96 protein-coding genes, 4 tRNA genes and 8 pseudogenes (2 of these 108 cut by a window edge) are annotated in these 115,343 nt (G+C 71.1%); 76 read left to right on the top strand and 32 right to left on the bottom strand.

The window, feature by feature from the left end; translation table 11 throughout:
- The 4 genes from AB0N14_RS06235 to AB0N14_RS06220 all read right to left on the bottom strand — a co-directional run.
- Window positions 1-618: the 5' portion of an ABC transporter ATP-binding protein gene (locus AB0N14_RS06235; protein ID WP_366024523.1), read on the bottom strand. It extends 156 nt beyond the left edge of the window; 618 of the gene's 774 nt are visible here — the first part of the coding sequence; the start codon lies at window positions 616-618; its stop codon lies beyond the left edge, outside the window.
- A complete protein-coding gene (locus AB0N14_RS06230) occupies window positions 594-1,445 on the bottom strand; it encodes an ABC transporter permease (RefSeq protein WP_366024522.1) in 852 nt (283 codons plus the stop codon). Before AB0N14_RS06230 ends, AB0N14_RS06235 begins: the two co-directional genes overlap by 25 nt.
- The gene (locus tag AB0N14_RS06225; RefSeq protein ID WP_366024521.1) at window positions 1,442-2,509 is read right to left on the bottom strand and encodes an ABC transporter substrate-binding protein; all 1,068 of its coding nucleotides are present in this window, start codon (window positions 2,507-2,509) and stop codon (window positions 1,442-1,444) included. Before AB0N14_RS06225 ends, AB0N14_RS06230 begins: the two co-directional genes overlap by 4 nt.
- Window positions 2,510-2,759: 250 nt before the next feature.
- Complete coding sequence (locus AB0N14_RS06220) at window positions 2,760-3,959, bottom strand: ROK family transcriptional regulator (RefSeq protein ID WP_366024520.1); 1,200 nt, start codon at window positions 3,957-3,959, stop codon at window positions 2,760-2,762.
- A 447-nt stretch (window positions 3,960-4,406) separates the two neighbouring features.
- Here AB0N14_RS06220 and AB0N14_RS06215 point away from each other — a divergent pair, with 447 nt between their 5' ends.
- On the top strand, window positions 4,407-4,988 hold the full coding sequence (locus AB0N14_RS06215; RefSeq protein WP_366024519.1) for a biotin transporter BioY: 582 nt from the start codon (window positions 4,407-4,409) through the stop codon (window positions 4,986-4,988).
- Here the strand turns inward: AB0N14_RS06215 and AB0N14_RS06210 are convergent.
- Together AB0N14_RS06210 and AB0N14_RS06205 are read right to left on the bottom strand one after the other, a co-directional pair.
- Window positions 4,975-6,303, bottom strand: a complete 1,329-nt coding sequence (locus AB0N14_RS06210) for an FAD-binding oxidoreductase (RefSeq protein ID WP_366024518.1) — start codon at window positions 6,301-6,303, stop codon at window positions 4,975-4,977. The genes AB0N14_RS06215 and AB0N14_RS06210 overlap by 14 nt on opposite strands.
- 71 nt (window positions 6,304-6,374) lie before the next feature.
- Window positions 6,375-7,844: an amino acid permease gene (locus tag AB0N14_RS06205; RefSeq protein ID WP_366024517.1), complete on the bottom strand. Its 1,470-nt coding sequence runs from the start codon at window positions 7,842-7,844 to the stop codon at window positions 6,375-6,377.
- Between the two features lie 267 nt (window positions 7,845-8,111).
- Between AB0N14_RS06205 and AB0N14_RS06200 the strand changes: the two genes are divergently transcribed.
- Window positions 8,112-8,597, top strand: coding sequence for a ribose-5-phosphate isomerase (locus tag AB0N14_RS06200; protein WP_366024516.1), 486 nt, complete (start codon window positions 8,112-8,114; stop codon window positions 8,595-8,597).
- 85 nt (window positions 8,598-8,682) lie between these two features.
- The gene (locus AB0N14_RS06195; RefSeq protein ID WP_366024515.1) at window positions 8,683-9,492 is read left to right on the top strand and encodes a DNA-formamidopyrimidine glycosylase family protein; all 810 of its coding nucleotides are present in this window, start codon (window positions 8,683-8,685) and stop codon (window positions 9,490-9,492) included.
- 39 nt (window positions 9,493-9,531) lie between these two features.
- Here AB0N14_RS06195 and AB0N14_RS06190 read toward each other — a convergent pair whose 3' ends face one another.
- Complete coding sequence (locus AB0N14_RS06190) at window positions 9,532-10,761, bottom strand: GNAT family N-acetyltransferase (protein WP_366024514.1); 1,230 nt, start codon at window positions 10,759-10,761, stop codon at window positions 9,532-9,534.
- 149 nt (window positions 10,762-10,910) lie between these two features.
- On the opposite strand from AB0N14_RS06190, the gene AB0N14_RS06185 reads away from it, so the two are divergent.
- From AB0N14_RS06185 to AB0N14_RS06160, 6 genes and pseudogenes are all read left to right on the top strand, one after another.
- On the top strand, window positions 10,911-12,089 hold the full coding sequence (locus AB0N14_RS06185; RefSeq protein WP_366024513.1) for a PP2C family protein-serine/threonine phosphatase: 1,179 nt from the start codon (window positions 10,911-10,913) through the stop codon (window positions 12,087-12,089).
- Window positions 12,090-12,188: 99 nt separating this feature from the next.
- Window positions 12,189-12,641: an HD domain-containing protein gene (locus AB0N14_RS06180; RefSeq protein WP_366024512.1), complete on the top strand. Its 453-nt coding sequence runs from the start codon at window positions 12,189-12,191 to the stop codon at window positions 12,639-12,641.
- 37 nt (window positions 12,642-12,678) lie between these two features.
- Window positions 12,679-12,993 carry a hypothetical protein gene (locus AB0N14_RS06175; protein WP_366024511.1) on the top strand — a complete coding sequence of 105 codons (315 nt, stop codon included), beginning with the start codon at window positions 12,679-12,681 and terminating at the stop codon, window positions 12,991-12,993.
- 13 nt (window positions 12,994-13,006) lie between these two features.
- Window positions 13,007-13,231 (top strand): annotated as a pseudogene (locus tag AB0N14_RS06170) (EsaB/YukD family protein); the annotation flags it as partial.
- Between the two features lie 470 nt (window positions 13,232-13,701).
- Window positions 13,702-13,896 (top strand): hypothetical protein, encoded by a 195-nt coding sequence (locus AB0N14_RS06165; protein WP_200417380.1) that lies wholly within the window; start codon window positions 13,702-13,704, stop codon window positions 13,894-13,896.
- A gap of 140 nt (window positions 13,897-14,036) precedes the next feature.
- Window positions 14,037-14,147: pseudogene (locus tag AB0N14_RS06160) on the top strand (AraC family transcriptional regulator); the annotation flags it as partial.
- A gap of 562 nt (window positions 14,148-14,709) precedes the next feature.
- Here the strand turns inward: AB0N14_RS06160 and AB0N14_RS06155 are convergent.
- A tRNA-Gly gene (locus AB0N14_RS06155) sits at window positions 14,710-14,780 on the bottom strand.
- A gap of 152 nt (window positions 14,781-14,932) precedes the next feature.
- Here AB0N14_RS06155 and AB0N14_RS06150 point away from each other — a divergent pair.
- From AB0N14_RS06150 to clpX, 5 genes are all read left to right on the top strand, one after another.
- Window positions 14,933-15,009: transfer RNA gene (locus tag AB0N14_RS06150), tRNA-Pro, on the top strand.
- Window positions 15,010-15,216: 207 nt separating this feature from the next.
- Window positions 15,217-16,611, top strand: coding sequence for a trigger factor (tig, locus tag AB0N14_RS06145; RefSeq protein WP_366024510.1), 1,395 nt, complete (start codon window positions 15,217-15,219; stop codon window positions 16,609-16,611).
- A 536-nt stretch (window positions 16,612-17,147) separates the two neighbouring features.
- Window positions 17,148-17,759, top strand: a complete 612-nt coding sequence (locus tag AB0N14_RS06140) for an ATP-dependent Clp protease proteolytic subunit (protein ID WP_366024608.1) — start codon at window positions 17,148-17,150, stop codon at window positions 17,757-17,759.
- 322 nt (window positions 17,760-18,081) lie between these two features.
- Window positions 18,082-18,762: an ATP-dependent Clp protease proteolytic subunit gene (locus AB0N14_RS06135; RefSeq protein WP_366024509.1), complete on the top strand. Its 681-nt coding sequence runs from the start codon at window positions 18,082-18,084 to the stop codon at window positions 18,760-18,762.
- Window positions 18,763-18,954: 192 nt separating this feature from the next.
- Entirely contained in the window at window positions 18,955-20,241 is a 1,287-nt protein-coding gene (gene clpX / locus AB0N14_RS06130; RefSeq protein ID WP_200417377.1) for an ATP-dependent Clp protease ATP-binding subunit ClpX, read from the top strand.
- Window positions 20,242-20,355: 114 nt separating this feature from the next.
- On the opposite strand, the gene AB0N14_RS06125 is transcribed toward clpX, so the two are convergent.
- Window positions 20,356-21,417, bottom strand: coding sequence for a hypothetical protein (locus AB0N14_RS06125; RefSeq protein ID WP_366024508.1), 1,062 nt, complete (start codon window positions 21,415-21,417; stop codon window positions 20,356-20,358).
- A gap of 138 nt (window positions 21,418-21,555) precedes the next feature.
- Between AB0N14_RS06125 and AB0N14_RS06120 the strand changes: the two genes are divergently transcribed.
- The 11 genes from AB0N14_RS06120 (at window position 21,556) to AB0N14_RS06070 (ending at window position 37,412) form a co-directional block, all read left to right on the top strand.
- Complete coding sequence (locus AB0N14_RS06120; RefSeq protein ID WP_366024507.1) at window positions 21,556-24,180, top strand: valine--tRNA ligase; 2,625 nt, start codon at window positions 21,556-21,558, stop codon at window positions 24,178-24,180.
- Between the two features lie 234 nt (window positions 24,181-24,414).
- Window positions 24,415-25,962 (top strand): folylpolyglutamate synthase/dihydrofolate synthase family protein, encoded by a 1,548-nt coding sequence (locus tag AB0N14_RS06115; protein WP_366024506.1) that lies wholly within the window; start codon window positions 24,415-24,417, stop codon window positions 25,960-25,962.
- Between the two features lie 6 nt (window positions 25,963-25,968).
- Window positions 25,969-26,307 carry a DUF4233 domain-containing protein gene (locus AB0N14_RS06110; RefSeq protein ID WP_366024505.1) on the top strand — a complete coding sequence of 113 codons (339 nt, stop codon included), beginning with the start codon at window positions 25,969-25,971 and terminating at the stop codon, window positions 26,305-26,307.
- Window positions 26,308-26,500: 193 nt separating this feature from the next.
- Entirely contained in the window at window positions 26,501-26,914 is a 414-nt protein-coding gene (gene ndk, locus AB0N14_RS06105; RefSeq protein WP_366024504.1) for a nucleoside-diphosphate kinase, read from the top strand.
- 341 nt (window positions 26,915-27,255) lie between these two features.
- Window positions 27,256-28,275, top strand: coding sequence for a rod shape-determining protein (locus AB0N14_RS06100; RefSeq protein ID WP_103845224.1), 1,020 nt, complete (start codon window positions 27,256-27,258; stop codon window positions 28,273-28,275).
- Window positions 28,276-28,442: 167 nt separating this feature from the next.
- The gene (mreC, locus tag AB0N14_RS06095) at window positions 28,443-29,381 is read left to right on the top strand and encodes a rod shape-determining protein MreC (RefSeq protein ID WP_366024503.1); all 939 of its coding nucleotides are present in this window, start codon (window positions 28,443-28,445) and stop codon (window positions 29,379-29,381) included.
- Window positions 29,382-29,393: 12 nt separating this feature from the next.
- Complete coding sequence (gene mreD / locus AB0N14_RS06090) at window positions 29,394-30,062, top strand: rod shape-determining protein MreD (protein WP_366024502.1); 669 nt, start codon at window positions 29,394-29,396, stop codon at window positions 30,060-30,062.
- 70 nt (window positions 30,063-30,132) lie between these two features.
- Window positions 30,133-32,385: a penicillin-binding protein 2 gene (gene mrdA, locus AB0N14_RS06085; RefSeq protein ID WP_366024501.1), complete on the top strand. Its 2,253-nt coding sequence runs from the start codon at window positions 30,133-30,135 to the stop codon at window positions 32,383-32,385.
- Entirely contained in the window at window positions 32,382-33,581 is a 1,200-nt protein-coding gene (rodA, locus tag AB0N14_RS06080; RefSeq protein WP_366024500.1) for a rod shape-determining protein RodA, read from the top strand. Before mrdA ends, rodA begins: the two co-directional genes overlap by 4 nt.
- A 195-nt stretch (window positions 33,582-33,776) precedes the next feature.
- On the top strand, window positions 33,777-35,276 hold the full coding sequence (locus tag AB0N14_RS06075; protein ID WP_366024499.1) for a CYTH and CHAD domain-containing protein: 1,500 nt from the start codon (window positions 33,777-33,779) through the stop codon (window positions 35,274-35,276).
- A 165-nt stretch (window positions 35,277-35,441) separates the two neighbouring features.
- A complete protein-coding gene (locus AB0N14_RS06070) occupies window positions 35,442-37,412 on the top strand; it encodes a TIGR03960 family B12-binding radical SAM protein (protein ID WP_366024498.1) in 1,971 nt (656 codons plus the stop codon).
- A 166-nt stretch (window positions 37,413-37,578) separates the two neighbouring features.
- On the opposite strand, the pseudogene AB0N14_RS06065 reads toward AB0N14_RS06070, so the two are convergent.
- A pseudogene (locus tag AB0N14_RS06065) lies at window positions 37,579-37,928 on the bottom strand (transposase); the annotation flags it as partial.
- A gap of 50 nt (window positions 37,929-37,978) precedes the next feature.
- Window positions 37,979-38,406 (bottom strand): annotated as a pseudogene (locus tag AB0N14_RS06060) (sporulation protein); the annotation flags it as partial.
- A gap of 17 nt (window positions 38,407-38,423) precedes the next feature.
- Here AB0N14_RS06060 and AB0N14_RS06055 point away from each other — a divergent pair.
- A pseudogene (locus AB0N14_RS06055) lies at window positions 38,424-39,428 on the top strand (restriction endonuclease); the annotation flags it as partial.
- Between the two features lie 416 nt (window positions 39,429-39,844).
- On the opposite strand, the gene AB0N14_RS06050 reads toward AB0N14_RS06055, so the two are convergent.
- From AB0N14_RS06050 to AB0N14_RS06035, 4 genes are all read right to left on the bottom strand, one after another.
- On the bottom strand, window positions 39,845-40,282 hold the full coding sequence (locus AB0N14_RS06050; RefSeq protein ID WP_366024497.1) for a serine hydrolase: 438 nt from the start codon (window positions 40,280-40,282) through the stop codon (window positions 39,845-39,847).
- 105 nt (window positions 40,283-40,387) lie between these two features.
- Window positions 40,388-40,570: a hypothetical protein gene (locus AB0N14_RS06045; protein WP_366024496.1), complete on the bottom strand. Its 183-nt coding sequence runs from the start codon at window positions 40,568-40,570 to the stop codon at window positions 40,388-40,390.
- A gap of 506 nt (window positions 40,571-41,076) precedes the next feature.
- Entirely contained in the window at window positions 41,077-41,772 is a 696-nt protein-coding gene (locus AB0N14_RS06040; RefSeq protein ID WP_366024495.1) for a DUF899 family protein, read from the bottom strand.
- A 163-nt stretch (window positions 41,773-41,935) separates the two neighbouring features.
- A complete protein-coding gene (locus AB0N14_RS06035; protein WP_366024494.1) occupies window positions 41,936-42,817 on the bottom strand; it encodes an alpha/beta hydrolase in 882 nt (293 codons plus the stop codon).
- Window positions 42,818-43,210: 393 nt separating this feature from the next.
- On the opposite strand from AB0N14_RS06035, the gene AB0N14_RS06030 reads away from it, so the two are divergent.
- The 11 genes and pseudogenes from AB0N14_RS06030 to AB0N14_RS05980 all read left to right on the top strand — a co-directional run bounded on the left by AB0N14_RS06030 (window position 43,211) and on the right by AB0N14_RS05980 (window position 56,689).
- Window positions 43,211-43,987 (top strand): TIGR03936 family radical SAM-associated protein, encoded by a 777-nt coding sequence (locus tag AB0N14_RS06030; RefSeq protein WP_366024493.1) that lies wholly within the window; start codon window positions 43,211-43,213, stop codon window positions 43,985-43,987.
- A gap of 264 nt (window positions 43,988-44,251) precedes the next feature.
- Window positions 44,252-48,295, top strand: coding sequence for an Rne/Rng family ribonuclease (locus AB0N14_RS06025; RefSeq protein WP_366024492.1), 4,044 nt, complete (start codon window positions 44,252-44,254; stop codon window positions 48,293-48,295).
- A gap of 278 nt (window positions 48,296-48,573) precedes the next feature.
- Entirely contained in the window at window positions 48,574-48,894 is a 321-nt protein-coding gene (gene rplU / locus AB0N14_RS06020; protein ID WP_322722710.1) for a 50S ribosomal protein L21, read from the top strand.
- A gap of 14 nt (window positions 48,895-48,908) precedes the next feature.
- The gene (gene rpmA, locus AB0N14_RS06015) at window positions 48,909-49,163 is read left to right on the top strand and encodes a 50S ribosomal protein L27 (protein WP_030605064.1); all 255 of its coding nucleotides are present in this window, start codon (window positions 48,909-48,911) and stop codon (window positions 49,161-49,163) included.
- Between the two features lie 138 nt (window positions 49,164-49,301).
- A complete protein-coding gene (gene obgE / locus AB0N14_RS06010) occupies window positions 49,302-50,738 on the top strand; it encodes a GTPase ObgE (protein WP_366024491.1) in 1,437 nt (478 codons plus the stop codon).
- A gap of 158 nt (window positions 50,739-50,896) precedes the next feature.
- Window positions 50,897-51,123, top strand: a pseudogene (locus AB0N14_RS06005) (PhoD-like phosphatase N-terminal domain-containing protein); the annotation flags it as partial.
- Between the two features lie 344 nt (window positions 51,124-51,467).
- Complete coding sequence (gene proB, locus AB0N14_RS06000) at window positions 51,468-52,649, top strand: glutamate 5-kinase (protein ID WP_366024490.1); 1,182 nt, start codon at window positions 51,468-51,470, stop codon at window positions 52,647-52,649.
- A 189-nt stretch (window positions 52,650-52,838) separates the two neighbouring features.
- On the top strand, window positions 52,839-53,342 hold the full coding sequence (locus tag AB0N14_RS05995; RefSeq protein ID WP_366024489.1) for a hypothetical protein: 504 nt from the start codon (window positions 52,839-52,841) through the stop codon (window positions 53,340-53,342).
- A 61-nt stretch (window positions 53,343-53,403) separates the two neighbouring features.
- Window positions 53,404-54,690 carry a glutamate-5-semialdehyde dehydrogenase gene (locus tag AB0N14_RS05990; RefSeq protein ID WP_366024488.1) on the top strand — a complete coding sequence of 429 codons (1,287 nt, stop codon included), beginning with the start codon at window positions 53,404-53,406 and terminating at the stop codon, window positions 54,688-54,690.
- Between the two features lie 93 nt (window positions 54,691-54,783).
- Window positions 54,784-55,416, top strand: coding sequence for a hypothetical protein (locus AB0N14_RS05985; protein WP_366024487.1), 633 nt, complete (start codon window positions 54,784-54,786; stop codon window positions 55,414-55,416).
- A gap of 205 nt (window positions 55,417-55,621) precedes the next feature.
- Entirely contained in the window at window positions 55,622-56,689 is a 1,068-nt protein-coding gene (locus AB0N14_RS05980) for a hypothetical protein (RefSeq protein WP_366024486.1), read from the top strand.
- A 56-nt stretch (window positions 56,690-56,745) separates the two neighbouring features.
- On the opposite strand, the gene AB0N14_RS05975 is transcribed toward AB0N14_RS05980, so the two are convergent.
- Window positions 56,746-57,879, bottom strand: coding sequence for a M48 family metallopeptidase (locus AB0N14_RS05975; protein WP_366024485.1), 1,134 nt, complete (start codon window positions 57,877-57,879; stop codon window positions 56,746-56,748).
- 118 nt (window positions 57,880-57,997) lie between these two features.
- Between AB0N14_RS05975 and AB0N14_RS05970 the strand changes: the two genes are divergently transcribed.
- From AB0N14_RS05970 to AB0N14_RS05940, 7 genes are all read left to right on the top strand, one after another.
- The gene (locus tag AB0N14_RS05970) at window positions 57,998-58,153 is read left to right on the top strand and encodes a hypothetical protein (protein WP_366024484.1); all 156 of its coding nucleotides are present in this window, start codon (window positions 57,998-58,000) and stop codon (window positions 58,151-58,153) included.
- A 167-nt stretch (window positions 58,154-58,320) separates the two neighbouring features.
- On the top strand, window positions 58,321-58,476 hold the full coding sequence (locus AB0N14_RS05965) for a hypothetical protein (RefSeq protein ID WP_181923042.1): 156 nt from the start codon (window positions 58,321-58,323) through the stop codon (window positions 58,474-58,476).
- Between the two features lie 82 nt (window positions 58,477-58,558).
- Window positions 58,559-59,221, top strand: a complete 663-nt coding sequence (nadD, locus tag AB0N14_RS05960; RefSeq protein WP_366024483.1) for a nicotinate-nucleotide adenylyltransferase — start codon at window positions 58,559-58,561, stop codon at window positions 59,219-59,221.
- Between the two features lie 16 nt (window positions 59,222-59,237).
- Window positions 59,238-60,995: an LCP family protein gene (locus AB0N14_RS05955; RefSeq protein WP_366024482.1), complete on the top strand. Its 1,758-nt coding sequence runs from the start codon at window positions 59,238-59,240 to the stop codon at window positions 60,993-60,995.
- Between the two features lie 109 nt (window positions 60,996-61,104).
- Window positions 61,105-61,563 carry a ribosome silencing factor gene (gene rsfS / locus AB0N14_RS05950; RefSeq protein WP_366024481.1) on the top strand — a complete coding sequence of 153 codons (459 nt, stop codon included), beginning with the start codon at window positions 61,105-61,107 and terminating at the stop codon, window positions 61,561-61,563.
- Complete coding sequence (locus AB0N14_RS05945) at window positions 61,560-62,228, top strand: histidine phosphatase family protein (protein WP_366024480.1); 669 nt, start codon at window positions 61,560-61,562, stop codon at window positions 62,226-62,228. The genes rsfS and AB0N14_RS05945 overlap by 4 nt, the downstream gene beginning before the upstream one ends.
- Before the next feature lie 119 nt (window positions 62,229-62,347).
- Window positions 62,348-62,420, top strand: a tRNA-Ala gene (locus tag AB0N14_RS05940).
- Window positions 62,421-62,473: 53 nt separating this feature from the next.
- Here the strand turns inward: AB0N14_RS05940 and AB0N14_RS05935 are convergent.
- Entirely contained in the window at window positions 62,474-63,382 is a 909-nt protein-coding gene (locus tag AB0N14_RS05935; RefSeq protein ID WP_366024479.1) for a helix-turn-helix transcriptional regulator, read from the bottom strand.
- A gap of 220 nt (window positions 63,383-63,602) precedes the next feature.
- Here AB0N14_RS05935 and AB0N14_RS05930 point away from each other — a divergent pair, with 220 nt between their 5' ends.
- The 3 genes from AB0N14_RS05930 to AB0N14_RS05920 all read left to right on the top strand — a co-directional run bounded on the left by AB0N14_RS05930 (window position 63,603) and on the right by AB0N14_RS05920 (window position 65,637).
- Window positions 63,603-64,967, top strand: coding sequence for an MFS transporter (locus AB0N14_RS05930; protein WP_366024478.1), 1,365 nt, complete (start codon window positions 63,603-63,605; stop codon window positions 64,965-64,967).
- A 246-nt stretch (window positions 64,968-65,213) separates the two neighbouring features.
- A complete protein-coding gene (locus AB0N14_RS05925) occupies window positions 65,214-65,447 on the top strand; it encodes a hypothetical protein (RefSeq protein ID WP_016643127.1) in 234 nt (77 codons plus the stop codon).
- A 117-nt stretch (window positions 65,448-65,564) separates the two neighbouring features.
- Window positions 65,565-65,637: transfer RNA gene (locus tag AB0N14_RS05920), tRNA-Ala, on the top strand.
- 204 nt (window positions 65,638-65,841) lie between these two features.
- Here AB0N14_RS05920 and AB0N14_RS05915 read toward each other — a convergent pair.
- Together AB0N14_RS05915 and AB0N14_RS05910 are read right to left on the bottom strand one after the other, a co-directional pair.
- The gene (locus tag AB0N14_RS05915; protein WP_366024477.1) at window positions 65,842-67,455 is read right to left on the bottom strand and encodes an NADH-ubiquinone oxidoreductase-F iron-sulfur binding region domain-containing protein; all 1,614 of its coding nucleotides are present in this window, start codon (window positions 67,453-67,455) and stop codon (window positions 65,842-65,844) included.
- A complete protein-coding gene (locus tag AB0N14_RS05910; protein ID WP_366024476.1) occupies window positions 67,452-68,756 on the bottom strand; it encodes a cytochrome b/b6 domain-containing protein in 1,305 nt (434 codons plus the stop codon). The genes AB0N14_RS05915 and AB0N14_RS05910 overlap by 4 nt, the downstream gene beginning before the upstream one ends.
- 565 nt (window positions 68,757-69,321) lie before the next feature.
- Between AB0N14_RS05910 and leuS the strand changes: the two genes are divergently transcribed.
- The 8 genes from leuS to holA all read left to right on the top strand — a co-directional run bounded on the left by leuS (window position 69,322) and on the right by holA (window position 80,066).
- Entirely contained in the window at window positions 69,322-72,201 is a 2,880-nt protein-coding gene (gene leuS / locus AB0N14_RS05905) for a leucine--tRNA ligase (RefSeq protein ID WP_366024475.1), read from the top strand.
- 149 nt (window positions 72,202-72,350) lie between these two features.
- Entirely contained in the window at window positions 72,351-73,085 is a 735-nt protein-coding gene (locus AB0N14_RS05900) for a hypothetical protein (RefSeq protein WP_366024474.1), read from the top strand.
- A 72-nt stretch (window positions 73,086-73,157) separates the two neighbouring features.
- Complete coding sequence (locus AB0N14_RS05895) at window positions 73,158-74,003, top strand: DegV family protein (RefSeq protein ID WP_366024473.1); 846 nt, start codon at window positions 73,158-73,160, stop codon at window positions 74,001-74,003.
- A gap of 128 nt (window positions 74,004-74,131) precedes the next feature.
- A complete protein-coding gene (locus AB0N14_RS05890) occupies window positions 74,132-75,226 on the top strand; it encodes a ComEA family DNA-binding protein (protein ID WP_366024472.1) in 1,095 nt (364 codons plus the stop codon).
- A complete protein-coding gene (locus AB0N14_RS05885; RefSeq protein ID WP_366024471.1) occupies window positions 75,223-77,748 on the top strand; it encodes a ComEC/Rec2 family competence protein in 2,526 nt (841 codons plus the stop codon). Before AB0N14_RS05890 ends, AB0N14_RS05885 begins: the two co-directional genes overlap by 4 nt.
- Window positions 77,749-77,752: 4 nt before the next feature.
- The gene (locus AB0N14_RS05880; protein WP_366024470.1) at window positions 77,753-78,592 is read left to right on the top strand and encodes an arylamine N-acetyltransferase; all 840 of its coding nucleotides are present in this window, start codon (window positions 77,753-77,755) and stop codon (window positions 78,590-78,592) included.
- 177 nt (window positions 78,593-78,769) lie between these two features.
- The gene (locus AB0N14_RS05875) at window positions 78,770-79,015 is read left to right on the top strand and encodes a hypothetical protein (protein ID WP_366024469.1); all 246 of its coding nucleotides are present in this window, start codon (window positions 78,770-78,772) and stop codon (window positions 79,013-79,015) included.
- Between the two features lie 61 nt (window positions 79,016-79,076).
- On the top strand, window positions 79,077-80,066 hold the full coding sequence (gene holA, locus AB0N14_RS05870; RefSeq protein ID WP_366024468.1) for a DNA polymerase III subunit delta: 990 nt from the start codon (window positions 79,077-79,079) through the stop codon (window positions 80,064-80,066).
- A gap of 398 nt (window positions 80,067-80,464) precedes the next feature.
- Here holA and rpsT read toward each other — a convergent pair whose 3' ends face one another.
- The gene (gene rpsT, locus AB0N14_RS05865; RefSeq protein ID WP_366024467.1) at window positions 80,465-80,731 is read right to left on the bottom strand and encodes a 30S ribosomal protein S20; all 267 of its coding nucleotides are present in this window, start codon (window positions 80,729-80,731) and stop codon (window positions 80,465-80,467) included.
- Between the two features lie 287 nt (window positions 80,732-81,018).
- Here rpsT and lepA point away from each other — a divergent pair, with 287 nt between their 5' ends.
- Together lepA and AB0N14_RS05855 are read left to right on the top strand one after the other, a co-directional pair.
- Entirely contained in the window at window positions 81,019-82,887 is a 1,869-nt protein-coding gene (lepA, locus tag AB0N14_RS05860) for a translation elongation factor 4 (RefSeq protein WP_366024466.1), read from the top strand.
- A 266-nt stretch (window positions 82,888-83,153) separates the two neighbouring features.
- Window positions 83,154-85,028, top strand: coding sequence for an AMP-dependent synthetase/ligase (locus tag AB0N14_RS05855; protein WP_366024465.1), 1,875 nt, complete (start codon window positions 83,154-83,156; stop codon window positions 85,026-85,028).
- Between the two features lie 6 nt (window positions 85,029-85,034).
- Here AB0N14_RS05855 and AB0N14_RS05850 read toward each other — a convergent pair whose 3' ends face one another.
- Window positions 85,035-85,598 carry a response regulator gene (locus AB0N14_RS05850; RefSeq protein WP_366024464.1) on the bottom strand — a complete coding sequence of 188 codons (564 nt, stop codon included), beginning with the start codon at window positions 85,596-85,598 and terminating at the stop codon, window positions 85,035-85,037.
- A gap of 157 nt (window positions 85,599-85,755) precedes the next feature.
- Between AB0N14_RS05850 and AB0N14_RS05845 the strand changes: the two genes are divergently transcribed.
- The 3 genes from AB0N14_RS05845 (at window position 85,756) to AB0N14_RS05835 (ending at window position 89,645) form a co-directional block, all read left to right on the top strand.
- A complete protein-coding gene (locus AB0N14_RS05845; protein ID WP_366024463.1) occupies window positions 85,756-87,687 on the top strand; it encodes an ATP-binding SpoIIE family protein phosphatase in 1,932 nt (643 codons plus the stop codon).
- A gap of 31 nt (window positions 87,688-87,718) precedes the next feature.
- The gene (hemW, locus tag AB0N14_RS05840) at window positions 87,719-88,951 is read left to right on the top strand and encodes a radical SAM family heme chaperone HemW (RefSeq protein WP_366024462.1); all 1,233 of its coding nucleotides are present in this window, start codon (window positions 87,719-87,721) and stop codon (window positions 88,949-88,951) included.
- 103 nt (window positions 88,952-89,054) lie between these two features.
- Entirely contained in the window at window positions 89,055-89,645 is a 591-nt protein-coding gene (locus tag AB0N14_RS05835; protein ID WP_366024461.1) for a Uma2 family endonuclease, read from the top strand.
- On the opposite strand, the gene AB0N14_RS05830 is transcribed toward AB0N14_RS05835, so the two are convergent.
- Together AB0N14_RS05830 and AB0N14_RS05825 are read right to left on the bottom strand one after the other, a co-directional pair.
- Window positions 89,623-90,432 carry a DUF3097 domain-containing protein gene (locus AB0N14_RS05830; protein ID WP_366024460.1) on the bottom strand — a complete coding sequence of 270 codons (810 nt, stop codon included), beginning with the start codon at window positions 90,430-90,432 and terminating at the stop codon, window positions 89,623-89,625. The two genes, AB0N14_RS05835 and AB0N14_RS05830, sit on opposite strands and share 23 nt — an antisense overlap.
- An 84-nt stretch (window positions 90,433-90,516) precedes the next feature.
- Window positions 90,517-91,251 (bottom strand): MBL fold metallo-hydrolase, encoded by a 735-nt coding sequence (locus AB0N14_RS05825; RefSeq protein ID WP_366024459.1) that lies wholly within the window; start codon window positions 91,249-91,251, stop codon window positions 90,517-90,519.
- A 196-nt stretch (window positions 91,252-91,447) separates the two neighbouring features.
- On the opposite strand from AB0N14_RS05825, the gene hrcA reads away from it, so the two are divergent.
- The 10 genes from hrcA to AB0N14_RS05775 all read left to right on the top strand — a co-directional run bounded on the left by hrcA (window position 91,448) and on the right by AB0N14_RS05775 (window position 102,411).
- Entirely contained in the window at window positions 91,448-92,467 is a 1,020-nt protein-coding gene (gene hrcA, locus AB0N14_RS05820) for a heat-inducible transcriptional repressor HrcA (protein ID WP_366024458.1), read from the top strand.
- Complete coding sequence (dnaJ, locus tag AB0N14_RS05815; protein WP_366024457.1) at window positions 92,468-93,604, top strand: molecular chaperone DnaJ; 1,137 nt, start codon at window positions 92,468-92,470, stop codon at window positions 93,602-93,604.
- Between the two features lie 214 nt (window positions 93,605-93,818).
- Window positions 93,819-94,892, top strand: a complete 1,074-nt coding sequence (locus AB0N14_RS05810) for a nitronate monooxygenase (RefSeq protein ID WP_366024456.1) — start codon at window positions 93,819-93,821, stop codon at window positions 94,890-94,892.
- Window positions 94,889-95,638 (top strand): 16S rRNA (uracil(1498)-N(3))-methyltransferase, encoded by a 750-nt coding sequence (locus AB0N14_RS05805; protein ID WP_366024455.1) that lies wholly within the window; start codon window positions 94,889-94,891, stop codon window positions 95,636-95,638. Before AB0N14_RS05810 ends, AB0N14_RS05805 begins: the two co-directional genes overlap by 4 nt.
- Before the next feature lie 45 nt (window positions 95,639-95,683).
- Window positions 95,684-96,076, top strand: coding sequence for a VOC family protein (locus tag AB0N14_RS05800; RefSeq protein WP_366024454.1), 393 nt, complete (start codon window positions 95,684-95,686; stop codon window positions 96,074-96,076).
- Between the two features lie 84 nt (window positions 96,077-96,160).
- A complete protein-coding gene (locus tag AB0N14_RS05795; protein ID WP_366024453.1) occupies window positions 96,161-96,736 on the top strand; it encodes a hypothetical protein in 576 nt (191 codons plus the stop codon).
- 71 nt (window positions 96,737-96,807) lie between these two features.
- Complete coding sequence (locus AB0N14_RS05790; RefSeq protein WP_366024452.1) at window positions 96,808-100,011, top strand: S41 family peptidase; 3,204 nt, start codon at window positions 96,808-96,810, stop codon at window positions 100,009-100,011.
- A 121-nt stretch (window positions 100,012-100,132) separates the two neighbouring features.
- The gene (locus AB0N14_RS05785; protein ID WP_263229837.1) at window positions 100,133-100,486 is read left to right on the top strand and encodes a histidine triad nucleotide-binding protein; all 354 of its coding nucleotides are present in this window, start codon (window positions 100,133-100,135) and stop codon (window positions 100,484-100,486) included.
- A 6-nt stretch (window positions 100,487-100,492) separates the two neighbouring features.
- On the top strand, window positions 100,493-101,398 hold the full coding sequence (locus tag AB0N14_RS05780) for a ribonuclease Z (RefSeq protein WP_366024451.1): 906 nt from the start codon (window positions 100,493-100,495) through the stop codon (window positions 101,396-101,398).
- 20 nt (window positions 101,399-101,418) lie between these two features.
- Window positions 101,419-102,411, top strand: a complete 993-nt coding sequence (locus AB0N14_RS05775; protein ID WP_366024450.1) for an adenosine deaminase — start codon at window positions 101,419-101,421, stop codon at window positions 102,409-102,411.
- Here AB0N14_RS05775 and AB0N14_RS05770 read toward each other — a convergent pair.
- The gene (locus tag AB0N14_RS05770; RefSeq protein WP_366024449.1) at window positions 102,375-103,625 is read right to left on the bottom strand and encodes an MFS transporter; all 1,251 of its coding nucleotides are present in this window, start codon (window positions 103,623-103,625) and stop codon (window positions 102,375-102,377) included. The two genes, AB0N14_RS05775 and AB0N14_RS05770, sit on opposite strands and share 37 nt — an antisense overlap.
- Window positions 103,626-103,822: 197 nt before the next feature.
- The gene (locus tag AB0N14_RS05765; protein ID WP_366024448.1) at window positions 103,823-104,605 is read right to left on the bottom strand and encodes an IclR family transcriptional regulator; all 783 of its coding nucleotides are present in this window, start codon (window positions 104,603-104,605) and stop codon (window positions 103,823-103,825) included.
- A gap of 175 nt (window positions 104,606-104,780) precedes the next feature.
- On the opposite strand from AB0N14_RS05765, the gene AB0N14_RS05760 reads away from it, so the two are divergent.
- The 3 genes from AB0N14_RS05760 (at window position 104,781) to AB0N14_RS05750 (ending at window position 108,312) form a co-directional block, all read left to right on the top strand.
- On the top strand, window positions 104,781-105,677 hold the full coding sequence (locus AB0N14_RS05760) for a 5-dehydro-4-deoxyglucarate dehydratase (RefSeq protein WP_366024607.1): 897 nt from the start codon (window positions 104,781-104,783) through the stop codon (window positions 105,675-105,677).
- Window positions 105,674-107,050: a glucarate dehydratase family protein gene (locus tag AB0N14_RS05755; protein ID WP_366024447.1), complete on the top strand. Its 1,377-nt coding sequence runs from the start codon at window positions 105,674-105,676 to the stop codon at window positions 107,048-107,050. The genes AB0N14_RS05760 and AB0N14_RS05755 overlap by 4 nt, the downstream gene beginning before the upstream one ends.
- Window positions 107,051-107,196: 146 nt before the next feature.
- Complete coding sequence (locus AB0N14_RS05750; RefSeq protein WP_366024446.1) at window positions 107,197-108,312, top strand: PfkB family carbohydrate kinase; 1,116 nt, start codon at window positions 107,197-107,199, stop codon at window positions 108,310-108,312.
- Between the two features lie 241 nt (window positions 108,313-108,553).
- On the opposite strand, the gene era is transcribed toward AB0N14_RS05750, so the two are convergent.
- A complete protein-coding gene (era, locus tag AB0N14_RS05745; protein WP_366024445.1) occupies window positions 108,554-109,504 on the bottom strand; it encodes a GTPase Era in 951 nt (316 codons plus the stop codon).
- A 184-nt stretch (window positions 109,505-109,688) separates the two neighbouring features.
- On the opposite strand from era, the gene AB0N14_RS05740 reads away from it, so the two are divergent.
- Both AB0N14_RS05740 and AB0N14_RS05735 read left to right on the top strand, forming a co-directional pair.
- Window positions 109,689-110,999, top strand: coding sequence for an ammonium transporter (locus AB0N14_RS05740; protein ID WP_366024444.1), 1,311 nt, complete (start codon window positions 109,689-109,691; stop codon window positions 110,997-110,999).
- Window positions 110,996-111,334 carry a P-II family nitrogen regulator gene (locus tag AB0N14_RS05735; RefSeq protein ID WP_200417310.1) on the top strand — a complete coding sequence of 113 codons (339 nt, stop codon included), beginning with the start codon at window positions 110,996-110,998 and terminating at the stop codon, window positions 111,332-111,334. Before AB0N14_RS05740 ends, AB0N14_RS05735 begins: the two co-directional genes overlap by 4 nt.
- A gap of 81 nt (window positions 111,335-111,415) precedes the next feature.
- Here the strand turns inward: AB0N14_RS05735 and AB0N14_RS05730 are convergent, their stop codons facing one another.
- A complete protein-coding gene (locus AB0N14_RS05730) occupies window positions 111,416-111,769 on the bottom strand; it encodes a cytidine deaminase (protein WP_366024443.1) in 354 nt (117 codons plus the stop codon).
- A gap of 109 nt (window positions 111,770-111,878) precedes the next feature.
- Window positions 111,879-112,025 (bottom strand): annotated as a pseudogene (locus tag AB0N14_RS05725) (XRE family transcriptional regulator); the annotation flags it as partial.
- Between the two features lies 1 nt (window position 112,026).
- Here AB0N14_RS05725 and AB0N14_RS05720 point away from each other — a divergent pair.
- Window positions 112,027-112,455: pseudogene (locus AB0N14_RS05720) on the top strand (MFS transporter); the annotation flags it as partial.
- On the opposite strand, the gene AB0N14_RS05715 reads toward AB0N14_RS05720, so the two are convergent.
- The 4 genes in view from AB0N14_RS05715 to AB0N14_RS05700 are tightly spaced (at most 14 nt apart) and all read right to left on the bottom strand, a layout consistent with a single transcriptional unit that may run on beyond the window.
- The gene (locus AB0N14_RS05715; protein ID WP_366024442.1) at window positions 112,417-112,776 is read right to left on the bottom strand and encodes an MmcQ/YjbR family DNA-binding protein; all 360 of its coding nucleotides are present in this window, start codon (window positions 112,774-112,776) and stop codon (window positions 112,417-112,419) included. The pseudogene AB0N14_RS05720 and the gene AB0N14_RS05715 sit on opposite strands and share 39 nt — an antisense overlap.
- Window positions 112,773-114,083 carry a hemolysin family protein gene (locus AB0N14_RS05710; protein ID WP_366024441.1) on the bottom strand — a complete coding sequence of 437 codons (1,311 nt, stop codon included), beginning with the start codon at window positions 114,081-114,083 and terminating at the stop codon, window positions 112,773-112,775. Before AB0N14_RS05710 ends, AB0N14_RS05715 begins: the two co-directional genes overlap by 4 nt.
- Window positions 114,080-114,577, bottom strand: a complete 498-nt coding sequence (gene ybeY, locus AB0N14_RS05705; protein ID WP_366024440.1) for an rRNA maturation RNase YbeY — start codon at window positions 114,575-114,577, stop codon at window positions 114,080-114,082. The genes AB0N14_RS05710 and ybeY overlap by 4 nt, the downstream gene beginning before the upstream one ends.
- 14 nt (window positions 114,578-114,591) lie before the next feature.
- Window positions 114,592-115,343: the 3' portion of a PhoH family protein gene (locus AB0N14_RS05700; RefSeq protein ID WP_366024439.1), read on the bottom strand. Its footprint extends 319 nt past the window's final position; 752 of the gene's 1,071 nt are visible here — the last part of the coding sequence; the start codon falls outside the window, past its right edge; it ends in the stop codon at window positions 114,592-114,594.

The following is a 115,343-nucleotide window of genomic DNA, read 5'->3' as shown; positions in this document are numbered from 1 at the left end:
GATCGCCTCGTCCACGTCATGGGTCACGAGCAGCACGGAGGGCCGGTGGCGCTTCCACAGCTCGCGCAGCAGGTTGTGCATCTTGATCCGGGTGAGTGCGTCCAGTGCGCCGAACGGTTCGTCGGCCAGCAGGAGTTCGGGCTCGCGGACCAGGGAGCGGGCCAGCGCGGCCCGCTGGGCCTCACCACCGGACAGCTCGCCCGGCCAGGCCCGCTCGCGGCCCTCGAGGCCCACCTCCGCGAGGGCGGCTCGGCCGCGCTCCTCGGCGTCCTTGCCGTCCAGGCCCAGCAGGACGTTGTCCAGAACGCGGCGCCAGGGCAGCAGCCGGGAGTCCTGGAAGACCACCGAGACCCGCTCGGGCGCGGTGAGCTGCCCTCCCCCAAGCTCTCGGCTTCGCTCGAGCAGGGGGGACCCCCATCCGGCCACCCCGTGGTCGAGTCCGGCGACGGCCCGCAGCAGGGTGGACTTGCCCGAGCCGCTGTGCCCCAGGAGGGCAGTGAACTGTCCGGCGGGCAGGTCGAGGTCGATGCCGTCGAGGACCGCACGGCCGTCGAACGACCGGGTCAGACCACGCAGTTGGACGGCGGGCCGGGTCAGCTGCTCAGTGTGCGGCGCCATGACAGCACCCTCCGTTCGATGAGACGGACCACGCTGTCGGAGACCAGGCCGAAGACGCCGTAGATCAGCAGGCCGACCAGGATGACGTCGGTCTGGCCGTAGTTCTGCGCCTGGAACATCATGTAGCCGAGGCCGCTGGTGGCGTTGATCTGCTCCAGGACCACCAGACCCAGCCAGGAGCCGGTCACGCCGAGCCGGAGTCCCACGAAGAATCCGGGGAGCGCGCCGGGGATCACCACCTGCCGGATGAAGGTGAACCTCGACAGGCCCTGCACTTCGGCGAGTTCGACGTACCGGCTGTCGATGCCGGACAGCGCGGAGTGCGTGTTCAGGTAGATGGGGACGTAGACGACGATCGCGATGATGGCGATCTTGAAGGTCTCGCCGATGCCCAGCCAGAGGATGAACAGCGGGATCAGGCCTAGGGTCGGGATCGCCCGGTTGAGCTGCACGGTCCCGTCGATCAGCGCTTCCCCGGTCCGGCTGAGCCCGGAGGCGAGCGCCAGCAGCACGCCCGCGGTCAGGCCGATCGCGAACCCGTACGCGGCCCGCCTCAGCGAGGTCAGCACATCCGTGGACAGCGTGCCGTCCGTCCACAGGTGGCCGGCCGTCTTCAGCACCGTCCAGGGCGCCGGGATGGCCCCCGGGTCGAGCGCTCCGGCGGCCGAGGCGGCTGCCCACAGGGCGAGGAGCACCAGCGGGCCGATGAGCCGGGCGGCGGGGAGCTGACGCCCGGGGGAGAGCCGGCGGCGCCGCCGAACCTGTGGTAGCTCCTCCGTGGCCGTCGCCGGCACGGCCGTCGTCGTCGTTGTGGTCACGGCGCTCACCTCCGGTACTCCGCCGGTACGGCCCTGGCGGCGATGGACTCGAAGCGGTGGTCGAAGAGCGAGGAGACGTCGAACTTCTTCACGAAGTCGCCCTCGGCGAGCAGATCGGCGGTCTCCTGCTCCCACTTGATCGCCTCGTCCCAACTTGGCGGGAACAGCGGCTTGTTGGCGAGCGCGGCGATGGACTTGGCCTGCTCCAGGGTCAGGTTCTGCGTCTTGACGTAGAACTCCTCGTTCCAGGCGTCCGGGTGCTCGTACTGCCACACCTGGCCCTGGGCCCACTCGGGGATGTACGCGGCGATCGCGGCGGCCTTCGCCGGGTCGTTGAGCACGGACTGCGGCGCCCACAGCAGGTTCAGCAGGTCGACGACGTCGGTGCTGATGGTGTGGGCGCCCCTGGACCCGTACTGCTTGAGATAGGCGGGTGCCTGGTTGTTGGCGAGCGGGGCCACGTCCACCTGCCCGGACTGCAGGGCGGTGAGGAACTGGTTGCTGGTCAGCGGGACCAGCTTCACGTCGTCGTACTTCAGGCCCGCCTTCTTCAGCGCCCGCAGCAGCACGACACCCTGCGCCTGACCCTGGGAGAAGGCGAGCCTCTCGCCCTTGAAGTCCTCGACCGTGCGGATGTCGCTGCCGGGTTTGGTGGCGAAGAGGTAGTTGGGCTTGCGGGTGATGTCGATCGCCACGATCTTCGCGGCGAAGCCCTGGTAGTGCGCCTGGATCGGCGGGATGCCCGCGTTGTTGGCGAGGTCCAGGGACTTGGCGCGGAACGCGTTGATCACGTCAGGGCCGGCCCCGATGTTCACCCAACTCGACACCGTGAACGGCAGCTTGGGCAGCCTCGCCAGCTTGAACTGCAGCTGCTGCTGGTTCTGGTACGAGGCGATCTTCAGGCTGGTGCCGGCCGGGACCTTGTCGGCGAGCGGCTTGGTGGCGGCGCCCTCGGTGTCGGCGGCGGCACTGCCGCCCGCGCAGCCGCTGAGCCCGGCCACGGCGGCGGACGCGCCGAGCAGGGAGGTGAGAAACAGGCGGCGGTCGAGACCGGAAACAGATGGAGAAGGCATGGGAGGACTCCCTGGATGCACGGAGCGGAACGGAGCAGAAAGGCAGGAGGAATTCCGGGCGGGCCGCATGCCGGAAGTGGGGAATCCCGGACGGGAAGGGTGCCGGAAGAAGTGAACTCACGCAGACGGAAACACGCGCTTCATGCGCGGCAATGTGTCAGCAACAGAGGGTGCGACAGCTCGTGAGCGGGTTCATGAGCAGGATGTTCCCGGCCATGGACGACCCCTGTCAACATTCCGAGTTTCTGAATTAAATAGCCTCAGGTGATGCGCCCAGTGGGTCCCGGAACAGCACGTCCAGAACCACGGAGCCGCCCGCGACCGCTAGCACGGAATCCGGGAAACTGGTCGGCACGACGGCCGCAGCCCGGCTTATTCCGGCCGCTTCCCGCAGTGCCTGCAAGCAGTCCTCGAAGTACATGACGCCCACCTCGGTCACCACGACCGTCTCCGGGTTCAGGACGTCCAGCAGCAGCGCGGCCGCCCGCCCGGTCGTCCGGGCCCGTTCCCTCAGCAGCCGCCGCGCCACCGCGTCCCCGGCCGCCGCCGCGGCCACCACGTGCATCGGATTCACCCCGTCGATCACCCCGGCCGCCCGGGCCCGCCGGCACAACGTCCGCTCGCTCAGCTCGACCTGGAGGCAGCCGGTACGGCCGCACGCGCACGGCTCGGTGCCGCCCGGCACCGGAAGGTGGGCGATCGCCCCCGCCTGGGAGCGGGGCCCGTGGTGCACCTCGTCATTGGTGGCGAAGGCCGCGTCGACCACGTTGCCCACGAACAGGTGCAGCACGCTGCGGCTGCCCCGGGCCCGCCCGAACAGCCGCTCCCCGTTGACCAACGCGCGCGCGTGCCCGTCCACGTGGACCGGCAGCCCGGTGCGGGCCTCGAGCAACTCCCGCACCGGCACCTCGCGCCAGCCCAGCAGCTCGTGCTCGACCACGGTGCCCGTCTCCCGGTCCACCCAGCCGCCGACCGCGACCCCGACCCCCAGCGGTCCGCGGCCCGGCGCCTCGGCGAGCAGTGCCGCGAGTCCCTCCGCGGCCCGGGCCAGCACCCAGCCGGGATCCGTCCGCTCGTGCCTCACCTCCCGCCGGGCCACGACGCGACCGCGCAGATCGAGCAGCGCGACCGTGGTGTACGGCACGGCCACATGCACCCCGCAGACCAGGAACCGCTCGGTGTCGAGATCGACGGGCACATGGGGCCGGCCCACCCCGTTCGAGCGGCGCGGGGCCACCTCCTCACGGATCAGCCCCAGCCGGGTCAGCCGGGCACAGTGCTCGGTCACGGACGCGGGCGACAGCCCGGTCAGCCGGGCGACGGTGCTGCGCGCGACCGGCCCGTGCTCCAGCACGGACCGCAGCACGACGCTGGCGCTGGTACGCCGCCGGTCGCTGTCGGCGGCACGGGGAACGGGGGAGACAAGAGTGGATGCCGCGGTACGGGGCATGGAGAACCGTCCTCGGGAACGGGGCCGACACGTCTCGGAAGGCTCGAGGCGCGCCGGAGCCCGCCCCTACACCGGGCGGCGACAGGTGGCCGTGCCCTGGCGTCGCAGGTCGACATAGCGACGCGACGTGAAGTTCCGGGCCTGGGCAACCATGCGTTCGAAGCTAGCAAAACGGCCCACCGCTGCCCAGACGGTGACCGACGGGCGAGACGAGCCCCTCGGGGCTTTGGCGGGACCCTACAGTTCCCGGTCGCTACCGGAGTGTGAGGGGAACGTCTTCATCTCAGTGACCGGTCTCACGCCTGCCCATGTGTAAGGAGCACCCTTTGTGCGAAGTTCACGAACGCGCCGTTCCACCCTTTGTCGACCGCCGATGGTGATCGGCTCGAGGGCACTGGGATAGCGTCACGCTGTCCCGACGTGTCCACACCACCCCGCGGAGTCCCCATGAGCACCGCCACCACTCTCGCCCGCCCCGGCACGGTCCTCGCCGACCTGCTGCCGACGTCCCGCGTCCGCGACGCGGCCCTCGTCATCGGCGGCGCCGTGCTCACCGGCCTCGCGGCCCAGCTGTCGGTCCCGGTGCCCGGCTCCCCTGTGCCGGTGACCGGCCAGACCTTCGCCGCGCTGCTCGTCGGCACCGCGCTCGGGGCCCGCTGCGGCTTCCTCTCCCTCGCCCTGTACGCGCTCGCCGGTGTGGCCGGCGTGCCGTGGTTCGCGGGCGGCGCCTCCGGCGCGGGGGCCGTCTCCTTCGGCTACGTCATCGGCATGCTGCTCGCCTCGGCGGCCGTGGGCGCCCTGGCCCGCCGCGGCGCCGACCGCTCCCCGCTGCGCATGGCGGGCACGATGGTCCTCGGCGAGGCGGTCATCTACGCGGTCGGCGTCCCCTACCTGGCCCTGGCGGCCCACCTCTCCTTCTCCCAGGCGGTCGCGGCCGGCCTCACCCCGTTCCTGATCGGTGACGCCCTCAAGGCCGCCCTGGCGATGGGCGCGCTGCCCACCGCCTGGAAGTTCGTCAGCAAGCGCTGACGCCGTAGTTCCTGCGGAAGAGGTTCGCCGGGTCGTAAGTCTCCTTCAGCCCGGCGAGCCTCTTTCGCGTTTCCGGGTCGTACAGCCCGGCACCCCGGTCCCCGGCCCCGAAGGCGAAGTTGAGCGAGCGGCCCAGGCGATCGTCCGCCAGCAGGGCGAACGCCGGGTCCAGTACGGCCCGCGCCTCCTCTCGGTCGCCTACGGTCAACAGCCGCAACAGGAACCGCCCTTCGCGATACGGCACCGCGTTCGGCGCGGGCCGGGCCAGCGCCCCGCCCAGGTGATTGACCTGCACGACACACATCAGGGCCGCCTCGGGCCCGGTCCGCTTCAGCAGTTCCCCGGCCCGTTCGACGTCCAGCTCCCGCAACACCGCGCTGTCGCCGTAGTAGGCGTGCGGGAAGTCCGGGTCGCTGTGGATGGTGTGGCTCTCGGCGTACGGCATCTCGCGCAGCGAGTCCGACAGCACCGGCCCGATCTCCCGCAGCGGGGCCGTGAGCCGTTCGCCGTCGGCGCCCGTGTGGGCGACCCTGATCGAGACGAGGTACCGGCCGCGCAGGTGCGGCGGCAGCGCGGGCAGGTCGGGGTACGGTACGGCGGCGAAGGAGGAGGTCAGCGAGTCCGGCACGGTCCGCGTCCACGCCTCGTACGCGCGCAGCACGGCCGCGGGGTCCACCTCGCGCCCGTCGAAGGCGAGCGAGCCGCCGTACAGCGTGCGCACCGGAACCAGGCCGATCTCCAGCTCGGTCACAATGCCGAAGTTCTGCCCCGCGCCCAGCAACGCCCAGTACAGGTCGGGGTCGGAATCCGGGGTGACACGGCGGAGTTCGCCGTCGGCGGTGACGACCTCCAGCCACCGCACATGGTCGGCCGCATACCCGAACTCCCGTGCAAGGATGCCGAGCCCGCCGCCCAGGGTGTACGACACCGCGCCCACGCCCGGCGCCGAGCCGTTGAGCGGCGCCAGCCCGTACGGCTCGGCCGCCGCGACCACCTGCCCCCAGCGCACCCCCGCCTGCACGCGGGCCGTGCGCGCCTCGGGATCGATGGTGAGCCCGTCCAGCCGCCGGGTCGTGATGAGCAGCCCGCCCTCGTAGCCCCCGGGCAGCCCGTGTCCGGTGGCCTGCACGCCCACCGGCAGGTCCTCGGCGGCCGCGTACCGTACGGCGGCCACCACGTCCGCGGTCGACCGGACGGGCGCGATCACGGTGGGCCGTTGGGCGAACCCGGTCTGGAATCCGGCGAGTTCGTCGTGGTAGCCGGCGTCGCCGGGGCGGAGCAGGGTCAGGTCTGCGCGGTTGTCCGTGTAGGTCATGCCACGCATGATGGCCGCATAACCTGACAGGTTCCGTCAGGTTATGCGGCCATGTTCCGAGGGGCGCTGGATCAGCCGATGGAGACCTTGTCGGCCGGTGCCTCGGTGGGGGCGGCCGTGCGGTTGCCCGCGATCCGCTCCTTCACCACGGCGATCACCAGCACCACCGCGGCGACGAGCAGCGACAGCAGCACCGTCTCACGTCCGTCGTGCTCGGTGTCGGTCAGCATGTAGCCGAGGACGAACACGATCAGCGCGGCCGTCGCCCAGGTCAGGTACGGGTACAGCCACATCTTGACGAGCAGCTTCTCCGGCGCCTCGCGCTGGATGATCTTCCGCATCCGCAGCTGCGAGAAGCAGATGACCAGCCACACGAACAGGGCCACCGCGCCACTGGAGTTGACCAGGAAGAGGAAGACCGAGTCCGGGAACTTGTAGTTGAAGAAGACGGCGACGAAGCCGAAGACGACGGACGCCACGATCGCGGCCATCGGCACACCCCGGGACGTGGTCCGCGCGAACGCCTTCGGCGCGTCACCCCGCTGGCCCAGCGAGAAGGCCATCCGCGAGGCTGTGTACAGCCCGGAGTTCAGACAGGACAGCACCGACGTCAGCACGATGACGTTCATGATCTGGCCGGCGTGCGCGATGCCGAGGGAGTCCAGCGCGGCGACGTAGGAGCCCTTGTCCTTGATCGACGGGTCGTTCCACGGCAGCAGCGAGACGACCACGAAGATCGAGCCCAGGTAGAAGACGGCGATACGCCAGATGATGCTGTTCGTCGACTTGGTGACCGCCCGCTGCGGGTCCTCCGACTCGCCGGCCGCCAGCGTGGCGATCTCGCTTCCCATGAAGGAGAACACGACCAGCAGCACACCGGTGAGGATGGCGCCGGGTCCGTGGGGCAGGAAGCCGCCGTGATCGGTCAGGTTGCCCAGGCTCGCCTTGTCGCTGTGGACGCCCGGCAGCACGCCGAAGATGGCGAGGGCGCCGACGACGATGAACGCGCCGATCGCCACGACCTTGATCCCGGCGAACCAGAACTCGAACTCACCGTAGGAGCCGACGGAGACCAGGTTGGTCGCGGTCAGCACGATCATGACGATGAGGGCCCAGCCCCACTGCGGTACGGCCGGGACCCACCCGGAGAGGATCTTGGCGCCCGCGGTGGCCTCCACGGCGAGCACGACCACCCAGAAGAACCAGTACAGCCAGCCGATCGAGAAACCGGCCCAGCGGCCGAGCGCCCGGTCCGCGTGCGCGGAGAAGGAGCCCGAGGTGGGGTTCGCGGCGGACATCTCGCCCAGCATCCGCATCACCAGCACCACGAGCGTGCCGACGAGGGCGTACGAGAGCAGGATGCCGGGGCCGGCGGTGGCGATGCCGGAGCTGGAACCGACGAACAGGCCGGCGCCGATGACACCACCGATGGCGATCATCGACAGATGACGGTTCTTGAGTCCTGCCTGAAGGCCGCCGCCGGGTTCTCCGGGGCGGCCGGATGCGTTTCCGGCCTGGGTGGGGGTCGGCTGCGAAGACATAAAGGGTGATTCCTTTGCGCCGGGTGTACGAGAAACAAGAGGGGACACACGTACGGACGGACACCTTCTGTCCCGTACGAGCGGTAGTACGGGGGCTCGTGCGAGCGGTGTACGAGCCGGTCCAGTGAATCTGAGGCGAATAAATTCGGGAACCTTTGAATCCGGATTGTTACTTGAGGTTCCCTTGAGCTTCTATGGTGTAGTTCACATCTTTCCTGGCTGTCACCCCGCGAGGCCGAGCCGCGACGGACGTGACACACTCGGATCATGCGCGTGTACCTCGGCTCCGACCATGCCGGTTTCGAACTGAAGAACCACCTCGTCGAGTGGCTCAAGGCCGCCGGGCACGAACCCGTCGACTGCGGGCCCCACATCTACGACGCCCAGGACGACTACCCGCCCTTCTGCCTCCGCGCCGCGGAGCGCACCGCCGCGGACCCCGACGCCCTCGGCATCGTCATCGGCGGCTCCGGCAACGGGGAGCAGATCGCCGCGAACAAGGTCAAGGGCGTGCGGGCGGCCCTCGCCTGGAGCGAGGAGACGGCCTCCCTGGGCCGGCAGCACAACAACGCGAACGTCGTCGCCGTGGGTGCCCGGATGCACACGGTGGAGGAGGCGACGAAGTTCGTCGAGACGTTCCTGAACACGCCGTTCTCGGGCGACGAGCGGCATGTGCGGCGCATCGACATGCTGTCCTCGTACGAGACCACGGGCGAGCTGCCGCCGATCCCCCCGCACCACCCGCAGGACTGAGAAACCGGCAGGTCAGGGGCAGGGCGGAGCCAGGGGCGGTGGTGCCCCGGCGGCGCCCCGTGTGTTTGAAAGGTTGAGGGAAGCCGTGCCAGAGGGGCACACCATCCACCGGCTGGCCCGGGACTACGCGGCACGGTTCGCCGGCGGCGCGGTCGCCGTCACCAGCCCCCAGGGCAAGTTCGCCGACGCCGCAGCCCTGCTCGACGGGGCCGAGCTGCACACCGCCGACGCCCACGGCAAGCACCTCTTCATCGGCTTCCGCGGCGCCGACTGGGTGCACATCCACCTCGGCCTCTTCGGCAAGGTCGCCTTCGGCGACGCCCCCGCGCCCCCGCCCACCGACACGGTCCGCCTGCGTCTGGCGAACCCCACGGCGTACGTCGACCTGCGCGGCCCCACCACCTGCGCGCTGGTCACCGGCGAGGAGAAGGCCGCGGTCCACGGCCGCCTCGGCCCCGACCCGCTGCGAGACGACGCCGACCCGGAGGCCGCCCACCGGCGGGTCCGCCGCAGCCGGACGAGCATCGCCGCCCTGCTCATGGACCAGAAGGTCATCGCGGGGGTCGGCAACGTCTACCGCGCCGAGGTCCTCTTCCGGCACGGCATCGACCCCTACCGGCCGGGCAAGGACATCACCCCCTCCGAGTGGGATGCGATCTGGGCCGACCTCGTCGCCCTGATGCGCGAGGGCGTCCGCACCAACCGCATCGACACCGTGCGGCCCGAACACACCCCCGAGGCCATGGGCCGCCCGCCGCGCGTCGACGACCACGGCGGCGAGGTGTACGTGTACCGCAGGGCCGGCCTGCCCTGCCACCTCTGTGGCGGCGAGATCCGCACCGCCGGTCTCGCCGCCCGCAACCTGTTCTGGTGCCCCGGCTGCCAGAGGTCATAGGGCTTCGTACAGCTCACAGAGCCTTGCGCGCCCGGGGGACTAGAACCCGTGCGGCAGCCACGGCGCCACCACCGAGCCGAACGCCAGGGACGCCTCCGCCAGGGCCCCCTGCCGCAGCTCCCGTACCCGCCCGGCCGCGGCCAGCGACGTGAGCGACACCCCGCCCAGATACGCCGCCCCCAACTCCCGCACCGACAGCGCGAGATCGGCCGCGTCCGTCGTACGCGCACACGAGGCGCCCTTCGCGTCGCCCGTCAGCCGCCAACGCCCCTCGTTCCAGGGGCAGAAGGCGTCCTCGACCTCGACCACCACCTCCACGGGCGCCTGGTACGTCCGTGCCTCCAGGGCCGCACCGACATCGACGAGACGCAGATGGAGGGCATCCCTCAGCCGTGGCCGGCACCGCCGGATGTCGGACACCAGGTGCTGCCAGGCGTCGTCGACCGGCCGCGCGCGCACGACCAGCGTCGTCGTCAGGTCCATGCCGAACAGGAAACGCCACAGCGCCGCGTCCGTCACGGGGTCGAGCGCGGCCAGGCTCACCAGGGTGACCGTCCCGTCGTGCCCGGCGACCCCCCAGCCGAGCTTGGTGCGGAAGCGGGCGTACCCCGTGATCTCGCCCTCGCGCTCGGCGACCACGCACTGCAGCGCGGACGCCCCGTCCCGCTCGCTCGCCGGGTCCAGCAGCCCCGCCCGCTCCCAGCCGGGCCGCCGCTCCAGCATGCCGGGGCGGCCGGGCACCAGCCGTGCGTACACCGCCTCACAGGCGTCGAGGACATCGGCGGGGCCCGCGTACCGCAGCCGTACGTCATCCGTGCCGGCCGGAACGGACAGCTCGACGCGGCTCGTGTCGATCTCGGCGCCCAGCTGGAACGTCGCCGCGCCGTATCCGAACCGGCCGTAGATCGCGGGCTCCGAGGCGGTCAGCACCGCCAGCGGCTCCCCCCAGGAGCGGACGTCGTCCAGCTGCCGGCGCATCATCGAGGTCAGCACCCCGCGCCGGCGGTGCGTGGCCGCCACGCTGACCATGGTGACGCCTGCCGCGGGGACCGAGGTGCCGCTGGGGACGGTGAGGCGGAAGCTGAAGGAGCCCGCAGTGCCGACACATGTGGTTCCGTCCCATACGCCTAGGGATCGATCGAATTCGGTGAGTTCGCGATCCAATGCGCGCTCTTCGGGCGCTTGGTCCGCGCCGCCGAAGGCCCGGACCAAGTGGTCGTACCACGTGTCCCACTCGTCCTTCCGCAGCACCCGCACGTCCGTCGTCATGTGCCATGCCTATCAGGGCAATGCGGGGCGAGCGAGGGAATTTCTCCCGCGTTACGGGGCGCCGCTACCTGTGAAGTTCAGCGCTCGGACGGGGGACAAGCGGGACCTCCCGTGCCAAGGGGCTGGTCCGATGGATAGGGTCCCGAACAATGGCAGCAGGACGAGAGCGGCGCGCGGAAGCCGAGACGTTCACGGCCCGGTTGAAGAAGCAGTGGCACCGGGCCCGAACCAGCGTGCGCCGATCCGCCGTGGACTACTTCCGCGGGGACGGCTCGGACTGGGTCGCGCTGGCCGGCCTGCTGCTGATGATCCCGCTGATCGCGGCGGTCACCCTGGCCGACCCCGTCTGGTGCTCACCGGCCGTCCTGGTCCTCCCCATCGTCGCCGGCGGCCTGCTGCTGCGCCCCTCCAGCCTGCTCGGCCTGTACGCCGCCGCCGCGACCGCGCTGATCGTCGAGTCCGTCAAACTCGGCCCCTACACCGAGGGGCCGTCCCGGGTCACTCCGGGCATCGTGCTCGTGGTCGCGGCCTGCGGCTTCTTCGGCCTGCTGATCGCGCAGTTCCGCAGCCGGGTCGGGGTGCCGTGGCGGCGCGGCGGGACCATGCTCTTCGACCTGCGGGAACGCATCCGGGTCCAGAGCAAGTTGCCGAAGCTGCCGCTGGGCTGGCACCGCGAGATGGCGCTCAGACCGGCCGGCGGGCAGTCCTTCTCCGGCGACTTCGTGGTGGCGGCCCGCACCAACGGCGGCCGCACGCTGGAGGCCGTCCTCACCGACGTCTCCGGCAAGGGCATGGACGCCGGTTCGCGCGCCCTGCTGCTGTCCGGGGCGTTCGGCGGACTGCTGGGATCGCTCCCACCGCACGCGTTCCTGCCCGCGGCGAACGGCTACCTCCTCCGCCAGGACTGGGACGAGGGCTTCGCGACCTCCATCCACCTGGTCCTGGACCTGGAGTCCGGCGACTACGAGCTCTACTCCGCCGGACACCCGCCGGGCCTGCAGCTCAGCGCGGGCACCGGCCGCTGGGAGGAGAAGGCGGCCGAGGGGCCGCTCCTCGGCGTCTACGACGGCGCCCAGTTCGACTCCGTGAAGGGGACGTTGCGCCCCGGCGACGTGCTGATGCTGTTCACGGACGGCCTGGTGGAGACGTCCGACCGCGACATCGTGGAAGGCATGGACCGCCTCATGGGCGAGGCCGACCGCTATGTCGCGGGCGGCTTCCGCGGCGCGGCCTGGCATCTCATCGAGGCGGTCGCGAAGGACGTGAACGACGACCGGGCGCTGCTGCTGATCTGCCGGGAGGCGGTGACGGCGCAGGCGGTGCGCTGAGAAGGCGCGTCCGGGGGCACGTCCACGGTGGCCGGCGGGGGTGTACTCGCTGCTCGGCCATGCCATATGTTGCGGAGGCAGGGTTGGGGGGAGCCTGTCATGTCGCTCATGACTCCGGCCGAGGTCGAGGCCGTCGCCCGCGCCGCGCACTCCGCGCAGAAGGACAAGGCCGGACGGCCCTACGCCGAGCATCTCGCGGCCGTCGCCTATGGTGTGCGCGCCCGCGGCGGGGGAGACGAACTCGTCGCCGCCGCCTGGCTGCACGACTCCGTGGAGGACGGCGTCCTCAGCGAGGAGTGGCTCGACACCGCCCCCTTGTCCCCCATGACGAAGGCCGTCGTACGGGCCGTCACCAAGCGGCCCGGCGAGGACCCGCAGGCGTACGCGCGGCGCATTCTCGCCACCCCCGGCGCCCGTCTGGTGAAGGCCGCCGACCTCGCCCACAACGCGGATCCGCAGCGGCTCGCCGCCCTCGACGCCCCCGCCGCGGAGCGGCTCACCCGCAAGTACGCCGCCATGCGGCAGTACCTCGGCCTCAGCGCCGGTGATTGACGGTACGTCAGCAACGACGAGTACACAGACGAACTCCATGGCACGGGACTACGACAGCCAGTTGCTGGAGTCGGTGGCGGTGCGCCGCCGGCGGATACGGGACGCGCTGCTGTTCGGCGCCCAGCGCGGCGGCCGGCGCACGATGGACGAGAGGCTCGGCAAGATGTTCGCCGGCATCGCCATCGCCGCCGTTCTGTGCGCCGGATGCGTCGGCTGGTCATTCCTCCAGGCCACGCTGGCCAAGCAGAAGGCCGAACAGAAGGGACAGGAGCAGCAGCAACAGCAGTCGTACGACTCCGCGTCCGCACGAAAGCCCCCCGTGGAAGCCCCGATTCGAACGTCGTCGCGATGATAGGTTCCCGTAAGTGGTGAGCACAGCAACGACTTCCCGGGGCCGGCTGAGCCGGGCCACCCTGGTCGGCGAGCGACGGCGAGCCGACATCGTCCTGCCGTCGGACACCGCGATCGGCCAACTGCTCCCCGACATCCTGCGGTTGCTCGACGACCGGGCCGTCTCCCGGCCCATGACCCGGCAACTGATCGCCTCCGACGGCTCGGTGCTGCCGCACGACGCCACCCTCGCCTCCGCGGAGGTCCTGTCGAGGTGGCAGGACTTCGAGCGGCTCATGCGGCACCTGAAGGGAGACCCGACCCGATAGGGTCCGGCGCGGCTCCCAGGAGAAGAAGCAGGCGCTGAGCACCAGCGTGCAGCCCAGCAGCGCCGGCACCATCACCGGCCCGCACCACCACGGCGCGCCCAACTCCCGTGCCCTCGCGTCGATGGTGAGATGTCGGTGTGGAATCACCTGCGAACGCGATGTGTGGGCTTGGAAACGATCATCGTCGATTCGCTGTACGGGTACCGCGCGATTCCCTTGCGCCGCCGCCGTGTTGACCATGGCGTACCGCTCCCCGCCGTGACGAGTTGCCGCCAAGGTGGTCGACGATGCCTCAGTGGCCGCATAGGGCGGGCCGGTTGGTGGCACGATGGTTCTGGCGGGGTGTGCAGGGGACGGCGCCCCGGGCCGGGAGAGCCGACCGACCGAGGGTGTGATCAGTTGTGGCGATTTCGCTGTCAGTGGTGCTGCTGTTGGCGATCATCCTGGTGGTGATGATCAGAGGGGGCTCGATCAAGGCCGGACCGGCGATCGTGGCGATGCTCTTCGGCTTCTTCCTGGCCTCCACCGGCATGGCTCCGTCCATCAACCGCTTCCTGAACTCGATAGCGGACACGATCAACTCGATCCGCTTCTGAGCGGACAGGACCACGCCCGGCATCGGTCGGCTCGGCTCTGCGCGGAGTCGGGCTGGTCCGGTCCGGGCGACTTCGGCGCCTGCCGCACCGGCAGATGAGTCACCGATCGCCGACCGACCCGCGACCTGGGCGCGGCGCGCCTGGACGCGCCGTTCCACGCCGAGGGGAACATCGCCACGGCGGGCGGCTGCCCGGCGTGGCAGTACCTCGCCACACGGGTGATCACCCGGACGCTCGGGGAGGAGGCCGCACTGGCCTTCCCCGCCGCCCCCGTCCGATCGGGCACGCAGGGGGCCCAGATGGCTGCCTCCTGCTCTTTGCAGGTTGTTGACGCCCTTCCCTGTTCGGCTACCGATGGCGGGTGGGTACGCTCCCCGGCAGTCTCCGGTGATCAGTGCCGGGGCGCCGGATCGCTCGGCGCGGGCTTGGACTGAGGAGGGGGGACGATGGTCTACCTGGTGCTGACTGCGTCAGCGGTCGGGTCCATCGTGGCGGCCGTAACGATCGTGCCGGTACGCCGTGAACGGGGCCGGACGGCCGCGGGTCCGGAAGCGCAGCTGATAGAAGCGGCGGCTACGAGAGGTGCGGGCAGCGTGCGCGGCCAGGCACGCGCCTACACACGCTTCGCTCGGCGATTCTAGGGGCGTTCCACCAGCACGCCGGCGCCTGGTCGAGAAGGGCCGGAAGCCGGGCAAGGAACGAGATCGCAAGCCGAGGGGGCACGCGGGGGACACGCAGGACTGAACAGACTCTCCGGAAACGATCAGGGCCAGGTCGAGGAGTGATCCTCCGACCTGGCCCCGAGCCGTTCAGAGCGGGCGACGGGAATCGAACCCGCGTAGCTAGTTTGGAAGACTAGGGCTCTACCATTGAGCTACGCCCGCAACACGACGCGCCGCAGGTCACCGACCGCGGCACAGAAGGCATCCTAGCGGGTCGCCCGCCTCGTAGGCCAACGCGTCGGGGCTTGCACACGCCCGCGAAGAAACCGGCCGACTCGGCCGCTCCGGGCATGTACCCTACGTGTCGCACCAGACGGGGTGTGGCGCAGCTTGGTAGCGCGTCCGCTTTGGGAGCGGAAGGCCGTGGGTTCAAATCCCGCCACCCCGACCACCGGCCCGGCACGGCCCGGGGCCGACTCGCGTGATCGCCTTTGGGGGCGCTCAGTGCCTGCGGTTACTATGCAAGCTGCGCGCCCGTGTGTCTGCACTGCCATGTCTCTCAGGCAGGGGCCCGCGAATCCGCCGAAGGCATGCCCGCCCCTCCGGGTGGCGCAGGCTCGGCAGAACCCCAAGAAGTCAGCCACAAGGAGACCGAACCGTGAAGAGCGCCGTGGAGACCCTGAACCCGACCCGGGTTCGGCTCACTGTTGAGGTGCCCTTCGAGGAGCTCAAGGACAGCCTCGACGCGGCGTACAAGAAGATCAACCAGCAGGTCACGGTGAAGGGCTTCCGCAAGGGCAAGATCCCCGCCCGGGTCATCGACCAGCGGTTCGGCCGTGGCGCCGTGCTGGAGGAGGCCGTCAACGACGCGCTCCCGAAGTTCTACACCGACGCGGTCAACGAGGCCGAGCTGAACCCGCTGGGCCAGCCCGAGGTCGACATCACGGAGCTGAAGGACAACGAGCTGCTGTCCTTCACCGCCGAGGTCGACGTCCGCCCGACCATCGAGATCCCGGACTACTCCGGCATCGAGGTCGAGGTCGACGCCGTCGAGGTCACCGACGAGGACGTCGAGGAGTCGGTCCAGCAGCTGCGCGACCGCTTCGCCTCCACCTCCCCGGTCGAGCGCGCCGCCGAGGACGGCGACGTCGTCACGATCGACCTGGAGGCCAAGGTCGACGGCGAGGTCCTCGAGGACGGCGTCGCCAAGGACGTCTCCTACACGATCGGCTCCGGTGAGCTGCTGGACGGTATCGACGACGCCGTGAAGGGCCTGTCGGCCGGCGAGGAGGCCACCTTCACCTCCGAGCTGAAGGGCGGCTCGGCGGCCGGCCGGGAGGCCGAGGTGACGGTCAAGGTCACCCAGGTCGCCGCCCGGGAACTGCCGGAGCTCGACGACGAGTTCGCGCAGCTCGCGTCCGAGTTCGACACGCTGGAGGAGCTGAAGGCGGACAGCCGCAAGCGCCTGGCGAACATGAAGCAGTACGACCAGGCCACGCAGGCCCAGGAGCGCGTCCTGGACAAGCTGCTCGAGCTGGTCGAGGTCCCGGTCCCCGAGAAGCTCCTCGAGGACGAGATCAACACCCGTAAGCACAACCTCGAGCACCACCAGCTCGCCCAGATGGGCCTGACCCTCGACCGGTACCTGGAGATCCAGGGCAAGACCGCCGAGGAGTTCGAGACCGAGACGCGCGAGGCCGCGATCAAGGGCATCAAGACCCAGTTCGTCCTGGACGAGCTGGTCAACAAGGAGAAGCTCAACGTCAACCAGGAGGAGCTCACCGAGCACCTCATGCGGCGCGCGGCCTCCTCCGGCATGTCCCCCGACCAGTTCGCCCAGGCGGTCGTCGAGGGCGGCCAGGTCCCGATGCTGGTCGGCGAGGTCGCCCGCGGCAAGGCCCTGGCGCTGGTCGTCGAGGCCGCGACGGTCAAGGACACCAACGGCGAGATCGTCGACCTGGACGACGAGGAGGAGGAGGACGGCTCCGCCGAGACCGCGGAGACCGCCTCCTCGGAGGCCGCCGAGGCCGGCGAGGAGAAGCCGGAGGCGTAACCGCCACCGGCACGACAGCTGTCGGACGGGCCCAGGGGCGCACGCCTCTGGGCCCGTCGCCGTCCGGGCGGGTGGAGACGGGCTCGTGCTCGTTGCGCCACGTCATGGCCGGGCGCGGGGCTGTGGCACTGTGCGGCTCCGCCGCGATGGGGGTCCCCCTGTTCGAGCGAAGCCGAGAACTTGGGGGAGCGACCAGCCACACACGGCCCGCACGGACGCGACGACAACACCCTCCACGGCGACAATGGACCCGGGGCCCAGGGCGGAGCCCCGCGACGGCACCCCCGGCGCGGGCCCCGCACAACCAGGGCCCAGCACCACCCTCGGCCCCCGCAGCGGAGCGCATGCGCTCACAGCGAACAGCCCCCTATGCGGGATTCCCCGAAGGGAGCCGCGCGTTAGGGTCCATGAATACGAGGGCAGGGGAGTCCCCGAAGCCGCCCGCAGGGGGTCGGACGGGGTCCCACGCCCCAGCAGGACACGTGAGACGGCCCCGTGCCGTCGTAAGACGAGCAGGTGGATACGTGACGAATCTGATGCCCTCCGCCGCCGGCGAGCCTTCCATCGGTGGCGGCCTCGGCGACCAGGTCTACAACCGGCTGCTCAACGAGCGGATCATCTTCCTCGGCCAGCCGGTGGACGACGACATCGCCAACAAGATCACCGCACAGCTGCTGCTCCTTGCCTCCGACCCGGACAAGGACATTTACCTGTACATCAACAGCCCGGGCGGCTCGATCACGGCCGGCATGGCGATCTACGACACCATGCAGTACATCAAGAACGACGTCGTGACGATCGCCATGGGCATGGCGGCCTCCATGGGGCAGTTCCTGCTCAGCGCGGGCACCCCGGGCAAGCGCTTCGCCCTGCCCAATGCCGAGATCCTGATCCACCAGCCCTCGGCCGGCCTCGCCGGCTCCGCGTCGGACATCAAGATCCACGCCGAGCGGCTTCTGCACACCAAGAAGCGCATGGCCGAGCTGACCTCCTTCCACACCGGCCAGTCGGTCGAGCAGATCACCCGGGACTCGGACCGCGACCGCTGGTTCGACGCCCAGGAGGCCAAGGAGTACGGCCTGATCGACGAGGTCATCACCACCGCTGCCGGCATGCCGGGCGGCGGAGGCACCGGGGCGGGCTCGTAAGGGCTCACCGGGTCCGCTCGAGGTCCGACGGCCGCCCAGGCGACCGTGAGGCTCCGGCGAGGCCCCCAAGGCCTGTGCAGCCGGGCAGCCGGCCCGGCCGGCCCCTCGGTCGGCCGGGCCCGACCCGGTGGCCTGCCTGGCCCCCGTGAGGGCTCAGGGTCCCGGCACGGCCCTCAGGGCCCAGCGGCCCGGCCGGCGCCCGACGGAGCCGCAGGCGGGTCCCAGGGCCCGACAGCGGCCGTACAGGACCCACAAGGACCCGAACAGCCCCCAGCGCCCCTCCAGCCCCCAGCCACCGCCCCAGCCCCCTTCAGGAGACACCGTGAACGACTTCCCCGGCAGCGGCCTCTACGACCGTACGCACGCCGAGTACACCGGCCCGACGGCCGAGTCCCGCTACGTCATCCCGCGCTTCGTGGAGCGCACCTCGCAGGGCATCCGCGAGTACGACCCGTACGCGAAGCTCTTCGAGGAGCGCGTGATCTTCCTCGGCGTCCAGATCGACGACGCCTCCGCCAACGACGTCATGGCGCAGCTCCTGTGCCTGGAGTCGATGGACCCCGACCGTGACATCTCGGTCTACATCAACAGCCCCGGCGGCTCCTTCACCGCGCTCACGGCCATCTACGACACGATGCAGTTCGTGAAGCCGGACATCCAGACGGTCTGCATGGGCCAGGCCGCCTCCGCCGCCGCGGTCCTGCTGGCCGCGGGCACCGCGGGCAAGCGCATGGCGCTGCCGAACGCCCGGGTGCTGATCCACCAGCCCTACAGCGAGACCGGCCGCGGCCAGGTCTCCGACCTGGAGATCGCCGCCAACGAGATCCTCCGGATGCGGACCCAGCTGGAGGAGATGCTGGCCAAGCACTCCACCCAGCCGATCGAGAAGATCCGCGAGGACATCGAGCGCGACAAGATCCTCACGGCCGAGGACGCGTTGCAGTACGGCCTGATCGACCAGATCATCTCGACCCGGAAGATGAACAACACCGAGATCCGCTGACTCGAATCCACGTGATTCGTCACCGGACCTGTATCGTCTGCCGCCCCTTGGCACGGTTTGCCCCGGCCCACGTCGAAGCGAACCATGCCAAGGGGGGCCCGAACGGGGGGCCCGGCAAGGTACCGTCGGACATAAGGCAGCACCAGGAGCCGCTGGACGTAAGGCGTCTCCCAGGCGAAGGGGAAGCACACCGTGGCACGCATCGGTGACGGCGGCGATCTGCTCAAGTGCTCGTTCTGCGGCAAGAGCCAGAAGCAGGTCAAGAAGCTCATCGCAGGCCCCGGTGTGTACATCTGCGACGAGTGCATCGATCTCTGCAACGAGATCATCGAGGAGGAGCTCGCCGAGACGAGCGAGGTGCGCTGGGAGGAGCTCCCCAAGCCCCGCGAGATCTACGAGTTCCTCGAGGGGTACGTGGTCGGCCAGGAGGCAGCCAAGAAGGCCCTGTCCGTCGCGGTGTACAACCACTACAAGCGGGTCCAGGCCGGTGAGAACGGCGGCGCGCAAGGCCGCGACGACGCCATCGAGTTGGCCAAGTCGAACATCCTGCTGCTGGGCCCCACGGGCTCCGGCAAGACGCTGCTCGCCCAGACCCTGGCCCGCATGCTGAACGTCCCGTTCGCGATCGCCGACGCGACCGCGCTGACGGAGGCGGGGTATGTCGGCGAGGACGTCGAGAACATCCTGCTGAAGCTCATCCAGGCGGCCGACTACGACGTCAAGAAGGCCGAGACGGGCATCATCTACATCGACGAGATCGACAAGGTGGCCCGCAAGAGCGAGAACCCGTCGATCACCCGGGACGTGAGCGGCGAGGGCGTCCAGCAGGCCCTGCTGAAGATCCTGGAGGGCACGACGGCCTCGGTCCCGCCGCAGGGCGGCCGCAAGCACCCGCACCAGGAGTTCATCCAGATCGACACGACCAACGTGCTGTTCATCGTGGGCGGCGCGTTCGCGGGCCTGGAGAAGATCATCGAGTCCCGGGCGGGGGCGAAGGGCATCGGCTTCGGCGCCACGATCCGCTCGAAGCGCGAACTGGAGGCCAAGGACCAGTTCGAGGACGTCATGCCGGAGGACCTGGTGAAGTTCGGGATGATCCCGGAGTTCATCGGCCGTCTCCCGGTCATCACCTCGGTCCACAACCTCGACCGCAAGGCGCTGCTGCAGATCCTGGTCGAGCCGCGCAACGCCCTGGTGAAGCAGTACCAACGGCTCTTCGAACTCGACGGTGTGGAACTGGACTTCGAACGCGAGGCCCTCGAAGCGATCGCCGACCAGGCGATCCTGCGCCAGACGGGCGCCCGGGGTCTGCGCGCCATCATGGAGGAGGTCCTCCAGGCGGTGATGTACGAGGTCCCGTCCCGCAAGGACGTGGCCCGCGTCGTCATCACGGCCGACGTGGTGCTCCGCAACGTCAACCCGACCCTGATCCCGCGGGACGCGCGCGGGCGGGGGCCGGGCGAGCAGAAGACGGCGTAGCCACCGCTCGGCACACGAGCCGCCCCCGCGGGCTCGGCACACGAGCCGCCCCCCGGACGGTGAAGGGACCCCGGTCAACCGACCGGGGTCCCTTCACCGTTGCGGCGCAGCGCGTCAGGCCTTGACGCGCACGTCGCTGCGGAGCTTGCGGGTGATGTCGGCCGCGGTGTCCCTCGACACGTCGGCCGCGTTGTTGCCCGGGGAGACCATGGCCATCGTGCTGTAGTCGGCCCAGGCGCAGAACCAGTCGGTCTGCTGCTGCTTGGTGAGCTGGTTGGTCCCCTTGGCCGCCTGGCACTTCATGACCGCGCCGTCGATGTCGACCGACTCGGGCTCGCCGACCAGTTCGCTCTTGCCCGCGGCACTGCTGGCGGACGAGTTCTTCTGGAAGTCCTTCTTGATCTGGGCGAAGTACGCGTCCAGGGACGCCTTCGGATCGGCGATCTTGCCGTAGGCGCCGATGAGCGTCACGCCCTTGGCCGTGAGCAGCTTGGACTTGTCGGGCAGGGTGGAAGGATCGTTCGGGTCGTACTTGCTGAGGTCGGCCGTCGAGTACGCGCCGTAGACGGCGGTGCCGTTCTTCATGCCGCTCTTCTCCAGGTCCTTGACGGTGCTGGAGCTGGTGTCGCTGGTGTCGCTCTCCTTGGTCGCCCGGTTGTACTCGCCGAGCACCTTCTGCGGCGTCGTCAGCTTGTGAGGACCGTCGTCGGCGAGACCGGACGACCCACCACCGCCGATGACGAAGTACGCCCCCACCGCGATCGCCGCCACCACCGCCACCGCGCCGATGATCAGCCCCGTCTTCTTCCTGCCGCCCCCTGGGACCGGCGGCTGAGGGACCCCGTAGGGCGGCTGGCCGTACGGAGGCTGCTGCTGGCCGTAGGGCGGCTGCGGCTGCTGCTGGGCGTACGGGTTCTGCTGGGGCGGGGCGGCCTGCGGGGTCTGCTGGGGGTAGCCGTAGCCGGGCGCCGGCGGGGTCTGCTGGGGGTAGCCGTAGCCGGGCGCCGGCGGGGTCTGCTGGGGGTAGCCGTAGCCGGGCTGGGGCTGGGGGGCCTGCGGCGGCTGGCCGTAGGGGCCCGGCTGACCGTACGGCCCCGGCTGCCCCTGCCCCGGCTGACCGTACGGTCCGGGCTGCTGGGGCTGCCCGCCGTACGGGCCCGGCTGGTTGTAGCTCATGTTCTGGGTTCCCCTCCAGACGCTTGTGTGGCCCTGACATCCTGGCGCAGGCCGGGAAGCGCCGGGTCGCCAGGGGGCTCGCCGTTACGAAAGAATCGTGTTTCGGGACGGGGCCGTGACACCTCTAAACTGACCCCCGTGACCGAGAACGCTCAGCAGCAGCCATCAGCGCCCCACACCGAACTGCCGACCCAGTACGCGCCGGCCGATGTAGAGGGGCCGCTGTACGAGCGCTGGGTGGAGCGCGGTTACTTCGAGGCCGACGAGAAGAGCGACAAGCCGCCGTACACCATCGTCATCCCGCCGCCGAACGTCACCGGCTCCCTCCACCTGGGGCACGCCTTCGAGCACACCCTCATCGACGCCCTGACCCGCCGCAAGCGCATGCGGGGCCACGAGACGCTGTGGCAGCCCGGCATGGACCACGCCGGTATCGCCACGCAGAACGTGGTCGAGCGCGAGCTCGCGAAGGAGGGCAAGTCCCGGCACGACCTGGGGCGCGAGGCCTTCGTCGAGCGCGTCTGGCAGTGGAAGGCCGAGTCCGGCGGGCAGATCTCCGGGCAGATGCGGCGCCTCGGCGACGGCGTCGCCTGGTCCCGCGAGCGGTTCACCATGGACGAGGGCCTCTCCCAGGCCGTCCAGACCATCTTCAAGCGCCTCTACGACGACGAGCTGATCTACCGCGCCGAGCGCATCATCAACTGGTGTCCGCGCTGCCTGACCGCCATCTCGGACATCGAGGTGGAGTACCAGGACGACGACGGCGAACTGGTCTCGATGAAGTACGGAGACGGGGACGAGACCATCGTCGTCGCCACCACCCGCGCCGAGACGATGCTCGGTGACACCGCCGTCGCCGTCCACCCCGACGACGAGCGCTACAAGCACCTGGTCGGCAAGCTGGTCAAGCTGCCGCTCACCGACCGCTCCATCCCGGTCGTCGCGGACGAGCACGTCGACCCCGAGTTCGGCACCGGCGCCGTCAAGGTCACCCCGGCCCACGACCCGAACGACTTCGAGATCGGCCAGCGCCACGGCCTGCCCGCCATCACCGTGATGGACGAGCACGCCGTCATCACCGCGCACGGCCCCTTCCAGGGCCTGGACCGCTTCGAGGCCCGCTCGGCGATCGTCGCCGCCCTGCGCGCCGAGGGCCGGATCGTCGCCGAGAAGCGCCCGTACGTCCACTCCGTCGGCCACTGCTCGCGCTGCAATACCACCATCGAGCCGCGCCTGTCCATGCAGTGGTGGGTCAAGGTCGGGCCGCTCGCGAAGGCCGCCGGTGACGCGGTCCGCGAGGGCAAGGTCAAGATCCACCCGCAGGAGATGGAGAAGCGGTACTTCGACTGGGTCGACAACCTCCACGACTGGTGCATCTCGCGCCAGTTGTGGTGGGGCCACCGCATCCCGGTCTGGTACGGGCCGGACGGCGAGGTCGTCTGCGTCGGCCCGGACGAGGTGCCGCCGAGCGGCGAGGGCTGGCGTCAGGACACCGACGTCCTCGACACCTGGTTCTCCTCCGGCCTGTGGCCCTTCTCCACGCTGGGCTGGCCCGAGCAGACCGAGAGCCTGAAGAAGTTCTATCCGAACTCCGTCCTGGTCACCGGCTACGACATCCTCTTCTTCTGGGTCGCCCGGATGATGATGTTCGGCCTGTACGCGATGGACGGCACCCCGCCGTTCCACACCATCGCCCTGCACGGCATGGTCCGCGACCAGTTCGGCAAGAAGATGTCGAAGTCCTTCGGCAACGCGGTCAACCCGCTGGACTGGATGGACAAGTACGGCTCGGACGCGCTCCGGTTCACCCTGGCCCGTGGCGCCAACCCGGGTGTCGACGTCCCGATCGGCGAGGACTGGGTCCAGGGGTCCCGCAACTTCGCCAACAAGATCTGGAACGCGACCCGCTTCGCGCTGATGAACGGCGCGACGGTCGAGGGCCCGCTGCCCTCGCCCGAGAAGATGTCGGCCACCGACCGCTGGATCCTGTCCCGGCTGAACTCGGTCGTCGCCGAAGTCGACGCCTTCTACGACGACTTCCAGTTCGCCAAGCTGTCCGACGCCCTCTTCCACTTCGCGTGGGACGAGGTCTTCGACTGGTACGTCGAGCTGTCGAAGACCACGTTCCAGGCGGGCGGCGAGGCGGCCGAGGTCAGCAAGCGGGTCCTCGGCGAGGTCCTGGACGTCACGCTGAGGCTGCTGCACCCGATCGTGCCGTTCGTCACCGAGACGCTGTGGACCACCCTCACGGGCGGTGAGTCGGTCGTCATCGCGGACTGGCCCGAGGACAGCGGGTTCCGTGACGCCGCGGCCGAGAAGGAGATCGAGACCCTCCAGTCGGTGATCACCGAGGTCCGCCGCTTCCGCGCCGACCAGGGCCTCCAGCCAGGTCAGCGGGTTCCGGCGCGGCTGAGCCTCGAGGGCACCGCGCTCGCCACGCACGAGGCGGCCATCCGGCAGCTGCTGCGACTGCAGCCGGAGGGCGAGGGCTTCACGGCCACGGCGACCCTGCCGGTCGCGGGGGCCACGGTCGCGCTGGACCTGTCGGGCACGATCGACGTGGCGGCGGAGCGGAAGCGACTCGCGAAGGACCTGGCCGCAGCGGAGAAGGAGAAGGCGCAGGCCGGCGGCAAGCTCGGCAACGAGGCGTTCCTCGCCAAGGCGCCGGAGCACGTCGTGGAGAAGATCCGTACGCGGCTGGCCAAGGCGGAGGAGGACATCGCCCGGATCCAGGCCCAGCTGGAGCGGTTGCCGCAGGCCTAGCCGGTCGGCAGAGCTGCGGGCAGTCGTGCCTCGCCCAGAGCCTTGACGGCCTGGGGGACGCCCAGGGGCGGCACGGGTGGGCACTGGGGGTACCCCCTGATCGAAGAGCTTGGGGGAGGCACCCCGCCGGCGCGGGCAGGCGAAACCCACCCCCGGGCACCCCAGGCCCCCGGAACCTCAAGGCTCCGGGGGCCTTGACGTATGGTTGTCACTGCTCCTCCGTAGACTGGCCTCGTGAGTGACCTGCCCCCGCGCGACCCCAACGAGAGCGATCCCTTCGAGCAGATCGTCGAGGCCGAGACCGACCTTCCCCAAGCTCTCGACTCCGCTCGAGCAGGGGAGACCCCAATCCCCGATCTAGCGGTGATCGAGGCCGGCAGCCGAACCCTGCGCACCCAGGGCGGCCCACCGCAGGGCGACGTGCCCACGCGGCCCCAGGACCCCGAGGTCGACAAGGCGCTGCGCGAGGTCGAGGCCGAGCTGGCGACCCGCTGGGGCGAGACCAAGCTGGAGCCGTCCGTCAGCCGTATCTCCGCGCTGATGGACGTACTGGGCGAGCCGCAGCGCTCGTACCCCTCCATCCACATCACGGGCACCAACGGCAAGACCTCCACCGCACGCATGATCGAGGCCCTCCTCGGCGCCTTCGAGCTGCGCACCGGCCGGTACACGAGCCCGCACGTCCAGTCGATCACCGAGCGCATCAGCCTGGACGGCGCCCCGATCGCCGCCGAGCGCTTCGTCGAGACGTACCAGGACATCAAGCCGTACATCGAGATGGTCGACGCCGCGCAGGAGTACCGGCTGTCCTTCTTCGAGGTGCTCACGGGCATGGCGTACGCGGCCTTCGCGGACGCGCCCGTGGACGTCGCGGTCGTCGAGGTCGGCATGGGCGGCAGCTGGGACGCCACCAACGTGATCGACGGGGACGTCGCCGTCGTCACCCCCATCGACCTGGACCACACCGACCGGCTCGGCTCCACGCCCGGCGAGATCGCGGGTGAGAAGGCCGGGATCATCAAGTCCGACTCCACCGTCATCCTCGCCCAGCAGCCGGTCGACGCGGCCCAGGTGCTGCTGAAGAAGGCCGTGGAGGTGGACGCGACCGTGGCCCGCGAGGGCCTGGAGTTCGGGGTCGTGTCGCGGCAGGTCGCGGTCGGCGGGCAGCTCCTCACGCTGCGCGGCCTGGGTGGCGAGTACGACGAGGTGTACCTGCCGCTGCACGGCGCCTACCAGGCCCACAACGCCGCCGTGGCGCTCGCCGCGGTGGAGGCGTTCTTCGGCGTCGGCTCCCAGCGCCCCGAGCCGCTGGACATCGACACGGTCCGCAAGGCCTTCGCGTCGGTGTCGTCCCCGGGCCGTCTGGAGGTCGTACGGCGCTCCCCGACGATCGTCCTGGACGCCGCCCACAACCCGGCGGGCGCCCGGGCCACCGCGGAGGCGGTGAGCGAGGCGTTCGACTTCAGCCGGCTGATCGGGGTCGTCGGGGCGAGCGGCGACAAGAACGTACGGGGGCTGCTCGAGGCCTTCGAGCCGATCTTCGCCGAGGTCGTGGTCACCCAGAACTCCAGCCACCGCGCGATGGACGCGGACGAGCTGGCCGCGATCGCCGTGGAGGTCTTCGGCGAGGAGCGCGTCCAGGTCGAGCCGAGGCTGCCGGACGCGCTGGAGGCCGCGATCACGCTGGCCGAGGAGGAGGGGGAGTACGCGGGCGCCGGCGTGCTCGTCACCGGTTCCGTCATCACCGTCGGCGAGGCCCGACTGCTGCTGGGGAAGGGCTGACGTCTCGTGCGTACGCTGTGTGCTTCGACCCTGATCGGCGAGTTCTTCGTCATCGGTTTCGCCGCGCTGGTCGCCATGAAGGACCCGGGCCTGTCCACGGGCACGGTGTGGACGGTCAGCGGGATCGCGATGCTGCTCAGCATCCTGCTCTGCGGCATGATCACCCGGCCGGGCGGGGTCCAGCTGGGCTGGGCGCTGCAGATCGCGCTGATCGCCTCCGGGTTCTTCGTGCCGACGATGTTCTTCATGGGCGCGGTCTTCGCCGCGCTGTGGTGGGCGTCGGTCCACTACGGGCGGAAGATCGACGAGGCCAAGGCGAGATTCGCGGCCGAGGGCAGCCAGTAGCCCGTCCGGCGGTCCCCTGCTCGAAAGAGCTCGGGGGAGTCTGAAGACGAGGCCGTTCAGGCCGAAAGCGGTGGTCCGGGGGCGCGGCCCCCAGCCGGCCACCGCACCAGAGGGCACCTGACGCTGCGTAACGTCCACCCAGACCCGCCCTGTAACCTCTACGCACCGAAAACCTTGGTAAAGGAGCCCTCTCGTGACCTCGCGCACCCTCGTCCTCCTCAAGCCCGACGCCGTTCGTCGCGGGCTGATCGGCGAGATCATCGGCCGTATCGAGCGCAAGGCCGGCTGGACCATCAGCGCGCTGGACATGCGCACCCTGGACCAGGACACGCTGGAGCAGCACTACGGCGAGCACAAGGGCAAGCCGTTCTACGAGCCGCTGGTGGAGTTCATGGCCTCCGGGCCGGTCGTCGCGCTCGTCGTCGAGGGTGAGCGGGTCATCGAGGGCGTGCGCGCGCTCGCCGGCGCCACCGACCCCCTCGCCGCCACCCCGGGCTCCGTCCGCGGCGATTTCGGTGTGATCGTCCGCGAGAACCTCATCCACGCCTCCGACTCCGAGGAGTCCGCCGAGCGCGAACTGAAGATCTTCTTTCCCGGGCGCTTCTGAGCCTAGGATGATGAACTTCCGAACCCGTCTTGTGGATGATTTCTGAGGGTTTGTCACGTCACCCGGATGCCGTAACGGCCCCGCCGGGATATCCGGACCCGGAAACCCCGTCGACCCTTGGCATATGCGGCGCGTTCGGGGGAACGGCTACTCCCGAACGCCCGTCTCCAGAAGCGAGGCGACGCGTCATCTGCTGACAATGGCGGAGACCCTCGCGCAGTGTTTCGTGCAGGCGAGACTACGATGTAAGCCTTCACGTCACAGCACCCACTTCGCCGCCCCAACGAAAGCTGTCCAACGCTCCACTTGGGAAGGCCAGACGAATCCTGATGGGGAACTCAATGTCGTTCATCGGCCGTGACATGGCTGTCGACCTCGGGACCGCCAACACGCTGGTGTACGTCAGGGGTCGCGGGATCGTACTCAACGAGCCGTCCGTCGTCGCGATCAACACCAACACCGGTGGCATCCTCGCGGTCGGCGCGGAAGCGAAGAAGATGATCGGCCGGACGCCGGGCAACATCGTGGCCGTGCGCCCGCTGAAGGACGGCGTGATCGCCGACTTCGAGATCACCGAGCGGATGCTCCGCTACTTCATCCTGAAGATCCACAAGCGGCGGTATCTGGCTCGTCCGCGGGTCGTCGTCTGTGTGCCGTCGGGCATCACGGGCGTTGAGCGCCGGGCCGTCATCGAGGCGTCCTCCCAGGCCGGCGCCCGCCAGGTGCACATCATCGAGGAGCCCATGGCCGCCGCCATCGGTTCCGGCCTGCCGGTCCACGAGGCCACGGGCAACATGGTGGTGGACATCGGCGGCGGCACCACGGAGGTCGCGGTCATCTCGCTCGGCGGCATCGTCACCGCCCAGTCCATCCGCGTCGCGGGCGACGAACTGGACAACGCGATCATCCAGTACGTCAAGAAGGAGTACTCGCTCCTCCTCGGCGAGCGGACGGCCGAGCAGATCAAGATCACGATCGGTTCGGCGTACGACCTCGACACTGACGAGCACACCGAAATCCGCGGCCGGGACCTGGTCTCCGGGCTGCCCAAGACCGTGGTCATCTCCGCGGCCGAGGTCCGCAAGGCCATCGAGGAACCGGTCAACGCGATCGTGGACGCGGTCAAGACGACCCTCGACAAGTGCCCGCCGGAGCTGTCCGGCGACGTCATGGACCGAGGGATCGTCCTCACCGGCGGCGGCGCCCTGCTGCGCGGCCTCGACGAGCGGCTGCGCCGGGAGACCGGCATGCCGATCCACATCGCCGAGGACCCGCTGGACAGCGTGGCGCTCGGCTCCGGCAAGTGCGTCGAGGAGTTCGAGGCGCTCCAGCAGGTGCTGGACGCCCAGCCCCGCAGATGACGCGACGCGCCGACTCCGCCGTACGAGACCATCTGTGCTCGTGCGGCGGATCGTTGATATAGAGGCATGAGCCCCGTATCGCCTCCAACCGAACCTCCCATCCCGACCTCCCCACCGAACCTCCCATCCCAACCTCCCATCCGACGAGGAAGGCACGGCCGCCGCACGTGAGGGACACACGAGAGAGCCGGCTGCTCCTGGTGCTGCTGATCGCCATCGCGTTCGCTCTGATCACGGTGGACATCCGCGGTGGCCAGGACTCACCGGTCGAAGGTGCCCGCCAGGCCGCCGCCACGGTCTTCGGCCCGATCGAGAACGGGGTGTCGTCCGCCGTCGACCCCGTCGGCAACGCGATCGCGGCCGTACGCGACTCCGGCAGCCGGCACGACCGCATCGCCCAACTGGAGCACGACAACGCGGCCTTGAAGGCGAAGCTGGGCAGCGACGACCGCAACCGCAGCAGGCTCAAGCAGCTCGACAAGATGATCCGTGTGGCGGGCGAGGGCCAGTACGGCATCAAGGGCGCGGAGGTCATCGGGATAGGAGCGGCCCAGGGCTTCTCCTGGACCGTCACCATCGACGTGGGCGCGAACGACGGCATCAGGCGCGACATGACCGTCCTCAACGGCGACGGGCTGGTCGGACGTGTCACCACCGTCGGCCCCGACACCTCGACGGTCCTGCTGGCCAACGACCCGGACTTCACCGTCGGCACCCGAATGGAGGGCAGCGACGAACTCGGCTTCGCCTCCGGGCAGGGCGACCGCCCGCTGCGCGTGCAGCTCCTCAACGCCAAGGCGGACGTGAAGAAGGGCGACCGTCTGGTCACCTTCGGCTCCGAGGCCGACAAGCCGTTCGTGCCGGGCGTCCCGGTCGGCGTGGTCTCCCGGGTCGACCCCTCCGGCGGCGGCCTGACCCGCACGATCTACGTGACCCCGTTCGCGTCCTTCACCAAGCTCGATGTCGTCGGCGTCGTCGTCCAGGCGCCGAAGAAGGACCCGCGCGACACCGTCCTGCCACCGAAGCCCCAGCCGACGCCCACGCCGACCGTGACCGTCACCGTCACCCCCTCGGCCTCCGCCGACGGCGGGCAGCAGACGCCCTAGGAGCCGAACCTGATGCGCCTCAACCGGATGCTGCTCGCCACCCCCCTGGTCCTCGTCGCCCTGGTGATCCAGGTGAGCGTCCTCGCCCGTCTGCACCTGCCCGGCGCCGTCCCGGACCTGGTGCTGCTGACCGTCGTGGGCCTCGCCCTGGTCTACGGCCACGTCGGCGGCTGCCTCGTCGGCTTCGGCGCGGGCCTGCTCTCCGACCTGGCCCCGCCCGCCGACCACGCCGCCGGCCGCTACGCCCTCGTGCTGTGCGTCATCGGCTACCTGGCCGGACTCGCCAAGCCGGAGAACGGCCGTCTGAAGTCCGCCAGCGGCCCCATGGTCGTGGTGGTCGCCGCCGCGATCGGCTCCACCCTGCTGTACGCGTGCGTGGGTGCCCTCGTCGGTGACACCGCCGCCCGCCATGTGGGCCTGCCGAGCCTGCTGTTCACCGCCGCGCTGTACGACCTGCTGCTCGCGCCCTTCGTGGTGCCCGGGATCATGGCCCTGGCCCGCCGCGCCGACAACGACCCGCTCGCCGAGACCAACTCCGCCAAGGCGGCCGACGTCTCCTCCGGCTGGCTGTCCTCCGGCACCGGGCTGCGCATCGGCAGCCAGCGCAGCGGCCTGAGGGTCAGAGCCGCCAAGGCCCGGGTGGCCCGCGCGGGACGCATCAAGGGGGTCAAGCGGCTGTGAGGACAGGACCTGGGCCGCACAGGTCGACCGTGTACTCGTATGACCCGTGCGCTGAGAGGGGGCGGCAGCAGTGACCAACATTCCCGAGACCGGGCGGACTCCACGTGTCCAGATCCGGCTCGTCGTCATCCAGATCCTCGTCTTCTCCCTTCTCGGCACCCTCGGCAGCCGCCTGTGGTACCTGCAGATCCGAGAGGGCGCCCAGTACCAGAAGGAGGCGTCCGGCAACCACGTCCAGCAGGTCGTCCAGCCCGCCGTACGCGGTGAAATCCTGGACGCGCGCGGCGTCCCGCTCGCCGACACCGAGACCAAGCTCGTCGTCTCCGCCTCCCGCACCGACCTGATGAAGATGAAGGACGGCGGCAAGGCCGTCCTGACCAAGCTGGCCGGCGTGCTGGGCATGAAGTCCCAGGACGTGATGGAGAAGGTCCGGCTGTGCGACGCCAAGACGCCCCAGCCCTGCTGGAACGGCTCCCCGTACCAGCCCATCCCCATCACCGACGAGGCCACGCCCCGTCAGGCCCTGCAGATCCGTGAGCGCTCGGAGGACTTCCCCGGCATCACCGCCGAGCCGGAGGCCGTGCGCCGCTACCCGAGCCCCGGCGAGGCCAACACCGCGCAGGTGCTCGGCTACCTCTCGCCCGTCACGGACCAGGAGATCCAGCAGGCGAAGAACACCGACTCCCCGTATCTGCGCTCCGACATGGTCGGCCGCTCGGGCCTCGAGCGCCAGTACGACCAGGAGCTGCGCGGCAAGGCCGGCGTCACCCGCTACGAGGTCGACAACCTCGGCCGGGTCATCGGCAAGGCCAAGTCGGACGCCGCCGAACCCGGATCCAACCTGGTCACCAGCATCGACGCCCGGGTGCAGCGGGTCGCCGAGTACGAACTGGACCGGGCGATGAAGGTCGCCCGCACCCAGTTCGACAAGAACACCGGGGAGAACTACAAGGCCGACTCCGGTGCCGTCGTCGTGATGGAGGCCAAGACCGGCCGCGTCGTCGCCATGGCGTCCGCCCCGACCTACGACCCGAACGTGTGGGTCGGCGGGATCTCCGCCAAGGACTACAAGAAGCTCACCGGCAAGGACTCCGACTACCCGCTGCTCAACCGGGCCATCCAGGGCCAGTCCGCGCCCGGTTCCACCTTCAAGGTGGTCTCCACGGCCGCCGCGATCCAGGCCGGCTACGACTTCGACGGCCACTACCCGTGCACCAGCTCCTACTCGGTCGGCGGCCAGGTCTTCAAGAACTTCGAAGGGGAGAACTTCGGCCCGATCTCCCTGGGCCGCGCCCTGGAGGTCTCCTGCGACACCGTCTTCTACGGCCTCGCGGACAACGAGTGGAAGAAGGACGGCGGCATCAACCCCAAGAAGGGGCAGCCCAAGGACTGGTTCTTCAAGACCGCCCACCAGTTCGGCCTCGGCAAGCCCACCGGCATCGACCTGCCCAACGAGGTCTCCGGCCGCGTCCCCGACCGCCAGTGGAAGCAGAAGTACTGGGAGGCCAACAAGGACGCCTGGTGCAAGACCGGCAAGAAGGACGGCAGTTACGTCGAGAAGATCGCGTACGAGAACTGCCTCGAGGGCAACAAGATGCGCGAGGGCGACGAGATCAACTACTCGATCGGCCAGGGCGACACCCTCCTGACCCCGATCCAGGAGGCCGTCATCTACTCGGCGATCTCCAACGGCGGCACGCTGTGGGACCCGACCATCGGCAAGGCGATCGTCAGCCCCGACGGCAAGAAGGTCACCGAGATCAAGCCCAAGTCGCACGGCAGGCTGCCGATCGACGCCAAGACGCGTGACGTCATGGAGGCGGCCCTCGCGGGCGTCGTCACCCGCGGTACCGCCGCCTGGAAGTTCGGCGGCTGGCCGCAGGACAAGATCCCACTGCACGCCAAGACCGGTACCGCCGAGGTCTACGGCAAGCAGACCACGTCCTGGCTGGCCACCTTCTCCAAGGACTACGCGGTCGTGATGACGATCTCCCAGGCCGGTACCGGTTCCGGCGCCTCCGGTGAGGCCGTCCACAACATCTACAACGCCCTGTACGGCGTCCAGTCCGACGGCTCGATCGACAAGAAGAAGGCCCTGCTGTACACCCCGCAGCAGGGCCTGCCCAAGATCCAGCCCGACGGCTCGATCGTCGCTCCGAAGATCGAGAAGTACGACCCGAACGCCAACCAGGCCAGCCCGTCGCCCGGGCAGACGGCGCCCACCGACAACCCGCCGGGCACCGCGCCGTCGCCGACCGCGAGCAACCGCGACACCCGACGGCGTACGGGCCGCCCGACGAAGAGGCGGAGGATCCTCACGTGACCGGAGCGAACAACTTCTCCGTCTCCGGGTACGGGCCCGAGCGGGCCGGCTGGACGCGGATCTTCGCCCGCGACGGCCTGGCCCGCCGCCTCGACTGGCCGATACTGCTGTCCGCCCTGACCCTGTCCCTGATCGGCACGGCCCTGGTCTACTCGGCCACCCGCAACCGCACCGAGATCAACCAGGGCGACCCGTACTACTTCCTGATCCGGCACCTGATCAATACCGGCATCGGGATCGCCCTGATGATCGGCACGGTCTGGCTCGGCCACCGCACCCTGCGCACCGCCGTGCCGATCCTGTACGGCATCTCGCTGTTCATGGTGCTGCTGGTGCTCACCCCGCTCGGCGCCACCATCAACGGCAACCGCAACTGGATCGTCTTCGGCGGCGGCTTCTCCCTCCAGCCCTCCGAGTTCGTGAAGATCACGATCATCCTGGGCATGGCGATGCTGCTCGCGGCCCGGGTCGACGCCGGCGACAAGCCGCACCCCGACCACCGGACCGTGGCGCAGGCCCTGGGCCTGGCCGCCGTCCCCATGATGATCGTCATGCTCATGCCGGACCTCGGCTCGACGATGGTCATGGCGGTCATCGTGCTGGGCGTGCTGCTGGCCTCCGGCGCCTCCAACCGCTGGATCTTCGGCCTGCTCACCGCAGCCGCCGTCGGCGCGATCGCCGTCTGGCAGCTCCACATCCTGGACGAGTACCAGATCAACCGCTTCGCCGCCTTCGCCAACCCCGACCTCGACCCCGCGGGCGTCGGCTACAACACCAACCAGGCACGCATCGCGATCGGCTCCGGCGGACTGACCGGCGCGGGACTGTTCCACGGCTCCCAGACCACGGGCCAGTTCGTGCCCGAACAGCAAACCGACTTCGTCTTCACGGTCGCGGGGGAGGAACTGGGCTTCCTCGGCGCCGGCCTGATCCTCGTCCTGCTCGGCGTCGTCCTGTGGCGGGCCTGCCGGATCGCCCGCGAGACGACCGAGCTGTACGGCACGATCGTCGCCGCCGGCATCATCGCCTGGTTCGCCTTCCAGTCCTTCGAGAACATCGGCATGACCCTCGGCATCATGCCGGTCGCGGGCCTGCCACTGCCGTTCGTCTCCTACGGCGGCTCCTCGATGTTCGCCGTCTGGATGGCGGTGGGACTGCTGCAGTCGATCCGGGTGGAGCGGCCGATGTCGGCGTAGACCTCCGGCGGTCGGGCCGGTCGTCCGGTGCGGGCGGGTCGCGGTGGCCGTCCCTGGGGCTCCGCCCCAGCCCCCGATCGGCCTGAACGGCCTGGTCCTCGAACTCCCCCACTCCCGACCTCGCTCGAGCAGGGCCCTACGACGGGCTCAGTGGCACCCCTGCCATCCCGCACCGATTCCCACTAGATTCGCGTCATGGCGGACACCAAGCGCGAGATCGAGCGCAAGTACGAGGCCGGGCCCGGCGACCAACTGCCCGACCTGACCGGCGTCGCGGGCGTCTCGGCAGTCATCGACAAGGGCGTCGCCGAACTCGACGCCACCTACTACGACACGGCCGACGAACGCCTGGCCCGCGCCCGTCTGACCCTGCGCCGCCGCACCGGAGGCGACGACGCCGGCTGGCACCTCAAGCTGCCGGTCGCCGACGGCGTCCGCGACGAGATCCGCGCCCCGCTCTCCGACACCGTCCCCCGCTCCCTGTCCGCCCTCGTCCGCTCCCGCGTCCGCGACACCCCCCTCGTCCCCCTCGTACGCCTGCGCTCCGCCCGCCACGTCCGCCACCTCGTCGACGCCGACGGCGCCCTGCTCGCCGAGGTCAGCCTCGACCACGTCCGCGCCGAGCGGATCGGCGGCGGCACCGGCACCGCCGCCTGGACCGAGATCGAGGTCGAACTCGCGGACGACGGCGACCCCCGCTTCCTCGACAAGGTCGAGAAGAAACTCCGCAAGGCCGGAGTGCACCGCTCACCGTCCCACTCCAAGCTCGCCAGAGCACTGCAGGAGACCGGCGGGCGCACCGCGACCGATGAGCAGCCCCCACCGGCCACCGCGGGCGACCACGTCCTCGCCTACGTCCGCGCCCAACGGGACGCGATCGTCGCCCTCGACCCCGCGGTGCGCCAGGACGTCTTCGACTCCGTGCACGCCCTGCGCGTGGCCACCCGCCGGCTGCGCAGCACACTCCGCTCCTACGCCGAGGTCCTCGACCCCGCCGTCACCGCTCCGATCGCCGACGAGCTGAAGTGGCTGGCCGGCGAGCTGGGCGTGGACCGCGACCAGGAGGTCGTGACCGAACGCCTGACGGCCGCCGTCACCGCACTGCCCCGCCACCTGGTCGTCGGCCCGGTCCGCGGCCGACTGCGCACCTGGTCCCACGCGGGGCGTGGCGGCTCCCGGCGCCGGCTGATCGAGGTCCTGGACGGCGAGCGCTACCTGCGGCTGCTGGACGCGCTGGACGCCCTGATCACCGACCCGCCCCTGCTGAAGGCGGCCGCCGGGAAACCGTCCAAGGTGATCGCCAAGGCCGTACGGAAGGACGTCCGCAAGGTCGCCGACCTGATCGGCCGCGCCCTGGACCAGCCACCGGGCACCGACCGCGACCTCGCCATCCACGAGGCCCGCAAGAAGGCCAAGCGCACCCGGTACGCCGCCGAGGCCGCCGCACCCGCCCTGGGCGGACCAGCCGAATCCCTGGCCACGGCGATGAAGTCCCTGCAGACCCTGCTCGGCGACCACCAGGACAGCGTGATGGCCCGGATCGCCCTGCGGGAGCTGTCGGCACAGGCACACACGGCGGGGGAGAACGCGTTCACCTACGGCGTCCTGTACGGCCGTGAGGAACAGCGGGCGGCAGCGGCGGAGGCGGCGCTGCCGGAGCTGTGGCAGGCGGTGGAGGCGGAAGCGGACGTCTGAGCGGATGGGGGCCTGCCCGGGGCTCGGTGCTTAGGCGGGACGGGCCGACGGACGCCTGCGGCCCTGCCCGCGGCCGCGTCCTGCGGGCGTCCGAGGAGGTGTCCCGGCCGCGTTAGGCTAGATGGTCACCCCTGACAGTTCCGTCCAGCTCACGAAAGTCGCGAGATGTCTGCCGAAGCCGCTGTATCGGTGTTCCCGCAGCTCGAAGCCCTGCTGCCACACGTGCAGAAGCCGATCCAGTACGTGGGCGGCGAGCTGAACTCCACCGTCAAGCCGTGGGACGAGTGCGACGTCCGCTGGGCACTCATGTACCCCGACGCCTACGAGGTCGGGCTGCCCAACCAGGGCGTCATGATCCTCTACGAGGTCCTGAACGAGCAGCAGGGCATCCTCGCCGAGCGCACCTACAGCGTGTGGCCGGACCTGGAGGCGCTGATGCGGGAGCACGACGTCCCGCAGTTCACCGTCGACAGCCACCGCCCGGTGAAGGCCTTCGACGTGTTCGGCATCAGCTTCTCCACGGAGCTGGGCTACACGAACATGCTGACGGCCCTGGACCTCGCCGGCATCCCGCTGGAGTCCAAGGACCGGACCATCGACGACCCGATCGTCATGGCGGGCGGCCACGCGGCCTTCAACCCCGAGCCGATCGCGGACTTCATCGACTGCGCGGTGATCGGCGACGGCGAGCAGGCGGTCCTCGAGGTCAGCAGGATCGTCCGCGCCTGGAAGGCGGAGGGCCGCCCCGGCGGCCGCGAGGAACTCCTCTTCCGCCTGTCGAAGACCGGCGGGGTGTACGTCCCGGCGTTCTACGACGTCGAGTACCTCCCCGACGGCCGGATCGCCCGCGTGGTCCCCAACCGCTCCGGCGTCCCGTGGCGTGTGTCGAAGCACACGGTCATGGACCTCGACGAGTGGCCCTACCCCAAGCAGCCGCTCGTCCCCCTCGCGGAGACGGTCCACGAGCGCATGTCGGTCGAGATCTTCCGGGGCTGCACCCGAGGCTGCCGCTTCTGCCAGGCGGGCATGATCACGCGCCCCGTCCGCGAGCGCTCCATCACGGGCATCGGCGAGATGGTCGACAAGGGCCTGAAGGCCACGGGCTTCGAAGAGGTGGGCCTCCTCTCCCTGTCCTCGGCGGACCACTCGGAGATCGGCGACATCGCCAAGGGCCTGGCGGACCGCTACGAGGACGACAAGATCGGCCTCTCGCTCCCCTCCACCCGCGTGGACGCCTTCAACATCGACCTGGCGAACGAACTCACCCGCAACGGCCGCCGCTCGGGTCTGACCTTCGCCCCGGAGGGCGGCTCGGAACGCATCCGCAAGGTCATCAACAAGATGGTCTCGGAGGAAGACCTCATCCGCACGGTCGCCACCGCCTACGGCAACGGCTGGCGCCAGGTGAAGCTGTACTTCATGTGCGGCCTGCCGACGGAGACCGACGACGACGTCCTCCAGATCGCCGACATGGCGACCCGCGTGATCCAGAAGGGCCGCGAGGTCTCCGGTTCCAACGACATCCGCTGCACGGTCTCGATCGGCGGCTTCGTCCCCAAGCCCCACACCCCCTTCCAGTGGGCGCCCCAGCTCTCCGCCGAGGAGACGGACAGGCGCCTGGAGAAGCTGAGGGACAAGATCCGCGGCGACAAGAAGTACGGCCGCTCGATCGGCTTCCGCTACCACGACGGCAAGCCGGGCATCGTCGAGGGCCTGCTGTCGCGCGGCGACCGCCGGATCGGCGCGGTGATCCGCGCGGTGTACGACGACGGCGGCCGCTTCGACGGCTGGCGCGAGCACTTCTCCTACGACCGCTGGATGGCGTGCGCGGAGAAGGCGCTGGCCCCCTACGGAGTGGACGTCGACTGGTACACCACCCGCGAGCGCACCTACGAGGAGGTCCTCCCCTGGGACCACCTCGACTCGGGCCTCGACAAGGACTGGCTCTGGGAGGACTGGCAGGACGCCCTCGACGAGACGGAGGTCGAGGACTGCCGGTGGACGCCCTGCTTCGACTGCGGGGTGTGTCCGCAGATGGATACTTGGGTACAAGTAGGCCCGACTGGCAAGAAGTTGCTGCCGCTGACGGTCAAGAACGCTGGTCAGGCGCCCGGTTCCAGCGATCACGCGCACTGACGTGAGCGAGGCACTCGATCGGGTGATGGAGGCGCTGGCGGGGGCGAGCGAGGATGAGGTGGCGGCTGCGGTCGGCGTTTCGCGTCCTCGCCCGCAGGTGTCGCTGGCGTCCTCGGCAGTCGTGCTCGGTCAGCACGCGGCAGATCGGCTCGACACCGCCGAAGCGGTCCCGGTGCTCGTCGATGAAGGCTACGAGCGCGTGTGTGGCCGGTCGAGCTCGGCCGCGAAGAAAGACGCCGCGGCTTTGAGGATCTCGTTCGCCCGCTTCAGCTCGGCGTTCTCCTTCTTCAGCCGCTTCAGCTCGGCCGACTCCTCCGTCGTCGTGCCCGGCCGGGTGCCGGTATCGATCTGGTCCTGCCGCACCCACTTACGCAGCGTCTCGGTCGTACCGATGCCCAGTTTCTGGGCGACCGCTTTCATCGCGGCCCACTCGGTGTCGTACTCCGGCCGCACCTCGGCGACCATCCGCACCGCACGACGGCGCAGCTCAAGCGGGTACTGGGAAGGACGTGCCATGACTCGATCCTCTCAAATGATCGAGTCCCTACCGAACCCGGGACGGTTCACATCTTCAGGTCCCGGAAGCAGTGGCAGAACTCGCCCAAGAGTTCAGCGTCGTCGAAGTAACTCAGCCATGCCGGGTCTTCGCCGATGTCGGCGCGCTCGAAGTGGCGTTCCGCCTGGTTCATTGCCTGGGCCGCCCGGGCCCGGTCGCCCGCGTTGGAGAGCGCGCGGGCCTCCATCGCCCAGTAGTTCGCCATGGCCCGGGGGTGGCTCGGCCCTTGGCGCCCTCGACTGCTGCGCGGGCGAGTTGGATCGCTTGCGCTTGCTTTCCAAGGTAGTTGGCCTGGTGGCTGAGGTTTCCGAGGATGCGGGCGCCGAAGATGCGGTCGTCGATGACCTGGGAAAGGCGCAGCGTGGATGTGAGGTAGCGGTGGGCAAGCGGGTGGTTTCCAACGTCGTAGGCGGTCCACGCGAGCAACTGGGAGACTTCGAAGGGCGGCGCCGAATCCCGACCAACTCACTTCCGTACGGCCGAGTCGGCAGCCTCAGGACGTCGGAAGCCATGTGGCCACCCATGGTGGTGATCAAGAGCCGGACCTGTATGACATGGATCCGATCGCCTTCGAGTCCCTGGTTGCAGACCTGTTCCGTGCCATGGGGATGCAGGCAGTGACGACGCAGCGCTCGAACGACGGCGGCGTGGACGTCGATGCGCTGGACCCGACTCCCATCCGGGGCGGCAAGATCGTCGTACAGGTGAAGCGCTACCGCAACACGGTGCCGCCCACGGCGGTGCGCGACCTGTACGGCACGGTGCAGGACGTCGGCGCCAACAAGGGCGTCCTGGTGACCACGTCAGGTTTCGGACCCGGCTCGCACACCTTCGCTCGCGGCAAGCCCCTGGAGCTCATCTCCGGCAGCGAACTCGTCGACCTGCTGCACCGGCATGGGCTGCGTGGACGCCTGGGGGAGGGAGGAAGAGCGACTCCAGCCCAGCCGTCGCCGTCCGGTCCTGCAACTCCGCCCGATGACTACAACCTGTTGGGCATGACGTGGTCCGGCAACGTTGCATTGGACGTATGCGCGCTTGTCTGCCGGGGCAACCGCGTCCTCAGCGAGGACCACTTCGTCTTCTTCAACAATCCGCAGACCCCCGATGGCTCGGTATGCGCAATGCCGGCTGCGGTGCCGGACAAGGCCGCGATGCGTGTCTCATTCGACGCGCTGCCGGGGGAGGCAGATCGGTTTGTGCTGGTGGCGGCTGTCGATCCACAGGTAAACCCAGAGGCCGACTTGTCTGGATTCACCGATGCCTGTATCCGGTTGCTAGACCCGGCGAGGACCGAACTCAGCCGACTTGAGGTCTCCGACGGCCGCGCACGAGAGACCGCGTTGGTCCTCGGCTCCTTCCGACGCAGGCCGAATGGCGACTGGGACTTCGTGCTCGGTGGGAAGGGCTACACAGGGGGTCTGGAAGAGCTGGTCCAGGAGTACGGCATCGATGTGGAGTAACGCCCACTGGGCTCATGCGTAGTGCAGGGCATGTCCGCAGATGGACACGCACAATCCCGATCGGTCCGACCGGCAAGAAGCTGCTGCCTCTGACGGTCAGGAACGCCGCGCCGGCACCGAGCGGTCGCGCATTGACGTGACCGTCGTGAGCCCTCCTGCTTGGTGGTGCGCCCCTTTGAGCCCCTTCCCTGCTCGGGAAAGGGCTCACTTGGTTCCTGCTGATGTACCACTCGCCGGGTCGACCGCCCCGATCCGCGCGCGCTTCGTAGGTCCCTGCGGACGCGTGGCGGAAACCTCAGCCGCTCATGAGGTGAAGGCGGTGATGATGATCTGGTTGACCAGGTCCATGTCGTTGCCTCCTCCGGTGACGGGGTTGAAGCAGTACGTCAGGCGGCGGCGGAGGTCAGGGGTGGTGATCATGCCGTCGGTGTAGCCGAAGGTGCTGCCGGTCTTGCCCCATACCGTGACACCTGGGCGCCGTCGTGGCCGGGCATCGTGACGCGCATCAGGCCGGCGCCGTAGTAGGCCCGGCCGTGGCCCGGATCCTTGGCGGAGCCGCCCAGATACGGTACGCGGGGGACGCGAGCCGTTCCTGCATCTAGGTCGGCGGCAGGAGCCGCCCCGGAACAGGGCGGCCAGGAATTCATGCCGCCGGCGCCCGGGTTCTGCTCGCTGACGTCGACCAGCTTGCTCCCTCCGTCGGGTTGGGGGACCGCGAGGTAGCCGTGGGTGTGGGGGCCGGGGATCGTCGGATCGGTCTCGGGAGCGGTGGTCTGCCGCAGGTGCAACGGGCGCAGGACGCGTCGGGTGATCTCCTGCTCGTAGCTGTGTCCGGTGAGCTTGTCGACGAGCATGGCGGCGACGTAGTAGCGGTGGCTCCGTAGACCTGCATGCTGCCCGGCTCGGTGAAAGGCCTTTCGTGTCGGACGGCCTTGGCGACCAGCTCGGACAGCGGGTGGTCATCGAAGCGGTGCCGGACGAGGGCGTCGGGCGTGGACGGCATGTCGTCGGCCGTCAGTTCGGGCAGGCTGCTGGTGAAGTTCAGCAGGGTGCGAACGGGGATCGGCGGGCAGTACGTCCGGGAGGTAGTGCTGGACGGGCTGATCGAGGTCGACACGGTGTTCGGCGGCCAGTTGCAGCATCACGGTGGCGATGAAGGTCTTGGTACGCTGCCGAGACGGAAGCGACCGTCGACCGGAACCGGCTTCTGCGTCGTGGTGTCGGCGACACCGTACGTTCCCGTCCAGTGCCCGGCCGGTCCGCTGACCCGGGCCAGTACACCCGTCACCCGGTTCGGCGCGCTGGAGCTGGCCTGCTGAAGCGTCTGGGGGTTCAGCTCAGGCAACGGGTCGTCGGCGTGCTGGATTGCGGAGGCTGGGTACGGGGGCAGGCGGCCGACGCGGGCGCGGCTGCACCGATGACCACGGTGGCAGCGGCCACACCCGACAACACCGCCCACCTTCGCCTGCGTCGCAGGGGCAGCTGGGCGGCGGTCGCACGGTGGGCCGAAGCGGGCTCGAGTGTCATGCTCACGAGAATCCAGCTCCGTGGCTCCCCATCCATCAGGGATCACCCTGGACTCCGCCCCTAGCTGCCCCTGACCGCACGTCATGGCACCGAGTCGTCCCGCTCATCGGCCGTGATCGGTTCAGGCGCCGCCGGAGCCCGGCCCATAGAGCGCGGCGATGTCCTCGGAGGTCGCCCACCGGCTGTAGGTGGGCGACTGAGGCCAGCCCTCGGGCGAGTCCTGCCATTCCTCCTGCCGTCCGTACGGTAGGACGTCGATCAGCGGGAAGCTGTGACTGAGCTGCTCGACGCCCCGGCCGTTGGTGTGCCAGGTGCGATAGACGGTGTCGCCGTCGCGCAGGAACACGTTGACCGCGAATCCTCCGTCGGGCGGTGCGCCGACGTCGGCCCCGAATGAGCTGTTGGCAGTCGAGTACCAGGTCATCCGGTTGCCGACCTGCTGCTTGTAGGCGAGTGCCTCTTTGATCGGGCCCTGGGTGACGATGACGAATCGCGCGTCGTAGTTGTCCAGGAACTCCAGGCGGGTGTATTGCGAGGTGAACCCCGTGCAGCCCGGGCACTGCCATTCCTTGCCGGCGAACCACATGTGGTTGTAGACGATCAGTTGCCTCCTGCCTTCGAAGACGTCCGCCAGCCGAACGGGGCCGTCCTCGCCCTCGAGGGTGTAGTCGGGCATCTCGACCATCGGCAGGCGACGACGCTCGGCGGCGATGGCGTCGAGCTCCCGCGTCGCGGCCTTCTCCCGGGCACGCAGTGCCTCGAGTTGGCGTTCCCAGGTTGCGGCGTCGACGACGGGCGGTAGTGCGTGGCTGGTCATGGTCCCCTCACAGAGCTCGTGCGCGGCTTTCGATTGTCCAAAGGTAGACCCCACCGGGCTCCGGAACTCATCGGTCGCCGGCCGAACCCACCGGGTGCCCCGGCCGGCGGGGTGCCCCGGCCGGCGGTGTCGGGAGTTCCCCTTCGGGCTGATCTGCGCCGGCTCACCGCCGGGCAGGGCCTGCGCGTCGCGCGAGCGTCGGGCGCGTGGCCCCGGTAGCGGTGGCGGCCTGGAGGATCAGGTCGGCGACGGCGTCGGGGCGGGCGATCAGGGACACGTGACAGGTGTCGATCTCCACGGTGTGGGAACGGGCGCGTTTGGCCTCGAAGCGTTCCTGATCCGGACTGATGGCCATGTCCTGCCGGCCCACCAGGGCCCAGGACGGGATGTCCTTCCACGCCGCGACCTGGGCCTTCTCCGAGAACGCGGTGCCGGCCGCAGGCCGCTGGGTGACCGCCAGCAGATTCGCCTCGCTCGCCGGCAGGCAGGCGGCGAAGACCGGGTGCACCTTGTCCCGCTTGAGGTACAGGTCGGTCCCGCTGACGTCGCCCGCCCGGTAGGGCACGGATGTGGTGGCGGTGCCGAGGGCGCTGGGGAAGCGGGCGGACAGCGACATGCCGCTTTCGCCCACGTCGGGCATCAGCGCCGAGATGTACACGAGGGACTTCACCTGGGGGTTGCCGGCTGCGGCCGTGCTGATCACGGCTCCGCCGTAGGAGTGGCCGGCCAGTACTACGGGGCCTTTGATGCTCTTGAGCACGGAGGCGAGGTAGGCGGAGTCGCTGTACAGCCCGCGCAGTGGGTTGGCCGGGGCCATGACCGTGTAGCCGCGGCGCTCGAGCCGTTGGATCACCCCGTTCCAGCTGGAGGCGTCGGCAAAGGCGCCGTGCACCAGGACGATGGTGGGCTTCGCCCCGCTTGCGCCGCTGTCCGCGGCGGCCGGGACCCCTGTCACCGCGCACAGGGCGGCGACGGCGCATCCCGCCACCGTGCCGTGGGAGCGCCCTGTGCGGCGGCGTATGCCGTGGACCGCAGATGCTGTCATGCCGTTCTCGCTTTCCCTCGGGGCTGCTTCGGGGTTCGTCCGGGGCTTACACACATCAGCGTTCACGTGTCGGTGCTGCCGGGCCGCTCATCCGGTGCAATCGGGTTAACCGGCGTGTGGGGTGTGGGTGGGCGCGCGAGCCCAGGGCATGAGTGGGGGACGCCTGCGGCGATCGCACCATCTCCCGCTTCGCACGGCTCGTACGTGTGATCTTTGGCGTCCTGAGCCGTGGGTTTTCCGAGCCGGCACCGCCGGGCACCCGGAGATGCGGGTGCCCGGCGGGAACGTTTGGGCCGCCCGGCACGTAATCTAGGTAGGAGTACCACCGCTCTCACGAAGGACTGAACGACACTGGGCAAGCGACAGCCCGAAGGCCCGCCGCCCGCACCCGCGGTGCAGCGCATTCGACTGCGATACACCAAGCGCGGCCGCCTCCGGTTCACCAGCCACCGTGACTTCCAGCGCGCCTTCGAGCGTGCGTTGCGCCGTGCCGAGGTGCCGATGGCGTACTCGGCGGGGTTCACGCCGCATCCGAAGGTGTCGTACGCCAATGCCGCACCCACCGGCACGGGCAGTGAGGCGGAGTACCTGGAGATCGCGCTCACCGAGGCGCGCGACCCGGAGCGGCTGCGTGTCCTCCTCGACGAGTCGTTGCCCGCCGGGCTCGACATCGTGGAGGCGGTCGAGGCCCGCACGTCGGGGCTCGCCGAACGGCTGACGGCCTCCGTGTGGGAGCTGCGGCTGGACGGTGTGGACCCGGCGGAGGCCGAGCGCGCCGTCGCGGCCTTCAACGCGGCCGGGAGTGTCGAGGTCCAGCGCCTGACCAAGAACGGCATGCGCACCTTCGACGCCCGTCCCGCCGTCGCGAGCCTGGAGCGCGTGGAAGCACACAGTTCGCCGGCTGATAGGCCGAGCGACCAGCCCTGTGCGATACTGCGGCTGGTTGTTCGGCACGTGACGCCTGCCGTACGACCCGACGACGTCCTGTCCGGTCTCCGCGCCGTGGCCGACCTGGCGCCGCCGGTCCCCGCAGCGGTGACCAGGCTGGCGCAGGGGCTGTTCGATGAAGAGACCGGCACGGTGACCGACCCGCTTGCGCCCGACCGCGAGGCAGCAGCGACCGAGCCGCATCCGGCCGCCGCCACTGCCGCCGCGACGGCGCCGGCGTAAGGAAGGTCCCGCGCAGGGACGTACGTCGTAGCGCCGCCCTCGTACTCGGGAGCCACCTGGGTCGGGCAGCGCACCGACCAGAAGACTTTCGCCAGGCCGTGCACAACAAGGAGTACGGAACCGGCGAGACAGGACACAGAGAGCTCCCGTGCGGCGCCCGCGCCCCGGACGGCGGCACCGCGCACAGCGCGAGCCGCGGACGTCAACGGCGATCCATGCCGGACCAGGCGCGGCGCCCGGGAGCCTGACGGGAGAAACGCCCGCATGCTCGAACCGACCGAACCCACCGAGGGTTCCGAGAACAACACCCCCAGCGACACCCTGCCGCCGCGCCGTCGGCGCCGCGTCGCCTCGCGCCCGGCGGGCTCGCCGAGCGCCGACGCCGTGACCGGCGAGGTCACGGTGCCCGACCCCGCGAACGGGGCCGGGCCGGCCATACCGGCGGAGGCGGAGCGGCCGACCGCTGGGACAGAAGAGACCGAGGAGACCGGGGCGGTGGCCGAGGCCGCCGTTTCCGGTGCCGCCGAAGCCGAGCCCGCCTCCGCGGAGGCGCCCGCTCCGGCTCGTGCGCGTCGTCGTGCCGCGCGTCGCGCGTCGGCGCCCGCCGGGTCGCCCGCGACCGCGGAGGCCGTGGAGGTCGTCGTGCCCGCCGGTGATGACACCGCCGAGTCACCCGCGGTCCCCGCGGCCGAGGAGGAGCCGGTCGCAGAGGAGGCGCCCGCTCCGGCTCGGCCGCGTCGTCGTGCCGCGCGTCGTGCGTCGGCGCCCGCCGGGTCGCCCACGGCGGCTGAGACCGCCGAGGTCGTCGTGTCCGCCGGTGGCGAGGCCGCCGCCGAGGCCACCGAGGAGGCGCCTGCGCCCGCGGAGCCGGTCGCCGAGGAGGCGCCCGCTCCGGCCCGTCCGCGTCGGCGTGCCACGCGCCGCGTCTCGGCGCCCTCCGAAGCGCCCGCCCCCACCGAGGCCGCGGAGCAGGAGGCGGCCACCGAGGCCGAGACGAAGGCGGCCGAGCAGGCCCCCGCCGAGGAGCCCCAGGCTCCCGCCGCCGAAGAGCCGGCTCCCCGCCGTACCCGTCGCCGTGCCACCCGCCGGGTGTCCGCGTCGGCCGCCGCGCCCGAGGGCGCCGCCGACGAGGCCCCGCAGGCCGAGGCCGCCGGGACGGCCGGCGCGAGCGAGAAGGCCGAGGCCGTCGAGGAAGGCGCCCACGCCCCCGCCTCCGTGCCCGCCGCTGCCGAAGCCGAGCCGGTCGCCGAGGAGGCCGCCCCGCGTCGTCGCCGTCGCGTAGTCCGCAGGGCCGCCGGCGGCTTCTCCCAGCCCGAGCAGCCCGCCTCCGCCGCCGACGAGGCGTCCGAGGCCGCGCAGCGGCCCGCACGACCCGCCGTGGCCGTGTTCCAGGCGCCGGTGTTCACCGAGCCGATGTTCCAGACCCCGGAGCGGGCCGCCGCTGCCGCTGCCGCCGAGGTGGCGGAGCAGGAGGAGGTCGCCGAGGAGGAGACCGCCGGTGCGCGTCGCCGCCGTCGTCGCCGGGGCGGTGACGAGGAGCCCGTGGCCGTGGCGCCCGAGACCACCGACGAGGTGGAGGAGCCCGAGGAGGCGGAGGAGTCCGCCGAGGGCGAGGACGCCGAGGAGACCGGTTCGCGTCGGCGCCGCCGCCGTGGTGGCCGCCGTCGTCGCCGTGGCGAGTCCGCCGAGGCCGAGGGCGAGTCCGCGGAGGGTGACGAGACCGAGGAACTCGCCGCCGAGCAGGCCGCGCAGGACGCCGAGGACACCGTCGAGCAGGTGGAGGAGGACGACGAGGAGGCCCACGAGCACGCCGAGGACGCGGCGGCCTCCAGCAGCACCAGCCGTCGCCGTCGCCGGCGCCGCCGCAGGGCCGGTGACGTGCTCGTCGACAACGAGCCGACGACCGACGACCCGGAGCGCACGGTCGTCAAGGTCCGCGAGCCGCGCAAGGCCGCCGAGCCGTCCGACGAGGTGCAGTCCATCAAGGGCTCGACCCGTCTGGAGGCGAAGAAGCAGCGCCGCCGGGAGGGCCGTGAGCAGGGCCGCCGCCGCGTCCCGATCATCACCGAGGCCGAGTTCCTGGCCCGCCGAGAGGCGGTCGAGCGTGTGATGGTCGTCCGGCAGAACGGCGAGCGCACGCAGATCGGCGTCCTCGAGGACGGTGTGCTCGTCGAGCACTACGTCAACAAGGAGCAGTCGACCTCGTACGTCGGCAACGTCTACCTGGGCAAGGTCCAGAACGTGCTGCCGTCGATGGAGGCCGCCTTCATCGACATCGGCAAGGGCCGCAACGCGGTGCTCTACGCCGGTGAGGTCAACTTCGAGGCGCTGGGCATGGCCAACGGCCCGCGCCGCATCGAGTCCGCCCTCAAGTCCGGGCAGTCGGTCCTCGTCCAGGTGACCAAGGACCCGATCGGCCACAAGGGCGCCCGCCTGACCAGCCAGGTCTCCCTGCCGGGCCGTTACCTCGTGTACGTCCCCGAGGGTTCGATGACCGGCATCAGCCGCAAGCTGCCCGACACCGAGCGGGCCCGGCTGAAGACCATCCTCAAGAAGATCGTCCCCGAGGACGCGGGCGTCATCGTGCGCACCGCCGCCGAGGGCGCGAGCGAGGACGAGCTGCGCCGGGACGTCGAGCGGCTGCAGGCGCAGTGGGAGGACATCCAGAAGAAGTCGAAGAACGGCAACGCGCCGACGCTGCTGTACGGCGAGCCGGACATGACCGTCCGGGTCGTGCGCGACATCTTCAACGAGGACTTCTCCAAGGTCATCGTCAGCGGTGACGACGCCTGGGAGACGATCCACGGATATGTCTCGCACGTCGCGCCGGACCTCGCGCCGCGCCTGCAGAGGTGGACCAGCGAGGTCGACGTCTTCGCCACGTACCGGATCGACGAGCAACTCGCCAAGGCGCTGGACCGCAAGGTGTGGCTGCCGAGCGGCGGTTCACTGGTGATCGACCGGACCGAGGCGATGGTCGTCATCGACGTCAACACCGGCAAGTTCACCGGTCAGGGCGGCAACCTCGAGGAGACCGTCACCAGGAACAACCTGGAGGCGGCCGAGGAGATCGTCCGCCAGCTGCGGCTGCGCGACCTCGGCGGCATCATCGTGATCGACTTCATCGACATGGTGCTGGAGTCCAACCGGGACCTGGTGCTGCGGCGCCTGCTGGAGTGCCTGGGCCGGGACCGTACGAAGCACCAGGTCGCCGAGGTGACCTCGCTGGGCCTCGTCCAGATGACCCGCAAGCGGGTCGGACAGGGCCTGCTGGAGTCGTTCTCCGAGACCTGCGTGCACTGCAACGGCCGTGGCGTGATCGTGCACATGGACCAAGCGGCCGCGGCCGGCGGCGGCAAGCGCAGGAAGCGCGGCCGGGGCGGCGCCGAGGCCGAGCCCGAGACGCACGAGGCGGTGGCGGCCGAGGTCGAGGAGGCCGTCGAGGTCACGGTCGCCGAGGAGCAGGAGGTCGCGGTTCCGGCGGCGCTGTCGGAGTCGGCCGTGACGGAGTCGCTGATGGACTCGGTGGCGCCGGACGAGGAGCTGTACAGCAGCGTGGCCGAGGCGGAGGCCGCCGCGTCCCGGGGCCGTTCGCGGCGTCGGGTGGGCCGGCGGGCGTCGGCTCCGGCGGGCGCCCCGCGGACCGAGGAGCGGGCGCCGAAGTCCCGTACGGACGAGCGCGCACCGAAGTCGCGCTCCGAGGCGGAGGCGGAGCCGGTGGCGGCCGAGGACCCGGTCGTCGAGGCGCCCGCGACCGTCGAGGAGGAGGCCGCGCCCAAGGGCCGTGCGCGCCGTCGGGCGACCCGCAAGGCGTCGGCGCCGGCCGGTTCGCCCGCCGAGGCCGTGGTGACGGTCCCGGAGGCCGCGCCGCAGGCCGCCGAGGAGCCGGAAGCCCAGGCCCCGGCCGAGCCCGTGGCCGAGCAGGCCGCCGACCCGGCCGAGGCGCCCGTGGAGAGCGCCCCGGCCCGTCCGCGCCGCCGTGCCGTCCGCAAGGCCACGGCGCCGACGTCGTCGGAGGAGACGGCGGTCGTGGTCGTCCCGTCGGCGGCCGAGGCCCCGGCGGAGCAGACTGAGGCCCCGGCGGAGGACGAGCCCGAGGCGTCGGCGCCTGCCAAGAAGGCGGCCCGCAAGACAGCCAAGAAGGCCACGGCGAAGAAGGCTGCCACCAAGAAGACGGCTGCCACCAAGAAGACGGCTGCCAAGAAGACGGCCGCGAAGAAGACGACCGCCAAGAAGGCGGCGGCCAAGAAGACTGCGGCGGCCGAGCAGCCGGCGCAGCCGACCGTCTCGGTCACCACGGAGGACTGACCCTCCGACGCGACGGAAGCGTCACGACGGCGGCCCGCCCGGATCTCTCCGGGCGGGCCGCCGTCGTGTGGGGGAGTGGCGGACAGGACCCGGTTTGACCCTTCCCGACCCGGCCCCGTAACCTTGACCGTCGGCGTGTCCACTGATGCGCCACGTCCCCGTAAACCTCTTCCTCCCGGACGCGCGCCGCAAGGGCCGGCCGGGAGAGGTCGCTCGCGTGTTTCGCAGGGCGGCTGGCCTGCGGGGGTGCCGTTCCCGAGCGAGAGAGTGAGTTCCGCGTGTACGCGATCGTGCGCAGCGGTGGTCGCCAGCACAAGGTTGCTGTCGGCGACATCGTCGAGGTTGACAAGATTTCCACCGCCAAGGTCGGCGACACGGTCGAGCTCTCGACCCTGCTCGTGGTCGACGGCGACTCCGTGACCAGCGACCCGTGGGTGCTGGCCGGCATCAAGGTCCAGGCTGAGATCGTGGACCACCACAAGGGCCAGAAGATCGACATTCTGCGCTACAAGAACAAGACCGGTTACCGCCGTCGCCAGGGCCACCGCCAGCAGTACACGGCGATCAAGGTCACCGAGATCCCCACGGCTGCGAAGTAAGGGACTGAGAACAGATGGCACACAAGAAGGGCGCATCGTCCACCCGGAACGGTCGCGACTCCAACGCCCAGCGGCTCGGCGTGAAGCGCTTCGGCGGTCAGGTCGTCTCCGCGGGTGAGATCCTGGTCCGTCAGCGCGGAACCCACTTTCACCCGGGCGCCGGCGTGGGCCGTGGCGGCGACGACACGCTGTTCGCGCTGCAGGCCGGTGCGGTGGAGTTCGGCACCCACCGCGGCCGCAAGGTCGTGAACATCGTTCCGGTCGCCTGAATCTCCTGATTCACGGCTTCGACCGAACGTTTCGCGAGGCGGACCTCACTTCCCGGTCGGGAAGGCGGGTCCGCCTTTCGCTTGTTGCACAGCTGTCGGACAGCACACATCCCGTACGTTTTCTGGAGGCACTGAACCATGACCACCTTCGTGGACCGCGTCGAACTGCACGTCGCCGCGGGTAACGGAGGCCACGGCTGTGCCTCCGTCCACCGTGAGAAGTTCAAGCCGCTCGGCGGCCCCGACGGGGGCAACGGCGGACGCGGCGGCGACGTCATCCTCACTGTCGACCAGTCGGTCACCACGCTGCTCGACTACCACCATTCCCCGCACCGCAAGGCCACCAACGGCAAACCCGGCGAGGGCGGCTTCCGCTCCGGCAAGGACGGCCAGGACCTCGTCCTGCCGGTCCCGAACGGCACGGTCGTGCTCGACAAGTCGGGCAACGTACTGGCCGACCTGGTCGGCCACGGCACCTCGTACATCGCCGCCCAGGGCGGCCGCGGCGGTCTCGGCAACGCGGCGCTGGCCTCCGCCCGCCGCAAGGCGCCCGGTTTCGCGCTGCTCGGCGAGCCCGGCGATGTGCAGGACATCGTGCTGGAGCTGAAGACCGTCGCGGACGTGGCCCTCGTCGGCTACCCGAGCGCGGGCAAGTCCTCGCTCATCTCCGTGCTGTCCGCCGCCAAGCCGAAGATCGCCGACTACCCGTTCACCACCCTCGTCCCCAACCTGGGCGTGGTCACCGCGGGCTCGACCGTGTACACCATCGCCGACGTTCCCGGGCTCATCCCGGGCGCCAGCCAGGGCAAGGGGCTGGGCCTGGAGTTCCTGCGGCACGTCGAGCGGTGCAGCGTCCTCGTGCACGTGCTGGACACGGCCACGCTGGAGTCCGACCGCGACCCCGTCTCCGACCTCGACGTCATCGAGGAGGAGCTGAAGCAGTACGGCGGCCTCGGCAACCGCCCGCGCATCGTCGTCCTCAACAAGATCGACGTGCCCGACGGCAAGGACCTCGCCGAGATGGTGCGGCCCGAGCTGCAGGCCCGCGGCTACCGCGTCTTCGAGGTGTCCGCGGTGGCGCACACCGGGCTGAAGGAGCTGTCGTACGCCGTGGCCGAGCTGGTCGCCAAGGCGCGTGCCGCCAAGCCGAAGGAGGAGGCGACCCGGATCGTCATCCGGCCGCAGGCCGTCGACGACGCGGGCTTCACCGTCACACGCGAGGCCGACGGGCTCTTCCGCGTGCGCGGCGAGAAGCCGGAGCGCTGGGTGCGCCAGACCGACTTCAACAACGACGAGGCCGTGGGCTATCTCGCCGACCGTCTGGGCCGCCTCGGCGTCGAGCAAGAGCTTATGAAGGCAGGCGCGAAGGCCGGGGACGGCGTCGCCATCGGACCCGAGGACAACGCGGTCGTCTTCGACTGGGAGCCGTCGCTGATGGCCGGCGCCGAGATGCTCGGACGGCGTGGCGAGGACCACCGGTTCGAGGGCGTACGGCCTGCCGCGCAGCGGCGCAAGGAACGGCAGGCGGAACGCGACGAGGCGCAGCAGGAGTTCGACGACTTCGAGCCGTTCTGACAGCCGCGGCAGCCGGGGGTCGGCCCCCGGCTGCCCTCGGGCCTGCCCCGCCCTTCTTCTGGTTGTCATGGCCCCGCCCTACCCCGTCCAGCCCAGGGGCCGTCGCGCCGGTGAGCCTCCCGATGCCCACGAGGCCGTCGACGCAAGGGAGTTCGCCCATGACCGGCGCAGCCCCGCCCGATGGCCGTCGCATACGCACCACCGGCGCCGCCGCCCTCGGCGCAGCGCCACCGCCCGCTTATGGATCCCCGCCACCGCCCGCGCGCTCCAACCCCCGTTGCCGGACGGGGTGTTCAGCCTGGGTGTCACCTCCGGTGATCCGTTGCCCGACGGCATCGTGCTGTGGACCCGGCTCGCCCCCGACCCGCTGCACGGCGGCGGCATGGACGCCTTCCACCGCGAGTGGGACCCGCGCAAGGCGGACAACCCGCACTGGAAGCTGATCGACGCCCACCGCGGCCACCACCTCTTCGGCATCCGCCGCGACGGCATCGACGCCCAGGTACGCGTCCCGCAGACCGTGCTGCGCCCGAAGGCCTCCTCCCGGGCGTTCGCCCGGCTGCGGGTCGAGGCGGGCGTGCCGGGGGGTGCGGCTGGTGTGACGTCCCGGAGACCGGACCAGGGCGCTCCGGTCACCGTCCGCTTCCTGGACCGGTGCGCGGCACCCGTGCGTCCTCGCGTAGATTGCCGGACGGGAGCGGGTATCGCGCGCGAGGGGAAGAGCACCAGGTGGCAGGCGCAAGGCAGGCCGTGGAAGAGGCCCACAGGATCGTCGTCAAGGTGGGCTCCTCCTCACTGACCACGGCCGCGGGCGGGCTCGACGCCGACCGCGTCGACGCCCTCGTCGACGTGCTCGCCAAACACCGAAAGCAGGGGGTGGCCCGAAGGGCCTCCGTCGAGGGCGGTGGTGGGAGACGGGCGGGCGGAGGGGAGAGGGAGGTCGTCCTCGTCTCCTCCGGCGCCATCGCCGCCGGCCTCGCGCCTCTCGGCCTGCGCCGCCGCCCCCGCGACCTGGCCCGCCAGCAGGCCGCCGCCAGCGTCGGCCAGGGCCTCCTGGTCGCCCGCTACACGGCCTCCTTCGCCCGTTACGGCATCCGCGTCGGCCAGGTCCTGCTGACCGGCGACGACACCAGCCGTCGCGCCCACCACCGCAACGCCTCCCGCACCCTCGACAAGCTTCTCGCGATGGGTGCGCTGCCGGTCGTCAACGAGAACGACACCGTCGCCACCGACGAGATCCGCTTCGGCGACAACGACCGCCTCGCCGCGCTCGTCGCCCACCTCGTCCACGCCGACCTGCTGGTCCTGCTGTCGGACGTGGACGGCGTCTACGACGGGGATCCCAGCAAGCCCGGTACCTCGCGGATAGCGGAGGTGCGGGGCCCGGAGGACCTGGCGCACGTGGAGATCGGCAGCGCGGGCAAGGCCGGCGTCGGCACCGGTGGCATGGTCACCAAGGTCGAGGCGGCCCGCATCGCGGCGGGGGCCGGCATCCCCGTGGTGCTCACCTCCGCCGTGCACGCCGCCGACGCCCTCGCGGGCCGTGACACCGGCACGTACTTCCACCCCACCGGCAAGCGCTCCGCCGACCGGCTGCTGTGGCTGCAGCACGCCTCCGCCCCGCAGGGCGCCCTCACCCTCGACGACGGGGCCGTGCGCGCGGTCGTCGAACGCCGCAAGTCGCTGCTGCCCGCCGGCATCGCCGCGGTCGAGGGCGATTTCAGCGCGGGCGACCCCGTCGAACTGCGTGACAGCGAGGGGCGGGCGGTCGCGCGCGGGCTCGTCAACTTCGACGCCAAGGAGATCCCCCGGCTGATCGGCCGCTCGACCAGGGAACTGGCGCGCGAGCTGGGACCCGCCTACGAACGCGAGGTCATCCACCGGGACGACCTGGTCGTCCTGCACCCGTGAAGCCGTAACCACGCGTTCCGCGCATCCGCGACAGGCCGAAAGTCCCGCCCCGCGGGCCCGTCCGGTGAGGGACGTTCCGCAAAACCGCCCCACAGGCCCGCGCGGCCTGCTCCACTGGGTCTCGGGGACCGGTCGACCGACCGGGTCCCTGGCACCCATTCCGCACGAGCACCGCGTAAGGAGGCCGTCGTGAGACGAGTGCGCCCGGGGGCGGCGTCCCGCGGTGGTGGCACCTCCGGTGCCTCCCGGGGCGGCGGCCCGCGCGGGGCCGAAGAGCAGCGCGCGCTGACCAGCGTCCCGGCCGGGGAGGCGTACCAGGAGCCTGCCGACGCTCACCAGGAGCCCGGCGAGACGCCCCGGCTGTGGCACGTCACGCTGAGCGTCTCGGGCGAGGAGGCACCGCTGAAGGAGGTGCGGCGCTCCCTCGAACAACTGGCCAACGACCACCCCTTCCTGCTGACCAGCCGCTACGCGAGCGACCACGCCGAGATCCGCTACTGGGAGGAGGCCCGCGACCTGCACGACGCCGCCGCGGTCGCGCTGCGCCTGTGGGGCGAGCACCGGCAGAGCGCGGGGCTGCCGCCCTGGGAGATCGTCGGCCTGGAGGTCGTCGACCGCGACACCTACCACCAGCGGGTCACCGAGGGATACGGGCCGCCACCGGCCACACCCGTCGGAGTTCACCCGTTTTGAGCACGTCTCGATGTGTGGGACGAGCCCTGAACGGGGATGCCCGGCGCACTACGCTTCCCTCATGACCACGCTCTCGCCGTACGACTCCATGTCCCCGGTGGCCCAGGCCGCCTACCGTGCCCGGGCCGCCGCCGCAGACCTCGCGCCGCTGCCGCGGTCCGATAAGGACGACGCGCTGCTCGCCATGGCGGACGCGCTGGAGGTCCGCACGAGTGAGATCGTCGAGGCCAACGCGAGGGACATCGCCAAGGCCCGCGAGGCCGGCACCAGCGAGGCCATCATCGACCGGCTCACGCTCACCCCCGAGCGGGTCCGGGCCATCGCCTCCGACGTCCGGGACGTCGCCGCCCTGCCGGACCCGGTCGGCGAGGTCGTCCGCGGCTCCACGCTGCCCAACGGCATCGACCTGCGCCAGGTCCGCGTCCCGCTCGGCGTCGTCGGGATCATCTACGAGGCCCGGCCGAACGTGACCGTCGACGCCGCCGCCCTGTGCCTGAAGTCCGGCAACGCGGTCCTGCTGCGCGGCTCGTCCTCCGCCTACGAGTCGAACACCGCGCTCGTACGGGTGCTGCGCGACGCCGTGGGCGGGGCCGGCCTGCCCGCCGACGCCGTCCAGCTCGTGCCCGGGGAGAGCCGCGAGTCGGTGCGCGAGCTGATGCGCGCCCGCGGCCTGGTCGACGTGCTCATCCCGCGCGGCGGCGCCTCCCTGATCCGCACGGTCGTCGAGGAGTCCACCGTCCCGGTGATCGAGACCGGCACCGGCAACTGCCACGTCTACGTCGACGCCCAGACCGACATCGACATGGCGATCGACATCCTGATCAACTCCAAGGCGCAGCGGCCGAGTGTCTGCAACGCCGCCGAGACGCTGCTGGTCCACCAGGACATCGCGCCCGAGTTCCTGCCGCGCGCCCTGGACGCCCTCGCGGACGCCGGGGTCACCGTGCACGCCGACGAGCGCGTGATGGCGTACGCCAAGGACTCCCGGGCCACCGTGGTGGAGGCGACGGCCGACGACTGGGACACCGAGTACCTGTCGTACGACATCGCCGCCGCGGTCGTGGACTCCCTCGACAGGGCTGTGTCGCACATCCGGCTGTGGAGCTCCGGCCACACCGAGGCGATCGTCACCACCTCGCAGCAGGCCGCCCGCCGATTCACCCAACTGGTCGATTCGACGACGGTCGCCGTGAACGCCTCCACTCGCTTCACGGACGGCGGCCAGTTCGGCTTCGGCGCGGAGATCGGGATCTCCACCCAGAAGCTGCACGCCAGGGGTCCGATGGGCCTGCCGGAGCTGACCAGCACCAAGTACATCGTCACCGGCGACGGGCACGTACGGCGCTGAGCGAGCGCTCGTTCCGCGGGGCGGTCACGGTTCTCGGCACCCACCTGTGAACCGTCTCGCCAGGCGGATGAATTTCCATACCGTCTGCCCAAATTGACCCCCCAGGTCTACTCTGGATCCGTGCCGGAGGACGTGGGGGGCACGCCGTTCGCTGACGGCCCGGAGCCCGACGACGACCGCGACCGCGGAGCGATGGACGAAGAGTTCGCCTCCGCGGTCTTCGACGAGGCCTGGATACGGGCCGCCGTGGTCCACGAGCCGACGGCCGTGGAGAGGCTCCTCGCTGCCGCCCAGGCCCGCGCCGACGCCCAGGAGGCGGAGGCGCGCCGGGCGCGCGGCAGGGCCGCACGGGGCGACGAAGAGCGCTACGACGACGGATTCGGTCCCGACGACTTCGGCCACGGCCTGGACCCCGACGACCTGGACGACGTGGACGTCCTCGACGGCCGCTACGGCACCACGGGCCCCTTCGGCAGGGCGTACGGCAGGGGCGCCCGCTGGCACCGCCCGGTCGCCTGGATGCTCGCCCTCGTGATGGGCATCGGCATGGTCGCCCTGGCCTTCACCGCGGTGTACCGGGGAGGGTCCTCCGGTCGTCAGGAACAGGTCCCGACGCCCGCCTCGAGCGGTCTGGAGCAGGGTCAGGAAGCCGGCACGGACACCAGCCCCTCGGCCTCCGCTGACTACTCGCCCCCGGCGTTCTCAGCGGTGCCGCGGACCCCCTGACCCCTGAACGCCGAGGTCCCCCTGACCCCCCGAACGCCGCGGTCCCCCTGACCCCCCGAGCCGGGCGTTCCGCAAGCTCACGGGCGATGGGCCGATCCGCCCCGACCCGGGGTTCGGAACTCGTTCGAAAACCTGGTGAGGACCTGTCAGAACTTGTCGCGTACCAGGGCGTTTACCCGGGCTCCCGGAGACCTACTCTGAAGATATGGGCGGGCCTGGAGACCCACCCGAGGGGCTGCCCGAGGGTGCTCCCAGTGGTGGCGAGGACGAGTACCGATCCGTCGTGTTCGACGAGTCGTTCGTCCGGGCTGCCCGCCTCCAGGAGTACTCCGCCCAGGAGCGGATGGCCGACCACGCCCCCGCCGTGCGCCGGCGCCCGCTCCTGCACCGCGCACTGCCCAGACAGGCGCTGATCCTCGTCCTGCTCATAGCCGTCGCCTTCGCCACCGTGATCTACATGGGCGTGCGCCATCCCTACCAGGCGCCCAGGGCCCAGACCGTCGAACCGCTGCGCATGACGGTGATACCGCTGGCCCCGCAGTCCGCCGTACCCGGCGCCACGGACCCCGAGGCGCTGTACGCGCACAGCCCCGCCGCGCGGTTCCGCGTCGGCGCCCAGGGCATCACCTTCCCCGCCGCCCGGCGTACCGCGCACTTCTCCGAGAGCCAGGTCTACGCCGCCCTGACCAACGCGAAGAACTACCTGGTCGCGTCCTCGCTCGACCCGGCCGTCCTCACCGGCGGCGCCGTGCGCCCGGTGCGCCTGCTGCTCGATCCGCAGCAGTTCGACCAGTTCGACCAGAGCTTCTCCCACCCGGCCGCGGACGGGCGGCACGCGGCCACCGGCTGGCTGGTCCGCTTCGATCCCTCACGGGCCCGGCTGGCCGACCAGGACATCCGCGTCCAGGGCACGCTCCAGGCCACGGAGGCCGACTCCGACACGCTGGAGGTCAACGCCGACCACACCGTGGTGTACGCGCTGAAGCCGGCCGGCTCCGACGCCAGGGCGAAGGCGTCGCTGTTCACCGTGCGCCGTGAGCTGACCTTCCGCTTCGACCGTGACGACCTCCGGCTGAACCAGGCGGAGCTGGTCGCCGCCTACGTCCAGGCCGGACCGCTCACCTGCGCCGAGGACACCGCGAGCCACCTTTGGCCGCTGCTCGCCGGCCAGACCGCCAAGGCGGGCGGCCCGGCCGGCACCGACCCCTTCGCGACGGGCAGCGCGACGGCCCTGTGCGGCACGCTGTCGGCGAGCGCGGAACCGAAGGTGTAGGGACCGCCCGCCGGACCAGTCACCCCCGCACCCGGCCCGCCCGGTGGCGGAGCCCGTCAGTCCTTGCCGTAGGGGCTCTCGTCGCCCGGGTGGCTGTCGTCGCCCGGCTGGCTGTCGTCCGGCTCGCGCGGCGCGTCCTTGGGGGCGCTGCCCGCGAAGCCCGCGAAGCCGCGCCGCACCCGGTCGCCGAGGTCGCCCGCGCCGCCCGCGAGGTCGTTGACCAGCTTCATCAGCGGGTCCTTGGACTGCCTGACCTCGTTCGCGTAGCTCGCCGCCGACTGCCGGAACGAGTCCGACACCGAGGTGTCCCCGTCCTCGCTGCGCCGCGTGTAGTGCCCGTCCATGATCCGCTGGTGGTCGCGGGAGGCGGCCCACTTCTTCAGCTCGGCCGCGCGGACCGTGGTGAAGGGGTGCGTTCGCGGCAGCACGTTGAGGATCTTGAGCACGGAGTCGCGCAGATCGCCCCCGGCCTCGTACTCCTCGGCCTGCTCGAGGAACGCGTCCACGTTCATCTCGTGCAGATGGTTGCCACCCGCCGTCTTCATCAGCCCGCGCATCGAGGCCTGCAGATCCTGCCCGACCAGCAGACCGGCCCGGTCGGCCGACAGCTCCGACTTGCGGAACCACTCCCGCAGCGCGGTCACGATCGCCATGATCGCGAGGTTACCCAGAGGGATCCAGGCGACCCGGAGCGCGAGGTTGGTCAGGAACAGCAGGATGGTCCGGTAGACGGAGTGGCCCGAGAGCGCGTGCCCGACCTCGTGCCCGACGACCGCCCGCATCTCCTCCTCGTCGAGCAGCTCCACCAGCCCGGTCGTCAGGACGATGATCGGCTCGTCGAGGCCGATGCACATCGCGTTCGGCTGCGGGTCCTGCGTGACGTACATCGGCGGGACCTTCTCCAGGTCCAGGATGTAGCAGGCGTCCCGCAGCATGCCGTTCAGGTGGGGGAACTGCGCGTCCGAGACCCGCACCGAGTCGGACAGGAACAGCAGCCTGAGGCTGCGCTCGGGCAGCAGGCCGCTGAGGGCCTTGAAGACCGTGTCGAAGCCGCTCAGCTTCCGCAGGGCCACCAGGGCCGAACGGTCCGCCGGGTGTTCGTACGCGCGCGAGGAGATCCCCGGAAAACGCCTGCGCTGCCTGCTCGGCACCTGCTCGTGACCGTTCTGACCCTGGCCGTCGTCGGACATGCGTTCCCCCATGTGTCTGATGGCTCACTGTGCGCGACCCGCTTGATGCGCCCCCGAAGCGGTGTCCAGCCTAGGCGGAGATACCGTGACAGGGCAGCACACCGTAAGGAGCGATCTCATGGAGCACATCAGCGCCGCCTGGCTCACCGAGGCAGCGACGGCCGCCAGCCGACAGGGACCGGGCAACCTCCTCCGAGTCGTCCTGGTCGTGATGGTCCTCGGCTGCGTCCTGACCGGCTGGTTCCTGCTGCGGGGCTACAAGCGCAAGGACTGACCCGGGCGCCGCGCGGGGGCGCCCGGCGGGCCGGAACCGCCGGTCCGGGCGTGCCCGGCGCCCGCGGTCCGCGTCCAACGGCGGAGTCGCCGTGATGCCCGGGAACGCGCCCGCATACGATGAGCCGACGTCTTTATCCCGCCCACACCGGATAGGTACTGCCGAAGATGAGCTTCCACAGCACCGCTGCCCAGTTGGCCACCCTCGCCGAGGGCGAAGGCGAGCGCCACGCGAGTATCAGCCCCTTCATGACGGGCGGGGGCGCCCTCGTCATCCTCCTCCTGCTGCTGTGGATCACCACCCGCTTCAACCGCGACCGCTGAGCCGGGACCAACAGCCCGTCCCGGCCGCTCGCGGGGGCCTGTCGGCCGGTGCCCGGCGGCCGGGCCGGTAGGGTCTGCACGCATGGGAGAGCAGCACACACCCACCGGTCCGGCGAAGGGCACGGGACCCGGCCCCGGCAGCGGGCCGTCGAACCCGGGCAAGCGTCGCCTCGGCGTCATGGGCGGAACGTTCGATCCGATCCACCACGGCCACCTGGTCGCGGCCAGCGAGGTCGCCGCCCAGTTCCACCTCGACGAGGTGGTGTTCGTGCCCACCGGCCAGCCGTGGCAGAAGACCGACCGCAAGGTCAGCCCCGCCGAGGACCGCTACCTGATGACGGTCATCGCGACCGCCGAGAACCCCCAGTTCTCGGTGAGCCGCATCGACATCGACCGCGGCGGTCCCACCTACACCACGGACACCCTCCGTGATCTGAAGGCGCTCAACCCCGACACCGACCTCTTCTTCATCACCGGCGCCGACGCGCTCAGCCAGATCCTCACCTGGCGTTACACGGACGAGTTGTTCTCCCTGGCCCACTTCATCGGCGTCACCCGCCCCGGTCACACCCTCGCCGACCCGGGTCTCCCGGAGGGCGGCGTCTCGCTCGTCGAAGTTCCCGCGCTCGCCATCTCGTCCACAGACTGCCGTGCGAGAGTCGCCAAGGGCGAACCCGTCTGGTACCTGGTGCCGGACGGCGTGGTGCGCTACATCGACAAACGGCAGCTGTACCGCGGCGAGTGAGCCGAGAGGGGCACCGGTGAACGACCGATACGACGGATACGCGGGCGGCGACCAGTACGAGCTCGTCGGCTACGACGAGTTCGGGCAGCCTGTGTACCGACAGGTGCCCGCACAGCGCACCCCGCAGGGCTACGACCCGTACGGCACACGGCCCGATCAGCAGCACCAGGTATACGGCTACGACCCGTACGCGACCGGCACTCAGCAGTCCGTGGGGCCCTACGACACCGGCCGACAGCAGCCCGTGTCCTCCCATGACACCGGCCGGCAGCACCCCGCCGCCCCTTACGACCCGTACGGCACCACGACCGCCGCCGGCCACGACCCCTACGGCCGGGCCGCGACCAGTGGTCAGCAGCCGCGCGTCACCGAACAGACCGCCTACATCCCGCACCAGGCCGGCCCGGCCGACAGCGCCCCGGGGCACGCGCCGGGGACCGGCTTCGCCGACGACGGCACGCCCGCAGGCGGCGAGACCTCCGAGAAGGAGCCGCACGGCGACCGCGACTACCGCACCGAGCAGTTCGCCTTCGTCGAGGAGCCCGACGGCGACTCCGAGGACGTCATCGACTGGCTGAAGTTCACCGAGAACCGCACCGAGCGCCGCGAGGAGGCCCGCCGCCGCGCCCGCAGCCGGATCATCGCCCTGGCCGTCGTGCTCGCCCTGGTGGCGGTCGGCGGCGTCGGCTACCTCTGGTACGCGGGCAAGCTGCCCGGCCTCTCCTCCGGCGGCAGGTCCGGCACGACGACGACGGCCGCGACCGCCCAGAACCGCGACGTGATCGCCGTCCACCTGCACAACACAAAGGGCGGCGGCACCTCCACCGCGCTGCTCGTCGACAACACCACCACCAAGCAGGGCGCCACCGTGCTGCTGCCCAACTCCCTCGCCCTGACCTCGGACGACGGCAGCACGACCACCCTCGCCAAGTCGGTCGGCGACGACGGCTCCTCCGGCACCAGCGACGCCATCGACTCGGTCCTCGGCACCAGGATCGAGGGTACCTGGCGCCTCGACACCCCCTACCTGCAGAACCTCGTCGACCTCGTCGGCAACATCGAGGTCGACACCAACACCGACGTCCCCGACCCCGACGCCAAGAAGAAGGGCGGCGCGCCCCTCGTGCACAAGGGGCAGGACCAGACCCTCAGCGGCACGATGGCCGTCGCCTACGCCACCTACCGCGCCACCGGGGAGTCCCAGGACGCCCAGCTCGAGCGGTTCGGCCAGGTGATGCAGGCGGTGCTGCGCAAGATGTCCTCCGACCCGCAGGCCGCGACGACCACCGTGCAGACGCTCGCCCAGATCCTCGACCCCTCCCTGACCGACCAGGACCTCGGCACCTTCCTGGCCAAGCTCGCGGAGCACGCCAAAGAGGGCGACTACAAGACCGCACTGCTGCCGGTCCAGTCCGACGGCACCATCGGTCAGAAGGCCACCGACACCGTGGTCAAGACACTGCTCGGCGGCACCGTGAAGAGCCCCCAGGCCGGTGACACCGTCCGGGTCGGCATCAAGAACGCCACCGGTTCCCAGGCCGCCGCCGAGCAGGCCCGTGTCGTCCTTGTCAACGGCGGCTACACCTCCGTCGACGCCGGCACCGGCCCAGCCCAGGCCACCTCTCAGGTGACCTACGCCGACGACGGCGACAAGCAGAACGCCATCGAGGTCGCCAAGACCCTCGGCCTGCCCACCAGCGCCGTCAAGAAGGGCACGGGCGCCTCGAACGCGAACGTCTCGGTGGTGCTCGGCAAGGACTTCCCGTCCTCGTGACGTGGGCCACGCCCCGGCCGCCGGGGCGTGCTCCATTAATCACATGGGGTGCCGTCGGCGGTCCGTGAGACCCTTGAGGTATCACTGACCGCCGACGGAAAGCCTTGTAGTGACCGCCACGGACCGCTCTCTGGAACTCATCAACACCGCCGCCCAGGCGGCCGCCGACAAGCTCGCGCACGACATCGTCGCCTACGACGTCAGCGACGTGCTGTCGATCACGGACGCCTTCCTCCTGGCATCGGCCCCCAACGACCGTCAGGTCAAGTCGATCGTCGACGAGATCGAGGAGCGGCTGCTGAAGGAACTCGGCGCCAAGCCGGTACGCCGCGAGGGCGACCGCGAGGCCCGCTGGGTGCTCTTGGACTACGTCGACATCGTGGTGCACGTCCAGCACAGCGAGGAGCGCGTCTTCTACGCCCTGGAGCGGCTGTGGAAGGACTGCCCCGAGCTGAACCTGCCGCCCGACGCCAACGCCACCCGCGGCAAGGCCGCGGAGCACGCCAGGCTGCAGGCCGCCCAGGACGCCGCCGAGCTGGACGCGGAGCTGGGCGGGGAGCTGCGGTGACGGCAGCGGGCACCGAGACGGGGAAGAAGGGCCGGGGGCGCCGAATCATCCTGTGGCGCCACGGCCAGACGTCCTGGAACGTGGAGCGCCGCTTCCAGGGCTCCACGGATGTCGAACTGACCGAGACCGGCATCGGCCAGGCCCGCCGCTCCGCGCGCCTGCTCGCCTCGCTGAAGCCGGACGCCATCGTCGCCTCCGACCTCAGGCGCGCCGCCGCCACGGCCGCCGAGCTGGCCACGCTCACCGGCCTGGAAGTCACCCTCGACGAGGCCCTGCGCGAGACGTACGCGGGCGTCTGGCAGGGACTGACCCACGAGGAGATCATCGCCCGGCACGGCGAGGAGTACACCGCCTGGAAGCGCGGCGAGCCCGTCCGTCGCGGCGGAGGCGAGCTGGAGACCGAGGTCGCCGAGCGGGCCGCCCCCGTGGTGCTCCGCCATGCCGAGAAGCTCCCCGTGGACGGGACGCTCGTCGTGGTCAGCCACGGCGGCATGATCCGCACCACCATCGGCCGCCTGCTCGGTCTGGAGGCCCACCACTGGGAGAGCCTCGGCGGTCTCTCCAACTGCTGCTGGTCCGTCCTCGGCGAAGGCACCCGCGGCTGGCGCCTCCTCGAACACAACGCGGGCACCCTGCCGGAACCGGTCCTCGGCGACGACGACTGAGCGGCCTCGCGGCTGCTCCGGACCCGGATTTCACTTTCTGGCAGGTCGCAGGCTAAAGTTCTTCTTGTTCGCGCCGCCGAGCGGGGCGAAACACCGTGCGGCTCCGCCGCGTGGCACGAGGGGCTATAGCTCAGTTGGTAGAGCGCCTGCATGGCATGCAGGAGGTCAGGAGTTCAATTCTCCTTAGCTCCACGGATCGGCACTCTGTTGAGTTGTCAAAGATCGATGATCAGGATCCCGTCCCGTCAAGGGGCGGGATTTTCTGTGTCCCACATGCGGACGCCCTCCACGGCCGCCTCGTCCGACGACGGCCACAGCCGCTGCCTCCGCGCCCTGAGCAGTGCGACCTTCTCGCGAGCCTCCTCGTTCTCCGGCGTGTACGCCACGATCCTGCACTCCGGCATTCCGTCGAGCGACAGCGACAGCGAGGTCATCCCCAGCTCGCCCACCGCCTTGTGACGGAAGGTCTTCACCCGCGGCCCGGGCGGGATCACCTCGCCGCTCGCCCACAGCTCCGCGAAGTACGCACTGGCCGCCGACAGCTTGCGTATGAAGTCCTCCCACGCCGGCTCGCCCACGTGTCTGCCGTACGCGGAGCGAAGGGTGGCCACCATCACCGGCAGCTCCCTGTCCCGGTGCACCACCGGGCAGACCTCCTCGGGCACCGTGAACAGCGTCCACAGCGCGTTCGCCGCGCCGATGTCCGGCGTCCTCGGAATCCGGAACAGGTCGCCGTAGGCGGCGTTCGTGGCGAGGACGTCGTAACGCGAGTTGTAGACGGCCGCCGGACGCGGGTCCAGGGCGTCGATGACGTCCTGCACGTCCTGGCCGACCCGCTGGGGCAGCCCCTCCCCGCCCCCGTCGTAGGGCACCTCCGCCAGGTGGTACAGGTGCTCGCGCTCCGGCCGGTCCAGGCGCAGCGTGCGCGCCACCGCGTCCAGGACCTGCGGCGAGGCGTTGATCGGGCGGCCCTGCTCGAGCCATGTGTACCAGGTCACGCCCACCCCGGAGAGCTGCGCCACCTCCTCGCGGCGCAGGCCCGGTGTCCGGCGCCGCAGTCCCGGCGGCATGCCCACGTCGGCCGGTGTCACCCGGGCCCGCCTGCTGCGCAGGAAGGCGGCCAGCTCCGGCCTGCGGCGCTGTGTCGTCGTCATGGTCCCCACATCCCCCGTCTCCATCGTCGGGAGCGGAGCCGGCCGCTGCCAGGTGCTGTCGGTACCAGCATCGGCGGGCTCTCGTCACCCGTGTCCGCCCGTCGTCAGGCTCGCAGGCATGACGACAACCTCAACGGGTCCCGGATCCACCCCCGGAACCCGACCTGCGACCAGTAAAACCCCCACCACTGACAATCGCCCCGGCCGGCTGCTCGCGGGCGTGCTCACCGCCCAGTTCATGGCCCTGCTCGACGTCTTCATCGTCAACGTCGCCGTACCCACGATCGGTTCCGACCTCCACGCGAGCGGCGCCGGACTGCAGCTGGTGGTCGCCGGGTACTCCATCGCGTACGCCGTGCTGCTGATCACCGGTGCGCGCCTCGGCGACCTGCTCGGCCACCGCCGGGTCCACCTCGCCGGGATCGCGGTGTTCACGGCCGCCTCGCTGGCCTGCGGACTGGCCCGGGGAACGGGGGAGTTGATCGCCTTCCGGCTGGTGCAGGGCGCCGGGTCGGCCGTGATGATCCCGCAGGTGCTCAGCCTGATCCAGCGTCACTTCACCGGTGAGGCGCGGGCCAAGGCGCTCGGGGCCTACTCCGCCGTCCTGGCCACCGGTGCCGCCGCCGGGCAGGTGCTCGGCGGCGTCCTGGTCAGCGCCGACCTGTTCGGCGCGGGCTGGCGGCCGGTGTTCCTCGTGAACGTGCCCGTCGGCGCCGTACTGCTGGCCGTCGGCAGCCGTGTCCTGCCGCGGGACGACGCACACGCCGGGGAACGCTCGCACGGCCTCGACCTGCCCGGCCTGGTGCTGCTCGGCGGGGCCGTCTCGCTGCTGACCGTGCCGCTCGTGCTCGGTCAGGAGGAGCACTGGCCGCTGTGGTCCTGGCTGTCCCTGGCCGCGGCCGCACTGGCCTTCACCCTGTTCCAGGCATACGAGTCCCGGCTCGCCCGGCGCGGCGGGGCGCCGTTGATCGCGCCGAGGGTGTTGCGCCACCCCGGTATCGGCCTCGCGGTCTTCCGGCTGCTGGCCGTGATGGCGGTCAACGCCGGTTTTCTCTTCTCGCTGACCCTGCACATCCAGGGCGGCCTCGGCTACAGCGCCCTGCGGGCCGGGCTGACCTTCGCGCCGACCACCGTGGTGTTCGGGCTGGCCGGTCTGACCTGGCGGAAGTGGCCGGCCTCCTGGCAACGCCACCTGATCCCGGCAGGGTTCGTCCTCACCGGCCTGTCCCTGACCGGGGTGGGCCTCGCGCTGCATGGCGGGAGCCACGGCGGAGCCGGGCTGTACGCGGCCTCCGCGGGCGTCGGGGTGGGCCTTGCGCTCGCCTTCAGCCCCACCCTGACCAGGGCCCTCGCCACCGTGCGGCCCGAGGACGCGGCCGACGCCAGCGGCCTGCTCGCCACGGTCACCCAGCTCGGCCAGCTGATCGGTGTGGCGGCCTTCGGCGCACTCTTCCTGAACCGGCTTGAGTCACTGGGGGCCCCTGGGGCGTATACCTCTTCGGACGCGCTCCTCGTGTGCACGTACGCGCTGGCCGCGACGGCCACGCTGGGTGCCGTGTCCGGACTGGTACGAAGGCGTCGCTGACCGTATTGGCCCGGCCGTGGCAGAATCAAACGGCCGGAAGGGGGCGCGGCCCGACGGGAGGGAGTAGCGATGCCAGGGAGCATCCGCGGGGAGGTCCACGATCTTCTCGCAGTGGCGGTGACACGTCGGAATGCCACCCTCCTCGACTGCCCCTCGTGTGGCTCGTCCCACGTCGCCCAGGTGCTCGGCGACAACGGCGGAATCTCCTACGTGTGCACGGCCTGCGGCCACAGCTGGAGCTGATCGATGGGTGCACACAGGCGGAAGTGCGACTGGTGCGGCAGTGGCACGCCGATCGTCCGTGACATGGAGCCGGTCAACCCGGACTACCAGTACTGGTGCGAGGAATGCGCACGGGCACTGATCATAAAAGGCGACCCGATCGAGACCTACCGGGAGCTGGAGGGGGAGCCGATCTACGGCCGCCTCCTGGACGAGCACTGCACGCTCAAACGCTTCTACTCGTTCGCCACGGCCTGACGCGGGGGACGCGGGAAACGATTTGGTGTTCCACCCGGTGGACCGTGTAATGTTGGCGTCGCCGCCGGGGGAAACCGGGCGACAAGGTCGATACGCGGTTCCACCGCGTGGCCGCAAGGGGCTATAGCTCAGTTGGTAGAGCGCCTGCATGGCATGCAGGAGGTCAGGAGTTCAATTCTCCTTAGCTCCACAGAATGTGAAGGCGGTTCATCCGAGGGATGGGCCGCCTTCGTCGTGCGCTCGGCGTAGGCGGCCGCGGACACCCGTGCGAGCGGGGAGGACGGCTGTGCACGCCGGGAGGACAGTCCGCGTACGCAGGTGCGCGCACACGAAACGGCGGGCCACCCGGTGAGGGTGGCCCGCCGTTTCGTGTGGTCAGCGACCGAGGGTCCGGTCAGCGCCCGAGGGCCCGGCGTCCGCGGCCCTGCGACAGCACGGGCAGGTTGCTGCGCGACGGCCCGGACCGGGTGTCCTCCTCGATCCGCAGCGCGAGCGCCGGGCAGCGGCGCACGGCCCGCAGGGCCTTCGCCTCCGCGTACAGCGGCACCGGCGCCTGGGCGACCGTGGGGAAGCCGTCGGCGCCCAGTTCGAAGACCTCCGGGAGGATGTCCGCGCACAGTCCGTGGCCGCGGCACAGCGTCCAGTCCACGTAGATCTTCTGCCGGCTGGCCCCAGCCTCCGGCTCGGCCTGTCCGCCGCCCGGGATGCCCGTCGGGGCCCTGCCGCCCTCGAACAACGGCAGCACGCCCTCCACGGGCCTGCCGCAGCCGTTGCCGAGGACGTGCGCGGCCAGGTCGTCCGTGAACGCCTTGATGGTCGATTCCAGGAACATCGCCGAGCCGTCCGGGTGCGAGCACGCACCGCGCCTCTTCACGGCCTTGGCGACCTGCTTGAGGGCCTCCAGGGCGGCCGGACCGCCGCCGTTGAGGATGTCCTCCATACCGCGGGCCGCAGCCGGCAGACCGAGGTAGCAGGGGCCGCACTGGCCCGCGCTCTCCTCGGCCAGCCACTTCGCGACCTGCAGGGACTCGCCGAGCGGGCAGGTCTCCTGGCTGATCGGCAGGATCGCGCCGGCGCCGAGCGAGCCGCCGACGGCGTCCAGGGAGTTGCGCGAGACGACCGCTTCGTTGACGGTCGTCGCGTCGATCCACTTGCCGTGGTAGCCGCCGGTCAGGACGCCCTGCGGGACCGGCGGGGCGCCGGCCAGCTGGAGCACGTACCGCAGCGGGACGCCCGTGGGGACCTCGATCACCATGGGGCGGTTGACCGCGCCCGAGACGGTGAGCATGACGGTGCCGGGCTCGTCGTACAGACCGGTGTTGCAGTAGCGCTCGGCGCCGATGCGCGCGGCGATGGCCAGCTGGGCGAACGTCTCGGCGTTCGACAGCAGCGTGGGCGCGCCGCCGACCCCGCTCTGCGAGGCGCTGGTCTTGCGCCCCGGAGGGATCGCCGGACCGCCGTCGATCGAGCGGATCAGCGAGGCGGCGGCTCCGGTGACCATGCGCACCGGATTGCGCTGCACGCGCGCGCGGATGGGCGCGCCGCGCCGGTCGCTCAGCCCCCGCTCGGCCAGCGCCTGCTCCATCGACCGCTCGGTCGAGGCCCGTGTCACCCCGACGACGAGCGTGCGGGCGCCCAGGGCCTCCGCGACCAGCAGGGCGCCGTCCAGGATGAGGTGCGGGGCACGGTTGATCAGCACCGTGTCCTTGCGGCAGGCGGGCTCGTCCTCGCTTCCGTTGACGACCACGACCGGCCGGATGCCGCGGCGGATCGCGGACTTGGCGACCGAGCGCAGCTTCTTGTGGAAGGGGAAGCCGGCGCCGCCGCGCCCCTTGAGGTTGATCTGCTCGGCGAGCTGTGCGAGCTGCTCTCCGCCCATCGGCTCGAGCGGGCCGTGCACCTTGAGGTGCATCGGCAGGTCGAGTCTCTCGACAAGGTCGAAGCCCGACGTGAGCTGCGGAAGCCCGACCACCCGGACTTCTGGGACGTCGGGCAGGGCCTCGTTCACTTAAAGCCTCCGGAAGGCGCGTTCCAGGGTTCGCCGGCTCCCGGCGTGTCGAAGGCGCCGGGGAACGTTTCCGCTGCGGGACCGCTGTTGTACGTGTTGTTCGAGTTGTACGTGCCGAACGGTACGTTCGTCTCACCGGTGTCGTACATCTCACTCGCGCCGTATCCGTTGTATCCCGGATTGCCATAGGCCGGGATGGTGTATCCGGTGTCCTGGAGCGGGTCGTACGCGGAGGGGGGCGCCTCCCCGACCGGCGGCGGTGACGGGATCGGCCAGCTGCCCGAGGTGCTGCCGCCGGCGTCGACGCGCGGCATGGCCTCGGTGGCCTGTGTGTCGTACAGGTCCATGCGCTGGGTCGCGTCCGGCATCATCGGTGTCTGCGCGCGCGGGGTGGCCGACGTGGCCCGGTAGGCGGCCGCGAAGCCGTTGCCGGGCTCCGGGGTCATGGTGCGGGCTGCGGGAGCCTCGTACAGGGGCGTCGAGGGCTGCGGGGGGACCAGACCCTCCAGGCCGCCGGCGCGGTCCGCCGAACGCCCCGAGAAGCCCGCCAGGGGGGCCGCCGCCTCCGCGTTGCGGGCGCGGCTGGCGTCCAGTCCTTCGCGTCCCGCCATGTCACCGCCGCCGACGATCGCGAAGACCCTGTCGGCCACCTTGCGCTTGAACGGGCGCGGCGCGGCGCGCAGGGCCAGCGCCCCCATGACCCCGAGCAGGCACAGCTCGTAGGACACCATGAAGAACGGCTTCGCCGCGCGTCCCGCGTACAGGCCGTGCACGAGCGCGGCGCACCAGGACGGGTAGGCCAGCATGTGCATCGCCCGCCAGCGCGCCGCGACGGGCGCCGGGGTCGCGAAGTTGCTGCGCAGTGCGCCGGTGATACCCACGAAGATCATGAGGAGGCCGGCCAGGGAGCCGAGGCCGATGAGACCGGCCGAGCCGCTGACGCCGAGGCTGAAGGGGATCAGCGCGGCGATCAGCACCGTGTGTTCGAGCGCGATCTTGACCGTGACGTGCACCAGGAGGAACGCGATCGAGGCGACCGCGGTGGTCCGGTGGACGGCCTGCGCCACGATCCGCTGGCGGGTGTTGAGGAAGATCCGGTCCTGAGCGACGAGCCCCCAGATCACGGAGCAGCTGAGGGAGACGAGCGAGAGCACGCCCGCTCCGAAGTTGAGGAAGTCCCGGACTGCGTTCCCGCCGGACAGCACGATGACGGGTATGAGCAGCAGCACCACAGCCGACGCCACGCCGTAGGCCGAGCGGCCCGGCTTGGGGAGCGAGCTGTTACTACGTGGAGGGTTCATGGGGGCAACTCCGAACAGTTTCGGGAAGGCGGTCCCGCTGCCGCACTCTAGGTGGCTCCAAACCGAGCGGTACGTGGTTTCAGTTATTGCCCTGTTATCAAAGGGCGCGGGCGTGGTTGCGATGTCCGATTAGCTACTGTTACGCGAAGTAATATTTGAATTGGAATCAGCCTTTCGTGACGTTCCCCACCCGACCGTCGATGTCTGAGTACGGCTGCGATCGGTGTTGGGTTCATCCGGTTCGCTCCGAGTCCGCTCCGAGTCCGCTCCGAGTGGTGTCCGAGTCGGGTCCGAGTTCGATCCGGGTCGGCCCGGGTCGTGCCAGGGTGGCTCCCGGTCGGGCCCCGGGTGCGCCCCGGGGTGCCGTCGGTGGCCCGTCGCGGTGCGCTCGGGCGCTGCGGTACCCTGACGCCATGCGTGCCGTACGCCTTCTGCTTAGCGAGCCGCGCTGATCAGTCCCGACCACCGGGCGAATCCGATGGTCGGAATCGGCGCGGCGACCCCTCCTGTGCGAGGGGCTTTTTCATTTCCGCCGGCAGAGACGATCTATGGAGCTTTGAGGATCATGAGCGAGACGAACCCCGCTGCCGCCGCCGTGTCGGCGGAGGCAGCGCCGCACCGCTACACGGCCGCTCTGGCGGCCGAGATCGAGGCACGCTGGCAGGACTTCTGGGACGCCGAGGGCACCTATGAGGCGCCGAACCCGAGCGGGGACCTGGCAGGCGATCCCGAGCTGGCCGCCAGGCCCAAGAAGTTCATCATGGACATGTTCCCGTATCCCTCGGGTGCCGGCCTGCACGTCGGCCACCCCCTGGGGTACATCGCCACCGACGTCTTCGCCCGGTTCCAGCGCATGACCGGCCACAACGTCCTGCACACTCTGGGCTTCGACGCCTTCGGCCTGCCCGCCGAGCAGTACGCCGTGCAGACCGGTACGCACCCGCGCGTGTCCACCGAGGCCAACATCGAGAACATGAAGTCCCAGCTGCGCCGGCTGGGCCTGGGCCACGACAAGCGCCGGTCGTTCGCCACGATCGACCCGGACTACTACAAGTGGACCCAGTGGATCTTTCTGCAGATCTTCAACTCCTGGTACGACGAGGAGGCCCGCAAGGCCCGCCCGATCTCCCAGCTGATCGCCCAGTTCGAGTCGGGTGAGCGTGGGATCCCGGGCACCACGCGCGCGTGGAACGAACTGACCGCCGCCGAGCGCGCCGACGTCCTGGGCGAGTACCGACTGGCCTACGCCTCCGACGCGCCCGTCAACTGGTGCCCCGGCCTGGGCACGGTCCTGGCCAACGAGGAGGTCACCGCCGACGGCCGCTCCGAGCGCGGCAACTACCCGGTCTTCAAGGCCAAGCTGCGCCAGTGGAACATGCGCATCACCGCCTACGCCGACCGGCTGCTGGAGGACCTGGAGGAGCTGGACTGGCCCGAGGCGATCAAGCTGCAGCAACGCAACTGGATCGGCCGCTCCGAGGGTGCCCGGGTCGACTTCCCGATCGACGGCGAGACGATCACGATCTTCACCACACGCCAGGACACCCTGTTCGGCGCCACCTACATGGTGCTGGCACCTGAGCACCCGCTGGTCGAGAAGTTCACCCCCGAGGCGTGGCCCGAGGGCACGCACGAGGTGTGGACCGGCGGTCACGCCACGCCCGCCGGGGCCGTCGCCGCCTACCGCGCCCAGGCCGCCTCAAAATCCGACGTCGAGCGGCAGGCCGAGGCCAAGGACAAGACCGGCGTCTTCACGGGCGCGTACGCCACGAACCCGGTCAACGGCGAGAAGATCCCCGTCTTCGTCGCCGACTACGTGCTGATGGGCTACGGCACCGGCGCGATCATGGCCGTCCCGGCGCACGACAGCCGCGACTTCGCCTTCGCGCGCGCCTTCGAGCTGCCGATCCGCTGCGTCGTGGAGCCCACCGACGGCCGCGGCACCGACCCGTCGGCGTGGGACGACGCCTTCGTCTCCTACGACGCGAAGATCGTCAACTCCTCCGGTGACTCGGTGAAGCTGGACGGTCTGGGCGTCACCGACGCCAAGGCGCGCATCACCGAGTGGCTGGAGCGCAAGGGCATCGGCGAGGGCACGGTCAACTTCCGCCTGCGCGACTGGCTGTTCAGCCGGCAGCGCTACTGGGGCGAGCCCTTCCCGATCGTCTACGACGAGGACGGCGTCGCCCACGCGCTGCCCGAGTCGATGCTGCCGCTGGAGCTGCCCGAGGTCGAGGACTACTCGCCGCGCACCTTCGACCCGGACGACGCCGACACCCAGCCCGAGACCCCGCTGTCGCGCAACCAGGAGTGGGTCAACGTCACCCTGGACCTGGGCGACGGCCCGAAGAAGTACCGCCGCGAGACCAACACCATGCCCAACTGGGCCGGTTCCTGCTGGTACGAGCTGCGCTACCTGGACCCGCACAACAGCGAGAAGCTGGTCGACCCGGCCATCGAGCAGTACTGGATGGGCCCGCGCGAGGGCATGCCGCACGGTGGCGTCGACCTGTACGTCGGCGGCGCCGAGCACGCCGTGCTGCACCTGCTGTACGCGCGCTTCTGGTCCAAGGTGCTGTACGACCTGGGGTACGTCTCCTCCGCGGAGCCGTTCCACAAGCTGTTCAACCAGGGCATGATCCAGGCCTACGTCTACCGCGACAGCCGTGGCATCGCGGTGCCGGCCGCCGAGGTGGAGGAGCGCGACGGCGCGTACTACTACCAGGGCGAGAAGGTCACCCGCCTGCTGGGCAAGATGGGCAAGTCCCTGAAGAACGCGGTCACTCCGGACGAGATCTGCGCCGAGTACGGCGCGGACACCCTGCGCCTGTACGAGATGGCGATGGGCCCGCTGGACGTGTCGCGGCCGTGGGACACGCGCGCGGTGGTCGGCCAGTTCCGGCTGCTGCAGCGGCTGTGGCGCAATGTCGTCGACGAGACCACCGGTGAGGTCACCGTCGTCGACGCCGAGCCCGACGAGGACACCCTGCGCGCCCTGCACAAGGCCATCGACGGCGTGCGCCAGGACCTGGAGGGCCTGCGGTTCAACACGGCCATCGCCAAGATCACCGAGCTGAACAACCACCTGACGAAGGCGGGAGGCTCGGTGCCGCGCTCGGTCGCCGAGTCGCTGGTGCTGCTGATCGCTCCGCTGGCCCCGCACATCGCCGAGGAGCTGTGGCGCAGGCTGGGCCACACCGACTCCGTCGTCCACCAGGACTTCCCGGTCGCCGACCCCGCCTACGTCGTGGACGAGACCGTGACCTGCGTGGTCCAGGTCAAGGGCAAGGTCAAGGCGCGCCTGGAGGTTCCGCCCTCGATCTCCGAGGAGGAACTGGAGAAGGTCGCGCTGGCCGACGAGAAGGTGGTCGCGGCCCTGGGCGGCGCGGGGATCCGCAAGGTGATCGTGCGCGCGCCGAAGCTCGTGAACATCGTCACGGCATAGCGGCCGTCGCCTCGGGCGACCCGTGCCGCCCTTGTCGGGGTAGTCCCCTACGGGCAGGTTCGGGGTTCTTCCGGAACCCTGGGCCTGCCCGTTGCGTTTACCGTGGAAGAGCGGTGAGCAGCCGCCCGGCCGACCGGAGGAGGAGCGTTGTGGAAGCCGTTCTGACCGTCATCGCGCTCCTGTTCGTGCTGTGCCTCGTCCTCGGCGTGTATGCGACGGTGAAGGCGGTCGGCGCGGCGAAACGCGGCGTGGACCGTACGATCGCGCAGGCCCGCCGCACGGTGGAGGACACCACCCTGCGCGCCAGAACCCTCACCCAGCCCGGCCCGGCGGGTGAACTCGCCGAGCTGCGGCTGAGGCTGCGCACCTCGATGCGCGCAACTCAGGACGCCCTCCACGCGGGCGTCACCGAGGACGCGTCGCTGAAGGAGGCGCTGGGCCTCTTCAAGCGCCTCAGCGCGCACGGACACGAACTGGACGCCGAGCTGCGGCGCCTGGAGGCGGAGCCGGACCGGCAGGCGCTGGTCTCCCGACTGCCCGAGCTGCGCGAACGGACCGAGCGTGTCACCCGGTCGGCGGACTCGCTGCGCTGGGCCGCCCATGACAGGGCACGCCGGTTCGCGGACGACGACCTGGACGCGCTGAGCGCCCAGATCGATGTGGAGGCGGGCGCCCTGCGCCACTGGACCAGAGAGCAGCCGACGGGGTCCGCCCCGTCCTGGCCCGAGGCGCCGGCGCCGGAGGACGCGGCCTCCTCCCAGGCCTGGCCGGAGACACCCGAGTCGCGTACGGCCCGGGAGCAGACCCGGCCGGCGCTCGGCCCGCGCACCCAGCGGCCCGTGTACCCCTGGCAGAGGAAGCCCCGCCCCGAGAGCACCCGATGATCGCTCCACGGACCGTCCAGGTCGGCGGGGTCGGTCTGCCACCGGCGCGTTCCGGCAGGTAACCTCCAGCTCATGTCCCGCCATGTCGCGATCGTCACCGATTCAACGGCCTACCTGCCGCCGCGGACGATGGAGCGCCACGGCATCACCGCGGTGCCCCTGACCGTGGTCCTCGGCGACCAGGCACTCGAAGAGGGCACCGAGATCTCCGCCCGTTCCCTGGCCCAGGCCCTGCAGAAGCGACGGCCCGTCACCACCTCCCGGCCCAGCCCGGAGCAGTTCGCCGAGACCTACCGCAAGGTCGCCGCCACGGGGGCGACCGACATCGTCTCGCTGCACCTGTCCTCCGAGTTCTCCGGCACGTACGACGCCGCGGTGCTCGCCGGGCGCGAGGCTCCCGTGCCGGTGCGCGTGGTCGACACCGGGATGGTCGCGATGGCCCTCGGCTTCTGCGCGCTGGCCGCCGCTCAGGCCGCGGAGGCGGGCGGCACGGTCGACGACGCCGTCACGGCGGCGGAGAAGCGGGCCGCGGACACCTCCGCGTACTTCTACGTCGACACCCTGGACTATCTGCGGCGCGGCGGCCGGATCGGCGCCGCGCAGGCGCTGCTCGGCTCGGCGCTCGCGGTGAAGCCGCTGTTGCAGCTGAGCGGCGGCCGTATCGAGTTGCTGGAGAAGGTGCGTACGGCGTCCAAGGCCATCGCCCGCCTGGAGGAGATCGTCGCCGAGCGCGCCGGCAACGGGCAGGTCGACATCGCGGTCCACCATCTCGCCGCTCCGGAAAGGGCGTCGGCGCTCGCCGACCGCCTGCGCGCACGGGTGCCCGGGCTGGCCGACCTGCATGTGAGCGAGGTCGGGGCGGTGATCGGGGCGCACACGGGACCGGGTCTGCTGGGGGCCGTGGTGTCGCCTCGGTGACGGGGTCACACCGGTACCTGGGGCGATGGTGACTCATGTGGGTGACGGAGTTATCCACAACCGGGCAGTAATCCCCGGGAATTGACCAAGATCATCACGAGGTCGGTGATCTGCCCGATCCTCGGCGCATGGCACTTCGATCACGTTCACGCACCACCGCTCCCACAAGCGGCCCCGGCCGCGGCCCCGGCTCCGACGGCCGCGCCCACCACCGCCCGCGGCATCCGCGGGCGCACGCCCGACGACACCAGCCCTCGGCCGCTGACGTGCTGCGCCTGCGTGCGGAGGCACTCTTCGCCGAACGCGCGGAGGCACCCTTCGCCGAAGGAGCAACGGAACGACAGGCATGGGGAAACGGGCCACCGAGGGCGGACCGGGACGTCGGGGAGTCACGGGCGGGCACGTCGGCGGGGAGCGGGAGCGCCCGGCCGAGCGGGCCGGCCGCCGTCGGCGACATGGACGCACCCGAGCCCGCCGCGACGGGCGGAGTCTGGCGGGAGCGGGTCGTCCCGGCACTGCGCGAACGGATGCCGTTGTGGCTGCAGACCAGGTGCGGGCTGGAGCGGAGGAGCGTGGCCGCGCTGGGCGTGCTCCTGCTGGTGGCCGTGGTTTTCGCCGCGCAGCACTTCTGGACGGGCCGGACCGAGCCGATGCGGGCGCCCGAGGTGGTGCGGGCGGCGGCGCCCTACGGGACGGCGGGAGCCAAACGTTCGGCGGAGTCGGGCGCCTCGACGGGACCGAAGGCGACCGGACCGCAGGCAGCAGGCGGCACCGGAGCGGGGACGGGAGCCGCCGTGGTGGTGGACATCGGCGGCAAGGTGCGCAACCCCGGGCTGCAGAGGCTGCCGGCCGGGTCACGGGTGGCGGACGCCCTGCGGGCGGCGGGCGGAGTACGCCCGGGCACCGACACCGACGGCCTCAACCGCGCCCGCCTCCTGGTGGACGGCGAGCAGATCGTGGTGGGCGGTCCGGCCCTGGCACCGGGCGCCGGCCCGGCCCTTCCGGCGGCCGGCGGATCGGCCGCTCCCGGCACCCCGGTCTCCCTCAGCACCGCGACGGTGGACCAGCTCGACGCGCTGCCGGGGGTGGGGCCCGTGCTGGCCCAGCACATCGTCGACTACCGGTCCCAGCACGGCGGTTTCCGCTCGGTCGACGAACTTCGGCAGGTCAACGGCATCGGCGAACGCCGTTTCGCCGACCTACGGAACCTCGTACGGCCATGAGGCCGCCGAAGCAACCCGGCGCGGACAGGCGGAAGGCGCCACCGGGGGATGTCCGCAGTCCGCTGGGTGATCCCCACCCCCGGCAGGAGGGGTCGGCGGATCTCCGGCTGGTGGGGCCCGCGTTGGGGGCCTGGGGCGCGGCCGCGTGGGCTCTGGACGCGCCGGCCGCCTGGGTCGTCGGTGTGGCCGCCGGCTGTCTTGCGGTGGCCGGTGGGCTGTTGGTGCTGCGGTGGGGAGGCCCTGGCGACGGGCTTCGGGCCGGGGGCCCGCGGTCGGCGGTGTCGGTCGCCGCCGTGCTGCTCTGTGTCGCCGCTGCCGCCGCCTCCGCCGGGCTCCATGGCGCGGATCTGCGCCGGGGGCCGGTTCCCGCTCTGGCGCGTCAGTACGCCGAGGTGAGGGCGGAGATCGAGGTCACCTCCGATCCACGGCTCACCCGGCCCAGGGTCAAGGGCGATCACGCCACGGCTACCGCCGTCCTGCTTGACGGCGAGATGCGGAGCCTGACGAAGGCCGACGGGACCGCGGTGGCGACGCGGACGCCCGTGCTGCTGGTCGTCGATCCGCGCACCCGCGGGGTGGAGCCCGGGCGGTCGCCGTGGCTTGCGCTGCTGCCCTCGACGCGGGTGCGCGTGGCGGGCAGGCTGGCACTCCCGCTGACGGGAGGTGACCGCGTCGCCGCCGTGGTGCGCGTCCGGGACGGGGGGCCACCCGACGTCGTGGGCGAGCCGTCGACGGCGCAGCGATGGGCGGGGCGGTTGCGCGCGGGGCTGCGTGAGGCGACCGACGGGCTCGACCCGGACGCGCGGGCGCTGCTGCCTGGGCTGGTCGTGGGCGACACCTCGCGAGTCACCCCGGAGCTGGACGACGCCTTCAAGGAGACGGATCTCGCGCATCTGCTGGCCGTGAGCGGAGGCAACTTCACGCTTCTGCTGGCCCTGTTCATCGGCCCGGCCGGACTGGCGCAGCGCGTGGAGCGCCGAGGACTCGCACCGCTGCTCGGCATCCCGCTGCGGGGCACGGCGCTGCTGGGCGGCGTGCTCACGCTCGGCTTCGTGGTCGTGTGCCGGCCCGACCCGAGCGTGCTCCGGGCCGCGGCCTGCGGGACGATCGCGCTGCTCGCACTCGCCACCGGGCGCCGCAGATCCCTGCTGCCCGCGCTGGCCGTCGCGGTCCTGCTGCTGGTGCTGTACGACCCCTGGCTCGCGCGGGGCTACGGCTTCCTGCTGTCCGTGCTGGCCACCGGGGCGCTGCTGACGGTCGCCCCGCGCTGGAGCACGGAGTTGCGGCGGCGCCGGGTGCCGCCCAGGCTTGCCGAGGCGCTGGCCGCCGCGGCCGCCGCCCAGGCACTGTGCGCACCGGTCGTCGCGGTGCTGTCGACGCGGGTGAGTCTGGTCGCGGTGCCCTGCAACCTGCTCGCGGAGTTCGCGGTGGCACCGGCCACAGTGTTGGGGTTCGCGGCACTGGCGGTGGCTCCGGTGGCTCTGCCGGTCGCCAAGGCACTGGCGTGGTGCGCGGGTTGGCCGGCCGGGTGGATCGCCGGCATCGCGCGCACCGGGGCGTCGTTGCCGGGCGGCGCGGTGGACTGGCCCGGCAGCTGGGCGGGGGCGCTGCTGCTGGCAGCCGTGACGGTGATGGTCCTGCTCGTCTGCCGGCGGCTGCTGAGGCACCCCTGGCTGACCGGTGCCTGTGCCGTGGTGCTGCTGCTCGTGGTGGTGCAGCCGCCCCCTCTGACCCGGGTGATCACCGGGTGGCCGCCGCCGGGCTGGCGGTTCGCGATGTGTGACGTGGGGCAGGGTGACGCGACCGTGCTGGCGGCGGGCGAGGGCACGGCGGTGGTCGTGGACGCGGGGCCCGATCCGGCGCTGGTCGACCGGTGTCTGACCGTGCTCGGCGTCAGCCGGGTCGCACTGCTCGTGCTGACCCACTTCCACGCCGACCATGTGGCGGGTCTCCCGGGAGTGCTGCGCGGGCGTGCGGTCGGGGTGATCGAGACGACCGGGTTCGACGAGCCACCGGACCAGGCCGCGTTCGTGCGCGCTCAGGCGGCCGCCCGGCACATTCCGGTGACGCGCGCCGTTGCGGGGGAGGGCCGTCGCACCGGGGAACTCGACTGGCGGGTGCTGTGGCCTCCCCAGGATCCCGCCCCGGCCCCCGACGGTCCGAACGACGCGAGTGTGGCGCTGTTCGTGCGGTCGGCGGGGCTGACCCTGCTGCTGCTCGGGGATCTCGAACCACCGGCCCAGCAGGCGCTGCTGAGATCACCGGCCGGGGCGGAGCTGGGACCCGTGGACGTCCTCAAGGTCGCCCATCACGGGTCGGCCTACCAGGACCCGGAGCTCATACGCAGGGTGGCACCGCGGCTCGCGCTGATCTCGTGCGGCAGGGACAACCCCTACGGTCATCCGGCGCCGAGCACGGTCGCGGCGCTGCGGGACGAGGGCGCGTTGGTGCTGCGTACGGACCAGGACGGCGCGATCGCCGTCGTCGGGGCGGGCGGGGGGTTGAGCGTGGCGAGAGACTGAGGGCATGGACTCCGCACAGGTTGACGCCTACCTCCGCAGGATCGGGGCGCAGCACCCCGCCTGGCCCACCGGCGATGTGCTGCGTGAGCTGCATCTGCGCCACCTGAGGACCGTGCCGTTCGAGAACCTGTCGATCCACCTCGGCGAGAAGATCGTGCTGGAGGAGGAGCGGCTGCTGGACAAGATCGTGGGGGCGCGCAGGGGCGGCTTCTGCTACGAACTCAACGGAGCGTTCGGGGCGTTGCTGGCCGCGCTCGGCTTCGATGTCACGCTGCTCGCCGGGCGGGTCTACGACGACGAGGGGCGGCTCGGGATTCCGTACGACCATCTCGCGCTGCGGGTACGGACGGTGGACGGAGGCGACTGGCTGGCGGACGTCGGGTTCGGTGCGCACAGCCACTGTCCGCTGGCGTTGCGGGAGCGGGGCGAGCAGCGGGACCCGGCCGGGGTTTTCCGGGTGATCGAGGCGGGGGCCTATGCGGCGGGGGCGAGGGGAGGCGGCGGTTCGGCCGAGTTCGGGGATCTGGACGTGATGCGGGAGGGCAGGCGGCAGTACCGGCTGGAGGTGCGGCCGCGGGCGCTCAGGGACTTCAGGGCCGGAGTCTGGTGGCACAGCACGTCGCCCGAGTCGCACTTCGTGCGGTCGCTGGTGTGCTCGCGGGTCACGGAGGACGGAGGGCGGATCACGCTCAGTGGCAGCCGACTGACGGTGACGACCCCGGACGGGCGGAAGGAGGGGACGGAACTGGCGGACGAGAAGGAGGTGCTGGAGGTGTACCGGGAGCGGTTCGGGATCGAGCTGGACCGGGCGCCCACGCTACGAAAGACGGGCCAAAGCGGCTGATCGGTGTCACTCGTCGCGCAGTTCCGGCACATGTGCTGGATTCCCGCTCTGCGGTCGTGTGGTGCCAGTCGTGTGGTGCCGGTCTCACCAGTGGTGGAGTGCGACTTCGCTCGAGTTCTCCAGCGAGCGGTTCGGGGCTTGGGCGCCGGTCGCGTCCCGGTGCCGGAGAATGGCCTCGTGAGTGATGTGAGACATGTGCTGGTGCTACCGGACCGCGATGCCGCTCAGGAGGCGGCGGAGGCGCTGGCGGAGCGGTTCCGGCTGGACGAGGAACCGCGGATCGTCCGGGACGCACTGGCCGGCGAGGACGACGCCGAGGACGCGCAGTGGCTGGTGGTGCTGCGGGACGAACAACAGTTGCTCGATCCGGAGCGGCTGGACGCGTTCGCGGGGGAGTGGGACGGCTGGCGGGAGGAGCCGTAACCCTTCGGGCGGCGGCGGCCGCGGGCACCCGTTGTCAGTGGCGCGTGGGATGCTGTCCGTGATGGCCAAGAAGACCGCGAATGACGACCCTCTCGCCCCCGTCACCCTTGCCGTGGGCCAGGAGGACCTCCTGCTCGACCGTGCCGTGCGGGAGGTGGTGGCCGCCGCCCGGGCCGCCGACGCCGACACGGACGTGCGGGACCTGACCCCGGAGCAGTTGCAGCCCGGCACGCTGGCCGAGCTGACGAGCCCGTCGCTCTTCGCCGAGCGCAAGGTCGTGGTCGTACGCAACGCACAGGATCTTCCGGCCGACACGATCAAGGAACTCAAGGGGTACTTCGGCTCGCCCGCCGAGGAGATCACCCTGGTGCTGCTGCACGCGGGCGGCGCCAAGGGCAAGGGCCTGCTCGACGCCGCGCGCAAGGCGGGCGCCCGGGAGGTGGCGTGCCCGAAGATGACGAAGCCGGCGGACCGACTGGCGTTCGTCCGTGGAGAGTTCCGCACGCTGGGGCGTTCGGCGACGCCCGAGGCGTGCCAGGCGCTGGTCGACGCGATCGGCAGCGATCTGAGGGAGCTGGCGTCCGCGGTGGCGCAGCTCACCGCGGACGCCGAGGGCACGATCGACGAGGCGGTGGTCGGGCGGTACTACACCGGGCGGGCCGAGGCCTCCAGCTTCACGGTCGCGGACCGGGCGGTCGAGGGGCGGGCGGCGGAGGCGCTGGAGGCGCTCAGGTGGTCGCTGGCGACAGGCGTGGCGCCGGTGATGATCACGAGCGCGCTGGCGCAGGGGGTGCGGGCGATCGGGAAGCTCTCCTCGGCCCGGGGCGGTCGCCCCGCGGACCTCGCCCGGGAGCTGGGCATGCCGCCGTGGAAGATCGACCGGGTCAGGCAGCAGATGCGGGGCTGGACGCCGGAGGGGGTCGCGGTCGCGCTGCGCGCGGTGGCCGAGGCGGACGCGGGCGTGAAGGGCGGCGGGGACGACCCGGAGTACGCGCTGGAGAAGGCCGTGGTGACGATCGCCCGGGCGGCGCGGTCCCGGGGGCGCGGCTAGCGAGGAGCGCGGCCCGCGCACGCGCGGCTGCCCGTGTCGGCGTGGCTCCCCACGCCGACTGACTGCCCGCCGACGTGGCTCCCCATGCCGACTGGCTGCCCCCGCTGACGTGGCTCCCCCCGCCGACGGGCTACCCGTGCCCACTGACTGCTCCGGCTGACGTGGCTCCCCACGCCGACTGGCTACCCGTCCCCGACTGGCGGCCCACGCCGAAGGCCCCGCACACTCCGTCCTGGGGAAGGACGGCCGGCGGGGCCTTCGGTTCGAGCGGGTGAGTCCGTACCCGCGTGGCGAACGCAGGCCGCGTACGGACTCGGGGTGCCGGTCGGGAGCGGATGAGAGAGGGCCCGCTCTGGGTCCTTCCGGCGGTTGGACCAGTTCAGATCAAATGGAGGGGGTCAGCCCTTGAGGGTCGTGACCTTGGCGGCCAGCGCCGACTTCTTGTTGGCGGCCTGGTTCTTGTGGATGACGCCCTTCGAGACGGCCTTGTCGAGCGCACGCGCGGCGGCGCGCTGGAGCTCGGTGGCCTTCTCGGCGTCGCCCGCGGCAGCGGCCTCGCGAGCCTTGCGGATCGCGGTCTTGAGCGAGGACTTGACGGCCTTGTTGCGCAGGCGCGCCTTCTCGTTCGTCTTGTTCCGCTTGATCTGGGACTTGATGTTCGCCACGAATGAGCCTTTACAGGTTCAGGCGCGGGAGACTGGACGTCTCACGCGCCGGTGATTTCTTGAAGACGTGTCTCGCGCTGAGAGGGCAGGAGACACAGCCACCCAGGCTACCAGCCGCCCTCTGGCCCGCCCAAACCGGCCTCGAGGCCTCTCCTGGCCACCCGTTCCACCGCCTCCGGCACGGCCCGAACCGGTCGTAGCCCCGCGCGCGTGGGACCATGGAGGCTACGTATCGATCCGACCCGAGACCGCAGACACTGCGGACGCCTCAAGAATCAGGACCCTGCGTGCCCGCGATCCCTAGCCATGTGCCCGAGCCGAGCCGTACCGACCCGGCTCTGATCCGCAATTTCTGCATCATCGCGCACATCGACCACGGCAAGTCCACGCTCGCCGACCGGATGCTCCAGCTGACCGGCGTCGTCGAGCAGCGGCAGATGCGCGCTCAGTACCTCGACCGCATGGACATCGAGCGCGAGCGCGGCATCACCATCAAGTCCCAGGCCGTGCGGCTGCCCTGGGCCCCCACCCACGATCCGGGCAACACGCACATCCTGAACATGATCGACACCCCGGGGCACGTCGACTTCACCTATGAGGTCTCCCGCTCCCTCGCCGCCTGCGAGGGCACCATCCTCCTCGTCGACGCCGCCCAGGGCATCGAGGCGCAGACCCTCGCCAACCTCTACCTGGCGATGGAGAACGACCTCACGATCATCCCCGTCCTCAACAAGATCGACCTGCCGGCCGCGCAGCCGGAGAAGTTCGCCGAGGAACTCGCCAACCTCATCGGCTGCGATCCCGGTGACGTACTGAAGGTCTCCGCCAAGACCGGCCTCGGCGTCGAGGCGCTGCTGGACAAGGTCGTCGAGCAGATCCCGGCCCCGGTCGGCGTCGCCGACGCGCCCGCCCGCGCGATGATCTTCGACTCGGTCTACGACTCCTACCGCGGCGTCGTCACCTACGTCCGTGTCATCGACGGCCAGCTCAACAAACGCGAGCGCATCCGGATGATGTCCACCGGCGCCACGCACGAACTGCTGGAGATCGGCGTCAACTCGCCCGAGATGCTCGGTGCCGACGGCCTCGGGGTCGGTGAGGTGGGTTACCTCATCACCGGGGTGAAGGACGTCCGCCAGTCCAAGGTCGGTGACACCATCACCAGCCAGGTCAAGGGCGCCGAGAAGCCGCTGGGCGGGTACAAGGACCCGAAGCCCATGGTCTTCTCGGGCCTGTATCCGCTGGACGGCTCCGACTACCCCGACCTGCGCGAGGCCCTCGACAAGCTCCAGCTCAACGACGCCGCGCTCGTCTACGAGCCGGAGACCTCCGCCGCCCTCGGCTTCGGCTTCCGGGTCGGCTTCCTCGGACTGCTGCACCTCGACGTCGTCCGCGAGCGGCTCGAGCGCGAGTTCGGGCTGGACCTGATCGCCACCGCGCCCAACGTGGTCTACCGCGTGATCATGGAGGACGGCACCGAGTACACGGTCACCAATCCGAGCGAATTCCCCGAGGGCAAGCTCGCCGAGGTGTACGAGCCGGTCGTACGGGCCACGATCCTCGCGCCCACCGAGTTCATCGGCGCGATCATGGAGCTGTGCCAGACCCGCCGCGGCACCCTCCTCGGCATGGACTACCTCTCCGAGGACCGTGTCGAGATCCGCTACACGCTGCCGCTCGCCGAGATCGTCTTCGACTTCTTCGACCAGCTGAAGTCCAAGACGCGCGGCTATGCCTCCCTGGACTACGAGCCCACGGGAGAGCAGAGCAGCTCACTTGTCAAGGTGGACATCCTGTTGCACGGCGACAAGGTCGACGCCTTCTCGGCGATCACCCACAAGGACCAGGCGTACGCCTACGGTGTCCGGCTCGTCGCCAAGCTGAAGGAGCTCATCCCGCGGCAGAACTTCGAGGTGCCGGTGCAGGCCGCCATCGGCTCCCGCGTGATCGCCCGCGAGACCATCCGCGCCATCCGCAAGGACGTCCTCGCCAAGTGCTACGGCGGTGACATCTCCCGTAAGCGGAAGCTGCTGGAGAAGCAGAAGGAGGGCAAGAAGCGGATGAAGATGGTGGGTTCCGTGGAGGTTCCGCAGGAAGCCTTCATCGCGGTGCTCTCCAGCGATGACAGCGCGGGGTCGAGCAAGGCCAAGAAGTAACCCGGGTCTGCCGCGATGACCCCGGCAAACCGGACGGTACGGGGCCCGTCGTGCGAAAGCGCGGCGGGTCCCTGTGCGTGCGCCCGGTCGCTCTGTGTACGAAACGACAGGCCACCGCCCCTTACGCACCGGCCGGTCGGGCTCTACTCTGATGCCTGCTCGAGGGTTACTCGTGAGTTAAACAAACGGTCTCGAGTGACCGCAGCCGCAACGATCCAGCAGCAATGAGCCAGCCAGCCGCACCGCCGCGGGCCCCGGAGGATGTCGTGAGCGACACACAGACTTTGACCGAGAACCGTCCGCCCTCCGTGGCGGCACTCTTCCTGGAGCGCGTGGCGGCCACGCCGGACGCCGAGGCCTACCGCTACCCCGTACCCCCGGCCTCCGGCGAGGGCCCCGACGACTGGAAGTCGCTGAGCTGGGCCGAGGCCGCCGAGCGGGTCCACGCGATCGCGGCCGGGCTCATCGAACTGGGTGTCCAGCCCGAGCAGCGCGTCGCCCTCGCCTCCTCCACCCGGGTCGAGTGGATCCTCGCCGACCTCGGCATCCTGTGCGCCGGTGCCGCCACGACCACCATCTATCCGCAGACCAACGCCGATGAGTCGGCCTTCATCCTCTCCGACTCCCAGAGCAAGGTCCTCGTCGCGGAGAACGCCGAGCAGCTCGCCAAGGCACAGCAGAAGCGCGACGAACTGCCCGCCCTGACCCATGTCGTGGTGATCGACCCGGCCGGCGCCGAGACCGGCGACGGGGTGCTCACCCTGGCCGAACTGGAGCAGCGCGGCGCCGCCTACCTGGAGAAGCACCCCGAGCTGATCAAGGAACGGGTCGGCGCGATCACCAAGGACCAGCTCGCCACGCTCATCTACACCTCCGGTACCACCGGCCGCCCCAAGGGCGTGCGTCTGCCGCACGACAACTGGGCGTACATGGCGAAGGCGATCGCCGCGACCGGGCTGCTCGGTCCCGAGGACGTGCAGTACCTGTGGCTGCCGCTCGCCCACGTCTTCGGCAAGGTGCTCACCTCCGGCCAGATCGAGGTCGGGCACGTCACCGCCGTCGACGGCCGCGTCGACAAGATCATCGAGAATCTGCCGGTCGTGCAGCCGACGTACATGGCCGCCGTGCCGCGCATCTTCGAGAAGGTCTACAACGGCGTCGCGGCCAAGGCCCGGGCGGGCGGCCCGGCCAAGTACAAGATCTTCCAGTGGGCGGCCGAGGTGGCCCGCGAGTACGCCAAGGTCTCGCAGGACAACTTCCGCCGCACCGGTACCCACGCCGTGCCGTTCGGCCTCGGCGCCAAGCACAAGGTCGCGGACACCCTCGTCTACGCCAAGATCCGCGAGGCGTTCGGCGGCCGGCTGCGGGCCTGCGTCTCCGGGTCGGCCGCCCTCGCGCCCGAGATCGGGTACTTCTTCGCGGGCGCCGGCATCCACATCCTGGAGGGCTATGGCCTCACCGAGTCCTCCGCGGCCTCCTTCGTCAACCCGGGCGAGGCCTACCGCACGGGCACGGTCGGCAAGCCGCTGCCCGGCACGGAGGTGCGCATCGCGGACGACGGCGAGATCCTGCTGCGCAGCCCCGGCATCATGGAGGGCTACCACGGGCTGCCGGAGAAGACCGCCGAGGTGCTGGAGCCGGACGGCTGGTTCCACACCGGTGACATCGGCGAGCTGTCGCCCGACGGGTATCTGCGCATCACCGACCGCAAGAAGGACCTCATCAAGACATCCGGCGGCAAGTACATCGCGCCCGCCGAGGTCGAGGGACGGTTCAAGGCGGTGTGCCCGTATGTCTCCAACATCCTCGTGCACGGTGCCGACCGTAACTTCTGCACCGCGCTGATCGCGCTCGACGAGGTCGCGATCCTGGAGTGGGCGAAGGAGAACGGCCTGGAGGGCAAGTCCTACGCCGAGGTCGTGGCCGCCCCGCAGACGGTGGAGATGGTCGACGGCTATGTCAAGCAGCTCAACGAGGGCCTCCAGCGCTGGCAGACCATCAAGAAGTTCCGGCTGCTGCCGCGGGACCTCGATGTGGAGCACGGGGAGATCACGCCCAGCCTGAAGCTGAAGCGTCCGGTCGTCGAACGTGAGTACAAGCACCTGATCGATGAGATGTACGCGGGATCGCGCGAAGCCTAAAAAACATCAGGACGCCTGCCCCTCGGCTGCCAACTGCTGTAACTCCCGGACCCGGCACCGTAGTTCCGCCAGGTCCGGGAGGTCGTCCGCGGACAGGCGTTCCTCCAGGCCGGACAGGCGCTCCACCAGGCCGGCCAGGCCCTCCTGCAGCCGCTCCAACTGCCTGCTCTTGCGGTACAGATCGAGGAACACCGTCACCTTGGCCCGCAGCACCCATGGATCGAACGGCTTCGTCAGATAGTCCGCGGCCCCCGTCGCGTACCCCCGGAAGGCATACCCGGCCTCCGCGTCCGAGCCGGTCAGGAAGACGATCGGGACGTCCTTGGCCCGGTCGAGGCGTTTGATGTGCGCGGCGGTCTCGAAACCGTCCATGCCCGGCATGCGGATGTCCAGCAGGACCACCGCGAACCGGCGCTCGAGCAGCGCCTTCATCGCCTCCTCGCCCGAACGCGCGCGCACCAGCGGCTCGTTGAGCGAGCGCAGCACGGCCTCCAGTGCGGTCAGGTTGTCCTCCATGTCGTCGACGAGGAGGATGCCGGCGCTGTCCTCGGACGTCTTCTCAGTAGGCATGCCCTGCTCGAATCTGTCCGTCTTCGACCACATGCGTAGCACGGTTCTCACTCATGGCGGGCCACTTAGGTAACTCGGTGCTTATGGGCGGGGCCAGTCTGTCACCCTGTCCGCATCGCCACAGGCTCATTCGACCGAACTGCCCGGGGAGCTGTCCATGGGGCCCATTCCCACCCAACGGGAGACCGCCTCCCGCTCCCCCGACGTGCTCGAGTCGGCGCCCCTGCGCACGGTGGTGCGGGCGACCCTGCCCGGCAGCCCCCTTGCGGCCGGCACCGCCCGCCGGCTCGTACGCGCCGCCCTCAGCGAGTGGGACCGGGCCGCCGAGCCCGACGCCGTCACCGAGCGGCTGGCCGACGACGCCCTGCTCGTCGTCAGCGAACTCGTCACCAACGCCGTCATCCACGCCGGCACCGACGTCGAGCTGGTCTGCCGCCTCATGGACGCGCAGGGCGAGTCGGCCGGGCTCCTCGTCGAGGTCTCCGACCACCACCCCTCGCGCGCGGTCCGGGACGACGGCACCGAGCGCCCCTACGGCATACCGGAGTACGGGCGCGGCCTGCGCCTCGTCTCCTCCCTCTCCACGGCCTGGGGGATCAGCTACCGCACCGGCACGAAGACCGTCTGGGCGCTGCTTCCCCTGCACGCCGCCCTGGACGCCGAGGACGGGATCGACACGTACGCCGGGGACAGCGCCCTGGGACGCGGGCTGAGCCCGGCCGAGATACTCGGGCCCGAACTCTCCGCCTTCGCCGAACCCGGGCGCGGCCTGCACGACCGGGAGTGGCGGGGCCGCGGCGCGCTGTCCTTCCTGGCCGAGGCGTCCGACCTGCTCGCCGGGCAGCTCGACGAGGACCTGGTCGCCGCGCTCACCGGGCAGCTGATCGTGCCCCGGCTCGCCGACTGGTGCGCGGTGTGGCTGGAGGACGAGGCGACCGGCTGGCGCGGCCCTTCGGCGCCGATCGCGGCCGGGCCCCGGCTCGCCCGCGTCTGGCACGGCAGCGAGAACCTCATCGAGGAACTGCGCAGGGGCCTGGAGAAGGACCCGCCCCGGCTGCCCGAGTCGGTGCGTTCCCGGGCGGTGCCCGTGCCCTGGCCCGGCGAGGCGCTGGGCCCGCGGGGCGCGACCGGGGCGGCGCTCGCCTACCGGCTGATCGCGGGCGGGCGGCCGCTCGGGACGCTCGTCATCGGGCGGGCCGGGTTGCTGCGCTTCCCCGACGAGATCACCGGACTCGTCGAGGACCTCAGCCGCCGGGTGGCGTTGGCCATCGGGGCGGCCCGGCAGTACGCGCGCCAGGCCACCATCAGCCGGGTGCTCCAGCGCGGGCTGCTGCCCGGCGCGGTCGCCGAGATCCCCGGGGTGAGCAGCGCACTTGTGTACGAGCCGTGCGACATGGGCGGACCGAGCGGTGACTTCTACGACATCTTCCCGGCCGGCCACGGACGGTGGTGCTTCGCGCTCGGCGATGTCCAGGGCAAGGGCCCGGAGGCCGCGGTCGTGATCGGGCTCGCCCGGCCCTGGCTGCGGTTGCTGGCCCGCGAGGGGTACGACGTCCCCGACGTCCTGGACCGCCTCAACCAGCTCCTGCTCGACGACGCCACGGAGGCATCCGACGCGGCGGCGCGGGCGCTGGTCACGGCGGGCACGCCGATGCCGGTCGCCGACGAGGGCCCCCACGCCCGCTTCCTCTCCCTCCTCTACGGGGAACTGGTCCCCTTCGACGGCGGAGTGCGCTGCACGCTCGCCTCGGCCGGGCATCCGCTGCCGCTGCTGCTCGGCCCGGGCGGCGACGTACGGGCCGTGGCCCAGCCGCAGACGCTGCTCGGGGTCGTCGAGGACGAGACGTACACGTGCGAGACCTTCGAGCTGCGCTCGGGCGACACGCTGCTGTGCGTCACCGACGGGGTGACCGAGCGGCGCAGCGGGTCCCGCCAGTTCGACGACGGCGACGGGCTCGCGGCGGCCCTGGCCGACTGCGCCGGGATGAACGCGGAGCTGGTCGCCGAGCGGATCAGGACGCTGGTGCACGAGTTCGGCGGGAAGCCGCCGGAGGACGATCTGGCGCTGCTGGTGCTGCAGGCGGAATGAGGACTTCTGGCAGTACGGGACAATGGAGGACATGCCTTCCGCACTCCCCGACGGCGAACCGGTCCCCGACGACGGCGCGCTGCCCGCGCACGCGCTCGCCGGGTCCGCCGAGCGCCCCCTCGGGTTCTACCTCCATGTGCCGTACTGCGCGACGCGCTGCGGCTACTGCGACTTCAACACGTACACGGCGACGGAGCTGCGGGGCACGGGAGGCGTCCTCGCCTCCCGGGACAACTACGCGTCGACCCTGATCGACGAGGTCCGCCTGGCCCGCAAGGTGCTGGGCGACGACCCGCGCGAGGTGCGCACGGTCTTCGTCGGGGGCGGTACGCCGACGCTGCTGGCCGCGGACGACCTCGTACGGATGCTGGGGGCGATCCGCGACGAGTTCGGCCTCGCGGAGGACGCGGAGGTGACGACGGAGGCGAACCCGGAGTCGGTGGACCCGGCGTATCTGGCCACCCTCCGGGAGGGCGGCTTCACCCGGATCTCCTTCGGCATGCAGAGCGCCCGCCCGCACGTCCTGAAGATCCTCGACCGCACGCACACCCCGGGCCGTCCCGAGGCGTGCGTGGCCGAGGCGCGGGCGGCGGGCTTCGAGCACGTGAACCTGGACCTGATCTACGGCACCCCGGGGGAGTCGGACGACGACTGGCGCGCCTCCCTGGACGCGGCGCTGGCGGCGGCCCCGGACCACATCTCGGCGTACGCGCTGATCGTGGAGGAGGGCACGCAGCTCGCCCGGCGCATCCGCCGGGGCGAGATCCCGATGACGGACGACGACGTGCACGCGGACCGCTATCTGATCGCGGACGAGGTGCTGGGGTCGGCGGGCTACGACTGGTACGAGGTCTCGAACTGGGCCACCTCGACCGCCGGCCGCTGCCTGCACAACGAGCTGTACTGGCGGGGCGCGGACTGGTGGGGCGCGGGCCCGGGCGCCCACAGCCACGTGGGCGGCGTGCGCTGGTGGAACGTGAAGCACCCGGGGGCGTACGCGGCGGCACTGGCGGAGGGCCGCTCCCCGGGCGCCGGTCGGGAGGTCCTGTCGGAGGAGGACCGCCGGGTGGAGCGGATACTGCTGGAGCTGCGGCTGCGGGAGGGGGTACCGCTGGCTCTGCTGCGGGAGGAAGGGCTCGCGGCTTCGCGCCGGGCGCTGGGGGAGGGACTGCTGGAGCCCGGTCCGTACGAGGAGGGGCGGGCCGTTCTCACGCTGCGGGGGCGGTTGCTGGCGGATGCGGTGGTGCGGGACCTGGTGGACTGATCACTCCGGCGGGTGAATCGGTGCGGAACGTCGGTTCGGTCCCTAACCTGGTTCGTACGCTGCTGCCGTTGCTTACGGTGGCGGAAACCGGAGGGCTGCGGAGATGACCGCTGTGGACGACCGACCGATGACCACCGACGTCGTGGAGTTCTTCGAGAACCTCGAGGTTCCCGAGGGATACAAGGCCGAGCTCCTCCGGGGGGAAATCGTGATGATGGCGGCGCCGGACGTGGTGCACAACGACATCGTCGAAGCGGTCCTCGACCAGTTCCCGCGGCGGGACTGGAGGCGGCTGCAGGTGCAGGCGGTCGCCATCCTGCAAGAGACGAGCGAGCCTCTGCCGGACCTTGTGCTGGTCGAGCGGGGTGTCGGGCCGCGCAGCGGGCAACTGATGCCGTCCGAGGTGATCACGATGCTCGTTGAAGTCGTCTCCAAGACCAGCGTCGAGAGGGACTACAGCATCAAGCGTTCGATCTATGCGGCGGGCAAGATTCCCGCGTACTTGATCATCGACCCCATCATGGCGCAGTGTGTCCTCCTCACCGAGCCGAAGGGCACCGGAGAGGAAGCGGACTACCAGGTGCAGCGCGTCACAAAGTTCGGCGACTCGGTGCCACTCGAGCTGCTCGGCATCAAACTGGACACCAGCGAATTCGAGACCTACCAGGGTGTCAGGGCCCACAACCGACCGTGACGAAGTCGATCAGCTCCTCCACCCGCCCCAGCAGCTCCGGCTCCAGGTCCTTGTAGGACCGCACCCGCGACAGGATCCCCCGCCAAGCCTCCCCGGTGTTCTCCGGCCACCCCAGCGCCCGGCACACCCCCGTCTTCCAGTCCTGCCCGCGTGGGACCCTCGGCCACCCCGCGATCCCCAGGGATGCCGGCTTCACGGCCTCCCAGATGTCGATGTACGGGTGCCCGACCACCAGCGAGTGCTCGCTCGTCACCGACTGCGCGATGCGCCACTCCTTGGTGCCGGGGACCAGGTGGTCCACCAGGACACCGAGGCGCGCGTCGGGGCCGGGGGCGAAGGACTCGACGATCGACGGCAGGTCGTCGACGCCCTCCAGGTACTCCACCACCACGCCCTCGATGCGCAGGTCGTCGCCCCAGACCTTCTCGACCAGCTCCGCGTCGTGGCGGCCCTCCACATAGATGCGGCCGGCGCGTGCCACCCTCGCGCGCGCCCCCGGCACGGCCACCGAGCCGGACGCCGTACGCGTGGGTCGCTGCACGGAGGGCTTGGGGCGGACCAGGGTCACCGTCCGGCCCTCCAGCAGGAAGCCCCCCGGCTCCAGGGGGAACACCCGGTGCTTCCCGAAGCGGTCCTCCAGCGTCACCGTGCCCGCCTCACAGCGGATCACCGCGCCGCAGAACCCCGTGCGCGGCTCCTCGACCACCAGACCAGGGTCCGCCGGAACCTCCGGCACGGGATTCGGCTTCTTCCACGGCGGGGTCAGGTCCGGAGAATACTGGCGCATTCGGATGACGATAGGAGAAGGCGACCGCGAGATCCCACGACACGCCGAGATTCGCCACGAGACGCCGCGAGTCGCCGCGAGTCCCTACGACGCGCCGAAACCGGCCGCCAGTTCGTCCCTCTGCGCCCGTACGAACCCCGCGTCCACCACCGCCCCGTGCCCCGGCACGTACACCGCGTCCTCCCCGCCCAGCGCCAGCAGCCGGTCCAGGGCCGCCGGCCAGTGCGAGAGGATCGCGTCCGGGCCCGCCTGCGGTTCGCCGGACTCCTCCACCAGGTCCCCGCAGAACACCACTTCCGGGTCCCCGGGGACGAACACCACGAGGTCATGGGCCGTGTGGCCCGGGCCCACGTTCGCCAGCAGCACCTGGACCCCGCCCAGGTCCAGCGTCCACTCGCCGGAGACCTGGTGGCGCGGGCGGACGAGTGCGTCCGCCGCCTCGGCCGCCTCCGCCGGATCCAGACCGTTGCGCACCGCGTCCGCGACCAGTTCCCCCCGTCCGTACGCGAGCACCCTGTCGATGCCCACCGCTCCGAACACCTCCGCGCCCGCGAACGCCGCCGCCCCGAGGACATGGTCGAAGTGCGGATGGGTGAGCGCGAGATGCGTCACACGCCGGTCCGCGCCGAGCGGCTCCAGCAGCCGCTCCGCCGCGCCGCGCAAGCGCGCGCCCTCGGCCAGGCTCGACCCGGCGTCGACCAGCAGCGCCGCGTCGTCCCCCACCACCAGCCCGGCCGTGCAGTCCCAGACCGGAAGCCTGGCCCGCCCCACGCGCGCGCCGAGCGCCTCCCACCCCGACCCTTCCCACAACACCGTCATACGGCGACGCTATCCGCAGGTGCCCCACCGGGCAGGACAGGCCGGTACAGGTCGGTACACCTTGGTACGGCAGCGGCGCCCGCCCTTGCCGGGTGTGTACCCGACAGCCGTACACTGGGCCGGGGAATGCTGGCACTCGCAAGTGCAGAGTGCCAGGGGAAGCGCCAAGGGGACATGACCGCTGGAGGTGTGCGCGATGCTCAGTGAACGCAGGCTCGAGGTGTTGCGCGCCATCGTCCAGGACTACGTCGGCACCGAAGAGCCTGTGGGTTCCAAGGCCCTCACGGAGCGGCACAACCTCGGCGTCTCCCCGGCCACCGTCCGCAACGACATGGCCGCGCTGGAGGACGAGGGCTACATCGCCCAGCCGCACACCAGCGCCGGACGCATTCCCACGGACAAGGGCTACCGCCTCTTCGTGGACAAGCTCGCGGCCGTGAAGCCGATGAGCCCGCCCGAGCGGCGCGCGATCCAGAACTTCCTGGAGGGCGCCGTCGACCTGGACGACGTGGTGGCGCGCACGGTGCGGTTGCTCGCACAGCTCACGCGGCAGGTCGCCGTGGTGCAGTACCCGTCGCTGACGCGTTCGACCGTGCGCCATGTGGAGCTGCTGTCGATGGCACCCGCGCGTGTGATGCTCGTGCTGATCACGGACACCGGCCGGGTCGAGCAGCGCATGATCGACTGCCCGGCGCCGTTCGGCGAGACGTCGCTCGCGGACCTGCGCGCGCGGCTCAACAGCCGGGTCGCCGGCCGCCGCTTCGCGGACGTCCCGCAGCTCGTGCAGGATCTGCCCGAGGCGTTCGAGGAGCCGGAGGACCGCAGCGTGGTCTCGACGGTGCTCGCCACGCTGCTGGAGACGCTCGTGGAGGAGACCGAGGAGCGGCTGATGATCGGCGGCACCGCGAACCTGACGCGCTTCGTGCATGACTTCCCTCTCACCATCCGCCCCGTCCTGGAGGCGCTGGAGGAGCAGGTCGTGCTCCTCAAGCTGCTGGGCGAGACGAAGGATCCGGCCATGCGGGTACGTATCGGCCATGAGAACGCGCACGAAGGACTCAACTCCACGTCCATCGTCTCCGTGGGCTACGGTTCGGGCGGCGAGGCAGTAGCGAAACTCGGCGTGGTCGGACCGACCCGCATGGATTACCCGGGAACGATGGGAGCGGTACGAGCGGTGGCACGGTACGTCGGACAGATCCTGGCGGAGTCGTAAGTGGCCACGGACTACTACGCCGTACTCGGCGTGCGCCGCGACGCGTCGCAGGAAGAGATCAAGAAGGCGTTCCGCCGGCTCGCCCGCGAGCTGCACCCGGACGTCAACCCCGATCCGAAGACGCAGGAGCGGTTCAAGGAGATCAACGCCGCGTACGAGGTGCTCTCGGACCCGCAGAAGAAGCAGGTCTACGACCTCGGCGGCGACCCGCTGTCCCAGTCGGGCGGCGCCGGCGCGGGCGGCTTCGGCGCGGGTGGCTTCGGAAACTTCTCCGACATCATGGACGCGTTCTTCGGTACGGCGTCGCAGCGCGGTCCGCGCTCGCGCACCCGCCGGGGCCAGGACGCGATGATCCGGCTCGAGGTCGAGCTGGACGAGGCGGCCTTCGGCACGACGAAGGACATCCAGGTCGACACGGCCGTCGTCTGCAACACCTGCAACGGCGAGGGCGCCGCGCCCGGTACGTCGGCGCAGACCTGTGACATGTGCCGTGGCCGCGGTGAGGTCTCGCAGGTCACGCGGTCCTTCCTGGGCCAGGTCATGACCTCCCGACCGTGCCCGCAGTGCCAGGGCTTCGGCACGATCGTCCCGAACCCGTGCCCGGAGTGCGCCGGTGACGGGCGGGTGCGCTCGCGCCGGACGCTCACCGTGAAGATCCCGGCCGGTGTCGACAACGGCACACGGATCCAGCTGGCGGGCGAGGGCGAGGTCGGCCCCGGCGGCGGTCCGGCCGGTGACCTCTACGTCGAGATCCACGAGCTGCCGCATTCGACCTTTCAGCGCCGCGGCGACGATCTGCACTGCACGGTCACCATCCCGATGACAGCGGCGGCCCTCGGCACGAAGGTGCCGCTGGAGACGCTGGACGGCCTCGAGGAGGTCGACATCCGTCCCGGTACGCAGTCCGGGCAGTCGATCCCGCTGCACAACCGCGGTGTCACGCATCTGCGCGGCGGTGGCCGGGGCGACCTGGTCGTCCACGTCGAGGTCCAGACGCCCACCAAGATGGATCCGGAGCAGGAGCGACTGCTGCGCGAACTGGCGAAGCTGCGCGGTGAGGAACGGCCACAAGGGCAGTTCCAGCCGGGGCAGCAGGGGTTGTTCTCGCGGTTGAAGGATGCGTTCAACGGGCGCTGAGTCCTTGGCCACCCAGGGGTGGAGGGCACCCGGCGCTGGTGCCACCGCCCCTGGGGGCTGCGCCCCCAGACCCCATCGGCCTGAACGGCCTCGTCCTCAAGCTCCCCCAAGCTCTTCGAGCAGGGGACGCCCAGACGGGCTGGTCGTTTCCCCCGGCGTATGCCACAGGACCGGTGGATTCGGACTTGTTCGAAGGGCGTGACAACATGCCGTCATGTCCTCCCTGACCGATCTCCTCCCGCACCCGATCGTGCAGGCCCCCATGGCCGGCGGCGTCTCCGTGCCGCAGCTCGCCGCCGCCGTGTCCGAGGCCGGTGGCCTGGGGTTCCTCGCGGCCGGGTACAAGACCGCCGACGGGATGTACCAGGAGATCAAGCAACTCCGCGGGCTGACCCACCGCCCCTTCGGCGTGAACGTCTTCATGCCGCAGCCGGACAGCGCGGACCCGGCCGCGGTCGAGGTCTACGCCAACCAGCTCGCCGGCGAGGCCACCTGGTACAAGGCCGAGCTCGGCGACCGCGACAGCGGCCGTGACGACGGCTACGACGCCAAACTCGCCGTCCTCCTCGACGACCCGGTCCCGGTGGTCTCCTTCCACTTCGGGGTCCCGGCCCCGGACGTCCTGGACTCCCTGCGTCGTCTGGGCACCCTCACCCTGGTCACCGCGACCACCGCCGAGGAGGCCGTCGCCGTGCAGGAGGCCGGCGCCGACGCGGTGATCGCACAGGGCGTCGAGGCCGGCGGCCACCAGGGCACCCACCGGGACAGTCACGAGAACGACGGCGCCGGCACAGGGCTGCTCTCGCTCCTCGCCCAGGTCCGCGAGACCGTGAGCATTCCGATCGTCGCCGCCGGAGGCATCATGCGCGGCAGCCAGATCGCCGCCGTCCTCGCCGCGGGCGCGAGCGCCGCCCAGCTCGGCACCGCGTTCCTCGCCACGCCCGAGTCCGGTGCCCACCCCGCGCACAAGCAGGCGCTGACCGATCCCCACTTCGTGCGCACCGAGCTGACCCGGGCGTTCTCCGGACGCCCGGCGCGCGGGCTGGTCAACCGGTTCATGCGCGAGCACGGCCCCTACGCGCCCGCCGCGTACCCCGAGATCCACCACCTCACCTCCCCCCTGCGCAAGGCGGCCGCCAAGGCCGGTGACGCGCAGGGCATGGCCCTGTGGGCGGGCCAGGGCCACCGCCTGGCGCGGGAGCTCCCCGCAGGCCGGCTGGTGGAGGTGCTGGTCGCGGAGGTTCAGGAGGCGGCGACAGCGTTGTCGACGGGAGGTGCCGGGCGATGACGGCGCCGGTGTTCGTGGTGGAGGACTTCCGGGCCGGTCCCGGAGGCCGGTACGTCCTGGACGGTCCCGAGGGACGCCACGCGGTGTCCGTGAAGCGGCTGGGCCCGGGGGAGACCGTCGTGCTGACCGACGGCGCCGGGCGGTGGGCGGAGTGCGAGGTCGTCGACACCGAGGGCAAGGACCGGTTGGTCGTCCACATGCACGGGGTGAACGAGGAGCCCGTGGAGTCTCCCCGTATCACCGTCGTCCAGGCCCTCCCCAAGGGCGACCGCGGTGAGCTGGCCGTGGAGACCATGACCGAGGTCGGCGTCGACGCGATCGTCCCCTGGCAGGCCTCCCGGTGCATCACCCAGTGGAAGGGCGACCGCGGGCTGAAGGCGCTCGGCAAGTGGCGGGCCACCGCCCGCGAGGCGGGCAAGCAGTCGCGCCGGGTGCGCTTCCCGGAGGTCGCGGACGCGGCGACCACCAAGCAGGTTGCCGCACTTCTCGCCAAAGCCGACTTCGCCGCCGTGCTCCACTCGGACTTCGAGTACGGCAGCGAGCCGCTCGCCACCGCCCAACTCCCCACCGAGGGAGAGATCGTGCTGGTCGTCGGGCCCGAAGGCGGCATCTCCTCCGAGGAGTTGGCGCTGTTCCGGGAAGCGGGTGCGAAGGCGTACGTCCTCGGGCGTAGTGTCCTTCGTACCTCGACCGCCGGCACCGCGGCAGCCGCGCTGCTGCTCGGCCGCACGGGCCGCTGGTCCTGACGCACGGATCTCCAACGGATCCGTCGAGCCACCGGGGGGAACGCCATGGAACTCGCCCAAGTTCGGCTGCTGGTGTCGGACTTCCCGGCCTGCTACCGCTTCTACGCCGACGTCCTCGTCCTCAAGCCGCAGTCGGGCGCGACCGACGGGCCGTACGAGAAGTTCAGCCCGGCCACCGGCTCCGCGGGCATCGCGCTGCAGGACCGGGCGATGATGGCCCAGGTCCTCGGCGAACTGGGCGACGAGGCCACGGGCCACCGCTCGCTGGTGGTGCTGCGCGTCGACGACCTGGACGCGTACTGCGCCGAGATCACCTCCCGCGGCGCGACCCTGCTGCAAGGCCCGGCCCCCATGACCGACCGTATGCGCGTCGCCCACCTCAAGGACCCGGAGGGCAATCTGGTGGAACTTCAGCAGTGGCTGCTGCTGCGCGGCTGACGGCGCGGGGAGGCTGACGGCGGGGCGCTCGCGTGACCGTATGCGCTCTACCGTCGCCGCCGCGGGAGTGGCACGCTGCCCTTCATGGGGGCATTGCGGCGCATTGGGCGAGGGCCCGGGTCACGACGGCTCGCCGCGGTCACCGGCCTCGCGGTGGTGACCGTGGGCGGAGCCGTGGCCTGCCAGCCCGGTGATCTCAGCTCCGCGTCGGTGGCTTACACCACGGACCAGACCGCCACCAAGGAGCTGGCGCGGCAGCATGTGAAGGTGCGCTGGCTGAGCTGCTCCGGCGACTACGGCAGCGGCCGGGCCGGGGCCGGCACGTCGGGCACGTCCCGCTCGGCGCCCTCGGCGAGCGAGACCGCCGTCGTCACCGTCGACTGCAAGGGGCAGACGGACGACGGCAAGGACATCACCGTCAAGGGCCGGGTCACCCGCGCCGTCGACGGCAGGTGCGTCCGCGGGGACCTCAGGGCCACCGTGGGCGGCAAGGAGTTGTTCCACGTCAGCGGCCTCGGCAACTGCCAGGGCAGCACGCCCAGCCCGCCCGTCGGCCACCCGACCGGCCCCGGGCAGCCCGGGCCCACGGTCACGGTCACCGTCACCAGGACCATCTGGTGCCAGGGCGACCCCACCTGCTGGCCGGTTCAGGGCAAGTGACGGACGCATGCGACCCAGGCAAGTGGGGAAGCCCCCTGTTCCGGGCCGCGCTCGCTGCTTAGGGTGACCTGGTGACTCAGTCCGCATCGCCCGCGTATCTCCGTTTCCCGCACCTGCACGGCGAGTTGGTCGCCTTCACCGCCGAGGACGACGTCTGGGTCGCCCCACTCGACGGCGGCCGCGCCTGGCGGGTCAGCGCCGACAACATACCCGTGAACCACCCCCGCATCTCCCCGGACGGCACGACCGTCGCCTGGACCTCCACCCGCGACGGCGCCCCCGAGGTGCACATCGCGCCGATCGACGGCGGACCCGCCAAGCGCCTCACGCACTGGGGAAGTTCGAAGACCCAGGTGCGCGGCTGGACCCCCGAGGGAGTCGTGCTCGCGCTCAGCACGGTCGGTCAGGCCTCGCTGCGCCGCACCTGGGCGCACGCCGTACCGCTCGACGGGGGACCGGCCACCACGCTGCCGTACGGGCCCGTGGGCGATGTCGCGTACGGGCCGCACATCGTGCTGCTGTCCGCCGGGGCGCGCGAGGCCGCCCTCTGGAAGCGGTACCGGGGCGGCACGGCCGGCAAGCTGTGGATCGACCGCGAGGGCAACGGCGAGTTCGTACGGCTGCACGAGGACCTGGACGGCAACATCGAGTACCCGTCGTGGGTGGGGGACCGTATCCTCTTCCTCTCCGACCACGAGGGCGTCGGGGCGCTGTACTCGTCGCTCGCCGACGGCTCCGACCTGCGGCGGCACACGCCCCTCGACGGTTTCTACGCCCGCCACGCGGCCACCGACGGCACCCGGGTCGTGTACTCCTCCGCCGGCCGGCTGTGGCTCCTCGACGACCTCGACGGCGCCGAGCCCAGGCCGCTCGACATCCGGCTCGGCGGGCAGCGCGTGGACCTCCAGCCGTACCCGGTCGACGCCTCCCGCTGGTTCGGGGCCGCCTCGCCCGACCACACCGGGCGCGGCAGCGCCGTCTCGGTGCGCGGCGCCGTCCACTGGGTGACCCACCGCTCGGGGCCCGCCCGCGCGCTCGCCGCCGAGCACGGCGTGCGCGCCCGGCTGCCGCACACCTTCCGCGCGGACGGCGAGGAGTGGGTGGTGTGGGTGACGGACGCGGAGGGCGACGACGCGCTGGAGTTCGCGCCCGCCACCGGCGTCGCCCCCGGCGCCGTCCCGCGACGGCTCGCCGCAGGTCAGCTCGGGCGGGTGCTGGGGCTCGCGGTGTCGCCCGACGGCAGCAAGGTCGCCGTCGCCGCGCACGACGGGCGGGTGCTGCTCGTCGAGCGGGACAGCGGCGAGGTGCGCGAGGTCGACCACAGCGAGGACGGCGAGGTGAGCGGGCTCGTCTTCTCACCCGACTCGACGTGGCTGGCCTGGTCGCACCCCGGGCCGCGCCCGCTGCGCCACCTGAAACTCGCCAACACGGCCGACCTGTCGGTGACCGAGGCGACCCCGCTGCGGTTCCGGGACTACGCGCCCGCGTTCACCCTCGACGGCAGGCATCTCGCGTTCCTCTCGGCGCGCTCCTTCGACCCGGTGTACGACGACCACGTCTTCGACCTCGCCTTCGTGGGCGGCTCCCGGCCGCACCTGATCACGCTCGCCGCGACCACCCCGTCCCCGTTCGGGCCGCAACGGCACGGCCGCCCCTTCGAGACGCCCGACAAGGACGAGACACCCGACAGCGAGGGCGCGCCGACCACCCGCGTCGACCTGGAGGGCCTCGCCGACCGGATCGTGCCGTTCCCGGTGGAGGCCGCGCGCTACTCGGGGCTGCGCGCCGCCAAGGACGGGGTGCTGTGGCTGCGGCACCCGGTGCGCGGCGTCCTCGGCGCCTCCCGCCCCACGCCCGACGATCCCGACCCCAGGAGCGAGCTGGAGCGGTACGACCTCGTCCAGCAGCGCATCGAGCACCTCGCCTCGGACGCCGACCACTTCTCGGTCACCGGGGACGGCAAGCGGGTGCTGCTGTGGACCGACGGCAAACTCAAGGTCGTCCCCAGCGACCGGCGCGCCCCGAACGACGACGACTCCGACGCGAACATCACCGTCGACCTGTCGCGCATCCGGCAGACCGTCGATCCGGCGGCCGAGTGGCGGCAGATGTTCGACGAGACCGGCCGGATCATGCGGGACAACTTCTGGCGGCCCGACCTGGGCGGCGTCGACTGGGACGGCGTACTGGACCGGTACCGGCCGGTGCTCGGGCGGGTCGCCACCCACGACGACCTGGTCGACCTGCTGTGGGAGGTGCAGGGCGAACTGGGCACCTCGCACGCGTACGTCCTTCCCCCCGGCTACGGCCCGGGCCAGGACCGGCGGCAGGGACTGCTCGGCGCCGACATCTCCCGGCACGCGGACGGCAGTTGGCGCGTCGACCGGGTGCTGCCCTCGGAGACCTCCGACCCCGACGCCCAGGCACCGCTGGCCGCACCCGGGGTGGCGATACGGGCCGGTGACGCGATCGTCGCGGTCGGCGGGCGGCCGGTGGATCCGGTGACCGGGCCCGGGCCGCTGCTGGTGGGGACGGCCGGCAAACCGGTGGAGCTGACGGTCTCGCCGGCGGGCGGGGGCGACCTGCGGTACGCCGTCGTCGTCCCGATCGCCGACGAGGAGCCGCTCAGGTACCACGCGTGGGTGGCGGACCGGCGGGCGTACGTGCACGAGAGGTCCGGCGGGCGGCTCGGGTATCTGCACGTTCCGGACATGCAGGCGCCCGGCTGGGCGCAGATCCACCGCGACCTGAGGGTCGAGGTCGCCCGGGAGGGGCTGATCGTGGACGTCCGGGAGAACCGGGGCGGCCACACCTCCCAGCTGGTCGTGGAGAAACTGGCCCGGCGGATCGTGGGCTGGGACCTGCCGCGCGGCCTACGGCCGTACAGCTATCCGGAGGACGCGCCGCGGGGACCTGTCGTCGCGGTCGCCAACGAGTTCTCCGGCTCGGACGGCGACATCGTCAACGCGGCCGTCAAGGCGCTCGGTATCGGCCCGGTGGTGGGGACGCGGACCTGGGGCGGCGTCATCGGGATCGACAGCAAGTACCGGCTGGTCGACGGCACGCTGGTGACCCAGCCCAAGTACGCCTTCTGGATGGAGGGGTACGGGTGGGAGGTGGAGAACCACGGCGTCGATCCCGACGTCGAGGTGGTCCAGGCCCCGCAGGACCACGCGGCGGGCCGCGACGCGCAGTTGGACGAGGCGATCCGCCTGGCACTGGCGGCACTGGAGGAACGCCCGGCGAAACAGCCCCCGGAGCTGCCGGCACTGTGATCCGCCGCCCCTCCCCGGAAGGGCAGGCGGTTGCTCTCACCCGCTCGGCCTTCCGGGGCGGGCGGGTGGAGAGTGCCGATAGCATGCCGTCGTAGTGATCAGTCCGTGTGAGGAGGCACGCATGGCGGGAGAACCGCAGGACGACTGCCTGTTCTGCAAGATCGTCGCGGGGCAGATCCCGGCGACGATCGTCCGGGAGACCGACACCACCGTCGCCTTCCAGGACATCAACCCCCAGGCGCCGACCCATGTGCTGGTCATCCCCCGGGTGCACCACCGGGACGTCGCCGCCCTCGCCGCCGCCGAACCGGCCATCACCGCCGACGTGCTCCGCGAGGCCGGCGAGGTGGCCGCGCAGGAGAAGCTCGACAGCTACCGCGTCGTCTTCAACACCGGCAGCGGCGCCGGCCAGACCGTCTGGCACGCGCACGCCCACGTCCTGGGCGGCCGCGGCCTGCAGTGGCCCCCCGGGTAAGGCGCCGTGTCCGTACGCGAACTGGTCGTCCTCGGCACCGCCAGCCAGGTCCCGACCCGGCAGCGCAACCACAACGGCTACCTGCTGCGCTGGGACGGCGAGGGCATCCTCTTCGACCCCGGCGAGGGCACCCAGCGGCAGATGCTGCGCGCCGGGGTCGCCGCCCACGACCTGCACCGGATCTGCGTCACGCACTTCCACGGCGACCACTCGCTGGGCCTCGCCGGCGTCATCCAGCGCATCAACCTCGACCAGGTGCCCCACGAGATCACCGCGCACTACCCGACCTCGGGCCGCCGGTTCTTCGAGCGGCTGCGCTATGCGACGGCGTACCGCGAGACCGTCTCCCTGACCGAGGCGCCGGTCGACGCGGACGGGCCCCTCGCCGTTACTCCCGCGTACACGCTGGAGGCCCGCCGGCTCTCCCACCCCGTCGAGTCCTACGGCTACCGGATCATCGAACCGGACGGGCGCCGCATGCTGCCCGAACGGCTCGCGGCGCACGGCATCAAGGGTCCCGACGTCGGGCGGATGCAGCGGGAGGGCTCCCTCGGGGGCGTGTCGCTGGAGGAGGTCAGCGAGGTGCGGCGCGGGCAGCGGTTCGCGTTCGTCATGGACACCCGGCTGTGCGACGGCGTCCACGCCCTCGCCGACGGATGCGACATGCTCGTCATCGAGTCGACCTTCCTGGACGAGGACGCCCGGCTCGCCGACGAGCACGGGCATCTGACGGCCGGACAGGCCGGACGTGTCGCCGTAGAAGCCGGGGTGCGCCATCTCGTCCTCACCCACTTCAGCCAGCGCTACACCGAGCCCGACGCATTCGAACGGCAGGCGCGTGCCGCGGGGTTCGAGGGAGAGCTGACCGTGGCGCACGACCTCATGCGGGTGCCGGTTCCGAAACGGCGGTAAAGCGCCCGTACGATGCTTCGATGCCCCTCCCGAAAGCTGAACTGCACCTGCACATCGAAGGCACTCTGGAGCCCGAGCTGGCCTTTGAGCTGGCCGCTCGCAACGGTGTGAAGCTGCCCTACGCCGACACCGGCGAACTGCGCGCGGCCTACGCCTTCGAGGACCTCCAGTCCTTCCTGAACCTGTACTACGAGCTGATGGCCGTCCTGCGCACCGAGCGGGACTTCGAGGACCTCGCGAACGCCTATCTCGCGCGCGCCGCCGCGCAGGGCGTGCGGCACGCCGAGATCTTCTTCGACCCGCAGGCCCACACCGCCCGCGGCGTGGACATGGGCACGGTGGTGGAGGGGCTGTGGCGCGCGCTCGGACGCAGCGAGCAGAACCACGGCGTCTCCACCCAGCTGATCATGTGCTTCCTGCGGGACGAGTCCGCCGAGTCGGCCATGGAGACGCTGGAAGCGGCGAGGCCGTACCTCGACCGGATCACCGGTGTCGGTCTCGACTCGGCCGAGGTCGGGCATCCGCCGGTCAAGTTCCGCGAGGTGTACGAGGCCGCCGCCGCCCTGGGCCTCAGGCGCGTCGCGCACGCCGGTGAGGAGGGGCCGCCGGAGTACATCACCGAGGCCCTCGACGTGCTCGGTGTCGAGCGCGTCGACCACGGGCTGCGCTGCATGGAGGACCCGGCGCTGGTCGAGCGGCTCGTGCGGGAGCGGATCCCGCTGACCCTGTGCCCCCTGTCGAACGTCCGCCTGCGCGCCGTCGACACCCTGGAGGACCACCCCCTGCCGGCCATGCTCGACGCCGGGCTGCTGTGCACCGTCAACTCCGACGACCCCGCCTACTTCGGCGGCTACGCCGGCGACAACTTCGACGCCGTCCGCGCGTCCCTGGGGCTCGGTGAGGAGCGGCTGCGCGAGCTGGCCCGCAACTCCTTCCTTGCGTCCTTCCTGGAGCACGACGAGGAGCGGCGGGCGCGCTACCTCGCCGAGGTGGACGCGTACGCGTTCTCGTAGGCGTCGGGTACGTCCACGACCGGTGCGCGGCCCCCGAGCTCTTCGAGCTGGGGGGACCGCCACCCACGGCGCACCGCGGCCGGCCGCAGCGTGCGGCCTCCGGTGCGCAGGGCGACCGCGGTCAGCGGGAACGCGATCGCGAGCAGCCCGGCGGCGAGGATCGCGCCCATCGCCGGGAACCCCGCCTGCGCGGACAGCACACTGCCGGTCAGGGGGCCCGCCGCCGTGCCGAGCGAGGACGCGGAGCCGACGAGGACGGCCCACCGGCCGCGCCCGTCGAGGGAGGCGGCGAGGCCGATCAGATACGACAGCACGATCGGGTAGAGCGTGTTCCAGGCGATCTCGCCGGTCGCGAAGGTGCCGAGCCCGGTGGCGGACGCGCTGACCGCGATGCAGCCGGCGATGAGCGCGGTGCCCGCGCCGATGGGCAGCGCACGGCCGATGCGCGGGCCGAGCGCCCCCGCGCCCATCACGCCGAGCAGCCCGGCGCCGAGCGCGACCGCGAAGACCGCGCCGACGGTGACCTCCGTGAGGTGCGCCTGGATGAGGCCGATGCGTCCGCTGACGCCCCACAGGGAGTTCTGGGCGAGGGACCAGCACAGGATGCCGGCGGCCAGGACCAGCCCGGAGCGCGGATGGGGGAGCCGGCCGCTCTCGCGGGTGGCCGTGGTGTCCTGGCCGTCGGAGGTGAGGCGAGCGGTCGCGGGCCACACCAGCAGCGCGGTGAGTGCGATCGCGGCGAGCGGCAGGCCGTGGCCCGGGCCGAGGTGGGGGACCGTCAGGTAGACGGCGCCCGCGAGCGCGGACACCCCGAGCAGGCCGAGTGTGGAGGCGCGGTGAGGGTCGGGCTGGGCGGCGATACCGGTGGCGGCGACCGTGGTGACCGTCCCCGACCCGAACCCGCCGACGACCGCCCCCGCGACGACCACGGGGATGCTGTGGCTCAGGGCGGCCGTGCCGTAGCCGACGGCGGCGCACAGGAGACCGGCGCGGGCGAGGCGGCGGGGGCCGATGCGCCGGACGTGCGCGGCGAGCAGGAAGCCGGCGGTGGCCGAACTCAGCAGCAGGGCACTGCCGATGGAGCCGGCCTCGGTGGCGGAGAGCGGAAGACCGGAGTCGAGCCTGCCGACGGTGGTGGGCAGCAGGTACGAGGCGAGGTACCCGGCCGTGAAAAGGGCGACGAGGGGCCAGGGCGGGGCGGTGCGGGAGGACACGGGCGTTCCAGGGCGTGCGAAAAGAGCGGCTCAGAAAGGGGGAGGGGCGCCGTCCGTCGAACGACAGGAACGTGCAGGGAATTTGTATCAAGCACGCGTTTCGAGAAGAAGCGCAGAGTGTGTGATGTGGGCCACTTTCGAGTTTGGTCCTGGTGGGGCCGGGTAGCAGCAGCCGCTCTCTTGGTCGTCGGCCGCTCTCAGCGCCAGTGCGGAGCGCCCGCACCGCCCACCGTGATGCCCTCGATCCTGGCCCGGACCTCCCGCATCACCGCGACGATCCGCTCCTCATGACCCGGCGTCAGCCGCGCCACCGGCACCGAGCAGCTGATCGCGTCCTGTGCCGGGGTGTCGTAGCGCAGGGCGAAGCCGAAGCCCGCGATGCCGACGACGCTCTCCTCCCGGTCGATGGAATAGCCCCGCTCGCGCGTGGCGGCGAGGTCCGTCAGCAGGGACTCCCGCGTCGTGTGCGTGTTGGCGGTCAGGGGCTCGAACGGTCCCTGCGGCACCGCATCGTCCGTCCGTTCCGCCAGCAGTGCCTTGCCGAGGGCGCCCGCGTGCGCGGGCAGCCGCCGGCCCACGCGGCTGATCGTGCGCAGGTATTCGTGCGACTCGCGCGTCGCCAGATACGCCACGTCCCTGCCGTCCAGCCGTCCCAGGTGGATCGTCTCGCCGAGCGCCTCCGACGCCTCGTCCAGGTAGGGGCGCACGATGCGGACGCGCGGGTCGGAGTCCAGGTAGCTCGTGCCCGTCAGCAGCGCGTGGATGCCGATGCCGTACAGCGAGCCGGTGACGTCCGTCCGCACCCAGCCCCGTGAGATCAGGGTCTGCAGCAGGGCGTACATCGAGCTGCGCGGTACGCCGAGCTCGTCCGCCAGCTCCTGCAGACGTGCCGGACGGTCGCCGCGCGCGGCGAGCACCTCCAGCAGTTCCACCGTGCGTGCGGCCGACTTGACCTCGCGGACGCCCCCTGTGTCGGACATGCGGCGATGGTAATGCGGCGGACGGTGCGGCACTCCGGTCGCGGTGCGGGACATTGACGGTCTGCGTTCGCCTACCTAACCTCCATCTTCATACGTGGATGACCAGGCAGGGAGATGAGACAGGGTGAGCGGCGGTTCGGACACGGAGGCCGTGGCACGGCGGCTGCGGGACGGTATGGCGCGCGGGATCCTGTCGTTCCCGCTCACGAGCTTCCACGACGACGGCTCCCTCGACCTCGAGGCCTTCCGCGCCCATGTCACTGCGCAGCTCGCCACCGGCCTCGGCGCCGTCTTCCCCGCCTGCGGCACCGGTGAGTTCTTCTCCCTGGACGAGAACGAGTACGGGCAGGTCGTCGCCGCGGCGGTGGAGGCCGCCGGAGGTGCCGTGCCCGTCGTCGCAGGCGTCGGATACGGCTGGGCGCAGGCCGTGCGGTTCGCGCGGATCGCCGAGGACGCGGGCGCCGACGCGCTGCTCGTCCTGCCGCACTACCTCGTCGCCGCCCCGCAGGACGGGCTGGTCTCCCAGCTCGAGCACATCGCCGCCCGCACCCGGCTGCCGCTGATCGCCTACCAGCGCGGTCAGGTCGCCTACGGCCTTCAGGCGTTCCGGCGCATCACCGAGATCCCCGGCGTCATCGGCCTCAAGGACGGCCACAGCGACCTCGACCGGCTGCAACGGCTCACCCTCGCCGCACCCGAGGGCTTCCTGTTCTTCAACGGCGCCGCCACCGCGGAGGTCCAGGCCCGCGCGTACGCCGCCGTGGGCGTCCCCGCCTACTCCTCTGCCGTCCATGCCTTCGCCCCGGAGATCGCGGGCGCCTTCTTCACCGCGCTGCGCGCCGGAGACGACGCCACGGTGGACAGGCTGCTGCGCGACTTCTACGTCCCGCTCGTCGACCTGCGCGACCGGGTGCCCGGATACGCCGTGTCGCTGGTCAAGGCCGCCGCCCGGCTGCGTGGCCGCCCCGTGGGGCCCGTGCGCGCCCCGCTCACCGAGCCGTCGGCCGCCGACCTGGCCGGCCTGAAGGACCTGCTGACCGCCGGACTCGACCTCGTAGGAGCCGCCCTGTGACCCGCGACCTGACCGTCTCCGAGGTACGGCTGACCCCGATCCTGGTCGCCGACCCTCCCCTGCTGAACACCCAGGGCGTCCACCAGCCGTACACGCCCCGGCTGATCGTCGAGGTGGTGACGGCCGACGGGACCAGCGGCGTCGGCGAGACCTACGGCGACACCAAGTACCTGGAACTCGCCCGGCCCCTCGCCGGCAAGCTGGTCGGCCGTCAGGTGTCCGACCTGAACGGCCTCTTCGCGGTCGCCGAGGACGTGGCCGTCGACGGCTCCCGGGCCTCCGACCGGCTCGACGTCGGCGGGCTGCGCGGCGTCCAGACCAGCGACAAGCTACGCCTGTCCGTCCTCTCCGCCTTCGAGGTCGCCTGCCTCGACGCGCTCGGCAAGGCGCTCGGCCTCCCCGTGCACGCGCTGCTCGGCGGCAAACTGCGCGACGAGGTCGAGTACAGCGCCTACCTGTTCTACAAGTACGCCGCTCACCCGGAGGGCGTGGCGGGCGAGCAGGACGACTGGGGTGCCGCGCTCGACCCGGCGGGAGTCGTCGCCCAGGCGCGGAGGTTCAAGGAGCGGTACGGCTTCACGTCCTTCAAGCTCAAGGGCGGAGTCTTCCCGCCGGATCAGGAGATCGCCGCGATCCGCGCGCTCGCCGAGGAGTTCCCCGGGCATCCGCTGCGCCTGGACCCCAACGGTGCCTGGTCGGTGGAGACCTCGGTGAAGGTGGCCGAGGAACTGCGCGACGTGCTCGAGTACCTGGAGGACCCGGCCCTCGGCACACCCGCCATGGCCGAGGTCGCCGCGCGATTGAAAGGGGCGGAGCGATGGGGGTCCCCCCAGGCGTTCAGCTCTGGGGGAGCCTCGGACAAGGGTGGTGGTGGGCGACGGGCGGGAGTGCCGCTCGCCACCAACATGTGCGTGACCACGTTCGACGAGATCAAGGAGGCGTTCACGCAGGGCGCCGTGCAGGTGGTGCTCTCCGACCACCACTACTGGGGCGGGCTGCGCAACACGCGCGAACTGGCCGCGATCTGCCGCGCGTTCGGTGTCGGGGTGTCCATGCACTCCAACACGCACCTCGGCATCTCGCTGGCCGCGATGACCCATGTCGCCTCCACCGTGCCGGGCCTGCACCACGCCTGTGACACCCACTACCCCTGGCAGTCCGAGGACGTCATCACCGAGCGCATCGCCTTCACCGGCGGCCGGGTCGCCGTACCCGACGCGCCCGGGCTCGGCGTCACGCTGGACCGTGAACGGCTGGCCGCGCTGCACGAGCGCTGGCTCGCCGACGACGGCGGCCTGCGCGACCGCGACGACGCGGCGGCGATGCGGGTCGCGGACCCGGGGTGGGTGACGCCGACGGTGCCCCGCTGGTAGCGGGCCGCGAACCTGGCGGACGCGGGGCGCGCGCCCGCTGGTAGCCGACCGCCGACCGCCGACCTGGGCGGGCGCGGGCGACCGGCCCGCCCGGAGGGACGCTTGGTGCACACTGGCTGGATCAGCACCACGCCAGGGAGCGCACCGTGACCGCGTCCATCGGAGAGGGACCACACCGCAACCACGCCCACGTCGACCCCCTTGCCGCGCTGCGCGCGCCCGGCGACCCGCCCTGGGACGTCTACCTCACGGGGACCGTCTTCCTCGACATCATCTTCACCGGCCTCGACTCCGCCCCGGTGCGCGGCACCGAGTCTTGGGCGCGGGGCATGGGGTCGAGCCCAGGCGGCGTCGCCAACATGGCCACCGCGCTGGCCCGCCTCGGCCTGCGGACGTGCCTGGCGGCGGCCTTCGGTGACGACCACTACGGCGAGTACTGCTGGGACGAGTTGAAGGAGGGCGAGGGCATCGACCTCTCGCCGTCCCGCAAAGTCTCCGGCTGGCACTCCCCGGTGACCGTCTCCATGGCCTACGAGGGCGAGCGCACCATGGTCTCCCACGGCCACGAGCCGCCGCCGGAGGAGCCCGCCCCGGACTGCCCGCCACGCGCCCGGGCCGCGGTCGCCTCGCTGACGCCGGGCAGACGTGAGCCCTGGATCGCGGAGGCCGCGAAGCAGGGCACACGGATCTTCGCCGACGTCGGCTGGGACGAGACCGGGGCGTGGGACCCGGCGGCGCTGGCCGACCTCGAACACTGCGAGGCGTTCCTGCCGAACGCCGAGGAGGCCATGCGGTACACGCGCACGGACTGCCCGCGCGCCGCCGCGCACGCGCTCACCGAGTACGTGCCGCTGGCCGTGGTCACCCTCGGCGCGGAGGGGGCGTACGCCGTGGACGGGCGCACCGGGGAGAGCGCGCGCGTGCCCGCGATCGCGGTGGAGGCGCTGGATCCCACCGGGGCGGGTGACGTCTTCGTGGCGGGTTTTGTGGCCGGCACGCTGGCGGAGTGGCCGCTGGCCGACCGTCTCGCCTTCGCCGGTCTGACGGCGGCGCTGTCCGTCCAGGAGTTCGGCGGCTCGCTCTCGGCGCCCGACTGGTCGGAGATCGGGGCGTGGTGGCGCAAGGTCCAGTCCTACGAGAACCAGGACCCGGCGGCCCTGACCCGCTACGCGTTCCTGGAGGGTCTGGTCCCGGAGGAGAGCATCGAAGCGTGGCCGCGCCGCCGCGCCGTCCCGACGATCGGCTTCCGCCGACCGGGGTGACGCTCGCGGGCGGGCGCCGCGGGTTGTTTCGCCCCCGCCGCCCCTACCCTTCCCGTCCCTGGGGGCCGCGCCCCCGAACGGGGTCTGGGGCGAAGCCGCAGCGGGGTGCAGGGGACGCTGTCCCGGCCGGGGTCGAAGGGGCGGAGCGCCGTGAGGGGTGCAGGGGCGAAGCCGCAGCGGGGTCGAAGGGGCGGAGCCCCTGCAGGGCGGGAAGGGTAGGGGCGGTGGGGGCGGAAACCTCTCAGAAGCCCAGGCGGCGCAGCTGCTTCGGGTCCCGTTGCCAGTCCTTCGCCACCTTCACGTGGAGGTCCAGGAACACCGGCGTCCCCAGCAGCGCCTCGATGTGCTTGCGGGACTTGATGCCGACCTCCTTCAGCCGCTTGCCCTTGGGCCCGATGATGATCCCCTTCTGGCTCGGCCGCTCGATGTAGACGTTCGCATGGATGTCCAGCAGCGGCTTGTCGGCCGGCCGGTCCTCGCGCGGCAGCATCTCCTCCACCACCACCGCGATCGAGTGCGGCAGCTCGTCCCGGACGCCCTCCAGCGCCGCCTCACGGATCAGCTCCGCCACCATGACCTGCTCCGGCTCGTCCGTCAGATCGCCCTCGGGGTACAGCGCCGGCCCCTCCGGCAGCAGCGGGATCAGCAGGTCCGCCAGCAGGTCCACCTGCTTGTTCGCGGTCGCCGACACCGGGACGATCTCCGCCCACTCGATCCCCAGCTCCTTGCCCAGCTGGTCGATCGCGATGAGCTGCTCGGCCAGGGCCTTGGAGTCCACCAGGTCCGTCTTCGTGACGATCGCGACCTTCGGGGTCTTCCTGATCCCCGCCAGTTCCTTCGCGATGAAGCGGTCCCCGGGGCCGATCTTCTGGTCGCCGGGCAGGCAGAAGCCGATCACGTCGACCTCCGCCCACGTCGTGCGCACCACGTCGTTCAGGCGCTCGCCCAGCAGTGTGCGCGGCTTGTGCAGACCCGGCGTGTCCACCAGGATCAGCTGCGCGTCCGGTCGGTGCACGATGCCCCGCACCGTGTGCCGCGTCGTCTGCGGCCGGTTCGAGGTGATCGCCACCTTCTGCCCGACCAGAGCGTTCGTCAGGGTGGACTTGCCCGCGTTGGGACGGCCCACGAAACAGGCGAAGCCCGCCCGATGGACGGCCTCGGTGGGCTCGGATGGCTGGGTGCGCACGCTCATGGCGCCCATTCTCCCTGATCCACGGAGCCCCGCCGCACGCCCGGCCGCGCCCCGGCCCCGCGAGCGCTCCGGTGAGCTTCCGGAAACCTTCGCGCAACACGAAACGTCACGGAAACACACCTGTACGCAACAGGAAACGAGCACCGGTGACCCTCGGACGAGCCCCCGCACCGTAGGAGAGCCCGTGACCCTGGCCGCGTCCCACCTCAGTACCGGCGACACCGCCTGGCTGCTCGCCGCCACCGCACTCGTACTGCTGATGACCCCCGGCCTCGCCCTCTTCTACGGCGGCATGGTGCGCACGAAAAGCGTGCTCAACATGCTGATGATGAGCTTCGTGTCGATCGCCCTGGTCACGGTCGTCTGGCTGGCCTGCGGTTACTCCCTCGCCTTCGGCGACGACGAGTTCGCCGGTCTGATCGGCGGGCTGGAGCACACCGGTATGGCGGGCCTCGGTCCGGACAGCGTGCACGGCACCGTGCCCACCCTCCTCTTCGCCACCTTCCAGCTCACCTTCGCGATCATCACCGCCGCCTTGATCAGCGGCGCGATCGCGGACCGCGCCAAGTTCGGCGCCTGGCTGGTCTTCGTGCCGGTCTGGGCCCTGCTCGTATACGTTCCCGTCACCCACTGGGTGTGGGGTCCGGGTGGTTGGATCCTGGACAAGCTCGGCGCCCTCGACTTCGCGGGCGGCCTGCCCGTCGAGATCACCTCCGGCGCGTCCGGGCTGGCGCTGTGCATCGTCCTCGGCCCGCGTCTGGGCTTCAAGAAGGACGCCATGCGTCCCCACAACCTGCCCATGGTGGTGCTCGGCGCCGGTCTGCTGTGGTTCGGCTGGTTCGGTTTCAACGCCGGTTCGGCCCTCGGAGCGAACGGCCTCGCCGCGGCCGCCTTCCTCAACACCCTCACCGCCGGCTGCACCGGCCTGCTCGGCTGGCTCTTCGTCGAGCAGAAGCGCGACGGCCACCCCACCACTCTGGGCGCGGCGTCCGGCGCGGTCGCGGGCCTGGTCGCCATCACCCCGTCCTGCGGCACGGTGTCCCTGCTCGGCGCGCTGGTCGTCGGCCTCGCCGCCGGCGTCGTCTGCTCGTACGCGGTCAGCTGGAAGTTCAAGCTGAACTACGACGACTCGCTCGACGTCGTCGGCGTCCACCTGGTCGGCGGCGTCATCGGCACCCTCCTCATCGGCCTGTTCGCGGTGAAGGAGATGACCGGTGGGGCCGAGGGCCTCCTCTACGGCGGCGGGATCGCCCAGCTCGGCAAGCAGCTCCTCGCGGTGGTCGTCGTGGCGCTGTACGCCTTCGCCGTGACGTACGGCATCGGCAAGCTGATCGACAAGACGATGGGCTTCCGCGCGAGCGAGGAGCAGGAGCACACCGGACTGGACCTTACGGTGCACGCCGAGACCGCTTACGATCACGGGGTCCTGGGCCACGGCGCCCCGGTCGCCCACTCCGTCCCCGCAACCACCCAGAAGGTCACGACCCAGGCATGAAGCTCATCACCGCGATCGTCAAGCCGTTCCGCCTCGACGCGGTCAAGACGGCCCTGCAGGAACTCGGCGTGCACGGCCTGACCGTGACCGAGGCCAGCGGCTACGGCCGCCAGCGCGGCCACACCGAGGTGTACCGGGGGGCCGAGTACCGGGTCGACCTCGTGCCCAAGGTCCGGATCGAGGTCGTGGTCGAGGACGCGGACGCCGACGCCGTCATCGACGCGATCGTGAAGGCCGCGCAGACGGGGAAGATCGGAGACGGGAAGGTCTGGGCGCTGCCGGTCGAGACGGTCGTACGGGTACGGACGGGCGAGCGCGGCCCCGACGCGCTCTGACCGCCGACGCTCCCGCCACGACCCCCGCGACGAACACGGCCACGGACCGTCAGTTTCCTCCGCTCGACCGTGCACGGGCCCTCAGCCCGCGGTCACCGTGACGCGGACCGTCCCGTCCGGCCCGGCCACCAGCACAGGCGTCTGAGGCCCGCCGAGGTCCCGTACGGCCGCACGGTCCTCCGCGGACGCGTCCTCGGCTTCCGTGACGACCGCCGCCGCCTCCAGCGACTTCGCGCCCGAAGCCACCGCCATGGCCACCGCCGTCTGCAGGGCACTCAGCTTCAGCGACTCGAGGGCGACGGTCCCGGCGACGTACGTCCGTCCGGTCTCGTCCCGTACCGCGGCCCCCTCGGGCACGCCGTTGCGGGCCCGCGCGGAACGGGCCAGGGTGACGATCTTGCGGTTCTCGGGGTCGAGGGCATTGCTGTCGGCCATGCCACGAGCATACGGAGAGCGGCCGAGGCCATCCCACAACGGGGTACCGCCGAAGTCGTCCCGCAACGGGGTACCGCCGAAGTCGTCCCGCGACGGAACAACGCCGAGGTCATCCCGCCACGGGGTACATCGCCCCGCGCCTGCCCTGCGGCGAGGCCAGCCACTCCAGCTTCGCCGTGGTGTTCGCCTCCTCCAGCGGGGTGTGGAGCACGATCGTCAGGTCGGGCCGCGCCGGTACCTTCAGCGCCGTCGACTCCTTCGGCGCCCGCCGCACGCTGGTCGGCTCGCTCGCCGGGCAGGGCGCGCTGATCACCGCCCTGCTGGGCCTGAACAGCCACGTCTGGTCGGTGTGGCTCGCCATGGCCGCCGTCTCCCTGGCCAGCATGTGCCACCTGGGCGCGATCATCTCCTACGGCCTGACGGTCACCTCGGGCGTCCCGGACGAGGAGCAGGGCCTGGCCACCGGCCTGGTCACCTCCACCCAGCAGGTCCGCATCACCGTCGGCATCCCGATCCTCGGCGTCCTTGCCACCACCTCGACGGACCTGCTGTCGGGCGTGCACACGGTGATCGCGCTGGACGCGGTGATCGTCCTGGCGGCGGCGGTGCTGCTGGCGGTGGGACTGCGCACCCGGCGTGCGGGCCGCTCAGGGCCGGTCGAGGCGGAGGCGGTCGGCGCGCGGTAGGCGGGCGACGACCAGGTCGTACGAGTCCTCGATGAGCTCCCGGACCAGGCGGTCCGGGAGCTCGCCGTCGACCGTGACCGTGTTCCAGTGGCGTTTGTTCATGTGCCAGCCGGGGACGATCAGGCCCTCGTGCTCACGGCGGAGCCGCACCGCGTCGTCCGGGTCGCACTTGAGGTTGACCTTCAGGGGCCGCGCCTGAAGGGTCGTCAGCGCGAAGAGCTTGCCCTCCACCTTGAAGACCGAGGTCTCCGGGTTGAACGGGAAGTCCTCCACCGCCGCGTTGAACGACAGACAGAAGGCGCGCAGCTCCTGAGGGGTCACTCGGGCTTCTTCTCCTCGTCCTCGGCGGGATCCACCGGACCCACCGGCTCCACCAGCACCGTCACGATCTTGTTGCGGCGGCCCGCCGCGGCTTCCGCCGTCAGGCGCAGTTTCCGGCCGTCCGGAAGCTCCACCACGGACGACGCCCCGGCGATGGGCACCCGGCCCAGGGCCTTGGCGAGCAGACCGCCGACGGTCTCCACGTCCTCGTCGTCGAACGCCTCGAGCCCGTACAGCTCGCCCAGGTCGCCGATGTCCAGACGCGCGGTGACCCGGTAGCGGTCGTCGCCCAGTTCCTCCACCGGCGGCAGCTCGCGGTCGTACTCGTCGGTGATCTCGCCGACGATCTCCTCGAGGATGTCCTCGATGGTGACGATGCCGGCCGTGCCGCCGTACTCGTCGATGACGACCGCGACGTGGTTGCGATCCTTCTGCATCTCGCGCAGCAGGTCGCCCGCGTTCTTGGTGTCGGGCACGAAGGCGGCCGGCCGCATGGCGGTGGACACCAGCTCCGACTCGGCGTCCCGGCTGATGTGCGTCTTGCGGACCAGGTCCTTCAGATACACGATCCCGACGATGTCGTCCTCGCTCTCCCCGGTGACCGGGATGCGCGAGAAGCCGGAGCGCAGGGCGAGGGTGAGGGCCTGACGGATCGTCTTGAAGCGCTCGATGGTGACCAGGTCCGTCCTCGGCACCATCACCTCCCGCACGAGGGTGTCGCCCAGCTCGAACACCGAGTGCACCATGCGGCGCTCCTCGGCCTCGATCAGGGACTCCTTCTCGGCGAGGTCGACCAGGGCGCGCAGCTCCGCCTCGGAGGCGAAGGGGCCGCGGCGGAAGCCCTTGCCAGGGGTGAGCGCGTTACCGATGAGGATGAGGAGGGACGGGATCGGGCCCATGATCCGGGCCAGCGGCACCAGGACGTACGCCGCCACCGTGGCCGTGTTCAGCGGATGCTGGCGGCCGATCGTGCGCGGGGAGACGCCGACGGCGACGTACGACACGAGGACCATGACCGCGATCGCCACCAGCAGGGCCTCCGCGGTCCCGCTGAGCTCCTTCAGGCAGGCGTAGGTGACCAGCGCGGCGGCGGCCATCTCGCAGGCGACACGGACCAGCAGCGCCACGTTCAGATAGCGGGTCGGGTCCGCGGCGACCTGGGCGAGCTTGGCGCTGCCGCGCCGGCCCGCCCTGACGGCCTCCTCGGCGCGGAAGGTGGAGACTCGCGCCAGGCCCGCCTCCGCGCAGGCGGCGAGCCAGGCGACGACGACCAGGGCGATCGCGCCGACGACGATCTCGGGGCTCATGACACGGTGGGGGCCGGGGACGGGCCGGTCAGGCCCCTCTCCGCGCGCCAGCCGTCCACGATGGCGGCCTGCAGACCGAACATCTCGGCCTTCTCGTCGGGCTCCTCGTGGTCGTAGCCCAGCAGGTGCAGCACCCCGTGGACGGTGAGCAGCTGGAGCTCCTCCTCCATGGAGTGCTGCGTCGGGGCCTCGGCGCCCTGCTTGGCGGCGACCTCGGGGCACAGCACGATGTCGCCGAGCAGGCCCTGCGGGGGCTCTTCGTCGTCCTTGGACGGCGGCCGCAGCTCGTCCATCGGGAAGGACATGACGTCCGTGGGCCCCGGCAGGTCCATCCACTGCACGTGCAGCTGCTCCATGGCGTCGGCGTCCACGACGATCACCGAGAGCTCGGAGAGCGGGTGGATGCGCATCCGCGCGAGCGCGTAGCGGGCGATGTCGAGGATCGCCTGCTCGTCGACCTCGGTTCCGGACTCGTTGTTGACGTCGATCGACATGTGGTGCCCGGTCTCTACTTCCCCTTGTGCCCGGCCTTGCCCCGGCTCTGGCCCTTGTGCGTGCCGTTCTGGGTGCCGTGCTTGCTGTCGTACTGCTCGTACGCGTCGACGATACGGCCGACCAGCTTGTGCCGTACGACATCGTGCGACGACAGCCGGGAGAAGTGGACGTCCTCGACGCCCTCCAGGATCTCCTGGACCTGGCGCAGACCGCTCTTGGTGCCGTCCGGGAGGTCGACCTGGGTGACGTCACCCGTGATCACGATCTTCGAGTCGAAGCCGAGGCGGGTGAGGAACATCTTCATCTGCTCGGGGCTCGTGTTCTGGGCCTCGTCCAGGATGATGAAGGCGTCGTTGAGCGTGCGACCGCGCATGTACGCCAGCGGGGCGACCTCGATCGTGCCCGCGGCCATCAGCCGGGGGATCGAGTCGGGGTCGAGCATGTCGTGCAGCGCGTCGTACAGCGGGCGCAGGTAGGGGTCGATCTTCTCGTAGAGGGTGCCGGGCAGGAAGCCGAGGCGCTCGCCCGCCTCCACCGCCGGGCGGGTCAGGATGATGCGGGTGACCTGCTTGGACTGCAGGGCCTGCACCGCCTTCGCCATGGCGAGGTAGGTCTTGCCCGTACCCGCGGGGCCGATGCCGAAGACGATCGTGTGCTTGTCGATCGCGTCCACGTACCGCTTCTGGTTGAGCGTCTTGGGGCGGATGGTGCGGCCGCGCGACGACAGGATGTTCTGCGTCAGCACCTGCGCCGGGGTCTCCTGCG

Origin of the sequence: Streptomyces sp. NPDC051104, from assembly GCF_040682835.1 — a bacterium.
GTDB lineage: Bacteria > Actinomycetota > Actinomycetes > Streptomycetales > Streptomycetaceae > Streptomyces > Streptomyces cynarae.
This window is presented reverse-complemented; position numbering and strand designations above follow the sequence as displayed.

Coding starts and splice junctions, on each gene's coding strand:
- AB0N14_RS06225 (WP_366024521.1), bottom strand. CDS start 2,509: ATGCCTTCTCCATCTGTTTCCGGTCTCGACCGCCGCCTGTTTCTCACC.
- AB0N14_RS06220 (WP_366024520.1), bottom strand. CDS start 3,959: ATGCCCCGTACCGCGGCATCCACTCTTGTCTCCCCCGTTCCCCGTGCC.
- AB0N14_RS06215 (WP_366024519.1), top strand. CDS start 4,407: ATGAGCACCGCCACCACTCTCGCCCGCCCCGGCACGGTCCTCGCCGAC.
- AB0N14_RS06210 (WP_366024518.1), bottom strand. CDS start 6,303: ATGACCTACACGGACAACCGCGCAGACCTGACCCTGCTCCGCCCCGGC.
- AB0N14_RS06205 (WP_366024517.1), bottom strand. CDS start 7,844: ATGTCTTCGCAGCCGACCCCCACCCAGGCCGGAAACGCATCCGGCCGC.
- AB0N14_RS06200 (WP_366024516.1), top strand. CDS start 8,112: ATGCGCGTGTACCTCGGCTCCGACCATGCCGGTTTCGAACTGAAGAAC.
- AB0N14_RS06190 (WP_366024514.1), bottom strand. CDS start 10,761: ATGACGACGGACGTGCGGGTGCTGCGGAAGGACGAGTGGGACACGTGG.
- AB0N14_RS06185 (WP_366024513.1), top strand. CDS start 10,911: ATGGCAGCAGGACGAGAGCGGCGCGCGGAAGCCGAGACGTTCACGGCC.
- AB0N14_RS06180 (WP_366024512.1), top strand. CDS start 12,189: ATGTCGCTCATGACTCCGGCCGAGGTCGAGGCCGTCGCCCGCGCCGCG.
- AB0N14_RS06175 (WP_366024511.1), top strand. CDS start 12,679: ATGGCACGGGACTACGACAGCCAGTTGCTGGAGTCGGTGGCGGTGCGC.
- AB0N14_RS06140 (WP_366024608.1), top strand. CDS start 17,148: ATGCCCTCCGCCGCCGGCGAGCCTTCCATCGGTGGCGGCCTCGGCGAC.
- AB0N14_RS06125 (WP_366024508.1), bottom strand. CDS start 21,417: ATGAGCTACAACCAGCCGGGCCCGTACGGCGGGCAGCCCCAGCAGCCC.
- AB0N14_RS06100 (WP_103845224.1), top strand. CDS start 27,256: ATGTCGTTCATCGGCCGTGACATGGCTGTCGACCTCGGGACCGCCAAC.
- mreD (WP_366024502.1), top strand. CDS start 29,394: ATGCGCCTCAACCGGATGCTGCTCGCCACCCCCCTGGTCCTCGTCGCC.
- AB0N14_RS06075 (WP_366024499.1), top strand. CDS start 33,777: ATGGCGGACACCAAGCGCGAGATCGAGCGCAAGTACGAGGCCGGGCCC.
- AB0N14_RS06070 (WP_366024498.1), top strand. CDS start 35,442: ATGTCTGCCGAAGCCGCTGTATCGGTGTTCCCGCAGCTCGAAGCCCTG.
- AB0N14_RS06050 (WP_366024497.1), bottom strand. CDS start 40,282: ATGCTCGTCGACAAGCTCACCGGACACAGCTACGAGCAGGAGATCACC.
- AB0N14_RS06045 (WP_366024496.1), bottom strand. CDS start 40,570: ATGCTGCAACTGGCCGCCGAACACCGTGTCGACCTCGATCAGCCCGTC.
- AB0N14_RS06040 (WP_366024495.1), bottom strand. CDS start 41,772: ATGACCAGCCACGCACTACCGCCCGTCGTCGACGCCGCAACCTGGGAA.
- AB0N14_RS06035 (WP_366024494.1), bottom strand. CDS start 42,817: ATGACAGCATCTGCGGTCCACGGCATACGCCGCCGCACAGGGCGCTCC.
- AB0N14_RS06025 (WP_366024492.1), top strand. CDS start 44,252: ATGCTCGAACCGACCGAACCCACCGAGGGTTCCGAGAACAACACCCCC.
- rpmA (WP_030605064.1), top strand. CDS start 48,909: ATGGCACACAAGAAGGGCGCATCGTCCACCCGGAACGGTCGCGACTCC.
- obgE (WP_366024491.1), top strand. CDS start 49,302: ATGACCACCTTCGTGGACCGCGTCGAACTGCACGTCGCCGCGGGTAAC.
- AB0N14_RS05990 (WP_366024488.1), top strand. CDS start 53,404: ATGACCACGCTCTCGCCGTACGACTCCATGTCCCCGGTGGCCCAGGCC.
- AB0N14_RS05980 (WP_366024486.1), top strand. CDS start 55,622: ATGGGCGGGCCTGGAGACCCACCCGAGGGGCTGCCCGAGGGTGCTCCC.
- AB0N14_RS05975 (WP_366024485.1), bottom strand. CDS start 57,879: ATGTCCGACGACGGCCAGGGTCAGAACGGTCACGAGCAGGTGCCGAGC.
- AB0N14_RS05970 (WP_366024484.1), top strand. CDS start 57,998: ATGGAGCACATCAGCGCCGCCTGGCTCACCGAGGCAGCGACGGCCGCC.
- AB0N14_RS05965 (WP_181923042.1), top strand. CDS start 58,321: ATGAGCTTCCACAGCACCGCTGCCCAGTTGGCCACCCTCGCCGAGGGC.
- nadD (WP_366024483.1), top strand. CDS start 58,559: ATGGGAGAGCAGCACACACCCACCGGTCCGGCGAAGGGCACGGGACCC.
- AB0N14_RS05935 (WP_366024479.1), bottom strand. CDS start 63,382: ATGACGACGACACAGCGCCGCAGGCCGGAGCTGGCCGCCTTCCTGCGC.
- AB0N14_RS05925 (WP_016643127.1), top strand. CDS start 65,214: ATGGGTGCACACAGGCGGAAGTGCGACTGGTGCGGCAGTGGCACGCCG.
- AB0N14_RS05910 (WP_366024476.1), bottom strand. CDS start 68,756: ATGAACCCTCCACGTAGTAACAGCTCGCTCCCCAAGCCGGGCCGCTCG.
- leuS (WP_366024475.1), top strand. CDS start 69,322: ATGAGCGAGACGAACCCCGCTGCCGCCGCCGTGTCGGCGGAGGCAGCG.
- AB0N14_RS05895 (WP_366024473.1), top strand. CDS start 73,158: ATGTCCCGCCATGTCGCGATCGTCACCGATTCAACGGCCTACCTGCCG.
- AB0N14_RS05890 (WP_366024472.1), top strand. CDS start 74,132: ATGGCACTTCGATCACGTTCACGCACCACCGCTCCCACAAGCGGCCCC.
- AB0N14_RS05885 (WP_366024471.1), top strand. CDS start 75,223: ATGAGGCCGCCGAAGCAACCCGGCGCGGACAGGCGGAAGGCGCCACCG.
- AB0N14_RS05880 (WP_366024470.1), top strand. CDS start 77,753: ATGGACTCCGCACAGGTTGACGCCTACCTCCGCAGGATCGGGGCGCAG.
- holA (WP_366024468.1), top strand. CDS start 79,077: ATGGCCAAGAAGACCGCGAATGACGACCCTCTCGCCCCCGTCACCCTT.
- AB0N14_RS05850 (WP_366024464.1), bottom strand. CDS start 85,598: ATGCCTACTGAGAAGACGTCCGAGGACAGCGCCGGCATCCTCCTCGTC.
- AB0N14_RS05845 (WP_366024463.1), top strand. CDS start 85,756: ATGGGGCCCATTCCCACCCAACGGGAGACCGCCTCCCGCTCCCCCGAC.
- hemW (WP_366024462.1), top strand. CDS start 87,719: ATGCCTTCCGCACTCCCCGACGGCGAACCGGTCCCCGACGACGGCGCG.
- AB0N14_RS05835 (WP_366024461.1), top strand. CDS start 89,055: ATGACCGCTGTGGACGACCGACCGATGACCACCGACGTCGTGGAGTTC.
- AB0N14_RS05830 (WP_366024460.1), bottom strand. CDS start 90,432: ATGCGCCAGTATTCTCCGGACCTGACCCCGCCGTGGAAGAAGCCGAAT.
- AB0N14_RS05825 (WP_366024459.1), bottom strand. CDS start 91,251: ATGACGGTGTTGTGGGAAGGGTCGGGGTGGGAGGCGCTCGGCGCGCGC.
- hrcA (WP_366024458.1), top strand. CDS start 91,448: ATGCTCAGTGAACGCAGGCTCGAGGTGTTGCGCGCCATCGTCCAGGAC.
- AB0N14_RS05810 (WP_366024456.1), top strand. CDS start 93,819: ATGTCCTCCCTGACCGATCTCCTCCCGCACCCGATCGTGCAGGCCCCC.
- AB0N14_RS05805 (WP_366024455.1), top strand. CDS start 94,889: ATGACGGCGCCGGTGTTCGTGGTGGAGGACTTCCGGGCCGGTCCCGGA.
- AB0N14_RS05800 (WP_366024454.1), top strand. CDS start 95,684: ATGGAACTCGCCCAAGTTCGGCTGCTGGTGTCGGACTTCCCGGCCTGC.
- AB0N14_RS05795 (WP_366024453.1), top strand. CDS start 96,161: ATGGGGGCATTGCGGCGCATTGGGCGAGGGCCCGGGTCACGACGGCTC.
- AB0N14_RS05785 (WP_263229837.1), top strand. CDS start 100,133: ATGGCGGGAGAACCGCAGGACGACTGCCTGTTCTGCAAGATCGTCGCG.
- AB0N14_RS05775 (WP_366024450.1), top strand. CDS start 101,419: ATGCCCCTCCCGAAAGCTGAACTGCACCTGCACATCGAAGGCACTCTG.
- AB0N14_RS05765 (WP_366024448.1), bottom strand. CDS start 104,605: ATGTCCGACACAGGGGGCGTCCGCGAGGTCAAGTCGGCCGCACGCACG.
- AB0N14_RS05760 (WP_366024607.1), top strand. CDS start 104,781: ATGGCGCGCGGGATCCTGTCGTTCCCGCTCACGAGCTTCCACGACGAC.
- era (WP_366024445.1), bottom strand. CDS start 109,504: ATGAGCGTGCGCACCCAGCCATCCGAGCCCACCGAGGCCGTCCATCGG.
- AB0N14_RS05735 (WP_200417310.1), top strand. CDS start 110,996: ATGAAGCTCATCACCGCGATCGTCAAGCCGTTCCGCCTCGACGCGGTC.
- AB0N14_RS05730 (WP_366024443.1), bottom strand. CDS start 111,769: ATGGCCGACAGCAATGCCCTCGACCCCGAGAACCGCAAGATCGTCACC.
- AB0N14_RS05710 (WP_366024441.1), bottom strand. CDS start 114,083: ATGAGCCCCGAGATCGTCGTCGGCGCGATCGCCCTGGTCGTCGTCGCC.
- ybeY (WP_366024440.1), bottom strand. CDS start 114,577: ATGTCGATCGACGTCAACAACGAGTCCGGAACCGAGGTCGACGAGCAG.